This is a genomic window from Flavobacterium sp. (genome assembly GCF_044348915.1).
Classification (GTDB): Bacteria; Bacteroidota; Bacteroidia; order Flavobacteriales; family Flavobacteriaceae; genus Flavobacterium.
On sequence record NZ_JBIKRX010000001.1, the window covers coordinates 1 to 114,236 of the forward strand.

The window sequence follows — 114,236 nt, forward strand, 5'->3', positions numbered from 1 at the left end:
CTGCATCTTCCTTAAATCGCTTGTTAAATGTTATTGAATTCACACCTATAAATTTCTCCCTTGTACTCATTTGACAAAGGTAATACTATTTTCGTTTTTGGGCGGCCTAAACGCCTATACCTAAAAAAGAATTTCAAAAATGCTACTGTTGGTTTGTTTCCTGATGGTTTGTCGACTAAATTAGCACCAGACATATTATTGGACGTAAAAAAAACTTCCTTAAAAAGATATTTTGAAATCTTAAGACAATCAGACATAGGGATTGCTGACGATGGTTTAAAAGATACTCCTGGATGGAAAATAGGAGAATATTTACTACGAGGTAAAGCTGTGGTAACAACGCCCTTAAATATTGTAGTTGAAAATTTTCAAGAGCATACCAATTATGAATATTTATCCAGCCGTTCCTCTTATATAGAGCTGCCTGACAAAATAGAATATTTGCTGAATGATAAAAAATACCTTGAAGTAGGTCATAATAATTTGCAATGGAGTGCCGAATATTTACATCCAAAGAATTATATAAAACGGATTTTGGCTGTAACCAAGAAGTAGATCAGTTTAAAAAGGGAACTGGCATTGAATTAATAGGGTGAATTAAAAATGATAAAAAGAATAGTAGTTCGTTTTGAACAAGCCATTATGTATGGGTTTATAAATTTAATTCTATTTCTCAGGATTTCAAATAAAATTTATTTGCCAGGGTATTCAATTCCAATAAATGTTAGGCCTAAGTCAAGTGATTTATTAACATTTCATCAGGTATTTACATTCAAAGAATATGATATTAATTTTGGATTTATTCCGAAAATCATCATTGACGCTGGTGCAAATATTGGTTTAGCCGCTGTTTATTTTAATAGAAAATATCCAAATGCAAAAATAATAGCAATTGAGCCTGAAAAATCTAATTTTGAAATTCTCAAAATGAATTGCAAACATTATAAAAACATATATCTGCATAAAAGGGCATTGTCTAGTCAGTCCAATCTTACTTTAAATGTAATAGATAAAGGATACGGGAATTGGGGATTTGTTACTGAAATCGATAGTGATGAGAGTTTTGAAAATATTGTAGATACTGTTATAACTATAACAATAGATGAAATACTAAATGAAAATAGTTTGGAGTATATTGATTTATTAAAAATTGATATTGAAGGAGGAGAAAAACTCCTTTTTGAAAGCAATTATGAAAATTGGATTCCCAAAACTAAATGTATCGTAATTGAACTTCATGATGGAATTAAAATGGGAAGTTCAAATAGTTTTTTTAAAGCAATAAGCAGATTTAATTTTTCATATCACAACAGAGGAGAAAACTTAGTTTTTATGAACAGAGATATTTTATGAAATTAAATTTAAAAAAGGTTCTATTATCGCTTCTATTTTTTGTCATTGTATTACTTACCATGATCAATTATAGAACCCCCTTTTTGCGTCAAGATGGTGGAGGTTGGTCTGTGGGTTATGGCTCATCGACTCGTTTTCCAGAGAAAATGGTTATTGATGCCAAGGCTATTTATTCCATCGCAAATCTGAAAGCGCAAAACGACAGTACGGTTTTTCTTGCTGACCCATTTTTTGTGAAAGAGAAAGATACGTTTTACCTGTTTTTTGAACATAAAAAAACCAAAACCGAAGCCGATATTAGTTTGCTAACTTCCGTTGATGGTAAGAGTTACCAATATCGAGGAACAGTTTTGACCCAAAAATTTCATTTGTCCTACCCACAAGTTTTCAAGTACAAGAATGATTTTTATATGGTTCCGGAGACCAAACAGGCCAATGCGGTTTTATTGTACAAAGCCCACCGTTTCCCTTTTGATTGGAAGGTTTGCGACACCTTGATTGCTAATGTGCAACTCGTAGATCCTTCGCTCTATTTGTCGGACACACTCAATATTATGGTGGCCACTGATTATGCCAAAAATATGTATGTCTATGAAGCGGACTCTTTGTTTGGAAAATGGAAGTTGCACCGAGAACCCATTGCTTTAATCGGTACAGAATCCAGGGCAGGAGGACGGTTTTTTGCAGATGCAAAAGGATTGATTTTACCGGTTCAAGATTTTTCAAACGGCTATGGCTGTGGCCTCTCGCTTTATCGTTTTTCATTTAAGAACGGCAAATATACAGTGAAACGAGAAAAGAAGAATTATTTAACGGCTCAAGTCAACCTAAAAGAATTTAATGCAGGCATGCATCAATTGGACATACAGAAGTTAGATACCAATCACTATTATTATGTGTATGATGGTAATCGGTTGAATAGTAATTCAAAAAGTATTAACATTTGGGGTCCTTTGAAATGGAATTATTTGGATTTAAAAAGTTGGTTTTTGATAAAATAGTGCAGTCATTAGCAGTTAGCCTCTATTTTGCAAAGTAAATAAGGATACCTTTGGAAGGATCAATATGGAATCAACAAAATAATTAGCGTTAAAACAGTTATAAATGAAAAAAGAAGAGCAAGTCTATTTCAATTTAATCCTTTTCCACGCGGTCTTAGGATTTTTGGTGTATTTATTTCCTTTTGTCTCCAAAATATATGGCTATGCTATTTTTATTGTGGGATTTTTTTACGTCTTGAAAAAACAAAACAAGGGGAACGAAGCCTTGATTGTTGCCGCTTATGTGGTAGGTAGTGAAGTTTTTTTGAGAATGACGGGAGGTAACCCTACTTATGAAATTTCCAAATACGGGGTGATGGTTTTTATTTTTATGGGAATGTATTATAGTGGGTTCTCCAAAAGCGCTACCCCCTATTGGATTTTTTTATTACTGTTAGTGCCAGGTGTGGTTTTGACTACTTTTGTGCTCAATTTTGATACCAATATGAAGAATGCCATCGCCTTTAATATCTCTGGTCCTGTTTGTTTGGCGGTAGCCTCTATTTATACCTACAGAAGAAAGATTCCCTTAGAACAGATGAATGCCATTTTACTCAGTATGGGACTGCCTATTGTAGCTTGTATGGTGTATCTGACTTTTTATACCCCACGTTTACAAGACATTATTACTAGTACGCAATCTAATGCACAAGCTTCAGGGGGTTTTGGCCCGAATCAGGTGGCCACTGTTTTAGGGCTGGGCATGTTTATCTTTTTCTCCAGAACCATTCTGGAGTCCCGGACGAAATTTATGTTGGCGCTCAACCTTTTAATAGCTGTCAATATGAGTTATCGGGGGATGGTGACTTTTTCTAGGGGCGGAATGATTACGGGTCTGCTGATGATTATTTTGTTGTTGCTGTTCCTTTACTACAAATCCAACTATACCGGAAGGGTCAAGCTCAATTATATTTTAGTGTTTATTGGGGTGGCAATGGTCGTGACCTGGACTTATACTTCTTTTCAAACCGGGGGACTCATCGATAAGCGGTATGCCAACCAGGATGCCAGAGGAAGGGCAAAGGAATCTAACTTTACGGGTAGAGAGGATGTAGCCCTGGGGGAAATCAATGCTTTTCTGAACAACCCCATCTTTGGCGTGGGTGTGGGTAAAGGAGTGGAGGTACGAAAAGCGGAAACCGGAGATGGGACTTTGTCTCATGATGAAATCACTCGTATGCTTGCCGAGCACGGTTCCTTGGGGATTGTGGGTTTGCTAATCTTATTTTTTACGCCTTTAGTTTTATATGTCGAGAACAAATTCAATATGTTCCTGCTGTGTTTTTTAGCGTTCTGGTTCTTGACCATCAATCATGCCGCGATGCGCACCGCTGCACCAGCCTTTGTGTATTCGTTGTCGTTGCTGAATGTTTATTTTGAGAAGAAGGGATAGGAAGCGGTTATCTGGTTAATCGCTTAATTGGTTATTCGGTTAATTGATGTTTGTTATTTGTCTTTTGGGGATTGTCAGTTAGGGTTTTGTGTTAATCGGATCATTCATAAATCTGCTCCCGATAGCTATCGGGCAATGTCATTAAGTTAAGGATTCGCCCCTCGTCTGTTCGAGGTATAATTTTTATTCTAAAAAAAGCAATATAAAATGACGTAATGAAACGAAAATGTTTTTAGAATGCCCGCCCATAGACTGTGAGGGTCGAGCGTTAGAACAGTACAGTGAACTGTTTTAGCGAAGGAGCCAGCCGGCGCTTGGGAAAAGAAAATTAAAAACACATTGTTCTATCGATAAGTAGAATTTTAATTAAAAAACCGCTTTTTTTCTTACAATTGCATTTTGTTATTTAATTGATAATCATATAATTAACAAATAACGTCAATGGTAGTGATTTTTAAAGCCAGACAGATGTGGAATGAATACAAAAAGGTAATGCTTTAAAAATTATATAGAGAACCTTACATAGCAAAAAGACTTCTCGATACTCCCGAAGTTTCGGGATTGAATAGCAAAGCTATCGCATTACTATTCAAAATCACTTGAAGAGACGTCCAAATTGTCTTAACTTAATGACATTGTGCTATCGGGACTGCCACCTGTCTTCTGTTCAGTTATTGAACCACTAACCGATAACCGATAACCGATAACTGAAAACTGATAACTGATAACTGACAACCGATAACTGAAAACTGAAAACTGAAAACTGAAAACCGATAACTGATAACTGACAACCGATAACTGACAACCGATAACTGACAACCGCTAAATCACCCCACTTCCACCACATTCAAAACATTAAATGCGCCATTGCGCAAAGAATACTGTACGCCATTAACCTCCTGAAAAAATTCAATCAACAGCAAGTACAAAAGTGTTCCAGTCCCCGAGGGCACAGCTTCAGGTGTTAAAATAAGGGTGGATATTGTAGCATCGAGTTCCAAAATAGTCGTGGGACTATAACTACTCTCAAAAATACCCGTTTCAAAATCAAGATTCACAAAGGCAGAACCAAAACTAACATGCGTTGCCCCTTCTGGAATCCCTAACTGATCTAAGGGACAAAAATTCGCAATAGTGATGACTCCAGTAGCCAAATCTACCGTATAAAGAGCATGCAAAACAGAGGACAAGGGAGCATGAACATTAAAATCAAACCCTTTCAAAAGCAATCTGCCCTCCAGGCTATCTATTCCCAAACGAACTATGCGTTTCCCCCGTGCCGAACTGCCATCATAATTCTTAATAAGATTCATAACTTTAAGCATACGACTGGAGAGTTTAGAGTCTTTAGCCCGATGCAGCAATGGACTAATAAATTGCCGAAGCAGTTTACCTGATTTGGCATTCAAGCCAAACTCACTCAAATTTTCTCTCGTGCGCACAAAAGCAGGGTCATTCATAATTCTGCTTTTGCTTACCCCACTTTTAGTTTTCACCAAATAGCCGTCAGCTGTTTTGTAAAACGTAAGGCCATCAAACGTGCCTTTCAACCTAATAATACCTGTTAACTTTCCCATAATTTTGAGGTTTTAAATGAATAATACCCCAAAACTAAAGATCGGTTCTCAGTGCCACAAGAACTAGGTACCGTTCCAAAGCCAACGGAAGTATTTAGTGTATTCCTGCATTTAATACGGAATATATACCCAATTACCATTAAATGAGATTTCACTATTTATTACTAAAAACAAAAAGAAATACTGTTTTTACCGTTTATCTTCTTTCTATCATTGAAAATTCCCCTCCTTTGGAGGGGTGTCCGCAGGACGGGGTGGCAAAACTCGTTCAAAACGGGACAGCAGGACGGGACAAACCAATAACTCTTCCCTACCTTCCCGCAACCTTCCCGCAATCTTCCCCCTACCTTCCCGCAACCTTCCCGCAACAAGCCGCAATAAAATTCGGATAGCTATTCACTCCAAAACAGACTCCATAACTCATAACCAATAACCTGCACTAAAGAACTTATTAACAAATAGGTCACTTTGTAACACTTCATTTTACCTCGATTTGATATCCAAATTATTTTTTGCTTCATCAAAAACATAAAAAAGGGTTGATTTTAGTCGATTTTGTTGTTTAGGTTCGAATCCCTACTTTTTAACACTGTTAAAAACTTTCCTATGCGGTTACGAAATAGATTGCTAATTTTATATTGAATACCAAATCAATCAGCCTACAAATCAAGGAGAATGAACAGAATAGTAATTTACACCGCCGACATTATGGTACTTACCGATAAGAGTGAAAGTTATGCTCGTAAAGAAATCCAAAACCTGAAAAAGGTACTTAACAAGGAAAAACACCAAAAAGTAACCATAAAGGAATATTGCCAATACTATGGTTTTAATATTGATGAAGTTCTGTCAGTTTTGTCCAAAAAGAGCCTGAAAAAAGCAGACTAATTAATACAGTACTAAAGCGTTCGATTGCTTATTAAGACACTAAGGAGCGAATTTTTATTGGCTATGAATTGAGGAAAAATCCTTCCTATAAAATGCTTTATCTCTAATCATATAAATTGACTTTTGTGGTCAACCTATATCAGGGAAGTACACAGAACAGATAACAGATAACGGACAACTGATAACCGATAACTCTACCCCCTCTTCTTCGCCTTGGTCATCATTTCTAGTTGACCCCATAATTCCTCTGGGATGGCTTCCAGAATATTGAATTCACCAGCGCCTTTCAACCATTCGCCACCGTCAATCACTATGATTATTGTACATTTAAAGTTCTAAAATTTTTCTTAAAATTGCAGTATCAATTGTGTTGTATTCCCCTTTATTATAAATTGAACCAAAAACTAAATTTGCATCATTTATTGAAATTATGGTTTCGTGTGTGATGATTCTACCACCACCACTAGAACCTTTCCCTTTAGATTTTATGGCAATTTTTATTTTTTAAAACCATCTCCTAAATCTGTTGCTAGCTTTAATTCTTTGTCAATATTATCAAGTAAATTTTGTAAATCTGTTTTTAATGAAGGATATTTTTTTAAGAGTGGTTTCACTTCTTTTTTAAAATTATCGTGCAAAATCACATTATATTTCATCTAAAAAGGATTGTAGTGTTTGACCTTGTGTTTTTCCTGATGATAATTGTTTCATTTCTATGGCGGTCTTTTTAAGTTTATTCAAAAATTTTTTTTCTTTTAGACTTAAAGTTTTTTTGTTTTGTTGAATAGGAGTTTCTAAAAACTCTACATATGACAAGGTTTTTGCATACTCTACAAACATTTTTGCTTGTTTGCTGTTCTCTTTTATTTTTATAGTTACCATAATACTAGATTTTGAAACACAAATGTATTAATAATATTGATAAGTGTGAAGTAATCAGGTACTGTTAAACACCTCCTAATTAATAGGATTGCAAAATATAGTAACAAATACATCTATTTTTCAGTGCTCAAGCATCTGTAATCTGAATACTGTTAACTCCTTTTTTTTGACTTGATCATCATTTCCAATTGATCCCATAATTCCTCAGGAATCGCTTCAAGAATATTGAATTCACCAGCGCCTTTCAGCCATTCACCACCATCGATAACGATCACTTCGCCGTTGAGGTAAGCCGAAAAATCGGATACCAAATAAGCGGCGAGATTCGCTAATTCTTGATGATCGCCCACTCTTCCCAAAGGGACTTTTTTGGCCATATCAAACTTTTCGGCTAAGTCTCCAGGCAACAATCGGTCCCAAGCTCCTTGGGTAGGAAAAGGTCCTGGGGCAATAGCATTGGAACGAATGCCATATTTAGCCCATTCTACTGCAAGACTGCGGGTCATTGCCAGAACGCCCGCTTTGGCAGCAGCACTAGGTACCACATAAGCTGAGCCTGTAAATGCATAGGTAGTAACAATATTCAAAATGGTTGCCGAGGCTTGTTTGGTCTCTATCCAATGTTTTCCAAAAGCCAGAGTACAGTTTTTAGAGCCTTTCAGTACAATGTCAATCACGGTATCGAATGCATTGGCCGATAATCTTTCGGTTGGCGATATAAAATTCCCTGCAGCATTGTTAAGTAATACATCGACTTTGCCATACGCTTTTAGGACTTCTTGCAGCATGTTTTCAACTTGGTCGTAATGACGTACATCACATTGAACTGCTATGCAGGTTCCTCCCGTTTCGGCTTCAAGTGCAGCGGCTGTGGTTTGCAGTTTTTCTAAATCACGGGAACTGATTGCTACTTGTGCTCCGAGTTCCATAAAATAACGGGTCATTGCTTTGCCAAGACCACTACCGCCACCGGTTACTACAATTACTTTGCCTTTTAAGGCATCATCGCGAAGCATTTTTGCTGAGAAATCCATATCGTATTTTTTTTAGAGTTGTAAATATAGGGAAAAATAATTAGTAGGCGTGCATAGTAAAAGTATTTATGCAACCCGCATTTGAACTCAAACCATAAAGCTTTTTTTAAACCATTAAGAAATTAAGAGGCATTAAGTTTTACTGTTTCTTATTTACTTAAAAATTTATTTTTGACTTTACTTTTTTAGAAACAAGTTTATTAAACCTTACACAATCTTTTCGCGGCTTCTGCGAGTGTAGCATTGTCTTTGGCGAAGCAAAATCGAATTAGTTTTTGGTCTTTTCCATCGGCATAAAAAGTTGAAATGGGAATCGCTGCCACGCCATGTTCTACAATTAGTCGTTTGCAAAAATCTACATCATTTTCATTGGAAATAGCCACATAAGAAGCCACCTGGAAGTAGGTTCCTTCGCAAGGTATTAATTGGAAACGGCTGTTTTGGATTAGTTTTCTAAAATAGTCTCGCTTTTCCTGATAAAAATTTCCCAGTTGTGATACATCGACCAAATCTAAATATTCACTGATAGCGACTTGGGCAATGCTGTTCACGCTAAAAACCATAAATTGGTGTACTTTTTTGATTTCTATCATCAAATTTTCGGGTGCAACGAGATATCCTACTTTCCAACCGGTGATGTGAAAGGATTTGCCAAAAGAAGAAATCACTACCGCACGATTTCGGAGTTTCTCCCGAGAATGTACCGAAATATGGTGCTGTTCGAAAGTGATGTACTCATAAACTTCATCAGAAAGTACAATGACTTTGGGGTATTTCTGCAGTATTGATTCTAATGCTTCAAAATCAGTTTCATTCCAGATTTTCCCTGTTGGATTATGTGGATTGTTTATGATTATCATTTTGGTTTTTGAGGAAAACGCTTTTTCGATTCGGTCCCAATTGGGCGTATAATCATCATTTAATGGTACACGAACCGGCTTGGCATTGCAAAGAAAAATAGCCGATTCATAACTATCGTAACAAGGGTCCAGAAGAATTACTTCATCATTGGACTGAATAAGTGCCGTAACAGCGGTGAAAATGCCTTGAGTTGCGCCAGCCGTAACTAGAATTTCGGTTTCTGGTTCAAGGTTTCTTTGATAGGATTTGGAAACAAGCTGTGCTATTTTGCTCAATAATGGGGGATACCCTGCCATCGGGAGATACTGATGCACATTTTCTTTTGCCAAACTAGCGACAATATCGGATAGTCTGGGGTCAATTTCAAAGTTGGGAAATCCTTGAGAAAGGTTTATGGCATTGTATTCGGTTGCCATTTTTGACATTATTGTGAAGATACTGGTTCCTATTAGAGGTAGCTTGAACATATGTTGTTTGAATTAAACCTGACAGGTTTTTAAAACCTGTCAGGTTTAGGTTAGGCTAGTAATATCTCCAATATGCTTGTGGCAGCTTCGCTAATTTTGGTTCCTGGACCAAAAACAGCTACTGCTCCCGCATCGAACAAGAATTGGTAATCTTGGGTAGGAATTACGCCCCCAACGATCACCATAATGTCTTCGCGACCGTGTTTTTTGAGTTCTTCGATGACTTGAGGAACAAGCGTTTTGTGTCCTGCTGCGAGTGAAGAAACTCCAAGGATATGCACATCGTTTTCTACAGCTTGCTTTGCGGCTTCGATTGGGGTTTGAAAAAGAGGTCCTATATCGACATCAAAACCCAAATCGGCGTAACCTGTGGCGACCACTTTGGCACCACGATCGTGTCCGTCTTGTCCCATTTTGGCAATCATAATTCTTGGTCGACGGCCTTCTTTTAGGGCAAATTCGTCGGCCAGTTGTTTGGCTTTCTCGAAGCTTTTGTCGTCTTTTATTTCTTTGCTGTACACGCCGCTAAAGGATTTAATTTGTGCTTTGTATCTTCCGAAAACAGTTTCTAAGGCATCGCTAATTTCGCCTAAAGTGGCTCGGTGTCGCGCTGCTTCGACTGCAATATTGAGTAGATTGCCTTCGCCAGTTTGGGCACATAGGGTTAGTTTTTTTAATGAAAGTTGTACCTGTTGAGTGTCTCTAGATGCTTTAATTCGTTCTAATTGTTCGATTTGCTGTTTGCGTACCATTTGGTTATCGACATCAAGAATTTGCAAAGGATCTTCTTTTTCTAATCGGTATTTATTGACTCCTACAATGATATCTTGGCTGCTGTCGATTCGCGCTTGTTTTCTGGCTGCGGCTTCTTCGATTCTAAGTTTTGGTATTCCCGATTCGATGGCTTTGGTCATTCCGCCCAATTCTTCGACTTCTTCGATGAGTTTCCAAGCATTTTGGGCTATTTCATTGGTGAGGCTTTCGACATAAAAACTGCCTGCCCAAGGATCTACTGTTTTGCATATTTTAGTTTCTTCCTGCAAATAGATTTGGGTGTTTCTGGCAATTCTGGCCGAGAAATCCGTTGGCAAAGCGATGGCTTCGTCCAAGGCGTTAGTATGAAGTGATTGGGTTCCTCCGAAAGCGGCAGCGGCAGCCTCGATAGTAGTTCGAGCTACATTGTTGAACGGATCTTGCATCGTCAAACTCCAACCAGAAGTTTGGCAATGTGTACGCAAGGCTAACGATTTATCGTCTTTTGGGTTGAATTGTTTCACCAGTTTTGCCCAAATCATTCGTCCAGCTCGCATTTTGGCAATTTCCATAAAATGATTCATACCAATTGCCCAGAAAAAGGAGAGTCGAGGAGCAAAGTCATCGATTTTCATTCCTGTAGCCAGTCCAGTTCGGATGTATTCTAAACCGTCGGCAAGGGTGTACGCCAATTCGATATCTGCAGTAGCTCCGGCTTCTTGCATATGATAACCAGAGATAGAAATCGAGTTGAATTTTGGCATATTTTTGCTGGTAAATTCAAAAATATCGGCAATAATTTTCATCGAAGGTGTTGGTGGATAAATGTAGGTATTACGTACCATAAACTCCTTTAAAATGTCATTCTGAATGGTTCCAGAAAGTTGTACGGGTTGCACTCCTTGTTCTTCGGCTGCGACAATGTAGAAAGCCATAATGGGCAAAACCGCTCCGTTCATTGTCATAGAAACCGACATTTCACCTAAAGGGATTTGGTCAAACAATACTTTCATATCTTCAACCGAATCGATGGCGACGCCTGCTTTTCCGACATCGCCTACTACGCGTTCGTGGTCGGAGTCGTATCCGCGGTGGGTTGGTAAATCGAAGGCTATGGATAGCCCTTTTTGTCCTGCTGCCAAGTTTCTGCGGTAAAAAGCATTGCTTTCTTCAGCAGTTGAAAAACCTGCGTATTGCCGAATCGTCCAAGGTCGGCGAACGTACATTGTGGCGTAGGGCCCACGTAAGTTCGGTGCAAATCCTGCTCCAAAATCGAGATGTTCGAGGTTCTCAATGTCTTCTTCGGAGTAGGTTGATTTTAGTTTAATATCTTCGGCGGTGAGGAAGGTTGCTTCATCTGATTGGTCACTTCCGGCTTCCAGCTTCCAGCTTCCAGCTTCCGACTTTTCTAATTTTATATGTTGGATATTTTTTCTCATTTCTACTTGATTTAGATAGTTTGTAGAATAATGGTTTAATAATTTTTTCTATTTTGCCAAATTTTGGAATTCCTTGAGGTATGAACTATAGCTTTTACTACTATTTCTTTTTTATCGATTTCAAAATGTATTAAGTACGGGAATGTTTGTGTCAAAGCAACTCTTGTTTCGTCATATCTAATTTGATATAAATGCGGCTTGACTCTTATAATTTTCATTTCATCATTTATAGATTTTAAGAAACGTTTTCCTAGATTTTTTTGAATAGTTTCATACCAAGAAGCAATTTATTCAAGATCATTTTTAGCTAAAGGAAGTATAGTAAGTTTATAGTTCATTCTCAATTTCCTTCATCACTTCATCAAAATCTAAGGCAATTTTTGGGTTTTTAAAATAAGCTATTGTCCGTTCCCGTACTTCATCAATTTGCCATTGCGGAATTTTATACTCTGAGGAAGAAGGCAAAATAATTACATCAACTTCATCGGCATTGAAATCATCAGGTAGCGTAATGTTTATTTTGTGATTTTTTACTTTAACAGTTTGTCTTATTGCTTCCATAAGTTTTATTTTATATGTAAATTTAGCTATTTTTTTGAAATTCAGCCATCTAACTTATGATTTCCCACTTCTCATTTTTGCTTTGTCGGTTCGCCTTTCAGGCTCGGGTCAATAATTTTAAATTTCCACTTTCTACTTGTGTAATTCGAATTGAGCCCTTCGATAATTCCTGCACTTATTGTGGTCCCTGCTCCGATTGCAAAGAGGCTAAATGCGGACTCATTTCCTTGTGCTGCTCCAACTATCGATGCTCCAACAATGGCTAAGCCTGAAAACAGGAAGACCGTTTTTACTGTTCCAAGGGATTTTGGTTGGGTTTTAATGCTTTGTAAACTATCCATTTTGATGGACTGATTGTTGACCGTAAAGTTGAGACTGTCTATTATTTTTAGATTTCCAATCCATTTTTTATGGTTTAATGTTCTTATTTTGATGCGTTGGTTTTCTTCAAAAACTTTTACTTTGCCTGTCTTGATGTTGGTTAACTCCAAGGTTTTATGCTGAGAGAAAGCTGTAAAAGAAATTAATAATAGGATAAGGTAGATGCGTTTTTTCATTAGGTAGGTTAAGATTTGTTTTCTTCTTTGAGTCTTTCTTGTTCCAGTGTTTCAGCCAATCTTTTTTCGATGATTGGTGAAATCAGCGTTTTTCTAGGTTTAATTTTTATGAAAGGATACAATTCGAGATTGTCTTTCATACTGTCTTTTTTGTTGGGATATTTGTTGGTTCCCAGTAAAATCTCTTTGCCAGCATCGAATAGTTCTTGCTCTTTATCGGCGCTTTCTTGAATTTTTCTTTTGATGATTCCTTCATTGAGTTGTTTTAAGAAACCGCCATTGGCTTCGATATCTTTAAACAGCGTTAATGCTTTTTCGGCTAGTTGGCTGGTGAGACTCTCGATATAATAACTTCCATCAGCAGGATTATCAACTTTATCGAAATGGCTTTCGTGTTTGAGCACCAATAATTGATTTCTCGCTATTCGGTCCCCAAATTCGTTGTCTTTGTGGTAAAGAGAATCATAAGGTAAATTGGCAATTACATCGGCGCCTCCTAGTATGGCACTCATACATTCAGTAGTCGTACGCAACATATTAACATTATAATCGTAAAGAGTTTTGTTGCGTTTGGTTGGTGACACCACAATATGGCAATCGTGATTGTGGTTGTATTCTTTGGCAATTCTATTGAATAAAAGTCTCAAAGAACGTAGTTTGGCAATTTCAAAAAAGTAATTGGTTCCTACTGAGACTTCAAAAACAATGGGTCGATTGAGGTTTGGGATGATGTTGAAATATTCGTTGGCTTGTGCCAATGCATAGGCGATTTGTTGTACCATATTGGCACCAGCATTTTGGTAAAGATTAGCATTTATAGAAATGACAGAAAGGTTTGGAGCCGCTGTTGCAATTGAATTTAGCGTATCGAAATTTGTTTTTTCTTTGGTAGTAAACCAATTGCCCTCTTTAGCTAATTGGCCTATAGGATCGAGGGTACAGTATATTGTTGCTTTGTTTTCTTTAGCAAAAGCTTCTATTTTTTTGATGTAGTCTAACGAAAGAAAAGAAAGATTGAAATAGATTGTAATGCGGTCTAAAGGGAGATTTTGCAGTAGTTTTGCAATATCTATTTTTTCGTCTTCGATAGTAAAGCGAATACATTCAGCTCCACGGTTGATGCTATCTATGGCTCTAGCATTCGATTTTTCGAGATCTTGAACGAAGATGTTTTGGCAAATTCTAAAATCTGATGCTTTTGTTTGTAAAGTGGGACCGCTAACGAATTCATCTTTGTGGTAAAAGGGTTTTACTTGAATGTCTTCGGGTGAATTCCACACTAGGGTTTCGTTGTAATCGGCTCCTTTGAGTTCGAACTGGATTTGTTGTTTCCATTGTTTGGAGGAAACGGGGTTGAAATCATTGAATAAATTTTTCATTTGCTGGGCTCGGTATTAAATTCGTTTCCTTAGAAAATTTACTATTGACAACTGCTAGGTACAATTCCGGATACATTGGAATCACTCGAAAAGACGTTTAATGCAACTTAGTTTTAATCTATTTTTTAACGTCTTTTTCGATCGTGTCGCCTTCAAATTCTATGATATAGACATCTTCGCTGTCTTTTTTCATATAGTATTTTTCGCGGGCATACTTTTCGGTTTGATCAGGGTTTTTTAGTTTTTTTATGTTTTCCTTGTCTTTGTTTATTTCGTTTTGGTAGTATTCTTTATTGTCCTCGAGTTCTTGTATTTGCTTGTTGAGAACACGATGACCGTAATAGGAATAGTTGTCTAGAAATACCATCCAAATCACAAACGACAACAATACCCAAATGTATTTGTTGCTTAAGAATTTGAACCAAGGTTTGTCTTTGTATGGGTTTGTCATTAGTTAGTTGGTTGTTTTAGCCCCGATAGAGCCGATATCCTTTGTGAGGCACGAACAAAGATAAAGGCGAAAGCGGGAAATAGCTCCCCCCTTCGATAAGCTTTGGGTGACACTATTTGAACATTAAATTATGCAATAAAGTTACAAAAAATTTATAGAATTCGTTGATTAATTACTGCTCGAACTACATCTATGGCGACGGTGTTGTACTTGTCGTTTGGGATGATGATGTCGGCAAAGGCTTTGGTGTTTTCTATAAATTGTTGATGCATTGGTTTTAGGGTGGTTTGGTAGCGATTGAGTACTTCCTCCATATCGCGGCCGCGTTCGGCGATGTCGCGCTTCAATCTTCGGATTAAGCGCTCGTCAGAATCGGCGTGGACGAAGATTTTGATGTCAAACAAATCGCGAAGTTCTGGATTCGAAAGAATTAGTATGCCTTCGACAATCATTACTTTCCTAGGATGTGTGACAATGGTGTCGTCGGTACGGTTGTGTATGGCAAAGGAATAAACGGGCTGATTGATGGTTTTTCCTGCTTTTAGATCCTTGAGATGTGCTACCAATAGATCGAAATCAATGGCTCTAGGGTGATCAAAGTTGGTTTTAGACCGCTCTTCGTAGCTTTCTACTGTGGAAGCTTTGTAATAGGAATCTTGGGCAATTATTCCTACTTCGGTATGGGGTAATTCATTCATTATTTGATGAACTACGGTTGTTTTTCCGGAGCCTGTACCTCCTGCAATTCCTATGATGAGCATATGTTATGGTATTATTATTTGAACAAAAATAAGGAATTATTGATTTAGATTGATGAATTATTCTTCAGATCCTTGACTAAACTACTGGTGAAATACAAAATGGCAAGCCCACCCAAACTGATGCACAACCACATAAACCAGGATTGCTGCCAGAACGATTGATTTTTTGTTTGATTTTCTATGGAAGAAATGTGCTTTATATCATAAATTTTAGCTTCGGGGAGGGTGCTGTCGAGGCTTTTTTTGAAATTTTCTAGATCGTAAGCTGGGCTTTGTAATTTTGGGTTTTGGGTCGTGATGGTATATTTTTCATTGGCTTTCAAATCGGCAATTACCGCAATTTGATTTTGAAAAAATTGTATTTTGTTAAAAGTCAAAGGCGGATTGTCTTGATTTTCTATTTCGATGAACCGTTCTTTTTCAAAAAATTGTGGAATGGCAATGCTGTTTTTTTGGCTGGAATTCAATTCGAAAGCGAATAGCATTTCTCGGTACGTTGTAGGTTTTCGTTTTATTTGCTCTTTTTTATTGATGTAAATGGTTGCATTGCGTTTGTATAAATTCGGACTTTCGATCTTGAAGTTTATTTGATTAACAATTTGTGGGCGATTGAAGGTTATACTAATTCTGGTTTTTTTTTCGGCTGGAATTTGCTCCAATTTGATTTTGTCAGGGGTAATTTCGTCCTTTGTTGCAGCATTGGTTTTAAAGGAGATATAGCCAATTTTCAAGACATTAATGGGTAGAGTTTTCTTGTCATTAAAATCAATTTTTAGGTAACGATAGGAGCTAAGCGGAAAGCGAATTGGTTTTAATACACTTGTAGCATTGTTGTTTTCGAGTCCATTTAAAAGTGAATTATTGATTAAACCAAACCATTCTTTTTGGTCGTTGCTGCCGCTGATGCTGTAGGTTTTCGTAACATCGGCATTAGTGACGGAAAGCACTATTTCATCTATAGTCGCTTTTGGGTTTTCGAAAATCAGGGTTGTTTTGTTCTTGGGAATAACTGTTTTCGAAATTATTTTGCATTCTACAAAGCTGTTTGAAACAGCTTGGGTATTGCCCTGCGAGATATAATAGGGTACTTCGATACCTATGGCATCCAATATCCTGAAATCACCTAATTCTTCTTTGGAAAAAGATCGAATTTCTGTCGGTAGTACTATTTTGTGTAAGCCATTTTCCTTTACGGTTTCGATTTTTGCCGTGGTTTTGTGTTGTGCCAATAAAAGGTTTGACACAAACAGAAAGAATATAAATTTAATCAGTTTCATCGGATTCTGCAGGTTTGTGGTCGTCTTGTATCAAGACTTTCAATTTTTGGTACACAAATGAAATAATCAGGATTAGAATTCCCAGCAGGATAAAGGCTATGATTTTACCCGTTTCAGAAGCGTTGCTGATGTCGAATAAAAATAATTTCAGAATAGTAATTCCTAATAAAGATAAGGCTACAATCCGCAGGGTTTTGGTACGTTTTCGGATTCCGATAATCAGAAAGACGAATGCAAGAATCCCCCAAAGAATGGGGTATCCTGTTTTTATAACTTGGTTTCGTGTTTGTTGTATTAAATAATAAGCTACTGCTGTGCTATTTGTTGTTTCGTTCGGAGCGTGGTATAAATTACTTGATTGAACATCTTGAGCAGTAACCGGAGAATTAGAAAAGAACTGGCTGTGCAGCATCAATTCTGTACTAGCGATATAAATGATGAAAAAGGCAGCGATCCAAACCACAATTTTCTTTTGGAATAGTTCGATAACTGGATTTTCTTTGTTGATTTGGTACAATTGATAACCAAAGTATAGTACAATTAGTAGCGAAATATAATGCAAATAGAAGCCTATTTGTTGTTGAATTCCCGTCGCGATGTACTGACTGTGCTCATAAAAAGGATAATTCGAGAACCAAAATGCAAATACTACTATATTGATTATGGCAATAATTGAAGCTAGCTGGTAATTGATTTTGGTTTTGCACAAGCCATAAAAGACTGCAGCACTAAAAACAAGATGATACAAATTGGGCAAAGTAGCAGCGGAATTAATTCCAATAATTCGATTAGTTGCTTGAAAACTTACTTCAAATAGACCTACAAAATAGCTGATGATTATTCCCGTAAACCAAAGTGAATTTCGGTATTTTTTTGGGTTGAATATAAAACCAAATTGCTCCAGCTCTTCCTCTTCGTTTTTTAATATATAGTGTACCGCAAATAGCGAAACCACTGCAAAAATCCCAGTGATGCAAATTTTGTTGAACAGGATATTTAGTGAAGGTTCTGACTTGTAAATTGCGCTCCAATCCATCAATAAACTTCCAATCATCAAGACGTGGACGATTATAGAGGCAAAGCGATAGTAGGTAATTTTCGATTTTTGTCCCAGCCACATTAGCATAACGGCTTCTGCTGCCCAGAATAAGGTGATGTAATTCCCTTCAAATTGGATTGGAATGGCTAAGGTGATAAACGTAAGGGTCAAGCCTACTAATAGATAAATCGCAGTTTTGTCCAGTCCAAATTTTTTGTACAAAAACCAAGCGTAACCAAAGTTGAGTGCTCCTAAAGAAGCGGTAAATAGTCCTTTGAGCTCAGGATGAAATGGTGTTAAAACAGCCATTCCTACACCATAAAAAAGGAAGGTATTGCTAGCTAGAATGCTTAATTCTATAGGGGAGAAAAGCCCTTTTGTTCGTACATTATTGATGATATTGATGCCTACAAACACCAAGTAAAATGAAAATCCAAAAAATAATGCACCAAGATAATGTGGTGTTTTTTCGTCAAGGTCTTTGAACAACCAAACGCCATATAAAATGACAGTGAAAACATAGGAAAGAATGTTGATAATCCCCCATTTTTTGTAATAGGCCAAGGCTAGAATTCCGATGTTTAGGATGAGGATATACGTGAATAAGGTCAAGTAATTTCCTGTGCCGGTGCTTACCATAAAAGGAACTGCAAAGCCACCAATTAGGGATAAAACGGCTAGTTCTTTTCGGTCGTAAGACAAAGAGATAAAACAACTGAATATGGTAATCAAAACCATAATTACAAAGGCTGTTGTCTGTCCGAATAACTGGTAGCTGTGAAAAGCTATCGCAATAGTAAAATAGAAAACAGAGATTGCTCCCGCTACAAAAACGGAACTGAAAGCCGCGTATTTTTTTCGCAATTTATGGGCTATTCCCATAATCAAAGCTCCGGATAACATTCCAATTCCCACACGTGCCGGTTCATTGATCCAGTCTTTGTCTATTGCATATTTCACGAAATAACTAATGCCCAAAACGAGAATCAGAATTCCGATTTTGTTGATGAGATTTTCGCCAATAAACTTTTCTAAATCGGGATTGTTTTCCCGGAAGTTTTCCCAAAAAGTCTTGGTTGGCTCTTGGGGAATATAAACTTTAGGTTCTGGTACTTGTTCTTGGAGTTTTGGAGCTGATGCATTGTCCATCGAGTAGGCCATTTTTTCAGACTCGATTTCTTTATTGATTGGGTCGAAAACCAACGATTCTGTATTTTCAAAAACCACAGCTGGTTTTACTTCTTCTGGAATGACTTGTGGTTTGGCGGGTTCTGGAGAAGGGGCAAGTTTTTCAGGCGGCTTTTCAGTAGCCTGTAATTGGTCTATTTTGTTGAATACCTCTTTGAATTTCCGGTCGATTTTATCTTCAATGTTGCTCTCAATTTCGTTTAGTTTTGAGTCTAAAGTACTTTTGATATAGAACAAGAAAGCAATAACTAATACTACTCCAAAAACTTCCATAACAGTGTTTCTTTTAAAATTACCAATTGTAAAGATACGATTATATAAAAAACAGACGTGCTATTTTTCTTAATTTTCGTGACTTTCGCTCAATAGATATATTGATCTTTATTCTTCTTCTCTGTTCTCTTTTAAAGCAATCGCAGTTGTTTTGATGTAAACGTCTTGCTGCGGAAAAGGAATCTCAATAGCATTGAGTTTAAAAATTTCATCAATGTTAATGATTAAATCGCTTTTTACATCGTTGCCATAATTGAAATGAGGCACCCAAAATTTAATTACAAAATCGATGGAACTGTCACCAAATTGCGTTACCCAAATTAAAGGTTCCGGGTTTTGTAAAATCAAAGAATGTTGGTTTATAACTTCTCGTATTAATGATTTGGCTAATTTTAAATTGGTCCCATAGGCGACGCCCACTTTAATTTCATAGCGTCTTTTTGAACTTCCCATAGTCCAGTTTGTCATATGTTGACTCAAAATATCCCCGTTTGGGACGATGATATCGGCTCCGTCCCAAGTGGTAACAACGCTGCTTCGGATGCCAATGGATTTCATTGTGCCTGTTTGTCCACTTATTTCTATGATATCATCGATATTTACCGGTTTTTCGAAGGCAATAATCAATCCGCTGACCAAATTATTGACTAACCCTTGTAAACCAAAACCAATACCAACACCTAAAGCACCGATAATCACCGTAAGTCGATCGGTGGGAATTCCTGTAATGGCAAATGCAAATGTGATTCCAATGGTGATAATGGCAATTCTAACTAATAAAATCCAACTGCCAAGGGGTTTACTTTTGTCTTTTTCTTGGTTGTTATTTGTCGTGGTAGCTGCCAAAAAGGATACTATTTTCGCAATATAAAAAGAGGCAATAATTACAAAAAAGAAAATCAAAATACTTTCATAAGAATAGGTAAAGGTTCCAAATGTTTTTTCTTCAGAAAAAGTGTCTAAAAGGGGTTGTATTTGGCTTTGAAAAGAGTAGGAGTTTCGGTTGATAATGTATATCCAACTGATAAAAAATAGTAAGTAGGCCCATTTGGTAACTTTATGATTTTCCTGTACCGTTTGATTTATTGGAGTTTTGTTTTCCGATTCTAGGATGTAGTCCGAAAAATTGATGATGTCTGATGTCAGTTGGAAAGTGTAAATAGTTAAAAGCCCAATAAAAATAGTAAAGAGTCCTACAGATATTAGTATTTTGCTGAGATTATAATTACCGTAAATCAAAGATAATATACCTAATATTTCGAATGTAATCATCGCAACGATGACCCATTTATGCGGAGTCTCTTCGGAGTTTTTACTTTTATTTATTCTTGCAAAACCGAATATAATCGCTGCAATTCCTATAAGCAATAGTCCAATAGTCTCTAAAATTGTTTGTCTTAAAATTAAATCATCAAAAATGGTTAAGAATGTCAAAGTCAAGTAAAAAAACCAAGATTTCATTGAAATGAAATCTTTATGTCGATTTAGTAAAAACCACATAGCAATGGCGGCAATTAGCCAAAGTATAGCGGCAAAGATGAAAGGAGGAGGCGGAATCAGTAGTTGTCCAAAAGTTATTGTTATGAGTGTTGCCGTTGCGAAAGGAGCTGTGAAAATTTTTATTTGGTATTTAAATTCATTATAAATATCGGCTTTTTTGTATTTTCTTCTTAAGATAACAATATAGAAGTACAATCCTAATAGGCACAAAACTAGTATTTGAATGATGGAAATATTATTTACGGTATAAAAAGTTAAAACTAGAAATGCTTTTCCAAAAGAGCGTTTTAGTTCTTTGAAAAATGATTTGTGCAAAAGTTCTTTATCGTGAAAAAAGGATACTCTTCTTGAAAAAAGACTGTCCGATTCTGTTTTTCGCGCTATGTTTAATTGTACAATATCTGAATCCAAACGATTTTTGAAAACATTGGCCTTTATTTCTAAAGTTTGAATGCTATCAATTGCATTTTTTACCTTACTATTGGCCTCGTCGATTTCTTTTGTTAGTAGAAGCAAGCGCTGAATGTAATTGTTTTTAGCGATTGAATCGTGCGGCAAGATATAGATTGTTTTTTCTGCTGAGAGCGAATCTAGTTTTTTTTGAATATCACTAAGAGCGAGGTTGTTTTTTTTAATTTTATTGATTTGGTTGTCTGTCCTGTTTATCAATTCATTCAGTAAGATAGAACTAGTAGTAAGATCGCGTATGGATTGTTTGCTGTTTTTGTTTTTTGTAATTCCATCCACTGCAAAGTCTTTCCATTTGAAAAGCAAGTTTATTTCCTTGGTAAATCCTTTGTAATCGAAACCTTGGTCTAAGATATTATTTGCTTTTTGAATTTCTTTGTTGATTAAATTGAAAGTCTTGTTCTGGTCACGAAGGGTGTTGTTATTCTCTAAATTGAGTTGGCTTTTCTTCATTCGGTCCACGACTAGATTTTCAATCACCACTTTCATTGGGATTGGTTTGATTACGGTATCTTTTTGAGTGGTTGTTGGGTTTTGTTCAGCCGGGATTAGATTTTGACACCAAACGGAATTGCTCAAAAAAAATAGTAATAAAAAGACAAGTGAACTAAAATAGTGTTTAGTTTTTGATGGTTTTAAGGAAGTCTTATCGTAGGAGTTCATCTGGAATGGATATAAAATCAACTTTATTTTTGAAAAGATAAAGATAGTAAAATTGCCTTATTAATACTTTATAAAGAAAAGTAAAGATTACAGGGTAACCCTTTTAGAAATAATTAATCAGACATAGACTCCTTACAAGTAAACTTGACAGGCTAAAACCAAAAAATCCCTCCCACAAGTGGAAAGGATTTTGGTGGTCGGGGTGGCAGGATTATTTCTTGATCCAGATATTGAGGAGATGGTGCTCGCCAAAATCCTTTGAGCTACGCTCTGAGTTATTTTTCATTTCAGCCCTTACAAGTATACTTGACAGGCTAAAACCAAAAAATCCCTCCCACAAGTGGAAAGGATTTTGGTGGTCGGGGTGGCAGGATTCGAACCTGCGGCCTCCTGCTCCCAAAGCAGGCGCGATAACCGAGCTACGCTACACCCCGAAAGCGAGTGCAAATGTAAAATTTATTTCGGTCTTTTGCAAGGGATAGAAACAAAATTATATTTATTATATTCATATATTAAAAAATGATTGTTCAACAACGGTAATCAAGCAATTTTCCCTTATTTTTGTAGTTTAAAAAATATTAATTTCACTTATTATGTCTGATACAATCGAAAAAATAAAATGTCTTATTATTGGTTCTGGGCCAGCGGGATATACTGCGGCTATTTATGCTGCTAGAGCTAGTATGAATCCGGTTTTGTACCAAGGAATGCAACCAGGCGGACAACTTACTACAACAAATGAAGTAGAGAATTTCCCCGGATATGTTGATGGAGTTACAGGACCAGAAATGATGATTCAACTGCAAGCGCAGGCTCAACGTTTTGGTGCCGATATTCGCGATGGTTGGGCAACAAAAGTTGATTTTAGTGGTGGAGTCCATAAAGTTTGGATTAATGACACTATCGAATTACACTGCGAAACGGTTATTATTTCAACTGGAGCTTCGGCTAAATATTTAGGTTTGGAATCCGAGCAACATTATCTTAAAATGGGTGGTGGAGTTTCGGCTTGTGCTGTTTGTGATGGGTTTTTCTATAGGAATCAAGAAGTAGTGATTGTTGGAGCGGGAGATTCTGCTTGCGAGGAAGCACACTATTTATCTAAAATGTGTTCCAAAGTAACGATGTTGGTGCGTAGTGATAAGTTCCGTGCTTCGAAAATTATGGAAGCTCGTGTTCGCAAAACCGAAAACATCAACATATTGATGAATCACGATACCGTAGAAATTTTAGGGGATGGTCAAGTAGTGACTGGTGTAAAAGCCAAAAATAAAACCACTGGCGACATATTTGATATTCCTGCTACTGGTTTCTTTGCCGCTATTGGTCACAAACCCAACACCGATATTTTTAAAGATTATCTAACACTGGATGAAACAGGTTATATTGTGAATATTCCGGGAACATCAAAAACAGCTGTGGCCGGTGTTTTTGTAGCTGGAGATGCTGCTGACCACGTGTATCGTCAAGCGATTACTGCAGCAGGAACGGGTTGTATGGCAGCTTTGGATGCCGAAAGGTATTTGGCAGCTTTAGAATAATAGCATTCCATGTAGTACTATAAATTAAAAGCCTCACAAGAGGCTTTTTTTATGGGTTTACTTTGTTGGTTTCTTGCTTAAAATGGCATTGTCTGCAAATCGTTTTATTTCTATTTTCTGATCTCCATAAAGTTGAATTTCGGCATTCGCCGCGGCATCAATGCTGATGGTTTTGTTGGTATTGATGCTGCATTTCGAATAGCTTTCGGCTACTACTACGGCATTTTCTATAACAAGATTGTTCCCTGTAAAAACGGCATTATTGTCTAGTCGAAGATTGGCATTGGTTACATCACCTTCCACAATAGCGATAGATTTTTGATATTGATCGCATTTCATATCTGTTGCTGTGATTAAAGCTTTAAGTTTTGCATTGCCGCTTAATGCTATGGTCGCTTTTTCTGATTTTAGGTTGAGTTCAGCTTGTGAGTCGTTTTCAGACTCCAAAATAAAAATCTTTGAATTCACGTTCAAAAAAAGTTGGGATTCATCAAAGGATTTGATCGTAATTTCGTTGAGTTGAATTTCCTGAATGGCATTGATTATGGCTTCATTTTTTGCAGTTATAGCTTTCAATGCGCTGGTATAAGTGATTCTAACAATCAATTTTTTGAAGTTAGTAGCTGTTTTGGAAGTGTGCACTCGAAGTGCCTTGCTGCTTAAATCAAAATTAAAAATAGCGTGCAGATTTTCATCGGCTTCAATTTTGAGCTCGCTTTTTTCTCCTTTGTCGAGAAATACTTCAATGTTATCGCTAACTTCTAATGATTCAAAGTTGCCTATTTCTTTTTGTTCGACTGTGACAATTTTAGAGCCTTTAATTTTTTCTTTTTTTTGAGCCAATGCCAATGTAGAGACTAAAAATACTAGAAGTATGGCGGTATATTTTTTCATTTTAATGGGGTTGGACGTTTTTACAAATATAAAAAAATCATCCACTTTTGGTGAATGATTTTTGAGTTTTTTCTACAAAGATGTTTCTTAATTTTCGCTAACACTTCCGCCAGAAGATTCATCTTTTATAAGTGTTTTTGGAACCTTATAATAGTTTATAGAGCTTCCGCTAGAGGCTTTTGCGTCGAGTTTAAGAATTGGATATACTGAAGTACTACTGCCGCTCGAGCTTTGAGAAACTACTTCGTTTGCCATTAAATCTTTGGCTTTGATTTCGCTACCGCTTGTAGAGGAAGTTTCTACCTTCAATGCTTTTCCGCTGGTTTCTATACTACTTCCGCTAGTGCTTTCTAGAGTTACTGCATCGGCTTCGACGTCGATGTCTATTTGGCTTCCGCTGCTTGATGTCACGTCTAAGTTCTCTGTTTTTAAAACATTGGAACTTGTGATTTGGGAGCCACTACTAGCGCTTAATCCATTAATGAAAGGCAGTTTTACATTTACAACTGGTGTTTTTGTTGAATTGTAGTTTTCATCAGACTCAATGATTAATACATTATTTTCAACTTTGGTAATAATGTGTTTGAGTAAATTGTCATCGGCCTCAACGGTGATCAAATTATTTGTAGCTTGTTCAACGATAACTTTAATTCCATTGCTAACCTTAATTTTTTTGAAATCTTGGTTTACTGTCCTAGTTTCGTTTGAAATGTTTCCGCTTCCTTTGATTCCTGTTCCGATATTAAAGGAATTTCCACAAGAAAATAGCGATAATGCCATTAGTGCAGCAACAATAAATTTGGTTATTATGGTGATGATCTTGATCATGGCTAATTTGTTTTAATGATTACTCCGTTTTTATCGACTGACAACCCTTTTTTGGTTGTTGTTTCTTTTACTTTTACCACTTCGCCATTTACGGTTACAGTTGTAGTAACCACACTGTCTTTTACTTGTTCAGTATCAATGGTAATATTTTCAATATCTTCATTTGGACAATTCAGGCATCTGATTTTTTCACTTTCTACTATATACAAAGCATCTTTGTTGTCTGGTTTCCATAAAAAGTAGTCGCCATCTGTTTGGTCATAATTGGCCATCGATTCGTCCATTTTCAATAAAGTGCCTAAAGGTAAGAATAAAGTTATTTCAATTTCTTGATCGCGGAATTTTTCTTTTAGATCAGACAATAAATAATTGTCAAATATCAATTGATTTCCAACTACTTTATAACTGTATTTTATTTTTTCAGCTCTTTGTTTTGCTTCGAAAAGGTTTTTTCCCTTTGCTTCTTTTTCTATTTGAATATAAGCCGATTTTGTATCGTTTTGTACAATTTTAAAGCTAACATTGTTAGAATAGATTACATCATTTCCAGTTGAGTCTAAGGTAATTTTGAAATTTTCGTTATCATATAGATTCTTCGCAAAATTTGTATTATGTGTGAATTTTAACAAAAGAGTATCTGTAGGTTTTAGGATAATGTTTTCTTTCACTACGACTCTTCCGTCAACAGCAAAGGCTGATGCTTGTTTTAATCCTATTGCGATTGCCAAGGAAACAGAAATCAACCAAATGGCCAGTAGAGTGTATTTTGCAACGTTTCCTATTGATTTCAAGTTTGGAGACAGTAATTTGAATCCCAATAATGCCAAGAAAAAGAAAGGAATTCCAACGGTAAAAAACATAATTAATCCAAAAGTCCACACCGGATAATCGGTGAAATTGCCTGCTTCAATAAAACTTTGCCAAGGCAAATCGACTACTGATGAAGAACCTAGAGTGAAAACTCCAATGAATAATGCTGCAAGGGTGAAAAGTCCGATCATAATCAGTATAACTCCTAAGAATTTCGAAAAGACTCTAAGCACTGCAATAATGAAATCGCCTAGTGAACTCCCAGCTTTCTCGGCTCCAGTTTTTACACGGTTGCCCATTTCGTCATAATTGGCGTTTTTAATTTTTTCAGATACGTTTTCAAATTCTTCTCTTACCTTTTTTTCAATGTTAGAAATGGTTACCGGTTCGCCGGTCATTTCTAATTTTTCAGCAGTTGTTTTTGCTTCTGGCATTACAATCCAAAGGATGATATAAGCCAAAACTCCTGTTCCCCAAGCAAACAATAGGATTAAGAAAAAGATACGTAACCATACTTTATCGATCCCAAAGTAATGTCCAAGACCTGCAAGAACACCACCAAGCATTCCGTTGTCTTTATCGCGATACAATTTTCGGTTTTGAGAATAAGCGTTAGAAGTAAAATTAGGAGTTGTTTTTCCTGTTTCTTCATCGTCAATTCTATAATCTTCTGGTTGACCCATGACAGCGATCACCTCGTCAACATCTTTGAGACCCACTACGTGTTTCTCTGTTTTTTGTTTTTCGGTCAATAATTCCGAAACACGCATTTCGATGTCTTTGATGATTTCGTCTTGACCTGAAGAGTAAGACAAAGAACGTTTTATAGCGTCAAAATATCGCGTTAGTTTTTGGTATGCATCTTCATCAATATGGAAGAACATTCCGCCTAAATTTATGTTTACAGTTTTGTTCATGGCTATTGTTTTTGTGTTGTGATTAGGTTTACTGCATCAGACAATTCTGTCCAAGTGCCATTCAATTCGTTTAAAAATGTTTGTCCAATTTCGGTCAAACCATAATACTTTCTTGGTGGACCGGATAGTGATTCTTCCCAACGATAGCTGAGTAATCCGTCGTTTTTCAATCGGGTAAGCAGCGGATAAACCGTTCCCTCCACAACCAATAATTTTGCGTTTTTCAAAGTGTCTAATATTTCTGAGGTATATGCTTCTTTGTCTTTTAGGACTGATAAGATGCAAAACTCTAGAACACCTTTGCGCATTTGGGCTTTTGTGTTTTCAATGTTCATAGCTCTGTTTTTTGTTTTGTGATTTGATTGTACTGTTCATTTTTTGATTGATTTGCCAGCCAGTCAGAAGACCGCTGTGATTGTTGATGATTATTTAAGAAAGGGTATCGTTAGTGGATACTCGTATTTTTCTCCGTTTGATGTTTTTACCGAAGCATAAATGATTAGGAAAAACTCGGCTACTTTCATGCCAATTAGCAGCAGAATGGCGATGATGGCTACAATGACAATTCCAGTGATGTTTTCAACGCTTAAATGATTTCTCATAAAATCATGATCATTGACTAAAGTTTCCAATGGAATATTGCTAAAGATTGTGATAAGAATAATAGGAATAGCAATGATTGCTAAAACTAATGAATAAAGGAAAATGCTCAACTGAAAATTCAGCACTTGTTTTCCGTTATGATCCACAAATTCTGATTTGTCTTTATTGGTACTCCAGATTAATAGAGGAAAAATGTAATTCCCGAAAGGGATGCAATACTGACTTAATGCACTCAAATGAGTAAAGGTTGCAAGGTTTTTATTATTTGTAGTTTCCATAGTTTAAAAGTATATAGTAATTTCTTATGCAAATATATGGCTAAAAGACAGTATCTTGTATCGCATAGTACCATATATTAACAAAATATTAACATTTGCGTTTTTAGTTTTAGGGATATACAATTATACAAAGTCAATAAAATCAGACTCTACAGCAGGTTTTGGTAAATTAAGCTTAGAACACCAGCCATTTGATTGAATTTTGTTATTTTTACAAGAATAAAAGTAAAGTAAATGCAAATCACGGTATCTAAACTCAATTCATTTTTGTTTTTCAAATTGCCATCAGCTTTTATTTCTGGCGTTCGTGTCCAGTTAATAGAAGATTCTAAATGCATAGTGACTGTAAAACATCGTTGGATCAATCAAAATCCTTTCAATTCGATGTATTTTGCAGTGCAAGCTATGGCCGCTGAACTATCTACCGGAGCACTTGTTATGAATCATATTGAAAATAGCGGTACAAAGATTTCGATGTTGGTGGCGAATAACAAATCTAATTTTTCTAAAAAAGCTACAGGAAGAATCACTTTTGTATGTAATGACGGTGATTTGGCTGAAAAATCTATTCAAGAAGCCCTTGCTACGGGAGAAGGTAGAACCTTTTGGATGAAATCCATCGGAACCAACGAAAAAGGGGAGCAGGTTTCAGAAATGGAATTTGAATGGAGCGTTAAAGCAAAATCAATCCAATAGATATGTAAACAATAAGCATAAAAAAAATGGTTTAGAATTTCTAAACCATTTTTTTTTTTTTTGAAATAATTTATTTCGTAGCGAGACCGTGATTTGAACTCGGGACCTAAGGGTTATGAAAGCACTCTTTTAGTTTTTACCAAAATTAGTCGACTTTTTTCTGAGGATTTATAACTTCTGCTTTTTGGTATTTTTTATAATAATAAAACAGTAGAATAATACCTATTATAAACATAGGAACAATCCAATCGTCAATTGGAGCAGGTGCTCCCGGATCATCCTCTCCCGGAAATCCTGGGTCTCCACCGACATCTGCCTTAGCAACAAAACTGAATAAATTAAAAACTACTAAATAAATCTTTGACTTCATTGGGCTTATGGTTTTCATTAGTATTATTACTGTTACTTAATAATTAATTTTCTTGTAAACGTTTTTCCTTCTTGCTTAACTTGTATTATATAAATCCCTATTTGTAATGAAGTAACATTTACACTATTACTTAATTGCATCAATTTACCTTCTTGTACTTGTTGACCCAATAAATTGGTAAGTGTGTAACTAGCCGATGTTGTATTCTCTTTTAACAACACTGTAAACACTCCCGCATCCACGGGATTAGGATACACTCCAACAGACAAAATATCTTTGTCATTTGTACTCAATGCAGATTGGTAAATGATTCTAAAGCGACTATCTGGATTCGTACTATTTGCTACTACTCCTGTAAACGGAAGCACTACTTCTGAACCATCGGTCGGGATAGGCGTTACCGTTCCCGTTTGTGTGTCTTGGATAAAGGGTTGTAAATTAGTATTGGTATAACTTTCAGCTTTTACTTTTAAAAGATAAGGCTGAACCGTTGTTCCTGTCAAACGCATCGATTGTGCTGTGCTCGCAGTGGGTAGTCCTCTGTATTCAATGGCTAAATTAGAGGTGCCATTGCTAAACATTAGATTTTCATCAAAGTTTGACATTTTACCTGTATCCGTATGATCAACCTCATTGTTTCCAGATGAACTATTTACAGCTAAAATTCCATCGGCCAATTGCCACTCTGAATTGTTTTGTTTGTACAATAAAACCCGTATTTTATCTGCTGGGCTATTCGCAATTCTTGAAAACCAACTGTTACTACTGCCTGAAATTTTATGTGATTCCGCAATAGAAAAAGTGCTGTTGCTGGCTGTGCGCACAAAAAATGCCTGACCACTTTGTATGTTTTTATCGGTAGCCGAGGGGGTTGTGGGTGCCCAATTCGTTCCGTCATACGTAAAGTATCCGCCAACTTTTCCTAAAGATGGATCTACCATCCATACTTTAGAGCCTGAATTGGCTAGTACCATAGCTTCAGTATTTAAAGCACTGGCATAGGGATTGGCTACTAAATTGTATTGATTTCCTATGATGCTGTTTGATACCGCTCCAGTAATTAATTGCCCTTGCGGTTTTAAAGTAGTTGCTGCTTCACCCAAGGCAACGTTAGTGCTGTTGAAATGCCCTGTGGCAAAAACTAAGAAACCATTAGTGCCAGTTGAGGTAAATAAATTTTCATTTGTTAGATTGGGAATGGCTTGCCATCCGTTATTGTATTTCCAAATGTTAGGCATTCCACCGCCCAAAGTATAACCCGTCATGGTTTGACTTTGATAGGTAGCTGGGCTAAACAATAACAATCCTTCTCCATTAACGCCTTGCCAATTTGCAGGAACAGTAGTGTTTGTAGCGCCTTTCAATGGAGCATTCAATAATCGCCATGCCCGTTTGGCAGGAATGTAACGTTCTATAGTAGCCAATCCGCTTACACGGTTAAATGTACCGCCTAAAGAACCAAAAGCTGCAGTTCCTGTGGCATCCGATTTAAAAATTAGATTTCCGTCATGGGTAAAGTTACCACCAGAGGTAATGGTCTTGCCAGCGGCTATGGTGGTGTTTCCTTTGAGATGCATTATAGTGCTCGATCCAGTGGTGGTTAAATTCGAATTGATTGCCACATTATTTCCATATAATTCAATTCCTGCGCCACCAATTACATCAGCATTTACCGTGATATTTTTATCGTTAGTTACATTACCAATGGTAAGTCCGGTACAAGTAGCCGTTAAATTCGCAATTGGATAGATAACATCCGCTGAAAAAGTGGTTCCTCTTGGAATGTATTTAAAAGCACCTGAAGCCGTTAATGTTCTTGCTGAGCTTAAACCTCCAAGTGGATTGTCAGTGTATAAAGAAATGTCTCCGTTATTAGTCGTCGTCAAATTGGCATTTAATGTAATTGTGCCTCCATAAATATTAATAGGACCGGCAATGGACTGGGCTGAAGAAACCGTAATGTTCGCTGTATTGCTTGCCTTACCCAAGGTCAATCCGTTTATCGTGTTGGCAATGCTTAAATTGGTAATGGGGTAAGTAAGAGCACTGGCAAAACTGTTACTTGATGGCTCAATCGTGACGGTTCCGCTGGTATTGACCGCTATGCCACCTGCTGCAAGCGCAATATTGTCTGCAGTAAGGACCACATTGCTACTGGAACTTAAAATACTTCCACCTTGCCCAATGTTTATTTTGGAAGGGCCTGAAGTTTGGCCACCTAAATTTATTGCTGTTGCCACCTGCACCGCTTTCGTATTTCCATTTAAAGTGATATTCCCTGAATTAGCAAATACATTGATGATGCCGTGATAAAAATTTCCGGCTACGATGCTTCTGCCTGTGCCCAAGGCATTACCGTTCATGACAATATTCCCGCCTCCGGAAGCTGTGATATTCAAAGTACCACTAAGGCCAATCGCGTCTTCAGTTCCTCTTCCTACACCAGTAATCGTAATCGCATCACCTGAAGTTGAAGAGGATGAGATATTCACTGTTGAGGCAATTGCATTATCATGCAAACCAAATAAAATTCCTCCACGATTTCCTGCGGCAGTACTAGTTACCTGACCGTCCATTTCAATTTTGCCACTTCCGGAATTAATATTAATGGTATTTCCATAAGAAACAATACCTCTAGCTGAAGCAGCACCATCCCCTGCAATTTTTATATTCCCGCCAAAAGAGGTTATTGAATTTCGTTCTAAATAGATACCTGCGGCTATGTCAGTACCGGTGTTAGAAGGGGTAAATAACGTTCCCGGAACAGCATAGCCGTTACCGACACTTAACCCATTCCATGTTGTTCCGTTGCTACCACCTCCAATCCAAACGTGTCCACCTGCTACAGTATTGCTGCCGGTAACAATAGATGAACCGTTTCTTAGGGCAATACTTCCATTCGCAGTTCCATTATCACTATTTGCCCAAAGGATAGCAGAACCTCCGCTCGTTGTGATGCTTTTACTAGCAGCTAAAACAATATCGCCTGTACCTTTGAGTAAAACATTTCCAGAGGAAGCGCCTGCTGATGTATTTAAATTTTCATTAATGTTGATATTACCTCCATATATGGTGATCGGCCCCGCAGGAGATAAGACATTCGCAAAGGTCAGATCGGTGGTATTGGTACTCTTACCTAACGTGAAACTAGAAAGTGTAGTTCCAAAATTCCAGTCGTTGTCATAAGTAAGTGTACCACCTGCGTCATCGGCGCGCATGTATGTAAATGCGTTGCCTGTTGGCTGAATGGTTAGGGTGCCTGTAGTTTGAACAGCTATAGAACCTGTGCTTGAATGTAAATATCGTTGATAAATGGAATTCCCTTCAATTAGAATATTACCCGTGTACGAATTTGTCCCATCGAAACCAACTCTAATTGAATTTGATTCATTTCTCGGATCAAAACGAATAGAATTGCAATATTGTCCTGAGGATTCAAGTGAATTGGTTCCCCTAATTGTTATATTTCCAGAACGTGATATAATTTCCGTAGCTCCTCCAATTGCTAACCCTTCTTTATCATTAACAGTTGCCGCAAAATATGCATTTCCTTCTATTTGTATATTTCCCGAAGTCGTAGAAATTATTGTTTTTGCAGTCGATGACGAACCAGTAATAACTGCTCCAAATCGAAAACCATTATCGTTTGGGGAATTATCAGACCCTGTTCCCCTAATACTTATAGATCCCGTTGTAGTGGTAATCGATGTTGCTGTTGTTGTTGTTGATTCTATACGGGTGCCATTACCAATTGAATATCTACCATCTAATTCTCCATTAATTTCAATATTGCCACTTACACTTGAAATATCTGAGTTTACCATACGAACGCCATAATTCTCTCCGCTGTTTGCAGAAGAATTAAAAGAAAGGCCGGCTAAATAAACATTCCCGCCATTTGTGTTTAATGTGGAGTTTTCAATCCATAATCCGGGTGTATTGTCTGTCCAGGTTCTTGCTACATCATTACCTACAGTCAAACCATTCCAGGTAACATTTCCAGAGCCGCCCCCGATCCATAGATGACCGCCGTTAGTATTGATTGTGTTATTCTGTCTTATGGAGATACGACCATTATTTGGTATGCCACCCGAACTAGCAGCTCTTAAAACCACATTCAAGGCACCGCTACCGGTGGCTGTTATTGACTGATTGAGTGATGTTAAAAAAATGTCATTGGCAATTAAAAAAGTTAATGTTCTTGTTGCCGACCCTGTGTAAGTTATAGTTCCATCGATAGAGCATTGTCTTATTTGATTACTTTGCCCAGGTAGAACCACTGTAAGGTTACCCACATTGTTTAAGTGATTTGAGATTACGTTTGGATGCACATCGGCTGTTCCTGAGGATGCTACATTTAAAGTGTTCCCCGTGATACTCCAGTTTGTACCAGAGGTTCCTGTTTGCCCTGTACTTATAATATTAAGATTTTGAGATTGTAGGGAATAAATCCCTAAGAAAAATAATAAAATAGGGTAGCTGGTAAGAAGTTTTTTCATGTTTGTGTAATTTTTGCGCAAAAAAACTAATTGAAAAAAAAAAAACACCTAATAGTACCTCACGAAATATACTATGCCATAAAAAATGTACCTCACAAAAAACTCCTTAAGCAATATTATCTAATTGATTATCAATTATAAATTCAGGATAAACTGCTGCAAATTAGCTTCGGTATTTAATTGTAACTTCTTGCGAATGATACTTCTGCTGTTTTCAATAGTTCGAACCGTTCTGTTGGTTAAATAAGCAATTTCTTTAGAGGTATAATTCAATCGCAACATGGCACAAATAATCAATTCATTTGGAGTCAAATCTGTAGAAATAAGTTTGAGTTTTTCGTAAAACGATTCATAAACCCCCATAAAACGATTCTCAAAATCCACTAAAAACGCATCGGGTCCAGAGGATTTTAATTTGCTTTTTAAACCATTAAATTTAGTTTTATATTCTAAAGGCAAATCTTTTATAATAGTTTCTAAATCTGATTTAATTAATGATTTAGATTGCTGGATAGATATATTTTTTAGTGATATTGTTACTAATTCTTTTGATTTCATCTCTAGTTCAGAGGCCGTTTTTTGATTCTTTAATTTCAACCTTTCTTGTTTTTTTAAGCTTTTATTTTGAAGGATAAAATAAACAACAAATAAAGCCATAACTAGTATAATAATACTAAAAACATAAATGTAATTATATGTGGTTTGTTTTCGTACTAGTAATTGTCGCTGTGCATTAAGTTGTATGCTTCGCTCACGTTCTCGCGATAATTCCCATTCTGTTATTACACTTCTGGGTAAGTCGCCAGTAAAAGTTTCTTTATTTTTTATGTAGCTTCTATAATAAGCATTAGCAAGATTTGTATTCCCCAAAGCATCATAAATACGATAGGATGGTTCGTAATATCCTTTATTAAGCACTACCATATCAAAACGCTTTACCTCGTTTTCAATCAACTTAAGCGTACTCGCTGCTTCATTGTATTTTTTCTGATCATAATATACTTCGGCTCTGTTGATTTTATTAGCCAGAATACCGAAATTAATTCCCATTTCATTACATAGAGAATCTGATAATCGAATAAAATGAAGCGCTTCGGAGTAATTTCCCTCTCTTCGTTTTAAATTGCCATAATTAGCATAACTCTGCGCAAGCAAAGCTGGTATTTTTTTTTCCTTTGCAATGCGTATAATGGTTTGATAGGTTTTTTCAGCCTCTTTGTAAGATTTCGTTTTGGTTTGAATAACTCCTAACGAATTATACAAATAGGTAGGATATTTATCGAAACTTAAAATCACTAACGAAGAATCAATATAGGTTTTAGCTTTATCCAAACAATCCATATCCAAGTACATAGTGGCTAAATTATGATACAACGTAACTAATTTTAATTTTTCTGATGATTCTGTCAAATCAATTGCTTTATGATAGTGTACCGCTGCTTGGAAAAAATTCCCTTGAAGATTTTCTAAATTCCCTTTATTCACGTGATAAACCAATCGTAAGGTCTTAGTGCTGTCTATTTTAACGTAATTATGTAGCAAATCAACATATTTTTTTAAACTATCACTTTCTTTTCGATCACTAAAATATTTAGCCAAATTAACAATAGCATAAACTCGGGGCTTTTTATATACTTTTCCTTCAGGGGTATTCAAAGTAAAACGTGCAAGTTTTTCAGCTACTTTCGCATAATCTTTATGAAAAGCAGCTACGTTTAATTCTTGTAAAAGTGTTTCTGTTAAGCCAACTTTGTCGTGTTTTTTAGCTTGAATCTTTGCTAACAACCAGGCCTCAACATCTATTGTATTTTTGTAGGGTCTCTCGATAACATGCAACAAAAAGTTCCATTGCTCGCTAGGTTTTATTTGAAGGTATTCAAGTTGAACCTCTTTTGTGACAAAATCCTGCTCTTTTACTTCGGTATGAACTTCAGACTTCTGCTTATTGCAACTAAAGAATAGGAATGATGAAATAGAAGAGAAGATTAAAAAACAATAAAGAATGTGCTTTGGTTTCAAGTTTTTCATAGAATTAAAACTATTTGATTTGTAATATTGATTTCGTATTAAAGTTAATTGCGAGGGACTTTAATTCTAAAATATTGGTAAATGTTAAATAAAGTTAACTTTTTAAAAAAAAATTCCAAAGTTAATAAAGAATACAATACGTGAATATTATGATATCAAATATGTAGTTAAAATAATTCATCTGGTTTAAATCCTTGTAATAATACGACTTTGTAATCGTTTTGGTTAGTTTTCCTTACACCATTCATCAAAAATAAGAGTGACTTTTAATAAAAAAAAAGCCCTTAAACAATTGATGTTTAAGGGTTTTGTTGTTGTTGTAGCGAGACCGAGATTTGAACTCGGGACCTCAGGGTTATGAATCGATAATTGATTCTTTTTTCGTCTGTAAACCCAATAAATACGTTGGTTTTTTCTACAAAATCAGATGTTTTTCAGAGTCGTCCTCACGCAGTTTCCTCACGCAACAAAAGGTATAACTAATTGATATATAATGATTTAACTATTATATTTAAAATTAATCATTATGGATTTGTGTTTTTTATTTGTTTAGTTAACACCTTATTCAATTTTAACAAAAAATTAAATTAAAGTAAACTCTTAGTTTTGGCATTTTTCTTTTTCATAGTTTAGAATCAATTGACTATTATTATTGTTTTGTGTTTCTGAATCCATAATAATTTTTATTTAGTAAGCCATTACATTATGCTAATTGTCAATTTCAATATGTGTCGAGAAATATCATGATATAAAAAAACTTATATTTATGCCTCAAAATAATTGAATACGACGATTTTTTAAATTGTTATAAAAATAATAGATAGTTATTTTATTTTGAACCTAAAAACGAATGCCATGAAAATTAAATTACTTTTATTAGCCATCGGATTTACATTAACGGCTCATATAAATTTTGCTCAAATACCTTCAAATATTCCTTCAAAAGGTTTGGTTGGCTATTGGCCATTTAATGGCAATGCTAATGACGAGAGTGGGAATGGAAATAATGGTTCAGTTCACGGAGCAACGTTAACAACCGATAGGTTTGGCAATGATAATAAAGCATATAATTTTAGTGGGAGTGATTGGATAGAATTAAATTCATTGTCTGCAATAAATGCTTCCAATAAATTAGCTGTAAGTATATGGGTAAAATCAACAGGCCTGAATTCAAATACGAATTGTAATTTGGGATGTTTACAATATTATTTTTCTAGAGGTTTTGATAGCGGATATGGATTTGGGTTGTCAACTTTTCAAGGAAATAACCCTCATTTTTCTGCTAATATAAACGGTATACTCAAATGGGGTCAACAAGTCCAAAGTCCAAACATAACCGATTTACCTCATACTCAATGGCATCATTTATTGATGAATTATGATGGGACATCAATAAATTTCTATGTTGATGGACTACAAACTGCAACAACCCCATACAATATGGGAGTTGGGATTGATAAGAAATATAATGCAGTATTTGGGAGGCAATTTGTCGAAGGTTCTAGTTATTATACAGTTGGAATGATTGACGACGCTGCAATATGGAATAGAGCTCTGACTGAAGAAGAAATTAGCAACTTATTTTCAGATAATTCCAATAAAATTTCTAATATTATTAATTCCTCAACAACCAAAATTTTAAATCCTGGAGAACTTGGGAATAATATTGAGTCAACTTCGAAAGATTTAGGTGATAAAAACCCTCAACAAAATGTTATATCAACGAATCTTTTGATTAACAAAAAAAATGAAAATTCCATAGATTTTAAATCATTGAATTTAAAAGAAATAATATCCGATAATGGGTGTATTGTACTCACTAATTATCCTGACGTCATCTCAGTTTCTTGGTCTGGTAATTGTAAGGACAGTTTGGCAAATGGTAAGGGTATTCTGAAATATTATAACAGTAATGGGGCAGTAACGATTTATGAAGGGGAAACATTTAATGGGTATCGCAATGGAAAAGGAACATATAATTGGACAACTGGTGAAAAATATGATGGAGAATGGAAAGATGATAAACCTAATGGATTAGGAATATACACTTATCCAAATGGTTCAAAATATGAGGGACAACTTAGTGATGGTAAAAAGAACGGTAATGGAATTTTAACAGATATTAATGGCGATAAATATGAAGGAGAATGGAAGGGAGACCTACACAATGGTCAAGGAACTTACACTTGGTCAAGGGGTTCAAGATACGTAGGACAGTTTAGAGATGATAAACCAAATGGACAAGGAACATTTACTTGGCCAAGTGGTTCAATATATGTTGGACAACATAAAGATGGCAAAAGACATGGTAATGGAATCTTAATTGATGTTGATGGTTCAAAATATGATGGTGAATGGCAAAATGATAAAAAACATGGACAAGGAACATACTCTATAAAAGACGGAACGAAATATGTTGGACAATTTATAGATGGTTACATGAGTGGACAAGGGGTACAAACTGATTCAAAGGGAGAAAAATATGAGGGAGAATGGAAATATAATTCAAAAGAAGGATATGGAATAAACACATGGCCTGACGGCTCTAAATATGAAGGAGAATGGGTAAATGGTAAAGCAAATGGACAGGGTGCGTATATTTATCCAAGTGGTTCAGTACATTTCGGAGAATGGAAGGATAATTCTCTAATAAAAGAAGCGCCAAGACATAAAATCGTTGAAACTAATTCTAAAAAAGAATCATCAGAATCCAAAAACTTGGAAGCATTCGCTGCTTTTATGAGAAGTGGAAATTCTAGCAATAAAAACATCTCTGCTAAGTCTAACAATTCTACAAAAAGCAACCAAATTCAAAATCAAAAATGTTTTGATTGTCGAGGTACTGGTCAATGTTCTGATTGTTCTAAACCTCAGGTTGTAAGATATAAAAAAGGAGAAATACCAAGAAATCACAACGAAATTAGACTTGGGATGGTTATTTGTCCTCAATGTGGTGGTAATTTGATGAATTGGGGTACTAATGAAAAAGAAAGTTGTTATTTATGTAAAAAATGGTCTGGTTGGGTTTTATGTCGTAAGTGTAACTCTAATGGTGATGGACGCTCCCTTGGAAAATGTCAAAAGTGTGAGGGAACTGGTTACAGAAATTAAAACTTTTAATTTAATTACTAAATTGGAGTAAACTCCTCATTCAAACCTTTGTATTTTTCATAGTCTTGCACCAATCTTCCAACAATTTTAACCAAAGTTGAAACATCACCAACAAGTCCAATAGAATTAGGTTTGGTATCGTAGTCGTTACAAAGTTTATTAAAGAAGTTATTCACGTATTGTTTCACATCTTCATTTATGTCCATTGTGTTCTCACCTATCTCAGGTTCGAAATGGAACATCAAATCGTCTTTCTTTACGTTGGATTGATTTGTTTCTTGAATCATGGTCGCAGCGGTTTAACTAATTCAGTTATTAATTTTTCGACCTGACTTTCAGATAAGATTATAACCGTTCGTGTTTTTTGAGGTTTTTTGTCTGTTTTCATATTGTTGTTTTACAATAAATATCCTAAGACTATCTAATATTAATGCTAAACAAAATGTTTTTGAGTACACACAAATAATTTATATTTTTGGAAGAATTATGTTATCTATAATTTCAATATAATGCTGAAGTAATGAGTGAAAATATTCAATCAAGAATGACTGAATTTATAGAAAAATCAATAAATACCCACGGGGACAAATACGATTATTCTAAAGTTGAATATGTCAATTCTAAAACTAAGGTTTGTATTGTTTGTAATAAAACTGATGATGTTACAGGGGAAAAGCACAATGAATTTTGGCAAGTCCCATACAGTCATCTAAGTGGAGCAAATTGTCCTAAATGCTCAAAACATTTCATGAATCAGGAAATTTTTATAAAAAGAGCTAATGTTATTCATAACAAAAAGTATGATTATTCAATAGTTGAATATAAAGCAGCAAAAGTAAAGGTAGATATTCTGTGTCCTGAGCATGGTGTATTTTCTCAAGCACCTGATGGTCATTTAAATGGAGTAGGCTGTCCCAAATGTAGTGGTGTACATAGATATAATACCAATGAATGGATAGTAAAGACAAAAGAAATTCATGGTGATAGATATGATTACTCTAAGGTGATTTACGTTAAAAATAGTTCTAAAGTTTGTATTATTTGTAAAGAACATGGTGAGTTTTGGCAGACACCAGCTAACCATATAAAAGGTAAAAATTGTCCTAAATGTTCAGGACATTTTATGGATAAGAGTTTTTTTATTGACAAATCAAAAGAAGTCTATAAAGATGATTTTGGGAATCCAATATATGATTATTCATTAGTTGACTATAAAGATTCATCTACTAATGTTACTATAATTTGTCACAAGATTGATGGTGTAACAGGGAAAGAACACGGCCCATTTTCTAAAACTCCAAATAAACATCTAAGCGGACAAGGTTGTCCTTTGTGCGGCAACGAATCAGGAGGGTTAAAAAATCGTCTTAGCAATGAGGAATTTCTAAATAAAGCATTTCATAACGAATATGAATATTTAACAGAATATGTAACTGCTAAAACCAAAATTCATATTAAATGTAAAAAATGTGAACATAAATTTTGGCAAGAAGCCTTTAGTCATTTAAGTGGTTGTGGATGCCCAATTTGTAATGAAAGTAAGCTAGAAAAAGAAGTGAGTAGATATTTGAATGAATTACACATACGGCATGAAAAACAAAAAAGGTTTGGATGGTTGGGTAAGCAGAGTTTAGATTTTTATCTCACTGATTATAATATGTCGATTGAATGTCAAGGTATACAGCATTTTGAATCAAGAGATTTCTTCGGTGGAGCAAATGAATTAGAAAAAATAATACAACGAGATAATAGAAAGCTTGTTAAATGTTTAACAAATAATATTGAGATGATTTATGTAGTAGACAATGACAAATACCATGATAAAAAGTACCATTTTGATATTGTAGAACCCTTCACAGACAATCTAAATTATAAAATTATACATGTAAAACATTTTGAGGATTACATAAAACATATGGTTGAAAAATCTAATTTTATAGGGTCGAAATGATAAAAATTTGTGTTATCTTATATTTTTTGAAGGAAGTCATTAGTTGATTAAGTTGTCAATTGACAACTTTCTCATTTATAGTCAAAAAATCAAAAATTTTTCAAACAGAGTATTACAAAAAAAGTCAATCTGCAGAAAAAATTCTGGAAAATATTTCACCTTTAGAATCGTCCCCTCTTTTTAAACAAGGAATTTTGGCTATATAGGCCGGGGATACCTGAGGGAGGAGAGACTTCAGTGGAGAAGGGCGGAGGGGGTAATTTGCGGATTAAGTTTTCATCATAGGTCCATGCGCAATTGCGCTAAACCATCAGTTAATTTAACTTAAAAGTGCAGCAGAAATATTACCCCATTAAATTCTTAAACTATCATATACAGACATTACTTCACGTTCACGGATTCCCAAATAGTTTTTGGTAATTGAAATCGAACTGTGACCAAACAACTCCATCAGAAGCATCACCGATTCGTTGGAGAAGTTATTTAACTTCAACACACGATTCCCCAATGTTTTCCTGAACAGGTGTGAACTTATATTCCCCTCACACTCGACACCGTATTGTTTAAATATCATTTTCAAGTTGACGTTGACCCATGATTTGTCAATTGGTTTAGTTCCGTATCGGTTAACAAAGATGTATTGGTTATTATCTGTTACACCCATTTGGATTTTGATTCTTGAGATTATACTTCTCAAGTCGGGGTTGATTTTGATTTTTCGGGTCTTCTTTGTTTTCTGTTCTACTATTATTAGGTATTCGTTTTCTTCAAATTGAGAAAATCGAAGCTGCAACAAATCTGAGATTCTTAGACCCGTGAAAACTCCTGTTGAAATCAAAAGACAGTACTTGTAATTTTTGTCTCTCTCCAATTTTGAAATTAATGATTTGAATATGTCCCAATCTAAAGATGTGGTTGTTGTTTTTTGTCCTTTTAATGACATGATGATTAAATTTAAAGTTACTACGCTAAAAATACCGCAGCAACTTATACTTTGCCGCATTTTTATAGCTAAGAAAAAGCTAAATTTTCACCACACTATTCCAATATCGTTGCAACCCTTATTGGCACTATGATTGACTGATTTTGGTTGCTTATACTTCATACTTAAAGTGTAAGCAACTCATCTCATGGAATAATTAAAACTCCTTCCACTTCACGTGGTGGTCAATATCCCAACAGTGAATTAGTATTCTAAATTTGTGAAATAATTTGAGGTTGCGGTATCGGTATCGACAATTTCACATGAAACAGAGATTCAAATTATATATGTGTCTCTTACGATAAAGAAATACTAAAACCTACCTAAGAAATACGACTAAAAATAAATGCTGGTTTAGACTTTATAAATTTCATTTCAATGTTTATATTTTAAAAAAAAAGTAAACCTTTGAAACAAATTAGAATCCCATCAAACATTAATTATAAGCAATTATTCTCAAAAATCGAGGGTAAAGACACTTACATTAAAGAACTGATTGATGCCACGTATGTGGTACTTTCATTTCTTTATCCTTCCAAAAAATATCTCAAGGCAACAATTGGTTTTGAAGGTTTTAAATCCATTAATAATGTCGAGATAAACAAAATTACACGAAACAGATTTGGAAAGGTTAAACGTCTTCTAATGGGTCAAGATTCCCATTCTTCAGAAGTCATTCTAATTGAAAATACGAAATACCAACCCGGTATAAAATCTATGTCCTACAAGTTAAATGATGAACTATTTTTAAACCCCGGCGAAAGATGGGTTGTATTAGGTTCAAATGCTGAGAAAAGGTTATTAAGATATGAAAAGGAAGGAATTGAAAAATATGAGGACTTCAAATCGACCTACCAATTTCTCTTTGATAAATACGAATCTGATATTACGATTGATTCTAAAGTGTTGAATTACGTTACTACTCTTAAATCATTACTACTTGACAGAGTGGATAAATTTGATGGTGATAAATTTGAAATGACTAATAGGGTTAATGATACTATTAAAGATATGAACTCTAAGATTCGTTCAATTCAAAAGAAGAGTTTTAGAACTTCGGTATCTAAAAGTAATCATAGGTTGAATTCTGTTGTCACAACGCTTTATAGAGAACTTAGGTACTATCTTAGAATAAATGGTAATAGATTAGTTGAAGTGGATTTGAAAAGTTCTCAACCGTACGTGCTGGGTTCTATTCTTACTGATAGTTTCTTTACCGGTGGTATTAGTAATGATTTTAGTCTTACTAGTATCTATCCTCAATTATACAATCAACTTAATTACATAGTTTCTAAATCTACTACTGATATTACTTCTCTGATTGGTAATTCCCTATATAATAATAAAGAAGGTTACCCGAAGTACTTTATGTCTGGCACTTTAGATAATTGTAATGAAATACAATCCTATCGTAATCTACCTTTCAATGAAGGATTCTATTCACATCTTAATAATACTTGTTTGAACGGTGATTATGAACTTCGAAAGGTAAAAAACGACGTAATGTTAATACTCAACTTAAAGAATCTAATGAAAAGAGATAAAATTGTCTTGATTCAACAATTCAAAAAACACTTTCCCAACATCAATTTGTTCATTGAGAGTTTAAATAATTTAAAAAGTTTTAAAGCTGCGGTTGCAATTCTACTTCAAAGGTCAGAATCCTATTTATTTTTAAGAGTGGGTTGTAAAGCTGTAAATGAACGATTACCTGATGTTCCTTTTATGACTATCCATGATTCGATTCTGATTGAAGAACAATATTCTGAAGTAGTTACTCCAATTTTAAAGCAAAGTTTAAATTTAGTTACAGGGATAGAACCTGGAGTTATTGTTAAAGTAATTCAAGACCCAATGGATACAATAGAGATAGATATAGAGGAGATTTGGGGCTATTTAAAAATAAAAAATTAAAAAATATCAAAATATTTGTAACAATGATATTTTAATTTATATCTTTGTACCCACAAAAGAATTCAATTATGAAAAATAATATTGCAAAGGGCGTTTTTACCGATTTAGTAGAAGGGTTTGGAAAGAAAAGTTCGTTCGAGATGTTTATGGATATAGATGAAATCTTGAAGTTTAACATAGATGAAATTAAATTAACAAAATCAAAGGGAAGTTCTGTTGCAGCAAATCATATAAATTCCTCAATCAAAGAGACGGTTCAAGAAAAATTAATCAATAATAAACAAGAGTACTCAAGAATTATCAGGAGTTTAGAATTCAGACAGATAATAGATAAATTGGTAGACATAGAAACTGAAATGATTCAAGCGAGATGTTTTCTAAACATGGATGTTAAACTGGGTATTACTAAAAGGGTAATTAAAAGCGGTGAGAAAGTTGAGTACGTTATTGCAAGAGCACCATTTTACAGACCTGGTTATGTGCGTTCTGAATTGACTGTTTATATGGGAGGAACTCAAGACTTAGGTGATGATTTAGAGAAATTAAAAAGTAATACTAAATTTATGTCTAACGCTTATGAAGAATTGAGAGACGTAATGATTAAAGAAATGAGGTTGTAATATTATCTGATAATTTTAGGGGTTGCAGAATCCCCTTTTTTTGAATCAAAAAATATATCAAAAAATCTGTAACAATGAAACAACAATTTTAAAACTAAAGAGACATGAGAAAAATTGCCAAAAAAAGGAGGGTAAAAAGAATGAATACCTCAAGGAATTACAGGAATGAAAAAAAGATGGAAAAGGTCTTTAACAAGCAGTTGATTGAATATCTAATTGAATCAGAGAAAACAGGGACAAAATTTGGTTCTAAAGAACAATTAGAACGACTTACAAAATTAAAATTAAAGCAACGTAATCAATTAAATTTTTAAATATGGCATTAGCAGTGTACCCGGACAAAAGCGTCCAAGAATTAAGAGAGCAGTTTTCAAATTCAATGTTTTTTGAAACAAAATTTGACAATGCAGTAATGGGAATTGAAACAGATTCCAATAGAGTAATCTATCATGAATATGAAATGATTCATATTCTAATGAAGGAAGTAAACTACGAAATCTATGAGGACGATACATTTACTTATGAATGGGAAGACCTTTATGATTTTTGCAGCAATAGGTTGGAATCTTATGAAGTTGAGATGAGTTCATATTCTAATGAATTCTCTAAAGCATCAGTTTGCAGAGATGAAAGGATGCTTGCTAACCACCGCTTTGAAAGAATGTAGCTGGGTTTAATTTACTCCCCTTACCTCGATAAAATTTATTTTCTTGATTTTCTAAATTTTAGGTTTGGGGGGTATTTTAAGATTTTATTACCTGAAAGAGTGTCCAGGACCATGTCACTCAATTAAAATCCTAAAACCTCGAGAGTGATATAGGGAACTCTTAATATAAGTATGGAAATGATAACTATTACATTTGAAATTGCTACTGCAGCAATAGTACAACAATCGTTCAAAATTCCTAAAAATTATTTAATTGAGGATGCTTCAATTGAAGAATTGTATGAAAAAATCCAATCAAAATTTAGCAGCGATTATGGTGGTGATGTCTTGAACGGAGATATTGATATTACTGAATTTTCTGTTGATAATTTAGAGTATAATGGTTTTTGTAGTTGCAGTACACATAAAAATGGGGAACTAATTAATGTTGTTTTTTAATTTGTTGTTGACCTTGAGGGTGGTATAGGAAAACCCTCTTTTTTATGATTTATAAAAAGAGTTAATTCAAAAATTCAAATTTTGGTTGTAACTGCTTGACCGGTAATTCAAACTAGCATACATTAGCTCTAATAACTAAATTTTAACCATTGAAACTATACAAAATAAGATGAATTCAATGAATTAAATCGATGGTCTAGATATGACCTTATAAGAATAATTCTCGCTCCCTGTGATAAAAAAAAGAGAAAAGGGGAGTTGATACAAAATGGAAGAAGTAGAATCTACAATTTCAAAAAGTCAACCAAGATTGACATTAAGACAAGTTGCAGCAGAATTAAATTACAAGGATGAATTAGCCACACGTAGATGGTTAAAAAAGAATGGAATTCAAAAACATCGCCTTGCTAAGGAAAATTTTGTTTATCAAATCGAATTTGATTTAGTATTCGATAGACCGTATGTAAACAGTCTTAGAATGAAGCATCCACAAAAGTGGAAGGAAATATATCGCCGTGCTTGCAAAGACGATACCTTATATGAATTAATGGTGATGGAGATAGAGGAATCAACACCTCGTATTCCAATGACTAAAGTGAGTTTGAGAAGTAAATCAGATGATAAGCGTTATAAATCCTTATTAGTATGAGTGTTTTAAAACTTCCAAAGAATCCATATAAAGGATTAAAACTATTCTGTAAAAAGTGCAGAGTTGATAACCCAAAATGTAATCATCATGATAGGATAATATATAGGGTCAGAGTTCACGTTCCAGGTACAGATAAAGATATTAAATCCAAAATGTTATCCGCTACCAACTATGAGGATGCGGTTGCAGAAACCATCGAGTTTGAAAAAGAACTCAAGTCAAACGGTTATGAAACGATAAAACCGAAAGTAGACGAAGGAAATGATTATTCTGTTACAGGTGCAATTATGAAATTTGACTATTATTTAAGGGGAGAATCTGAGTACGCTCACCTTAGAAAGAATGTTACCAAGGGTCATATTGATGAAATGTTTCGTTTCTGCAGATTCTTTGCCAATTCATTAAAGCAGAAATATGACATTCAGAGGATGAGAATCGTTGATGTTTCCCAACAGGATGTGGCTGATTTTTATGTTTGGGCTGAAGAACATTACGCACCTAAGACATTCAATAAATGTTTGGCTGGCTTGAAAACGTTTTTTGATTTCTTAATTGAGGTTGAAGAAGTAGAGATGAAGAACCCATTTAGAAAGTACGTTAGGAAGTATGTTCCGCAGTCTGATATTCAAACAATAAATCAAGACCAGTTTGAAGCAATTTTAAATTCAATTGATACTTACACCCCATATTCTGTTTTGGGAGGTAGAGGAGAGAGGAAAAACTTATATCGACCTTATTTGAAGGATGGGTTCAAATTATTTTTATTGTCAGGTGGCAGAAGAGAGGAAGTTCTTAATATGCGATGGAATAATATATTTAAAACCCCGGACAATCATTTATTTTTCAGAATAGTAAATTTGAAGGTATCAAGGATTATGAAAAAGGAGTTGGTTTATAAGTTCATTCCAATTAATGCGGACTTACTAGAATTTCTATATGAGTTAGGTTTTGAAGAAAAACGTAACACAGGCGAGTACATTTTGTATCCTCAGCGTTATGAAAAATCTGAAACCATGATGGACATCATAAGTAAAGCATTTACTCATTATAGAATTGGTGCTGGCGTGGAAGTGGATTTAAGTCTTAAAGACCTTCGTAAAACATTTATTAGCTGGGTTAAAGTAGAAATGGGAGATGAAACCGGACTAATTACGTCTCATTCTACAAATGGGGTACTAGAGAAGTATTATTTAGACCCCAAACTATTGTCTTCAATTGAAAAAGCAGCACTTAATGTTCGGGTATTTGGAAAGAATAAACCATAAGTACGAGTTGTACAAAATTTAAATTTGAATGAACCTCAGATGGAAATCTGAGGTTTTTTTATGGTAGTTCAGAAAAATCCTTTTAATCCCTCTGTTTTGTAGATCGGCAAGAGTTTTTGTTTTAAGGTAATACTACCTTGTTTAGCGTTGATAATAATAAAAAAGGTTATTCTACTTTGAATAACATGTCTAGCTCTAAATTAATTTCTTTAGTTTATATTTGTAGGAATCCTAAATTTATAATTATGAAAAAAATATTTTTTTTATTAATACTGCTTGTAAATGCATTTTTTGCAACCGCACAAACTAATTCAATAGGTAAACCCCCGAAAAATACCTGGAAGATTTTAATTAAAAATTCTAATACTAAAGAAGTTAATTATAAACTAGTTGGGCAAACAATCATAGATAATGACCTTTCAATTGAAAAAAGAGATGAAGAATATCTGATTATGACAACAAGTCCAAAACTTACTGAAAATGAATCGAGTATTTTTTATCTAAAGATTATTGCAAAAGATAATTTAATTACAATAACAGGTATGGCAAAATCACGTATAAATACTAATTTAGTTGGTATAGACGAAGAATATTCGAAAATTATCAATAAAGGCATGAGTGGTTCAATTTTGAAAGACCAATTTAACTCCATGTTAAATTTCGCAAAACTATTTACCAATTCAGAATTTGAATTTATATCAGAATAAACTTTTTCACCACTAATTATATTACCAACATATACTCAAAATATAATTGAGTAAATTGTATGTTATATTTGATTTAGTCCCAATTAATAACTTATGAAAAAAATATTATTTTTATTATTACTTTCCAATGCATTTGCAAATGCTCAAAACCCTAATTTTAAAGTTGACAACGGTACATTAATTTGGCAATGGATTTATGAAGATTCATTAGATGTAAACAATCTTAAGCAGAATCTTAAATTAGATTTTATAACTGATACAACTGGAAAATTAAAAAGAACAAATTTCAACGATAAAAATTTACGTGAACAAATAGCCGAATTTAAAATTGAACAAAAACAAGGAAGATATAGAGTGACAATGTTCAATATTAAGATAATTCCAATGCAAATATCCTTGGACTTAGGAGGTGTCTCTTCTTTACCCGATGATTTATTATCCCTAGAAGCCGTACTAATAAAAAAGGACGGTTCTATAAGAGCCGCACTCTGGGGATATAATATGACTGAGGTTCTACATAAACACTATCTTAATTTATTTTCCAAGAAAGAAAAAGCAAAAGACGATTGGTAGAGACATTATTTTTTTTGTATTAACTCCAATCGCAATGATAATTTGAATTAACCTCAGGTAAAAATCTGAGGTTTTTTTGTTTTTGTTCAAAAAAATTCTTCCTCACGCAGTTTCCTCACGCAGAAGAATGGAGGTAGTGTTTTATTAGTCATTAAAATCCATTAAAAAACCCCTAACACTTTGGTGTTAGGGGTTTTACTTTAGTAGCGAGACCGAGATTTGAACTCGGGACCTCAGGGTTATGAATCCTGCGCTCTAACCGACTGAGCTATCTCGCCAAAATTTTAAGATGTAAACCATCTTTCATTGCGGGTGCAAATATAAAAATTAAATTAGAGGTTACAAGCATATATTAAATAAAAAAAAATATTTTTAAAAAGACTTTTTTTTTGGGTTTATATTCTATACTTTTCCAAAAAATTAATTCTGACTAATGGATTCAAAAATACGATACGAAATAGAATTTCCTATAAACTCGTCGCCCCAATTGTTGTACCAATATATTTCGACGTCTTCGGGCTTGTCAGAGTGGTTTGCAGATAATGTCAATTCTCGTGGAGAGTTTTTTACCTTCATTTGGAATGATTCAGAAGAAAAAGCCAGACTTGCATCCAAAAAGTCAGGAGAGAAAGTTCGATTCAAATGGGTGGACGAAAATAATAAAGACACAGAGTACTATTTTGAACTCGGGATTTTAGTAGACGAAATTACAAAAGACGTTTCTTTGATGGTTATTGATTTTGCGGATAAAAGTGAAATGGACGAAGCGAAGCTTCTTTGGGAAAACCAAATTTCAGATCTTAAACACGTAATAGGTTCGGTTTAGTGAAATTGTATTTTATAGCTTATATTTGTCCCGATTTAATCGGGACTTTTTTTTGATTTTTATGATAAATTTTAATGGAGCTGTTGTGTCTACTGACGCAAGTTTGTTGACTCAAAATCGTGCATTTTTGTACGGAGATGCTGTTTTTGAAACAGTTAAAATAGTAAATTCTAAAATTCTCTTTTTGGAAGACCATTATTTTAGATTGATGTCTTCTATGCGAATTGTTCGAATGGAGATTCCGATGAATTTTACGATGGAATTTATTGAAGAACAAATCATTACATTGGCCAAGGTTAACAATCTCGAAGATTCTTCGCGCGCGCGAATTACAGTTTATCGCAACGATGGTGGTTATTATCTGCCGCAGAACAATTCGGTTTCCTATTTAATTCAGGTTGAGAAGTTGGATAATACAACCTATTCTATTGTTGAAAAAGAGTACGTTGTTGATTTGTATACCGATTTTTATGTGGCGAAACAGCTGCTTTCGGCAATAAAAACAACGAATAAAATACTCAATATCACAGCAAGTATCTATGCCAGCGAAAATGGTTTAGATAATTGTTTGTTGTTGAATGATAGTAAGAATGTAATCGAAGCTTTGCAGGCTAATTTATTTATGCTCAAAGGGAAAATGTTGGTTACACCGCCAGTTTCTGAAGGTTGTTTGAATGGGGTGATGCGAAAACAAATCTTGAATTTGGCTCGAACGATCGAAAATTTGGAAGTAATTGAAGCTGCAATCTCGCCTTTCGAACTGCAAAAAGCGGATGAATTGTTTATTACTAATGTGATAAAGGGTATTCAACCAATTACGAAATACCGTAAAAAGGAATTTACAACAGATTTTTCTAAAAAAATGCTGCAGAAATTAAACGAAATGGTCAGTTTGAATTAGTTGTAAGAAGGGTTTTCGGGTGCATTCACCCAAAGTAAGTATTCGCCACCTAGCTCCATAATTTGTTTTTTCCAAAAGTGGCTAGACGATTTTCCAAGTATTTTGTTTTCATAGTTGTTTTTGGCAACAATCCAGGAACTTTCGGCCATTTCAGATTCTAGCTGATCTTCGTCCCAACCCGTGTATCCTAGAAAAAAACGAATATTATTCTTGTTTATCTTACCCTCATTGATAAGGCCTTTGGTGATTTCATATTCTCCGCCCCAATATATACCATTAGATATTTCAATGCTATTCGGGATTAAATCGGGTACGTTATGAATAAAATAGAGATTGTCTTGTTCGACTGGACCACCATTGTATATTTTTAAATTGGCTTTGATGTCAGGAATCAAATCATTAATGGTGTATTTTAATGGTTTATTGATAATAAAACCTACAGACCCTTTTTTATCGTGATCCGCTAGTAAAATTACGGACCTATTGAACGACAAATCTCCAATTATAGAAGGCTCTGCAATCAGTAATTTCCCTTTTTTTAATTTTTCTGAAATCATAGGTCTTATTTTTAACTAAATTTAGTAAATATTGCCTGAGGAAACCAAATATTTTCGATAAAATGCAAAAAAAAACCTTCCAGAGGAAGGTTTAATGTTATTTTACGAAAGCTTTAATTAGTTTACAGCTCCTTCTAATTCAGCTCCAGCTTTAAATTTCACTACATTTTTAGCAGCAATTTTTATTGTTTTTCCTGTTTGAGGATTTCTACCATCTCTTGCAGCTCTTGAAGAAACTGACCAAGATCCGAAACCTACTAAAGATACTCTTCCACCTTTTTTCAAAGTACTACCTACGTTTCCTAAAAAAGATTCTAAAGCTAGTTTAGCAGCAGCTTTTGTAATTCCTGCATCAGCAGCGATAGCGTCGATTAATTCTGATTTGTTCATAATTTTAAGTTATTAAATGTTGGTTAAAAAAAATTTGTTAATAGTAACAAAATTAGTAGGAATAACTTCCCTTACAAGTGTTTTGATTATTTTTAGCTTATTTTGTTAATAACTTGTTTTTTTTGTTCATAAACCAATGTAAATTCTTCTAAAACAGCCCGAAAACACCCGCTTTTGTTGGTCTAAACCACTTTTGCAGCCTCAGAAAAAGTCATTCCGTTTAGTAATTCTCCTATATTCATCTTCTTTTTTCCTGGAAATTGAAGGCTAATGACCTGAATATACCCGCCATGGACTGTAATTAGCATTTCTTTTTTACCGCAAATCAGACTTCCCGGACTATGATTGTGGCTTTCTAAAATCAATTTTGCTTCGTGAATTTTTACATTCCACTCTTCGTTTTTATCCTGGAAAAAACACCAAGCAGACGGATAGGGGCTTAAACCTCGTATTAAATTATAAATTTCCGTTCCCGATTTGGACCAATCGATTTTGCAATTTTCTTTATTTAATTTGTATGCGGTTTTTATTTCTGGATTTTCTTTTTGTATTATAGTGCTAACATTTCCTTTTTCGATCAAGGTCAAAGTGTCTATTACAGTTTGGCTTCCCAACAGCATTAAACGGTCATGCAATTGTCCAGCATTTTCTTCAGCACCAATTTCTGTTTCAGCGCTAAGAATCATAGCGCCAGTATCAATTTTGTCATCTATAAAGAAAGTAGTTACTCCCGTTTTTGTATCACCATTAATTATAGCCCAATTGATGGGTGCTGCTCCGCGGTAATTGGGTAGGAGGGAAGCGTGAAGGTTGAATGTTCCTAATGTAGGCATTCTCCAAACCAGTTCAGGCAACATCCTGAAAGCAACAACGATTTGTAAATTGGCATTTAACCCTTCTAGTTCGGATAGAAAGCCTGGGTCTTTCAAATTAGTGGGCTGTAATAAAGTTAGATTATTGGCTAACGCATATTCTTTTACAGCGGAATATTTTATTTTCTGACCTCGACCTGCTGGTTTGTCGGCTGCGGTAATGACACCTACTACAGTATAGTTGTTTTTGATTATGGTGTCTAGAATGCCCACGGCAAATTCTGGCGTTCCCATAAATACGATTCTTAATTTTTCCATTTTCATTGTGAGGAGTTGCGAGGCACGAAGCAAAGCAATCTCCTCTTATTTAAGTGAATATTTATTGTTAGATTTTATAGCAATTTTATTATTTTCTAATAAATTTTGCAGTGCAAAGATAATATCGTCTTCGCTTATTTTGGTCAGTTTTTGAATTTCTCTCGAATTCAAGTCTTGAATTTTTAGCAAGGCAAGGATTTTCTCTGCAATAGGCGAATTGTCGCTTGGTTTTCGTTTTTTGGTAATACAATAGGAACATATTCCACAATCGTTTTCGGTTTTTTCGCCGAAGTATTCCAATATCAATTTGCTTTTGCAATTTTTCTTGTCGTTGGTATAATGTAAAACCGATTCGAATTGGGCTATTTTTTGTTTGTTTTGGTTTTCAAGGTATTTCGAAACACGGTTTATAGTTCTTTCGTCTTCTCGGACTTCGTTGAAAATAATCGTGGCATCATTTGTTTTTTTATGATAGTCAATGATTTCCATACGTTGCAGTTTTTCGAAAGTAGCGAGGATTAGGGTTTCCTCACAATTCGATTTTTTTACCATTAAAGGTAAATTAATGGCAGTTTGTGATTCGTATATTCCTGGATACGTTCGAAGTAGCGACAAGATGATAGATTCTTCATGTGGGTTTAGACTCATATAGCGAATAACTTCCTTGGATTCGATTATAAATTGCATCGTAATCTTTTCGGAATATTCTTGAGACAAACTCAAAATGCCTTGACGGTCTAAAAACTGAATCGCATTGAAGGTTTTCAAGGTTGGAAATCCATATTTTTGACAAAAATGGTTCAGATTGAATGAAAATTGTTCGTTGATGCCTTCGCCATACGCAATGCGGAAATAGGTGCACAATTTAATATAGATTTGCGTAAGAATGGTTTTGTCAGGCAAAACGTTGATAAACTGACTTTGCGCTTGAATTTTATCGGATTTACTCGTGAGTAGCACGGCAAAAGCTTTCTCGTTATCTCTGCCGGCCCGTCCTGCTTCTTGATAATAGCTTTCCATGCTTTCTGGCAAGTGAATGTGAATCACTGTTTTTACGTTCGATTTGTCTATTCCCATGCCAAAGGCATTGGTCGAAACCATAATCTGGACTTCTTCATTCATCCAAAGGTTCATGTTTTTCTCCTTTTCCTTTATGGATAGTCCACCGTGATAAAAAGTAGCTTTGAAGCCTAAAGATTGTAGCTGCGAGGCGGTGTCGGAACAGGATTTTCTATTTCGGACATATATAATAGAAGGTTGTTGGTTTTTCTTCAGGATTTGCTCCAGACGATACAATTTATCTTCTACTTCAAAAACCATATACGCTATGTTTTTTCGAGCAAATGATTTCGTGAATACTGCAGGATTTTCTAATCCCAATTGCTGAATGATATCGTCAAGTACCGTCTTCGTCGCCGAAGCGGTCAAGGCTAGAAAGGGAACTTTTGGAAAATGAGTTTTTAGATTGGCAATTTTCAAATAAGCTGGTCGAAAATCGTGTCCCCATTGCGAAACACAATGCGCTTCATCAATGGCAATGAGATTGATTGGTAAATTTTTGATACGTTCCAAAATCCAATCGGATTGCAAACGTTCAGGAGATAAATACAAGAATTTATAATTGCCAAATTCGCAATTATCTAGAAGGACAATCATTTCGTCTGATTGAATTCCGCCAGTCAAGGCAATTGCTTTGATGCCCAAATCTTGCAATCGCTGCACTTGGTCTTTCATTAAGGCGACTAAGGGTGAAATCACCAAACATATTCCGTCTTTCATCAGAGCAGGAACCTGAAAACAGATTGATTTACCGCCGCCAGTTGGCATTAGGCCAAAAGTGTCTTTGCCGTCTAAAACCGAATTGATAATTTCGTCTTGCGGCGACCTAAATGTGTCGTGTTTCCAGTATTTTTGAAGAATTGCTAATGCTTCTTGCATCTTTCGGTTTAAAGTTTAAAGTTTAAAGTTCGGGCTCGAATTTAAGTTAAATAACCTTAAATCTTAAACTTTAAACAATTTACTAAATTTGGTCTAAGATAAATAAAATTCTGTTATCAAGGCTGTCTTTTGGAACTTCTATTAGTTCATAGCCGTAACTTTTGTAGGTTTCTACCAGGTGATTATGAATGAGTTTGGCCTGTTCGAAGTTCTCATAACGGGCTTCATCGCTTACATAGATTTCTTCCCAAGGCGGAAGAATGAAAATTTTTGTATACACATTTTCGCGACAAGCCAAGTCGAAATGAGCAGGATAACTATCGCCAATATAGTGCATATAGGCTAGAACATCTGGAATTCCGCGATCGATAAAAACAATCTCCTGTTTTTCATCTGAAGCGTCTGTGTATTGCTTCTTTCTGCCTTCAAGAAGTAATTCGCTGAAAAGCAATGGATTTTCAAGGAACAACTGTTCGATGCCTTGTTTTTTGGCTTCTAAGGTTACTTGTCTTGAAATTTCAGGATAACAACAAAAACCTTTTGCTACCAATCCATCGATGATAGTACTTTTGCCAGTGCCTGGTCCGCCGATGATGACTATAATTTCTTTGCTCACGTTATCCAAAATAAGCCGCAAATTTACCTAAAGTTATTCGGAATTGGAAAGATTTTGCCAACTTATGCGTTGGTTTGTTTTCTAAACTAGTAAAAGTCAAATGTAAATTTGTTTTTCTATAAGATTCAACCCAAAATCTGCTCCCGAAATTTCGGCAGGGCAAACGCACACTTTGTTAAAAATTTATAAAAAACAGCCACGAATTGCACGAATTGGCACAAATTTCAATTTTTAAATTACTCGAATTTCCAAAAAAAATGAGAATTAGTGTGATTAATTATTAAAACTTACCTGTTTTGATATTTAGATTTGTGTTAATTTGTGTAATTAGTGGCAAAAAAAAGTATGCGTTTGCCCTGGAAATTTCGGGACTAAAATCTTAAATGTAATTCCAAAACTGTATATTTGCTTTTATTTTAATTTAGAATGGCTACAGAAAAAGAAAATGAAGCTCGAGAGTTTTATGAAAGATTGAAAAAGGAGTTGGATTTGAGTACCTCTTGGCCCTCTTTGTATTTGTTTAAATTTATTGTGCCGACAAATACAGAAAATATTCTTCGAGTGCAGGACTCTTTTGATTGCTTGGGAGCAGTAATAAAAACCACTAAGTCAAAAACCGGCAAATTCACTAGCGTTTCGGTTGATGTCCAGATGAAAAATTCTCAAGAAGTGATTGATAAATACATTGAACTGTCTACTATTGAAGGTATTATTTCCCTATAAATATGAAATGAGCATAACGGAAATGTGATCCAAACATCGATGAAGATATTTACGACCCGAGCGCAGAGAACAGGCGAAGCAATTACATATTCCTATAAAAAAATATTATCTACATATGAATACAAAATATATAAAAGAAGTGGCAAACGATGTCGTTTTTAATTTGGAATATAATGCGGAGCGACCTCATTTAATTATTCCAGAATATGGACGTCATTTGCAAAAATTGATAGATCAGGCCACTCTTATCGAAGATAGAGACGAGCGCAATAAAGCAGCTAAGTACATTATACAAGTAATGGGAAGTTTGAATCCTCATTTACGAGATGTGCCAGATTTTCAACACAAATTATGGGATCAGATTTTTATTATGTCCGATTTCAAATTAGATGTAGAATCTCCTTATCCGGTGCCTACTCGTGAGGTTTTGCAGTTGAAACCTGACGTTTTACAGTATCCGCAAAATTTCCCAAAATACCGATTTTACGGAAACAATATCAAATACATGATTGATGTTGCTAATAAATGGGAAGAGGGGGAAATGAAAAGTGCATTGGTAAAAGTTATTGCCAACCACATGAAAAAATCCTATTTGAGTTGGAATAAAGATACGGTCAAAGACGATGTAATCTTTGAACACTTGTATGAATTATCAGGAGGAAAATTGGATATGCTTCAAAGCACTGAAGAGCTCCTAACAACAACAGATTTGTTGCGCACCAATAAAAGAGTGTCAAATAAAATTACCCCAGCTGGACAACCTAAAATTCAAAGCAACAAAAATAACAAGCCGGGTAAATCGAACCAAGTTCACAAAAACCAAAACAGAAAATCTTTGTAAAACAGTTATGAGCTATGAGTTATGAGTTTGTCAATGGACAGCTTCTAACTTCTAACTTCTAACTTCTAACCTCGAAAAAAATGGGAATATTCAAAATAGAAGGCGGTGTTTCTCTAAAAGGTGAAATCACTCCACAGGGAGCAAAAAACGAAGCTTTGCAAATATTGTGTGCTATATTATTGACCGATGAAAAGGTGACTATCAATAATATTCCAGACATTATCGATATCAATAAGTTGATTACGCTCCTAGGGAATTTAGGAGTGAAAATCCAAAAAAACGGGCCAGGTTCTTATACTTTTAAGGCCGATGAAGTCAATGTAAAATACCTTGAAACAGAAGCTTTCAAAAAAGAAGGCGGTTCGCTAAGAGGTTCGATTATGATTGTTGGTCCACTTTTGGCTCGATTTGGCAAAGGATATATTCCTAAACCAGGTGGTGATAAAATAGGACGTAGAAGATTAGATACCCATTTTGAAGGGTTTATCAATCTTGGTGCAAAATTCCGTTACAATCGTGAGGACCATTTTTACGGAGTTGAAGCTCCGGATGGATTGGTTGGAGCTGATATGTTGCTTGACGAAGCATCGGTTACGGGAACAGCGAATATAGTTATGGCTGCCGTTTTAGCCAAAGGAACGACTACTATTTACAATGCTGCTTGTGAACCTTATCTGCAACAATTGTGTAAGATGATGAATGCCATGGGCGCTAAAGTTTCAGGTATTGGCTCGAATTTACTGACTATCGAAGGGGTTGAAAAACTGGGTGGTTGTGTGCATGGAATTCTGCCCGATATGATTGAAATAGGGAGCTGGATTGGACTTGCCGCAATGACAAGAAGCGAAATTACAATCAAAGATGTCAGTTGGGAAAACCTTGGTTTGATTCCAAACGTATTTAGAAAACTTGGAATTACTATAGAAAAAGTAGGAGATGATATTTATATTCCTGCTCATAAAGATGGTTATCAAGTAAAAACCGATATCGATGGTTCTATTCTTACCGTGTCAGATGCACCTTGGCCGGGATTCACGCCCGATTTATTAAGTATCGTTTTGGTGGTGGCTACCCAATGTAAAGGGGATGTCCTGATTCATCAAAAAATGTTTGAAAGCCGTTTGTTTTTCGTTGATAAATTGATAGATATGGGAGCAAAAATCATTTTGTGTGACCCACATAGAGCTGTAGTCATTGGACACGATTTCAAATCGCAACTCAAAGCAACAACAATGTCATCGCCAGATATTCGTGCCGGAATTTCGTTGTTGATTGCCGCACTTTCAGCCAAAGGAACGAGTACCATCCAAAATATTGAACAAATAGATAGAGGTTACGAGCGAATCGATGAACGATTGAGAGCTATTGGAGCCAAAATTGTAAGAGCATAATTCATTCAATAAAAAAATGCTAAACCTCAGAGGTTTTTTTAAACCTTTGAGGTTTTTATATAAGACAGTATGTCAAACGAACAAACCGCCATAAAGGCCACGTATTTCAGTATTGTAAGCAATACTTTATTAGCCTTGATTAAGGGATTGGCTGGTTATTTTGGTAATTCGTATGCTTTGACAGCTGATGCTATCGAATCTACTACTGATATTTTTTCATCGCTATTAGTTTTATTCGGAATCAAATATTCAAACAAACCTGCTGACGAAAACCACCCTTATGGCCACGGTCGAGCCGAACCTTTAGTAACTTTCTTAGTGGTTGGTTTTTTGATTACTTCGGCAACAATTATTGCTTATGAAAGTATAATCAATATTGGAACTCCTCACGAATTGCCGGCTTCTTGGACACTAATTATTCTCGGAACTATCATTTTATGGAAGGAATATTCTTTTCGCGTTGTGATGAAAAGGAGCAAAGAAGCGAATAGCACCTCCTTGAAAGCGGATGCTTGGCATCATCGAAGCGATGCCATTACCTCGGTTGCGGCATTTATTGGGATTTCTATCGCATTGTTCTTTGGAAAAGGCTATGAATCAGCCGATGATTTAGCCGCTCTTTTTGCCTCTGGATTTATTTTTTACAACAGTTACAAAATTTTCAGACCTGCCTTAGGAGAGATTATGGATGAACATTTGTATGATGATTTGGTGATCGAAATACGAAAGGTTTCAATGCAAGTGAAAGGTGTGGAAAGTACGGAAAAATGTTTTATTCGAAAAGCAGGCATGAAATACCATGTGGATTTACATGCCAGTGTCAATGCCAATATCACAGTGCGTGAAGGTCACGATATTTCCCATTTGTTAAAAGATACTTTACGAACAGAAATCCCTGAATTAGGCCACGTTTTAATTCATATTGAACCTTCTTATTCTTAAGAATTTTTTTACTTAAGATTACTTTATTAGAGCTTAAAATCTAATTAAAAGTTTGCAAATTGAAAACTTTTAATTAAATTTGTGGCATGAAAATCCTTGTAAAGAAAACGATTCTATTTTATACTGAAAAATATCCAATTGCAAAAACTCAATTGTTAATTTGGTATAATGAATTTTCAAAACTGGATTTTAGCAATTTCAACGAGCTTAAACGTGTTTATGGAAATGCAAGTATTGTGAACAATGAACGAGTTGTTGTCAATATAAAAGGGAATGATTTTCGTTTAGTGGTTTCAATAAACTTTTTACAAACTGCTTGCTATGTGATTTGGTTTGGAACTCATAAAGAATATGACAAGATTAATGTGGAAACTATTGCTTTTGACACAGCAATCCTAAATTATAAAAAGCTATAACTATGAACTGGAAAGTATTAAAAACAGAAGAAGATTACAATAAAGCTTCAATGAGATTGATGGAAATTTTCCATGCCAAACCTAACACACTAGAAAGTGACGAGTTAGATTTGCTTATGGTTTTGGTTAAAGATTATGATGATAAACATTATGAATTGCCTGAACTTGATGTTTTGGAAGTTATCAAATATAAAATGCAGGAAATGGGCTTGAAGTCAAAAGATCTTGAACCAATAATTGGTAGTAAAGGCCACGTCTCATCTATTCTTTCGGGCAAACGTGAAATTACTTTGAAAATGGCGCAAAAACTTAAAAATTATTTCAGTATTCCTGCCGAAGTATTTTTGCATAACGCATAACAAAACTTCAATTCACCCCGATTTTCAGGGATTTCCGTTATCGTTATGGTAATACAACGAAGGTCACGACATCTCGCATTTATTGAAAGATACTTTACGAACAGAAATCCCTGAATTAGGCCACGTTTTGATTCATGTTGAGCCTTCTTATTCTTGAAACCTTCTTTAGACTACTCCAAAACATTCAAAATTTTCAAACCAAAAACGACTCCGTTTTCCTGAACTCCGTTTTGATTAGAATGCACATAGTCCAGTCTAAATACTTTGAGTTTGCCAAAACCAAGATTGTCCAGGCCTACTGTGAATTCTGAATAGGGTTTTATGTCAGGAGTGGCAAGAGCGTGAAATCCTAAAACCAAAGTAGAATTCAATTTGTTCAACAACGGAATTTTATTCATAATATAACCTTTGTCGTTGTGTTCCAAATGCGCCTCGAAATACGAATCATTCGTGCTGTTAGAATAATAAGGCATTAGGTTGAAAACGTTCAAATAGCGATCGCTGGTTCCAATGTGCGTTCTGTTTCCGTTGAAATGTTTGTAGTCCACAAATGAAATATTATCGCCGTGAATGAAAGTTCCCGCTTTCAGATTTATTCCCAAAGCTCCTTTGTTTCCTGCATTAAAATCATATCTAACTTGACCCGTAAACAATTGGTATTGATATTTGTTTTCGTTGGCTGCAAAGGCGTTTTCATATCCAAAATAGAGTGTCGGATAGTCGTTATTGCGAATGTTTAATTTCCCGTCAGGTCTCGAAATGTATTTGTTGCCGAAATTGATTCTTGCGGACACGGATGCTTTAGTAAGATGATGTTGATCGAAAGCTGGAGTTACATAATCGTCAGGCAATAGCGGATTATTTGAACTGTACACATCATCACTTTTAATGAATGTTTGTGTCGTAGTATTGAACAAAGGTTTCCGTTGTTGGTATTCGACAGTGCCTCTTAGGTAGAAATTATTGCCAACATCCTGACCGTAAGCAGCACCTGCAAATTCTTTGTTGTACAATTTCATGTAATTATCCACAAAAAACAAGGAGCTTACGGTGTTTATGAATTTAGAGATAGGCTCGTCAGGATTGAATTGATTTACTTTGGTTCCACCAAAAACAGTTAGTGTTGCATAATTTTGATTGTTGAAGCGATGGTAATAATTGGCAGTTACACGTAATCTGTCATCAGAAAAGCCGTAGTTAAACTTCGTACTTATCGAGGTTGATTTTCCTTTTTCTTCTTCCTCGGCCCATTTCCGGAACGAAAAGCCGGAGTCTAGATTCCAGCCCTGAACCGTATTGAAATTTAAGGAGGACAAATTCAATACGCCATCATAGCCAAAAGAAATTTTCTTACTGCTGTTTTTCCAATTATAACCCGTGATTGGACTGTAAAATTTGAATTTATTATCTTTCTTGTCGATCGAGTCTAAATATTTTTTAGAAGTTCGAACAGTACGTACGCTATCTTTTTTGATGTAATCGGTGTTCTCCTCAATTGTAAGTGGAATGGGTCTGATTTGATTCCAAAACAGCGTGTCTTTTTTATTGGAATCGGTTTCAAAACTTACAATTTCATTGGTAAAGGTCTTTTTTGCAAAAGCTTTTTCGAATTCGTAATTGCTGTAAACATAAGAGAATTTACCATTGAATTTTATGCCAAAGATTCCCGCTGAAAACTCAAGGCTTTGGGTGTTTTTAGCCCAAATTTTAGTGTTTTTATTATAATTGAAATTTTGTTTCAACTTCATCACATCAACAAATTCTTGATGCATTCTGTAGCCTTTGATGTCTAAATCTACCGCGTAAATCGCCCAAGAATCTTCTACAATATAAATGTATCCTTCAAAAACGGGCTCAGCATCTCGCTTGGCGATGACTTTTATTTTGTTGATCATCATGTTGTTTTCGTCCTGAAAAGTACCTTCTATTTTGTACTTATAATAGTTGAAAGCATTGTCAGCGATAGGGGAAATCATTTTGCTGTTGAAATCCAAAGTATTATCGTAAAAATCATAAATTGTAGAGCGCGCTGTATTGTAACTGAAACCTTTATTGTCTCCGCTTACTTTTGAAGCTATGATTCTCTCCTTTAAATTGTCGGGTTTTTCAAAAATAATTTTCGAAACGGTCTCCGATAAGTAGATAATTCCAGTTCCAGTTGAATCGACCGCACCATTTAGGTCACCAACTTTTTGGCCTAATATTTTTTTAGGCAAATCTTTGACTTTAAAGATGCCCCGGGAATAGAAATCGGCTTTGAAACGAGCTGTTTTTTCGGAATTGCCTTTTTTATTCTTAATCGCATTTCTAATAACAGCATTTGCCGGATTGTCTTTTGGGTTTACAACTACTTCCGAAAGTGAAAGATTTTCTTCAAGCAGTTTTATGTTTTGAACGAAGGGAAATTTGTCTATGTTTAGGGTGATTTTTTGAGTTTTATATCCCAAGTATTGATAAATAATAGTGTGCTTTCCTGTTTTTTTGACGTTCAATTCGTAATTGCCTTTATCATTCGAAGAGGTGCCGTTATAGGTATTCGCTTCTAAAACGGTAACAAGAGAAAGTGGAATTCCATTGCTGTCTGTAATGGTTCCTCTGATTTGAGAATAGGAAAATAACGAACACAGAAAAGTGAGAAGCAAGTAAAAATTTTTCATCAAGGAATTTTTTCTTACAAATATACAAGTAGGAATAAATTTGAATCCTAAAATTTTGTTATATTATTCCCAGTCAAAAAAAACTTTTTATTTGAGGAGAATCTATAGGAAAGACAAGATCGCAAGTTCATAGCTTTTCATGCCAAAACCCAGAATAACGCCTTTGGCATTTCCTGAAATGTAGGATTGATGACGAAAACTTTCGCGTGAAAAAGTATTCGAAATATGGACTTCAACCACTGGGGTTGTTATACTTTTTATGGCATCACCAATGCCAATTGAAGTGTGGGTATAAGCTCCGGCATTAAGAATAATTCCGTCATACGAAAAACCAAATTCCTGAATTTTGCCAATTAATTCGCCTTCAATATTACTTTGAAAATAGGTTAATTCAACTTGTGGAAACTTAGTTTTTAAGGTGGAGAGGTAGTCTTCAAAGGTTTGTGAACCATAAATTTCTGGTTCGCGTTTTCCTAGTAAGTTGAGGTTTGGTCCGTTGATGATGGCAATTTTCATTTTCAATGTTTTTGTAAAAATAAAAAAACCGTTTCAATAAAAACGGTTTTGATTCACTAATGATTTAATTTTTCTTAAAATAGTATCCCCGCCGATAGTTGAAGCACGGAGTTTTTTGATTCGGCATTCGGCGAAACCTCTGTCAAGCCTAGAACGTATCTTCCTTGTATGAAAAGGCTTTTTGTAATTTTAAAGCACAGTCCTGCATCAAGTGCAAAATCAAATGTATTGGAATTAGACACGTCAAACTGATTTTTTTCGCTCACTAAGAAAGAAGCCTGTGGCCCTAGCTCTAAACTAAAGGATTTGCTTAAATAAATTTTTGCCAGAACAGGAATCGCTATATAGCCCAATTCATTTTCGACATCTCCTAAAATTGTATTGTAGGTAGCTCCTTGTGTGGTGTAGAGCAACTCGGGTTGAATAGCAAATTTTTCAAGCAATTTGATTTCAGAGACTAATCCAACATGATAGCTAGTAATGGCGTCTGTCTGAATGCTTGTTCCAGAAAAGTTTGCGTAATTTAATCCTGCTTTAAGACCAATTTTTAATAATTGAGCTTGGCTGTTGATAGTTAAAAGGAGTAATAATGCCGAAAGAAAAAATTTTTTTTTCATAAACAGTGTTTTAAAGATTTAGTGGACTATTCTAAAACTCTTTTAGATACCTTTTATTGTATTGTACGGTTTAAATTATTTTGTGATTTGCAAAAAATAAGATTGGGACCAAATGCAGAATATGATAATATTATAGGTGTGTTTTTGGCGAATTGTTAAAAACGATGTTAATAACTATGTTGATAACGATATAAAAATGTTTATAACTCAAAAATTTTATAGGTTAAATTTGCATAATTAACTTTAAATAAAACAAAAATGAAAAAAATTATTTTATCAGTAGTTGCAGTTTTTGCATTTGGATTTGCAAACGCACAAGACGTACCTGCGGGTATGGGTTTCTCTAAAGGGGATAAATTTGTAGAAGGAGCTTTTAGTTTCCGTTCAGGAGACGTAGAAGATAGCTGGGCATTTACCCCGAAAATGGGTTATATGCTTGACGATAAATGGGCAGTTGGAGGGTTTTTAGCTCTTGCTGGTCAAGATAATGGGAATACAGAAACCGGTACTTTTAGTATTGGTGGTTTCGCTCGTTATTATTTCTTGTCTTTAGGTGAGAAAAAAAGCTTTCAAGCATACGGTGAAATTGGTTTAGGATATGCTTCTATATCAAGTGAGACAAATAACGCTAATAAGAATACTAGCAGTTCTATTAGTGCAAATATTGATTTAGGAATGAACTATTTCTTTACACCTCATTGGGCAGCTACATTTGAATTGGCAAACATTTTGAGTTACAACAATGTGAATCCAGAAGGTAGTGCAGGTAATTCAAGTGATTTAAATGTAAATGTAAACTTGTTCAATAACATTTTTGCTACTCCACAATTCGGTTTATTGTATAAATGGTAGTAAATCACGATTGAAATTTTTATAAAACCATCCGCCGCGGCGGATGGTTTTTTTTTGGTTTAGTATACTTGTAAGTAAATATTCCGTATCAAAAAAATGATTTTAATAATTTATTTCGTATCTTTAATATAGAATTTTAGTATTAATTTAATGTATATATTATGAAAAAAATTATTTTATTGGTGTTATTGGCTTTGGTTATAACCAATGGTTATTCTCAAAAAAAAGGTGCTTTTAGAGTTGGTTTAGACGCAGGTTACGTGCCGACCGGAGGTGGAGGTGGAGGTCTTTTGTCTTTAGAAGGTAAGTATAATTTAACCGACAATATGAATGTCGGTTTGAGATTTTGCAGCGCAGGAATAGCCCGTAATATAGAAACAGGTAATGGCCAAGTTACAAATGCTGATATTTCTGGTATTGGTTCTATCGTTGGAACTTATGATTATTACATTCATATTGGATCTATGTCATTAGTTCCTTATTTTGGTGCTGGTATAGGTTATTACTCAATTGCTAATGTCGAAGCTGAGGGTTCGTCTTATACTTCAAATATTGAATCTACCAGTGAAATTGGAGGTTTGATTAGAGGAGGAATTGAATGGGGAAAACTTAGAGTTGGATTAGAATACAATATAGTTCCGGATTCTAATCTACAAGATATTTACGGAAATATGACCAACGTAAAAGTGGAAAACGCCTATTTTGGAATTACAATTGGATTTTATTTAGGAGGTGGAAAATGGGGCGCAAAAAAATCTTGATTTAATTTAAAGTTGTTAAACCACGCTATCGGCGTGGTTTTTTTATGTCTAAAAATAGCTTTTCTTTGTACTATGAATTGGAACTCTCAAATCAAAAATTATCAATCGTATCTCCGCATTGAAAGAGGTTTGTCAATAAACACTATCGATAATTATTCTTTCGATATCGAACGATTGTGCCTTTTTTTAGAAGAGAATGCCATTGAAGTTTCTCCAATCAAAATCAATGAAGAAATCATTCAGCAGTTTATTTATAGTGTTTCGAAAGAAGTGAATCCTCGTTCGCAAGCTCGAATTATTTCGGGATTAAAAAGTTTTTTTAGTTATTTGATTTTCGAAGATTATCGTTCTGACAACCCGATGGAACTCATTGAAACGCCTAAAACAGGCAGAAAACTTCCCGATACCTTATCTGTCGAGGAGATTGATAAGTTAATCTCTGCAATCGATTTGAGTTCGAATGAAGGGGAGCGCAATCGAGCCATGTTGGAAACCCTCTATGGTTGCGGGCTTCGGGTTTCGGAATTGGTTTCTTTGAAAATATCGGATTTGTTTTTTGACGAAGGATTTCTGAAAATCACTGGAAAAGGAAACAAGCAGCGTTTTGTACCAGTTGGCGATTTGACACAAAAATACATACAGATTTATCGAGATTACAAAAGAGCAGATTTGAATATAAAGAAAGGGCAAGAGGATACTTTGTTCTTGAACAGACGAGGAAGTCAGCTTACCAGAGCGATGGTTTTTACGATTATCAAAGATTTGGCTGTCAAAATTGAATTAAATAAAAGCATCAGCCCGCATACCTTGCGCCATTCCTTTGCTACCCACCTTTTGGAGAATGGTGCCGATTTGCGTTCGATTCAATTAATGTTAGGTCACGAATCGATTACCACTACGGAAATTTATGTGCATTTAGATCGACGATTCTTAACAGAAGTAATGAACAATTTTCATCCGAGAAAATAGTGTCCAGTCGCAGTTTTCAGCTTGCAGATTTACGGATAACAAAAAAATCGCAGTATGAATCGATAAAATTGATTCATACTGCGACTGTAAACTGTAAACTGAATACTGCTTCCTGCTGACTGTTATTTAGCGATATTCACCGCTCTGGTTTCTCTAATCACGGTTACTTTTACCTGACCAGGATAGGTCATTTCAGTTTGAATTTTTTGTGAAATTTCAAAAGATAAAGTAGCTGCATTTTCATCGGATACTTTTTCGCTTTCTACAATAACACGAAGTTCTCTACCGGCTTGAATAGCGTAAGCATTTTTCACACCGCCAAATCCGTAAGCTACTTCTTCTAAGTCTTTCAAACGTTGAATGTAAGAGTCTAAAACTTGTCTTCTTGCTCCTGGTCTTGCTCCTGAAATGGCGTCACAAACCTGAATGATTGGAGACAACAATGACTTCATTTCGATTTCGTCGTGGTGCGCTCCAATGGCGTTGCAAACTTCTTCTTTTTCACCGTATTTCTCGGCCCATTGCATTCCTAATAAGGCGTGAGGTAAATCGCTTTCTGCATCTGGAACTTTACCAATATCGTGCAATAAACCAGCTCTTTTGGCCAGTTTAACATTCAATCCTAATTCGGCTGCCATTATTCCACAAAGTTTTGAAACTTCGCGAGAATGTTGCAGTAGATTTTGTCCGTAAGAAGAACGGTATTTCATTCGACCGACAACTTTGATCAATTCAGGATGCAAACCGTGAATGCCTAAATCGATAACCGTACGTTTTCCAACTTCGATAATTTCGTCGTCAATTTGCTTGGTAGTTTTAGCTACTACTTCTTCGATACGTGCCGGGTGAATACGTCCGTCAGTTACTAATTTGTGCAATGACAAACGAGCAATTTCTCTACGAACTGGGTCGAAACAAGAAAGAATAATCGCTTCTGGAGTATCGTCGACAATGATTTCAACCCCTGTTGCGGCTTCAATTGCTCTAATATTTCTACCTTCACGACCAATAATTCTACCTTTTACATCATCAGATTCGATGTTGAAAACAGAAACGCAGTTCTCTACCGCTTCTTCCGTTCCCACCCTTTGAATGGTGTTGATGATGATTTTCTTGGCTTCTTGTTGCGCTGTTAATTTAGCCTCTTCTATAGTGTCTTGAATATGAGACATTGCTTCGGTTTTGGCTTCAGCTTTTAGTCCTTCTATCAATTGACTTTTAGCTTCTTCGGTAGATAGTCCAGAAATTACTTCAAGGTGCTGTAGATGGCTTTTGTGTAGTCTGTCAACTTCAGCTTGTTTCTTTTCTAAAGCGTCGATCTTGGAATCGTACTCTGATGTTTTCGCTTCAAAATCGTCATTTATTTTTTTTGCTTTTGACAATTCGTTGGAAACTTGAGATTCTTTATCTCTGATTCTTTTTTCAACTTCGGCCATTTTTTGGTCGCGAGAAAGAATAACTTGTTCGTGTTCAGATCTTAATTCGATAAATTTTTCTTTTGCTTGAAGAATTTTATCTTTTTTGATGTTTTCGGCTTCAAGATTAGCGTCTTTCAAAATGGAAGCAGCCTCTTTTTTTGCGTTTTTAATCAAATTAGAAATATTGCTTTTTTCAATGAGTTTGGCCAAACCAAAACCTCCAGCAATACCCGCAACTCCTAAAATAATTATTGTAATAATGTCCATAGTTGTTAAAATTTATATATAAAAAAACCTACATTAGGTTGCTTGTATAAACTCGGAAATACAAGTTTTGAGCTAACTCGCTGTTCAAGCTTCCAAACTGAATTGGCTTGCTATAGTAACGATGATTTGCTCATTCTAAATTGTTAGTGTTGAGTTTACCAAATGTGAACTAATGTAGGCAGTGCTTTAGTTTCTGTAAAGAACGTGTTTTAATCTAGGAGATATTGATCTAATAGCGCATTGATTTTTTTAATCCTTTCGATAGTCGCTACACCATCTATGGCATTATCAATTTGTTTTTGTTCAGTTTGTGCGGCAAATTGTAAAGCGCACATCGCTAATACGTCTTGCTTGTCACGAACGGCATAATTTTCTTCAAATTGCTTTATCATCGTATCAATTTTTTTAGAAGCACTTCGAAGTCCTTCTTCTTGAGAGAGTTCCACAGTTAGTGGATAGACTCTGTCCGCAATCGATATCTTAATTTTAAGCTTTTCGTCCATGTTTTTTACTAGTCTGATAGCTGCGCTATACAGTAATCAATTTCACGAATTAATGAATTTATTTTAAGCTTTGTATCTCTTTTATTCTCTTCACTGCCAAGTAATCCGTTGGCCAATTTTAGTGTTTCATACTGCTTTTTTAAGGCTTCAATCTCTTGGGCCTGAGTTTGTATGGTCTCTGCAGAATTGGTTAATTCAATTTTCAAATCTTGTGCTTTTTTCTCCAAACTATTTATTTTTGTAAATAGTTTTTCGATCTTATTTTCAAGAGTATCAATTATTTCTGCAATTACACTCATAATGCGTCCTAAGTATTACTTAATCTTACAAAGTTAGTATTCCTTTTTATTTTTACAATACTTTATTTGCTTTTTTATGCTAAAAATAATCAATTGTCAGTATAACAGCGGATTAAGCTAGGGGGCGTTTTTATATTATTTTGTAAACTTGTTTTTTTTATCTTAGCAAAAATGTATTTTATGAGATTGAGTTTGTTTTTCAGCCTAATTTTTATTCCGTTATTCGCCCAAGTTAATTATCCAAAGGATTATTTTAGTCCTCCGATGAAAATTCCAATGCAACTGTCTGGGAACTTTGGAGAATTAAGACCCAATCATTTTCACGCTGGATTTGATTTTAAAACCTTGCAAAAGGAAGGTATCGAAGTTTATGCCGTTGCTGATGGCTACGTGTCTAGGATTAAGATATCCACTTTCGGAAATGGAAAAACCATTTATATCACTCATGATAATGGCTATACTTCGGTTTATGGGCATTTGCAGAGGGCAGCTGGTGAAATTGCAGATTTGGTTAAAAAGACGCATTATGAGGAGCAATCTTTTGAAATTGAAAGGTATTTGAAGCCAGGTGAGTTGGTTGTCAAAAAAGGGCAAGTTATTGGTTTGTCAGGTAATACGGGTGCTTCTGAAGGGCCTCATCTGCATTTCGAATTTCGCGATAATATTACGGAACATATTATCAATCCAATGTTGTTTGGGTTTGATAAGTTTTTGAAAGATTCCAAAAACCCCGTGATTTTTAATATTTATGCCTATCCTTTAGACAATGCATCCATAGTGAACCAATCCAAAAGACCTTTGTTGCTTAATCTTTCGCTGCAAAAAGACGGGACCTATTTGGCGGATAAAGTGGTGGCAAGCGGTAAAATAGGTTTCGGAATAAACACTTTTGATTATGATGATGTTTCTTTCAATAAAAATGGAGTATACAAAGTGCAATCTTTTTACAACGGTAATCCCAATTTTGGTTATCAATTCGACACCTATTCGTTTGATGAGATGCGTTATGTGAATGCTTTGATAGACTATTCGATGTATAAAAAAACGCAGCAACGGGTGCAAAAGTTATTTATGAAAGCTCCATACGGTTTGAGTATAATAAAAACAAATGCTAGCAATGGAGTTGTAAATGTTGTGCCCAATTTGACTGCTCAATATCGTATTGAAGTTGCTGATTTTTTTGGTAATACGACAATTGTTACGATTCCCATTGTCAATGGTATTTTACCTGCGATTATTGAGAAAGAGCCTACTTCGAAGTATTTTGTGAAAGCTAAAAATGAATCTAATTTTTCAAAAGATAATATATCCGTTTTCTTTCCTGCTAATACTTTTTATGAGGACTTTAATTTGAATTTCGACGTCCGAAATGATACTTTGTATCTTCATGATGATTCTGTGCCTGCACATGCTAATTTCACTCTTGAAATTGAAGATCGTAAATTTTCAGAAGCACAAAGAGAAAAATTGTTTATCGCATCCATTGGTTCAAAAAAGTTGGGATACAATACTACTTTTCGAAAAGGGAATGTTTTTACTACTAATGTGAAAACTTTAGGAAAGTATGCTTTAGTGGTAGACGCAGTTCCTCCCAAAATCAGCATTTCAAAACCTATCGAAGGCCTTTGGCTGACGGATAAAAAATCGATTCAATTCACCATCAGCGATGAATTGTCTGGAATTAAATCTTATAACGGATACCTGAATGGTAAATGGATTTTATTTGAGTATGACAATAAAACCAAGAAAATAACACATAATTTTAGTGACGGAATTGTTGCCGAAGGCGCAAATGAATTAAAAATTATAGTTGCAGATAATTTAGGAAATTCTACTATCTTTGAAACTCGGTTTTTTCGAAGTCAAAAACAATAAAATCAATATTCTTGGGTCTACATAAAATAATACTCGTTTCCTTATTTTTCTGTTTAGGATTGGTTGCCTCAGGTCAATCTGCTCGTATTAAAGGAGTTATTCTGGATAACAAAAATAATCCCGTTTCCAATGTAAATGTGACTTGCCAAGGGAAAGGTGCGCAATCCAACGCCAATGGATTTTACGTTTTAACGGTTCCAGCAAATCAAAAGATTACCGTCGTTTTTTCACATATTTCTTTGAAAAAATCTACAGTTTCCTTTACGCTAAAAACAGATGAAGACTATGAGTTCAATCTGGTAATGAACGACAAAGACGAGCAAATGGGGGAGGTTGTTATTACAGTAAATAACAAAAAAAGGGTTCAAGGTGTTACTGTAATTGAACCAGCGTTAATTCGTAAAATACCAGGAGCCAATGCTGGAGTCGAAAATATATTGAAATCTTTGCCGGGTGTAAATTCTAACAATGAATTGAGTACGCAATATGCGGTTCGTGGCGGAAATTATGATGAAAATCTAGTGTATGTCAATGAAATAGAAGTGTATCGTCCTTTTCTAATTCGTTCGGGGCAGCAAGAAGGGTTGAGTTTTACCAACACCGATTTGGTTCAAAATGTCGATTTTTCAGCGGGAGGTTTTCAGTCTAAATATGGCGATAAATTATCCTCGGTTTTAGATATTACGTATCGAAATCCAACTCAGTTTGGAGCTGTTGCCGAAGCAAGCTTTCTTGGTGCAAGTGTTGCAGTTGACGCTGTTTCTAGGAACGGCAAATGGTCTACTGTGAATGGAATTCGCTATCGAAACAATTCACTTTTAGTAGACAGTCAGGAAACACAAACCAATTTTACTCCGATTTTTGCCGATTTTCAAACCAATGTCAATTTTAAACCTTCGGACAAATGGGAATTTAGTTTTTTGGGAAATCTTTCTTCCAATGATTACAAATATCAGCCTCTGACTCGACAAACTAATTTTGGAACTATCGATGACCCGATGGCCCTGTTGATTTATTATGAAGGACAAGAAAAAGATAAATATACTACCGTTTTTGGTGCGGTCAAATCGACTTATGCCGCTTCAAAAAATTCTACTTATAAATTGATAGCTTCGGCTTATCATACGCAAGAACAAGAATATTTTGATATTTTGGCGCAATACCGCTTGGGGGAAGTAGATTCTAATTTTGGTTCGGAAAATTTTGGTGACGTAGCCTTCACCCGTGGGATTGGTTCGCAACTAAATCACGCACGAAATGATTTAGACGCCTTAATTATCAATACTGAATTAAAAGGAATTCACAATTGGAAAAAAAATGGTATCGAGTGGGGCGCCAAATTTACCCGCGAATCCATTCGTGACCGGGTGATCGAATGGGAAGTGATTGATTCGGCTGGTTTTTCAATCAATCCACCAGACAAAATTTTACCCAAAAACGACCAACCTTATTCGCCTTACACAGGACCATTGGTTCCGTATCAGAATGTGAGAGCGACAAATTTTGTCGACATCAATCGGTTTTCGGGTTATGTGCAATGGAGTCGGAAAGGCTATATTGGCAATAACGAAATTTGGATGAATGCTGGAGTTCGTGCACATAATTGGACAGTTTCAGGCGATAATATAACGAGTACTACTCAAATTACCTTTAGTCCACGAGCGCAATTCTCATTAAAACCCAATTGGGATATGGATATGTTTTTCCGTCTTTCGGGAGGATTGTATCATCAACCACCGTCGTATCGCGAGTTGCGAGATTACGATGGAGTAGTGCAGCCCGATGTCAAAGCACAACAATCCATTCACATTGTTTTGAGTAATGATTACAGTTTCAAAATTTGGAATCGTCCTTTTAAAATGGTATCAGAAGTGTATTACAAAACGTTGTCAGATGTCAATACTTATACTTTAGATAACGTTCGAATTCGTTATGCGGCCAACAATAATGCTGTCGCATATGCTCAAGGATTTGATTTTAGATTAAATGGGGAATTTGTTCCGGGAACCGAATCTTGGTTCAGTTTTGGCTATCTAAAAACCGAAGAAAATAGTGATAACAGGGGATATATTTCAAGACCAACGGACCAACGGCTAAAATTTGCGCTTTTGTTCCAAGATTATATGCCTCGAATTCCGAGTATAAAATTATATTTAAATTTAGTTTATAATACGGGATTGCCTGGCGGTTCACCTTCCTATTCCGATCCTTATTTATACCAAAGCAGATTGAATGATTACCGTCGTGCTGATGTGGGCTTCTTTAAAGTTTTGATTGATGACCAGAATCCATCAGATAGGAAATGGCTTCAACCTTTCAAAGAATTGGCTGTAGGATTGGAGATTTTCAACCTTTTCGACAATCAAAACGCTATTACCAATACTTGGGTTCGTGACGTGTATTCCAAAAATCAATACGCGATTCCGAATTATATGACCACACGAGTTTTTAATGTGAAGGTGAATATGAGGTTTTGATTTTAAATCAAAATATCACTTTCTAAATCTGATTTTTCTATCGTGAAATCAAAACCTAATTTGGATACTAATTCGATAACAAGGTTTTTATACCAGTTTTCTGATTTGGGGTGAATGTAGATTTTTTCGATTAACTGATTGATGTCCACATTTATTTTTAGACCATCGTTCAATTTGATGTTGCTTTGAGTTACATCCGTAATGATGCGAACTTCTCTTTCGTACTGAAAACTTTTGCGCTTGAATAAAAACGGAAAGAACATATCGTCAAACGGGATGTATTCTTTTTTGTAATCAATGTAGTTTACTTCGCCAATGTATTGGTCGTATTTTTTTTCGGGAATAACGGCATTTTGCAATCTTCCAATAGTGGATTGAATCGCTAAACCTTCGCTGTTTTGGGTGAAAATTTGCCACATTGCAAACGATTCATATTCATTGATGTGCCAACTGCTGACCGCTACTTTTTCGCGATGTGATTTGTAATAATCTAAAAACTCTGGATTGTTTGCAGAAAGTTTTTTGATTTCCTCGTAGGTTGGTTCGCTGAATGTGCCTTCATATTGGTCTTCAAATTTATCCGAACGAGACATAAAAAGTTTCTCTGACATCAACAAATCAAGAAACTTAGACAAGTCCAAGTATTTCCAAACAACAGTGTCGGGATTTTCTGGAAGTTTGATATTTTTGTTGTTCAGGTACATTTTATACGTTAAATATCCTTGAAAAGTCTACAATTTTAATCATTATTCAAATGATTGCATTGTTACCAATTTGTTATATGTTCCGTTCAACGCAATGAGTTCGTCGTGTGTTCCTTGCTCCACAATTTCTCCTTTTTGCATCACTACAATTTTGTCTGCTTTTTGAATGGTCGAAAGGCGGTGAGCAATCACAATCGAAGTTCTGTTTTGCATCATATTTTCCAGAGCCACTTGCACAAATTTTTCACTTTCAGTATCCAATGCCGATGTGGCTTCGTCCAAAATCATAATTGGGGGATTTTTCAAAACAGCTCGAGCAATCGACAATCGTTGTTTTTGACCGCCCGAAAGTTTGTTACCGCTATCGCCAATGTTGGTGTAGATTCCCATTGGTAAGTTTTGGACAAATTCATATGCATTCGCAATTTTCAAAGCTTCGATAATTTCATCATCGGTTGCATCTAGTTTTCCAAGCGAAATATTTGCTTTTATAGTATCATTAAACAAAATGCTATCTTGTGTTACCAATCCCATCAAACTGCGAAGCGAATGCAAATTCATGTCTTTTATATTGACATCATCAATGGCTATCGAGCCTTCATTTACATCATAAAATCGGGTCAATAAATTAGCAATTGTACTTTTTCCACTACCAGATTGGCCAACTAAGGCAACCGTTTGACCTTTTTTAACTTCAAGTGAAAAATTCTTCAAAACAGCTTCTTCTTCGTACCTGAAATTGATGTTTTTTAAAGTGATTTCAGAGTCGAAACTGTGTTTTTCGACTGCATTTACTTTTGAGGTTATTTCGTTTTCTACTTCTAAAACTTCAAATACCCTTTGGGCAGCAGCTAAACCATTTTTAACTGAATATGAAGCTTTCGAAATTGCTTTTGCAGGTGTAAGAATATTATAAGCTAAAGTGAGATAGACTATAAACGCAGAGCCGTCCAAAGTTTTATCGACCAACACTAAATTCCCTCCATACCAAAGTAAAACGGCAATAGTGGTAATTCCCATAAATTCGCTCAAAGGCGAAGCTAAATTATTTTTGTTTCCAATGCTGTTTGATAATTTCAATAATCTATTGATGGAATCATTAAATCTGTTTTTGAAAGTATTTTCGGCATTGTAACTTTTTACTACTTTTAATCCGCCTAAACTTTCTTCTACAATTGAAATCAGGTAACCGCTCTCGCCTTGAGCTCTTAAAGATTTTGCTTTAAGGTTTTTGCCAATTTTCGATATAATAAACCCTGAAATTGGAATAAAAATCAAAACAAACAAAGTTAGTTTGGCACTTATGACAAACATAGTAATTAGTGCAAAAACAATGGTCAAAGGTTCTTTTATGACGAGTTCTAAAATGGAGAAAAATGAATTTTGTACTTCGCCAACATCGCCAAGCATTCTTGCCATAACATCGCCTTTTCTTTTTTCGGAATAGTACGAGATAGGCAATTCGATTATTTTGTCGTACATCGTTTTTCTTAAATCACGTAATACACCATTTTTGAGGTGCATAATGTGGTATGAGGCTAAATAATTGAATAAATTTTTTAGCAAAAAAGTGGTAATTACCAATGTTACTACCAATAATAAAGCAAATTGAGGTCCGCTTCCTTTTGATAATTCTGATATTTGATAATATAAATACTCTTTTCCGAAGCCCATTATCTTTCCAATCCCTTCATAGACTGGAGCTTTTTCGATGACTTTTGTTTTGCCAAAAAGGACTTCAAGCATAGGCAATAAAGTCAGCATCGAAATGGTGCTAAATAAGGCATACAAAACATTATAAGTCACATTCCAAATGATATGAGACTTATAGGGTTTTGTGTACGGAAAGAGTTTAATTAAGTTTTTATCCATTAGTTCAACTGCATTGCAGTGATGATATTTTTGATTTTGTCATTCAATACAGCTTCAACTTTCGTGAAATTTTCTACGCTGTCTAATTGGGTATTTACACTCATGTAAAACTTAATTTTTGGCTCCGTTCCGCTTGGTCTTGCACAAATTTTAGAACCGTCTTCAGTATAGTAAATCAACACATCAGATTTTGGGATATACATAGTTTCCTCTTCGCCAGTCAATAAATTTTTAGCAATCGAAGATTTATAATCTTCTAGCATCACCACTCGTTGTCCATTGATTTCTTTTACGGGATTATTACGCATGTCGACCATCATTTGGTTGATTTCGGCTAAGCCGTCCATTCCTTTTTTGGTCAACGAAATTAAATGTTCTTTGTAAAATCCGTGGTCTACATATAATTGTTGTAATTCTTTGTAAACACTGCTTCCGTTGGCTTTCATTTGAGCAGCCAATTCGCAAATCAATAAAGTAGCAGCAACGGCATCTTTATCACGCACAGCATCGCCTACCATAAATCCAAAGCTTTCTTCACCGCCACCAATGAATTCTAATTCAGGGAAATCCTTAATCATTTTGGCAATCCATTTGAAACCAGTTAAGCCAATTTTACATTCAACGCCATAAGCTGTGGCTAATTCCATAATCATTGGAGTAGAAACTATAGTAGACCCTACGAATTGTTTTCCGTTGATCTTTCCAGCTTTTTTCCATTCTTTCAATAAAAAGGCAGTCATCAAAATCATTGTTTGATTTCCGTTCAACAAGATCATTTGACCTTCGTTATTACGAACCGCAACTCCTAAACGATCGCAGTCAGGGTCTGTTCCGATAACAATATCTGCGTTGGTTTTGTCTGCCAATGCCAATGCCAATGTCAATGCTTCTGGCTCTTCGGGATTTGGAGATTTAACAGTTGGGAAATCACCGTTTGGAACACGTTGTTCTTCAACGATATTTACATTTTTGTAGCCTGCTTGCGCAAATGTATCTGGAATGGCAGTAATGGAGGTTCCGTGTAAAGATGTAAATACAATATTCAAATTGTCTTTTGCTTCTTGCGATGTTCCAAAGCTAGCATTTTCGATAGTCGATTTGATGAAAGCTTGGTCGATTTCGGCATCTATATAGTGTATCAAATCTTCGTTGGCGTCAAATTTGATTTGGCTGTAATCCAGCTTTTCAATAGTGTCAATAATTGCTCCATCTTGAGGAGGAACAATTTGTCCGCCATCTTCCCAATATACTTTGTATCCGTTGTATTCTGGAGGATTATGTGAAGCTGTTAATACAATACCGCATTGGCAACCTAAATATTTCAGTGCAAAAGACAATTCTGGTGTTGGTCGTAAATCCGAAAATAAATACACTTGAATGCCATTGGCAGAGAAAACATCAGCAACAGTTTTTGCTAAAGTCTTACTATTATGACGGCAGTCAAAAGCAATTACCGCTTTCAAAGGTTGGTTTGGGAAAGCAATTTTCAAATAATTAGAAAGTCCTTGTGTGCTCTTTCCTAAAGTGTATTTGTTGATGCGGTTGTTTCCAACTCCCATAACACCGCGCATTCCGCCTGTTCCAAATTCAAGATTTTTATAAAAACTTTCTTCTAAATCTTTTGGAGAAGAAGTCATCATTTCGATAACTGCTTCTTGTGTTGCTTTGTCAAATGTTGGGGTAAGCCACTCGTTAACTGAGTCTAAAATGTTTTGTTTGATTTCCATTTTAATTTAATTTAAGTAGTTGTATGTTTTTAATAATGTTTTGGTTGAAAATTTATACTGTTCTTAATTTATTTCCTTCCAAACCTTATAGCGTTCTTCATTGTTCTTTGTTCTCAAAATGATTTCACCAAGAAAACCTGCCAAAAACAGTTGTGTTCCCAAAACCATCGTGGTCAATGAAATATAAAACCAAGGATTATTGGTAACCAAATCATAAGGCAAGTCGTGGTATAATTTGTATAACTTCATAAAACCAATGAATCCAGCCGCAAGAAATCCAATAATAAACATAATTGAACCCATTGCGCCAAACAAGTGCATGGGTCTTTTTCCAAAACGAGAAAGAAACCAAATCGTTATTAAATCCAGAAACCCATTGACAAAACGATCCATTCCGAATTTGGTTTCGCCATATTTTCTGGCTTGGTGTTGCACTACTTTTTCGCCAATTTTGCTAAAACCTGCATTCTTTGCTAAAACAGGAATGTAACGGTGCATTTCACCCGAAACTTCCACATTTTTTACTACAACATTTTTGTACGCCTTTAAACCACAATTGAAATCATTGAGTTGTACTCCAGATGTTTTTCGAGCCGCCCAATTGAATAATTTAGATGGAAGGTTTTTAGCCACTACGGAATCATAGCGTTTCTTTTTCCAGCCTGAAACTAGGTCGTAATTTTGTGAGGTAATCATTTCATACAAACCTGGAATTTCTTCGGGGCTGTCTTGCAAATCGGCATCCATTGTAATGATGACATCGCCTTGTGCTTTGGCAAAACCAGCATGTAAGGCTTGTGATTTCCCAAAGTTTTTCATAAAGCGAATGCCTTTTACATTCGGATTTTCAGATGCTAAATCTTCGATGATAGACCAAGAATTATCAGAACTTCCGTCATCTATAAAAATGATTTCGTACGAATAACTGTTGGATTTCATTACCGAAATAATCCAAGTATATAATTCTTTGAGTGATTCGTCTTCATTGAGAAGAGGAATAAGTATGGATAAATTCATTTATTTTTTTTATTCTTGAGATGGTTTGCTTTTAAAGATTAAAGCTAGTAATAAACCAAAAAGAGCACTTCCTCCTATGCTGAAAACAGAGCTTTTTAGTAGTTCTATAGCTGAATAAGGATTGTTTTCTTGCATTTTTTTTATGGCTTCATTCACCGCCATTGAGGGAGCCCCAAATTTCTGCATAGTTTCAGCAGTGTATTTAATAACAATTTCGTTTATTGTATCCTTTGCTCCAGGGTCGATCACATTAAAAAGCAGAATATTAAACCCTACAGAGATCAATATTCCAATAACAGCAGAGATAAAATAAGTGGTAAAAGCTTCTTTGAAACTGAAAATTCCCCTTAATTCTTTTTTTGTTTTTGATAATAGAACGATACCTATTATTATATAAACCAACATAATTATGATGCCCAACCACCATTTTACAAACAGATTTAAATCTATTGCATAAATAGCGGCAGTAATTAAAGCACTAAAAACACCACTCATAATACCAAATGCTATCCCGTTTTTCTTGATAATTTCGTTCATAATTGAAAGTTTAAGTTTAATAATTTACAAAGATAACAATTCCCAATTTATTCGAGGGCAAAAATCGCTTTTTAAGAATAGATAAAAAAAGTAATTTAAAGATTTGATTATTGAAAAATTAGTGTAAATTTGCAAACTCAAAATGAGATAAGGATTTAAACAAAAAGAGTAGTTGCATTTACACCTTTTTCGAAAGTCGAGAAAGCTTCAAAATTAAAACGCTCAAAAAAATAAAAAAAAATAAAGATGAAAAAAGGAATTCACCCAGAAAATTACAGATTAGTTGCTTTTAAAGATATGTCTAACGAAGACGTTTTTATCACTAAATCAACTGCAGACACAAAAGAAACTATCACTGTTGACGGTGTTGAATATCCAGTTGTAAAAATGGAGATCTCTAGAACTTCTCACCCTTTTTACACTGGTAAATCTAAACTTATCGATACTGCAGGACGTATTGATAAATTCAAAACTAAATACGCTAAACACGTTAAATAATATTTATCGGTTTATAGAAATATCACAAACTCCCCATTTTGGGGAGTTTTTTTATTTTTATGACTCTCCAAAACTTTGTAACTTTGAAATCTTAAAGTACGGAAAAGTTCTTTCTTTTCCATAACAACTAAGCGATTATGAATTATATCCTTTTCGATGGTCCAGTTCGGACTTCTCTTTTACCTTTTACTTTCACTCGTCCTGTTGCGGACATTTTGATTGGAATTTTGACTATTCGTCAAAAATGGGAAATGCGTTTGGGTTCGACTACAACAACTTTGACTGAAGAATATTTATCCGAAAAATTTCCAATGGTAGAAATGGAGGAAAATGTTATGATCAACGCTTCTTTTCTTCCTAATGCCGTTTTGGCCGAAATGGTGCGGAATCTAAAAGCAAATCAAGTCATTTTCAAAGGTGATGATGTTATTGCCTTTTACACCAACGAAAATCAGGAAGAAGTAGATTTTGATACTTACGAAATCATAGAATTCGAAGAGAAAGTATTTAGAGTAGAGCATACTTGGGATATTTTTTCGAAAAACAATGCCGCTATTAGCGAAGATTTTGAGCTTTTGACTGAAGGTAGGACATCGCAACCTATTCCTAAAAGTGTGAATGTAATTGATAAAAATAACATTTTTATCGAAGAAGGTGCCAAATTGGAATTTGTAACCCTAAACGCCTCTTCAGGACCAATTTATATTGGAAAAAATACAGAAATAATGGAAGCTACCGTTATTCGAGGCCCATTTGCATTATGTGAAAATGCTTCTGTAAAAATGGGATCTAAAATTTACGGAGCAACAACAGTGGGTTCCTATTCCAGAATTGGAGGGGAAGTCAAAAATGCTGTGATATTTTCTTATTCTAATAAAGGACATGAGGGTTTTTTAGGAGATTCTGTGCTTGGTGAATGGTGTAATATCGGAGCCGATACCAACACTTCAAACTTGAAAAACAATTATGATGAAGTAAAACTCTGGAGTTATGAAACCGAAGGTTTTGCAAAAACTGGACTACAATTTTGTGGTTTAATGATGGGAGACCACAGCAAATGCGGTATTAATACAATGTTCAACACCGGAACTGTTGTAGGTGTTAGTGCTAACATTTTTGGTAGTGGTTTTCCACGCAACTTTGTACCTAGTTTTTCTTGGGGTGGGGCTGCAGGTTTTACAACTTATATAACCAAAAAAGCTTTCGAAACCGCTCGGTTGGTGATGAGTCGAAGAAATATTGATTTCGATGAGAAAGAAGCAGCGATTTTAGAACACGTTTTTGAGGAATCAAAAAAATGGAGAAAGGAATAGATAATTTATCTTTTTTATAAACCGCAGGTTCGCAGATTAATAATAGTCTCTGAATCTGCGGTTTGCTTTTAGACTTTTTTGTTTGTAAATTTGCATCCTCAATTTTTTGACAACGATTTCATTAATTGAGAATGCTTATGAAACAAAAAAAGAAAGTTGCCTTTTATACTCTTGGTTGTAAGTTAAATTTCTCTGAAACTTCTACCATTGCCCGAAGTTTTCAAGACGAAGGTTTTGACCGCGTCGATTTTGAAGAAGTGGCTGATATGTATGTGATCAACACTTGTTCTGTTACTGAAAATGCTGACAAACAATTCAAGCAAGTTGTGCGAAAAGCGATGAAGCTCAATAACAAAGCTTTCGTAGCCGCCATTGGTTGTTATGCGCAATTAAAACCCGAAGAGTTAGCCAATGTTGATGGAGTAGATTTGGTTTTGGGTGCTACTGAAAAGTTTAAAATCACCGACTACATTAACGATTTATCTAAAAACGATTTTGGCGAAGTGCATTCTTGTGAGATTGAAGAAGCTGATTTTTACGTGGGCAGTTATTCTATCGGCGACAGAACTCGTGCTTTTTTGAAAGTGCAAGACGGCTGCGATTACAAATGTACTTATTGTACCATTCCGTTGGCGCGAGGAATTTCTCGAAGCGATGAATTGGCTAATGTCCTGAAAAATGCCAAAGAAATTTCAGAGCAAGGAATAAAAGAAATTGTCTTAACAGGAGTTAATATTGGAGATTATGGTAAGGGTGAATTCGGAAATAAAAAACACGAACACACTTTTTTAGAATTAGTTCAAGAATTGGACAAAGTGGAAGGAATCGAAAGATTAAGAATTTCCTCGATAGAGCCGAATTTATTGAAAAACGAAACCATCGAATTCGTTTCTCAAAGTAGAACTTTTGTTCCTCATTTTCACATTCCGTTGCAATCCGGAAGCAATGAAATCTTGAAGTTGATGAAACGTCGTTATCTAAGAGAAGTGTATACAGAACGAGTGAACAAGATTCGCGAAGTGATGCCAGATGCTTGCATTGGTGTAGATGTGATTGTGGGTTTTCCTGGTGAAACCGATGAGCATTTCTTAGAAACTTATCATTTTCTAAATGATTTAGATATTTCTTATTTGCACGTTTTCACTTATTCAGAACGTGACAATACCGAAGCTGCCGAAATGGAAGGGATTGTTCCTGCCAATGTTCGATCGAAACGCAGCAAAATGTTACGCGGTTTGTCTGTAAAAAAACGCCGTGCTTTTTACGAAAGTCAGATTGGAAATAATAGAACGGTACTTTTCGAAGCAGAAAACAAAGAAGGATACATTCACGGATTTACCGAAAATTATGTGAGAGTAAAAACGCCTTGGAATCCAGAATTAGCCAATACTTTGCACGAAATCAATTTATCGAAAATTGATGAAGATGGAAGTGTAAGAATCGCGTTTTTGAATGTTGAAGTTGAATAATTTTTATTTTGTTAAAGTGAGTTTATAAATATTGGTTTCCAAAAGATCTAAATCATTATCTTCGCAAATCAGCAATTGAATTTGGGTTTCGGATTTATGATAAAGTGTTAAACCTTCGAATTTATGATTGTCGGAGATTTTATAAGTAAATTCAATTTCGAAAGTTTCGCTATTCATTCTTCCTATTATACTCCCTAATATTTCTCCGTCATCATAAGTGGATGTGGTGTCTTCGGCTGTGGCCAAAAAATAAATTTTACCGTCCACAAGAATAGCATCTGTAAAGGAGGTTTCGATGTGTTTGATTTTAGGTAATGACACTTTTATAAACTCGGCATTGGGTTCTTTTTCTAAGGATTTAATTTTGAAAATTCCATTGCAGGAATTGGCACCGTTTCCTCTTTGAAATAATAGCCAATTTTCCTCGCTAAACAAAGCACCTTCAATATTGAGTTCATCGTCCGAAATAGAAACAGATTGTTTCATATTTTGGTACAATTTTGATAAACTTATTTCTTGCACTTCTTTGGTTTCAAGATTGTAAGTTATTCTTCTTTCTCTTTTAGAAGTAGAACCCGAACCCAAAAGATGGAATTCGTCTCCTTTTAAAGCTATGGATTCAAAATCGAATTTGTCTTTTTTAGGAATGTTTTCTTGGGTGTTTTCTAGTAGCTTTATTTTCGAAAGTTGGTTTTCAGAAATGTGATATTCGTATAAAAAAGAACTGTTGTCAGAAATGACAAACAAGGAATTGTCTATGTAAATAAGCCCTGATGCTGAGCCAATACCGATAATTTTAAAGAATTTTTCAAGTTTGATATTTTGCATAAATTAGGATTCAAAGGGTCTGTTTATAATGCTAAAAGGTTATTGCTAAACTTTTCGAAATTAGTAAAATCAATCGGATTTGTGTTAGCTTTTTACTATATCTTTGCCAACCTAAATTATTTGAAGTGAATTTATCTCAATATACAAAAGAGTTTTCTTATAACCTGCAATTGGCCTATCCTGTTATTTTGGGTATGCTTGGTCATACTTTGATTGGTATTGTCGATAATTTTATGGTAGGAAATCTCGGTTCAACAGAATTAGCTGCGGTTTCCCTAGGGAACAGTTTTATCTTTATTGGAATGTCATTGGGAATTGGTTTTTCTACGGCTATTACTCCTTTTATTGCTGAAGCCGACGCTGAAAAAAACGATAAAAAGATCCGCACTACTTTTCATCACGGACTTTTATTATGCACTATATTGGGTGTTGCTATTTTTGTTTTAATTGTTTTAGCAAAACCCATTATGCGATTGATGAACCAGCCTGTGGCGGTTGTTGAATTGGCATCGCCTTACATTGATTGGGTTGCTTTCTCGCTGATTCCCGTGATAATTTTTCAAGGATATAAGCAATTTGCAGATGGTTTATCGCAAACCAAATATTCGATGTACGCCATTTATTTGGCTAATGTTGTGCACGTTTTCTTTAATTATGTACTGATTTATGGTGTTTGGGGTTTTCCTAAATTGGGAATACTTGGGGCTGCATTAGGAACCGTTATTTCTAGGATAATGATGGTTGTTTTTATGCATTATATAATGAAACACAATAGTGCTTTCAAACGATATTTTAAAAATTTTACTTTCAAAGAAATTAAGAAGTCGATTTTAATGAAAATTATCAATCTTGGTTTTCCTTCGGCGATGCAAATGTTGTTTGAAGTGGCTTTATTTACTGCTGCTATTTGGCTTTCAGGTTCGCTAGGCAAGAATAGTCAAGCCGCCAATCAGATTGCATTGACTTTGGCTTCCTCTACTTTTATGGTTGCGATTGGTTTTAGCGTAACAGCGATGATAAGAGTTAGTAATTATAGGGGATTAAAAGACTATAACGAATTGATTGTGATCGCAAGGTCTATCTTTTTATTGACGATTATGGTCGAGGTCTTTTTTGGGGCACTTTTTGTGATTTCACATCGATTTTTACCGCATTTGTTTCTGAATATGACCGATATTGCGCAACAGTTGGATAACGCTGAAATAATAATTATCGCTTCCAAATTACTCTTGGTAGCAGCGGTTTTTCAAATTTCAGATGGGATGCAAGTGGTTGTTTTGGGTGCTTTGCGTGGTTTGCAAGATGTAAAAATCCCTATGTACATTACCTTCGTGGCGTATTGGGTTGTTGGATTCCCCATTTCCTATTACCTTGGAAAATACACTAATTTAGGCGCCACTGGTATCTGGATTGGACTTTTGGCTGGGCTAACGTCGGCTGCATTTTTTCTGTACATTCGTTTTTCACGATTGACCAAAAGATTGGTTTTGGAAAATGCGGAAATTTAAAGTTTTTTCTGAACTAATTTGTAACTTCCAATAGGATTCAGCGTATAATAACCGAACAATTTAATTTTCAAACGAAATGATATTATTACTAATTATTGGGGTTATTCTACTGATTGTGAGTTTTGCTGTAAAAAGCAATGCAGGCAATCCGTTATTCAAGTTTTCGAATACGCTTAGAACCATTGGATTTATTGTAATTGCCTTGGGGGTTTTTGCCTCAATGCTCAAACAAATTGATGCAGGTAAAGTAGGCGTAAAATCGCTTTACGGAAGTGTACAACCCGATATTCTTGAAAGTGGTTTGCATTTGATAAATCCACTTTTAGATGTGACTGATTTTGATATTCAAACTCAAAATTATACTATGTCAGCAGTCCATAACGAAGGCTCACAAGAAGGCGATGACGCCATTCGAGTATTGTCAAATGATGGCTTGGAAGTGGTTATAGATTTGACGGTTTTGTACCGCATTATTCCAGCTGATGCGCCAAAAGTTTTCAAGCAAATTGGTGTGAATTACAACGATAAAATTGTACGACCTGTCACCAGAACCCGTATTCGTGATAATGCTGTTTATTATGATGCGGTGGCATTGTATTCGACCAAAAGAAATGAATTTCAACAGCGAATTTTTGCTAATATTGAAGCTGATTTTAAAGCAAGAGGATTGGTCTTGGAGCAATTATTAATAAGAAATATTAATCTGCCAGCATCGGTAAAAGCAACTATCGAAAGCAAGATTAATGCGGAGCAAGAAGCTCAAAAAATGACTTTCGTTTTACAGAAAGAAAAGCAAGAAGCCGAAAGAAAAAGGGTCGAGGCACAGGGTATTGCCGATTACCAAAGAATTATTTCGTTGGGATTGACTGATAAACAATTACAATACGAACAAATAAAAGCACAAAAAGAAATTGCTGTTTCGCCAAATACCAAAATTATTTTTATGGGAAAAGGAAGTGCGCCAGTAATTTTGTCTGATAAATAGTAACTGTTTGTAGTTTATGGTTTGTAGTTTTGTAAAGGACAACAAACCATAAATCATAAACCCTAAACCACAAACATAAAATGGAATTACCAAAATTTTTACTAGGAGACAATACTGATTTTCCGGAAGATATCTTTATTATTCATCTCGATTATCCGCGATTTATCATCAATTTGAAAGACGATGAAGTCGAATTTATGGAAGAAGCCGAAGATCTAGATGAAGGCGAACTAAATGCCGAAATGGAAGGGCTTATTGTTCTTGCTAATGAATTTTATGATCGAGAAATGGAGCGTTACGAAAAAGAGTAATTATACCGATTAGCAATATATAAGAGTCCAATAAATTGTACACAATATATTGTCTATCGGCATAAACCATTGTAAAATTTTTAAATGGATTAGACCATTTTAAAATTACAATTGGTATTACTTCTTAAAATACATTTCCAATAATTCTTGAGCGGCTGCAAAAGGCGATATTTCATCGTTTTGCACCGCTTTTTTTGTGGATTCTAAGAGCTTTTGAATGTCTGAATGATTGTAAAAATTGGTTTTGAGTTGCTCGTTGATAGTCTCTAGCATCCAATATTGATTTTGTTCCTTCCTTTTTTCGAAGAAGTAGTTGTTTTCTTTTGTTAATTTTAGAAATTCAACAATTGTATTCCAAACCTCAGGAATTCCTTTGTGCGTAAGCGCGCTACAAGTGGAAGTTTTTGGTGTCCATCCTGATTTTTTTGCTGGAAATAGATGCAATGCTCGATTGAATTCGGCTTTTGCCATTTCGGCTTTTTTGATATTATCCCCATCGGCTTTATTAATGACAATCGCATCGGCCATTTCCATAATGCCGCGTTTTATTCCTTGTAATTCATCGCCTGCGCCTGATATTTTGAGTAATAAAAAGAAATCTACCATACTATGAACAGCTGTTTCGCTTTGTCCAACACCTACTGTTTCAATGAGAATGGTATCAAAACCTGCTGCTTCGCAAAGGGTTATGGTTTCTCTGGTTTTCCGAGCCACACCGCCCAAAGTTTCGCCTGAAGCCGAAGGTCTTATATAGGCATTGGGGTCTTTGACTAATTCTTCCATTCGGGTTTTGTCGCCAAGAATACTTCCGTGGGAAATTGTACTCGAAGGGTCTACTGCAAGAACGGCAACTTTTTTTCCTAATCCAGTAAGATGTTTACCAAAAGCTTCGATAAACGAACTTTTTCCAACTCCGGGAACTCCTGTGATTCCTATTCTTACGGATTTATTGGCGTGCGGCAAGCAAGCGTTGATTACTTCATTAGCTTTCGCCAAATGGCTCGCATTAGTACTTTCAACCAAAGTAATGGCTCGACTCAAGGCTGAGATGTTTCCATTTAAAATGCCTTCAATCAGCTCTTCTGAAGTAGGTTGTTTTTTTCTAAAAATTTGGATGGCAGCCACAGCATTCGAACTGATAATTTCTGTAGCAGAAATTACATCTTTTTCGTGAAGTGCCGAGTGTTTTTTGTTTTCGTTTTTCAAACCTTAAAATCGTTTGAGTAAAATTAGTAAATTTTGACGAAAATTTCAGTCTAATGTTATTAAACCAGGTTGTTTATTTTGGCGTATTGTAATAAAATAATGGTTTTTGCATCTTTTATTTCGCCTGTAGCAATCATTGCATAAGCTTCCACAAAAGGCATTTCGATTACTTCTATTTCTTCTTGCTCGTGTTCTAATCCTCCGCCATCGTGGACTTTCATCGAAGCATCATATTCGCCAACAAATAAGTGTAAAATTTCAGTAACTGCTCCAGGCGAAACAAAGGTTTCCATAATTTTTTGCACGGATTTTATACGATAACCTGTTTCTTCTTCGGTTTCTCGAATAATACATTGCTCCGGATGGTCTTGGTCAAGAAGTCCAGCGCAAACTTCGATCATCATACCAGTTTCATTCCCGTTGAGGTAGGCAGGAAGTCTGAATTGTCGAGTAAGGATTATGGTTTTTTTAGTCGAATTGAAAAGTAAGATTCCTGCACCGTTGCCTCTGTCGTATACTTCTCTTTTTTGGGTAATCCAAACACCGTCTTTTCTCAGAAAATCGAAAGTGACTTTGTTCAATAAGTACCAATTGTCTGAAAGCAATTCTGTTTGCTGTATTTTTATGTTTGGATTCTTCATTTGGTAGGTTGATTAAAAAAAACGTCCCGAGTTATCGAGACGTTTAGCATTTTTATTTTAAAATCGTTTGCTTTCTGTCTGGTCCAACAGAAATAATTTTTATAGGCACTTCGATATAGTTTTCTATGAATTCAATGTATTCTTTCAACTCTTTTGGCAATTGATCGTAAGAGGTCATTCCTGTTAAATCCTGAGCCCAACCTTTTAATTCAGTGTAAATTGGCGTTACATTTTCGTCTTCGATATTATATGGGAAGTGAGATATCGCTTTGCCTTTATAGTTGTATTGTGTACACACTTTCAATGTAGGGAAACCAGAAAGAATATCGCCTTTCATCATCATCAGTTGGGTTACTCCATTGATTTGTACTGCGTATTTCAAGGCAACTAAATCCAACCAACCACAACGACGTTTTCTGCCTGTAACTGAGCCATATTCATTACCAACTCTTGCCATAGTTTCCCCGTCTTCGTCATGAAGTTCCGTTGGAAACGGCCCGCTTCCCACACGAGTTACATAAGCTTTGAAAATTCCGTACACTTCTTTTATTTTATTTGGAGCAATACCTAGTCCAGTACAAGCGCCCGCAGCTGTTGTGTTTGACGAAGTCACATAAGGATACGTTCCGAAATCTACATCAAGTAAGGAACCTTGAGCTCCCTCGCATAAAATAGATTTTCCGTCTTTTTGCGCTTGATTGATGTATTCTTCGCTGTCGATAAAATCAATTTTTCTCAACTCTTCGATGGATTCGAAGAATTCTTTTTCCATTTCCACTAGATTGTATTGGATGTTTACATCGTAGAATTTGATCATTTCCTCGTGCTTGTTTGCCAAAGATCTGTATCTTTCCTGGAAGTCTTCCAATTCGATATCCCCAACGCGAATTCCATTTCTGCCGGTTTTGTCCATGTATGTTGGTCCAATTCCTTTCAATGTAGAACCAATTTTTGCTTTCCCTTTTGAAGCTTCAGAGGCAGCATCGAGCAAACGATGCGTTGGTAGAATTAAATGTGCTTTTCTAGAGATTATCAATTTGCTTTTGATGTCTAATTCGAATTTTGCTAAGCCTTCAATTTCTCTTTGAAAAACAACAGGGTCAATTACTACTCCATTTCCAATAATATTGATGGCTGTTTTATGAAAAATCCCAGAAGGAATGGTTCTCAAAACGTGTTTTATTCCATCAAATTCTAAAGTGTGACCAGCATTTGGGCCACCTTGAAAGCGAGCTATAATGTCATATTTAGACGTAAGTACGTCAACAATTTTTCCTTTTCCTTCATCTCCCCATTGTAATCCTAGTAATAAATCTGCGGCCATTCTGTTTTATTGTTTGTAGTTAGTTTGTTATTTATTTCGTTTTGTTCCGTATAGATATAAGGAATGATTTGTAATGTCAATATCAAAAATGTCTTCTATGGTTTTTTTGATAGTTTGAATTCGAGGATCACAAAATTCTATTACTTCACCCGTATCTGTCATTATGATGTGGTCATGTTGCTTGTCGAAATATGATTTTTCATAATGTGCTTGGTTTTGACCAAATTGATGTTTGCGCACCAAGCCAGATTCTAATAAAAGCTCGATTGTATTGTAAAGAGTAGCTCTACTAACACGGTAGTTTTTGTTTTTCATTTTGATATAAAGATTTTCTATATCAAAATGCTCTTCGCTGTCATATATTTCTTGAAGAATAGCATAGCGCTCGGGCGTTTTTCGATGTCCTTTGTTCTCAAGATACAATGTAAAAACATTTTTTACAATTTCTTGATTAGTACTATTATCAGCCGATATCTGTGTCATATGCTGCAAAGATAAATTATTATTTTTTAGTTTAGAAGTTAAAAAGTTTAAAAGTTTAACAACAACTCCTGCGCTTTTAAATGGAGAATCATTTCCTAATTATTGTATTCTCGGGTTACCTTGTCAACACCGTCAATTTGTTTAATATTGTCTATTAATTTCTTCAAAATATTATTATTTTGAACAATTACAGCAATTTTTCCGTTGAAGATACCTGCTTCCCCACTAAGCGAAATACTTTGAATGTTTACGTTCATATTGTCTGAAATTACTTTCGTGAGTTTATTGGTGAGTCCAATAGTGTCCATACCGGTAATATGTAAAATAGCCTTGAATTCTTGTTGGGAAGAATCAATCCATTTTGCTTGCATTATCCTGTACGCATAATTCGATTGCAAGCTAATGGAGTTGGGGCAATCCCTCTTGTGTACTTTAATTCCTTCATTAATAGTAACAAATCCAAAAACTTCGTCCCCAGGAATTGGGTTGCAGCAAGTAGATAGTTTATAATCTAATTTGTCTTGGTCTGCACCAAAAACCAGCATGTCGTAATTGCTATTGAGTACTTGTTTGTGAATATCTTCATTAGCAGTACTAGCGGATCGTTTGATTTTATTTTTGAAGAAATTAATAAAGGTGTTGCTTTTTTGAGCAGCATAATCTTTTAACTGTTGGTTCTCGATTGCTCCAACACCAACGCGGTAAAATAAATCTAAACTTGTTTTTAATTTGAAAAAGTTGACTAGTTCATTCACCACTGATTCACTTAAGGTTATTTTTAAGTGTTTCAATTTTCGGGTAAGGATTTCTTTTCCTTCTTCTGCAATTTTTTTGGTATTCTCATTGAGAACGTTCTTAATTTTATTTTTTGCGCGAGAAGTAGTTACATAATCCAACCAGTTAATGGTTGGTTTTTGATATTGAGAAGTAATGATTTCTATTTGATCACCACTTTTCAATTCGTGATTTAATGGCACTAATTTTCCGTTGACACGGGTTCCTCTTGTTCGGATTCCAACTTCCGAGTGAATGCTAAACGCAAAATCAAGCGAAGTTGCGCCTTTAGGCAATGATTTTATTTCTCCTTTTGGAGTAAAAACGAAGATTTCCTTTGAATACAAATTCATTTTGAAATCCTCTACAAAATCTACTGCATTGGTTTCAGGGTTTTCCAAAGCTTCTTTGAGTAGATTCAGCCAAATGTCTAAACCGCTTTCCTCACTGCCCCCTTGTTTGTATTTGTAATGGGCAGCATATCCTTTTTCCGCAATTTCGTCCATGCGTTCACTACGAACTTGCACTTCGACCCAGCGTCCTTTTGGTCCCATTACTGTAATGTGTAAAGCCTCATATCCCGTAGTTTTTGGCGATGAAATCCAATCACGCAATCGGCTTGGGCTTGGGCGGTAATGATCGGTAACAATTGAGTAAATTTTCCAAGCTAAAAATTTTTCTTCTTGTGGCTCTGATTTATAAACAATACGAATGGCAAATTTGTCGTAAACTTCATCGAAACCTACTCCTTGGGCTTTCATTTTTCTGTAGATAGAAAAGATAGATTTTGGTCTCCCTTTGATGATGTATTCAAGATTTTCTTTGTCTAATGATTTTTTTAAGACATCGGAAACGTCTTTGATATACGCATCTTGTTCTTCTTTTGTTTCTTTTATTTTGCTTACAATATCATTGTAAATTTCTGGCTCAGTGTATTTTAATCCTAAATCTTCGAGTTTGTTTTTTATTTTATACAGACCCAAACGATGGGCTAGTGGTGCATAAATATATAGGGTTTCAGAGGCAATTTTGATTTGTTTGTGATCCTCCATATTGTCTAAAGTTTGCATATTATGCAATCTGTCGGCAATTTTAATTAGAATAACACGTACATCGTCATTGAGCGTGAAAAGCATTTTTCTAAAGTTTTCAGCTTGCATCGAAACGTTCATTTCTTTTTGAACTTTCGAAATTTTTGTCAATCCTTCGACTAGTTGTGCGACTTTTGGACCAAACATTTTGTCAATGTCTTCAGTCGTAATGGGAGTGTCTTCTACAACATCATGTAATAATGCTGCCGCGATCGCAGTAGCTCCCAAACCAATTTCAGATGCTACAATTTTGGCCACTGCAATAGGATGAAAAAAATAGGCCTCGCCAGATTTTCTGCGCTGATCTTTATGCGCATCCATAGCGACGTCAAATGCTTTACGAATGAGTTTTTTGTCTTCGGTAGTTAAGGTTTGGTAACTAATGCGAAGTAACTCTTTGTATTCTTGAGCAATGGCCTTGTTTTCTTTTTCTAAATCTATTTCTAGCATAACCGATTTGTTGATTTTTTAAAAATAGGTATAACTAATGAGATATGCAAACGGGGATTGAAAAATGTGGTTTTAAAACGTTTACTATTTTACTCTAACAAAATCCAAATCTTGGAAATCATAACTAAAGTCGGTCAAGTCTGAAATGGGTTTCATTTTTAGTCCTTTTGAATTTCCGTTTTCATCCCGTTCGAAAAACAAAAAAGCATCTGCGTTGAAACTACGATTGTTCCATTTTACTGTAAAAGTATTGTCTTTATAAAAGAAAACCTCGCCTGCAAGTTGGGGAGATCGAGTGGATTTGAAAAATAACTTCCCTTTTTTTTCTGAAAGTTCAATTTGTCCAAACCAATTATCAACATAAGATCCAGTATAATTCTTGAAATCAATTTTCTTTTTTTCTTTTAGATTATTGGTTACCGTTGCCCATACTTTATTAGTGGTTTTATCAGCTGCCGAAACATTATCTTTTTCTCGTTTGCTATATAATTCTACATAATTGGTATATGGAATACTTAGGTAGCTGTCTTTGATCGTGTTTGTAATAGCGGTAAAAGCAGCTCCCGATTGCTGATTGGTCAATACCACAATTCCTAAATTGAGTTCAGGGAACAAGGTTGTTTGAGTTACAATCCCTTCCAATCCACCGGTGTGAGTTACTTGTTTGTAGCCTTTGACATCGCTCAAAAACCAACCCAATCCATATCCACTAAAATGGGTGTTATAGGGTGGTCTTGTATTGGTAGGAATTATAGTTTGAAGGCTCCACATCTCGTTGTGTTCCTTTTTAGAAAACAATTGGAACTGATTTTCTGGGCCATATTTTCCATTATTCAATTGCAAGATCATCCATTTGCTCAAATCGTTTACGCTCGAATAAATTCCTGCAGCAGCATCAAAAAGTTGATTTTTATATCTTGAAATTACTTTAAGTTTTCCATCGGTAGGAACGTGAGGTACAATAATGTTAGTGGTGTCTTTCAATCTCAAAAAGGAAGCGGCACTATTGTTCATTGCCAATGGTTTCATAATTCGTTCTTCGATAAAATCGCACCAAGTTCTACCGCTTGCTTTTGCAATAACTTCGCCTGCTACGATATACAACAAATTGTCGTAATCGTATTTGGTTCGAAAAGCCGAAACAGGTTTTAAATACTCTAAATTACGGATAATGTCAGTCGCAGTGAAATCACTTCCGTCAGGCCAAATCATTAAGTCGCCAGCACCAAGACCCAATCCGCTTCGGTGAGTGACCAAATCGCGAATGGTAAATTCGTTGGTAACGTAATCATTGTACATTTTGAAATCAGGGAGATATGTAATCACTTTATCGTCCCAGGTGAGTTTTTTTTCATCAACCAACATCGCTATTGCAGCAGTCGTAAAAGCTTTGCTGTTGGATGCAATTCCAAACAAGGTGTTGGCATCGACTTTTTCTTTGGTCAGGATCGATTTTAGTCCGTAACCTTTAGAAAGAATCACTTTTCCGTCTTTAACAATAGCTACGGCAATTCCCGGAACGTCAAAACTTTTCAGTGTGTTTTCAACTAAATCATCAACTTGTTTTTCGCTTATTTGTGCGAAAGAGTTTAAATTGCTAATAAGCAGTAGTACGACGATGGTTAATTTAATAGTATTCATAATTCAATATTCTGTTTTCTATGTTCTATTTTCTCTACACTATTTTCTAAAATCTGCTCCCGATAGCTATCGGGACTAAAATCCCCTTTGTCTTTTAGCTTCAAATATCAAAATGGCCGCAGCAACAGAAACGTTCATACTGTCGATTTCGCCTTGCATCGGGATGATGATATTTTGTGTGGCTGCATCTCGCCATTCTTGGGTTAATCCCGTTGCTTCCGTGCCAACAACCAAAGCAGTTGGAGTAGTGTAATCTTGGGTGTGATAGGAAGTTGAATTTTGTAAAGTGGCGCAATAAATATTGATTTTTCGTTCTTTCAAAAAAGCAATAATTTCGGTTGTGGTCCCAGTGGCGATTTGGTTGGTAAACAAACAACCTACGCTAGAACGTACAATATTGGGATTATACAAATCACTTTTTGGATTGGCAATGATTACGGCATCGAGATGGGCTGCATCGGCAGTGCGTAATAGCGCACCAATATTTCCTGGTTTCTCTGGGGCTTCAGCCACAAGAATAAATGGATTTTTAGTTAATTTTATATCTGCTAATTGCAAGGATTTGGATTTGGCTACAGCCAAAACACCTTCGGTGGTATCGCGATAGGCTAGTTTTTGATAGACTTCTTTTGAAATTTCTATTAGTTCTGCAGTTTTCGAAAGGCTATGAATCTCATTTGGTGCCAATAAGTCTGGCAAAAACAAAATCGTTTCGATTTCATATCCGCCTTTTGTTGCAATTTCAATTTCTCTTTTTCCTTCAATCAAAAAAGTTCTGGATTGTTTGCGGGCTTTTGCTTTTTCTTGCAAGAGCACTAACGATTTAATGAATGGATTTTGAGCAGAAGTGATTTGTTTCATTTTGAAATTTAAAGGGTAAAGTGTCAAAGTTACAAAGGTTTTGTCTTTTTTTTTGCATATTTTTGGTGCATATATACTTTTATGGTTTCATTTTGAAAAATTATTCGGTTAGATTATATCAAAAAAGCGATTATGATACTTGGAATGTGTTTATTGGTCAAGCCAAAAATGCAACTTTCCTTTTTCATCGTGATTTTATGGACTATCATTCCGATCGATTTCAGGATTATTCCTTGATTGTTTTGAATGGTGAAAAATGGGTGGCTGTACTTCCTGCAAATGTGGTAGGTAATCAAGTTTTCTCGCATCAAGGATTGACTTATGGGGGATTGGTGTATAATGAAAAAGTTGGTGCAGTATTGGTCGATATTATTTTTAATAAGATTTTAGATTTTCTAAAGGATAACAAAATAGAAAATTTTGTATTAAAATTGATTCCCGAATTTTATCAATTGAGGTCTTGCAGTGAAATAAATTATTTTTTGTTTCGAAAGAATGCTGTATTACTAAAGCGAAGTATGAATTTAGCGATAGATTTTACTAAGCCATTGAATATATCAAAAAGTAAGTTGAAACATTTTAGAAGAATTACTAAACTTGGAATTTCTATTGAAGAAGTAGAAGATTGTACCTCTTTTTGGAACGAAGTTTTAATTCCCCGGTTACAAGAAAAACACCAAGCAAAGCCAGTTCATTCATTAAAAGAGATTAATCAATTGAAATCTGATTTTCCTGAGAGTATAAAACAAATTAATGCGTATTTTGACGGTGAACTTGTTGCCGGGATTACACTTTTCTTCTCTCAGCAAGTTGTTAAATCACAGTATGGAGCCACTACTCATAGGGGAGAAGCTGTTAGAGCATTAGATTATTTGTTTATCAATTTGATAATGAAATACTCAGGTGATTTTTCTTTTTTTGATATGGGTATCGTTGATGATAAAAATTCATATAATGCAGGTTTACTGCAGCAGAAAGAAGAATTAGGATGTGCTGTTTATATTCAGGACGTATATAAAATCGACATCGGGAACGATTTGAAAAATAAGGACATTAGACAATGATACAATTTCTCGATTTAAAAAAAATTAATGCGCCTTATGAAACTGAATTTCAAGAAAAATTGAAAACGGTTTTAGATAAGGGTTGGTATATTTTGGGCGATGAAGTTGCTTCATTTGAAACTAATTTTGCCAATTATTGTGGAGCACAACATTGCATCGGTGTTGGCAATGGTTTGGATGCTTTGGTTTTGATTTTCAAAGGCTACATTCAATTAGGAAAATTGCAAAAAGGGGACGAAGTAATTGTTCCTGCCAATACTTATATTGCCAGCATTTTGGCGATTTTAGAGGCAGATTTGATTCCAGTTCTGCTCGAACCCAAGTTGGAAACCTACAACCTAAATCCTGCTTTGATTTTAGAAAAAATTACTTCAAAAACGAAGGCAATTCTTGCTGTTCATCTTTACGGACAATTAGCCGAAATGGATGAAATCAATAAAATTGCAATTCAAAATAATTTGATTGTTGTAGAAGATGCTGCACAAGCGCACGGCGCTAGAAAAAGTAGCCAGCGTTCAGTAGGAAGTGTTCAGTTAGATTCTGGGACACACAACACACAACGCACAACACCCATTAATAAAGCGTACAGTTTTTATCCAGGCAAAAATTTGGGTGCTTTAGGCGATGGTGGCGCGGTTGTTACTAATGATGCGGAATTGGCAAAAGTGATACAGTCACTTAGAAATTATGGTTCCGAAGCGAAATATCAGAATGAATTTATTGGTGTCAATTCACGATTAGACGAAATTCAAGCGGCTTTTCTAAATGTGAAATTGCCTAATTTGGATGCTGAAAATACTGTTCGAAAAGCAATTGCCAAACGCTATTTGTCTGAAATCAAAAATTATAAAATTACTTTACCATTTTGGGATTTGTCTGATAATCATGTTTTTCATTTGTTTGTCATTCGAACCAAAAACAGAAATGAATTGCAACAGTTTTTATTAGAAAAAGGTATTCAAACGATGATTCATTATCCAATTCCGCCACACAAGCAAAAAGCTTTTAGTCCCGAGACTTCGGGATGGAATAATTTGTCTTTTCCAATTACTGAAAAAATTCATAATGAAGTTTTGAGTTTACCAATAAGTCCAGTGATGACAATAGATGAGGTGGATTTTGTTGTTTCAATTTTAAATCAGTATTGATGGGGATCATTAGTAAAATAAAATACATTTGCTTTGTTTATTTGCGAATCAAGAAATATGAAATACTTTCTGATTGCAAGAATGTAATAGGAAATCCAATAAAGTGTCATCCTTTATTGCTAAAGGGAAAAGGAAAAATTTTCTTTGGTAAAAATGTACAAATAGGAGTACTTTCTTCGCCTTTTTTTTATTCACATTATAGTTATTTTGAAGCTAGAGAAACCTTCAGTGAAATTAGTATTGGAGACGATGTAGCCATTAATAATGCTTTTTCGATAGAATGCAATGCTAAAGTTATAATTGAAAATGATGTTTTAATTGGATCTTTTTGTTCTATTATGGATAATGATGGACACGATTTGGCAATAGAAAAGAGAAAGGATGGGAATCATCCTAAAATGGCATCGATTCATATTCAACAAAATGTATTTTTAGGCTCGAATGTTACCATTTTAAAGGGAGTCACCATCGGAAAAAATTCGATTATTGGCAATGGTTCCGTTGTGACAAAAAGTATTCCTGACAATGTGATTGCTGCTGGAAATCCTGCAAAAGTTATTAGAAATTTATAACATTGAAAAATCTTAAACAAAATAAGCTAATAAAAATTTTATCACTGAACTCTATTTCGGTTGTGATTAGTTTTTTTTTGGGAATTGCTTCTACCAAAATTGTTTCCCTATTTATGGGTGCTTCTGGAATGGCTTTGCTGGGGAGTTTTAAAAATTTCACTTCAATGTTTAAGTCAATGTCAACTCTAGGAATCAATAATCTGGTTGTTAAGTTAGTTGTCGAAAACAAAGAAGATAAGAAAGAACTTTCGATCATTTATTCTACTTTTTTTTGGGTTTTTTTGCTTATTTCAATTGTTTTAGGAGGAGGTATTTTGATATTTTCAGGATTCATTGCTGAATTTTTATTTTTCAGTAAAAGCTATCTTATTCCTGTTCAATTTTTCGCTTTGCTTTTGCCTTTAGTGGTTCTCAATGTTTTTTGGATGGCAATTTATAATGGTCTCGAAGCCTTCAAAAAAATAGTTGTGATACAAATCATTTCTAATGTTTTGGTTTTTGGACTTACAGCATTTTTGATTTGGAAGCAAAATATTTTTGGAGGTCTTTTGTCAGTCGCTTTGAGCGAATTACTTTTGATATTGGTCACTTTTTTGTTTGTGAGAAGGGATAAGAGCTATTTTCAATTTGATTTACAAAGAATTGTCAGCCAAAAATATTTTGAAGCCATACTGAAATTTTCATCGATGGCATTGTTAAGCGCAATCATTGTTCCTTTGACTTTAATTTTGATTAGGACGCAAATTATTAATCGTTATTCTATTGAAGAGGCAGGGATTTGGGATGCTGTAAATAGATTGTCGAGTTTTTATATGTTGATATTTAGTTCGGGTTTGTCCTTGTATTATATGCCTAAATTAGCATCTTTAGAGACAGAAGTTGAGTTCAAGGAAGAACTTAAATCGTATTTCAAGATTTTGGTTCCACTTTTTTTGATTATATTAATTGTGGTTTTTTTTGCAAAGGAAATTATTGTTGACTTGGCTTTTACCCCTGCATTTTCAAAGATAAAGGGATTATTGATTTGGCAACTTTCCGCTGATTTTGTAAGGATTATGGCACTGGCTTTTGGATATCAAATTTTAGTAAAAGCAATGATAAAAAAATACTTTATTATCGAGATTGCCTTTCACTTGGTCTATTTATTTTTATCTTATTATTTGGTGCAATTTTATTCTTTAGAGGGAGCTTTGCAAGCTTATTTCTTTGCCAATTTATTTTCATTCACTTTAATTTTATGGATGTTTAGAAAATTGTTAAAAACTAGTAGTTAGCAGTTTCGCAAATGATTTAGTTATATTTGTTGAACCCATTGATTTAGTATTCACAGAATAAAAATATGAATCACGCTTTCTGTTTTTATAGCGGTTTGTTTAATTTTTTTGCCAAAAACAATTTATAAATGAAAATTTTTAACGATATTCAATACATAAATTTTCCTACGATAGAAGATACTCGTGGTAATTTAGCTTTTATCCAAAACGATATTTTACCATTTGAATTCAAACGAATTTATTATCTTTTTGATGTACCAAGTACTGCTTTTAGAGGGGGACATTCGCACATCGATCAGCAGGAAATTCTAATTGCATTGAGCGGGAGTTTTGAAGTTGTTCTCGATGATGGTCATGAGAAAAGGACAGTGCTTTTAAATAAACCAAATGTGGGTTTGCACATAACTACTGGGATCTGGCGCGAATTACAAAACTTTTCATCAGGCGCAGTTTGCCTTGTTGTAGCTTCGGATGTCTTTGATGAAGCCGATTATATTCGGGATTATGCTGATTTTTTAAAGTTAAAATAAGTCACTAATATATTGTTTTCAATCCAATTTGTAATCGGAGAAACATAGTTTTAAGCATTAGCAAATAGTTTTCGGTTCGATAAGAATTAAGTATTTCAAAATTAACTCTTGTCGATAGCGCCTTGTGTTCTTCCTTGTTTTTGTTGAGTTGGTATGCTTTTTTTAAAATTTTATACGAGGAGGAACTATTTCTGTTGTGTTTGGTATATAAAGTGGATTGTAAAGAATCTGCGAGTATTCGTTTTTGCACTAAAATTGCATCAATAAATTCAATATTGTAATTTCTTGAAGCACGAATCCAATAGTCTAAATCTTCATAGGATAATGAGGTGTCGTAACCATTTAGGCTATCAAAAATGGTTTTATTATACATTCCTGAAACAGAGCAAATGGTGGTGTTTATATCAATAATGTTTCTATAAATGTCGCCAGAAGGTATTTTGTTTTTTGTTTTTAGGTCTAAATTTACCTCAAAATAATAAGCACTATGGTTGCCATCTTCTGTAATCAATTCAGCATTTCCATAGACAATCGCAAGTTTTTTATAACTGCTATTTTTGAAAGAATTTAGCTGTAATTCAATGCAATTTGGTGCTAAACGATCGTCGGCGGCCAAATCGATAAAAAATTCTCCTTTGGCATAATTTAAAGCATTGGTAACAGATTTTGTTAAACCAAGATTAGTGGTGTTTTTTATAAAGGTAATTTCAGGAAGATTTTTTAAATATTGCTCAATTACATCATTTGAATGGTCTGTACTGTAATCATCAACTACTATTAGTTGTATGTTTTTATAGGTTTGGTCTAGCACTGATTGAATGCTTTCGCAAACAAATTTTTGGTGATTATAACAAGAACAAATTACAGTTACCAAAGGTGAATCTTGCATTCGTATTTAATTTAATATATTTGGGTCTAAATTAAACAAAAAAATAGTGATAAACCCAAACCGACATATTAAAATAGCTCTAGTTGGGGATAGTTTGTCTAAAGGAGGTGCAGAGAAAGTACACGCCCTGCTTTCTAATTATTTCTTTCAAAATAGTTTTGAAGTACACAATTGTATTTTAATTGATGCTGTTACTTATGAATATTCAGGAAGTTTATTAAATCTTGGAAAAATTAAAGCAAATTCTAGTTCAGTTGTTCGAAAATTTTACCGATTTAGGGCTTTGCAAAAGTGGATTTCTACCAATAATTTCGACTGTTTAATCGATTTCAGGATGCGACCAAGTTTTGTATTGGAATCTGTGTTATCTCGGATTATCTATCCAATAAATGCAATTTACACCGTTCATAGTGGTTTCTTGAGATTTTATTTTCCTAAAAGTAGTATTCTTGCCCAATTCATTTATAAAAACAGGAAGGTTATTACAGTCTCTCAGGGTATCAAAAATAAGGTCCAAGAAACCTATCATTTGAAGTCAGTAAAAACTATTTTTAACCCTCTAGATTTAGACTCAATAGCAGTTTTAAAAGAAGAAAAAATTTCCGTGGGTAAATATATTTTGATTGTTGGTAGTATGGATTCGCCTATAAAACAAATAGATCAACTTATTTTAGCGTATTCTAAATCAGAATTGCCAAAAAATAAAGTGCAATTAATAATTTTAGGTGAAGGCAAATTGAAAATATCCTATCAAGAATTTGTTGAAAGTTTAGATTTGGCAGATTTAATTTTGTTTAAAGGAATGGTAATCAATCCATTCCCGTTCTACAGAAATGCTCTTTTTTATGTCCTTTCTAGTAAAAATGAGGGTTTACCCAATGTGATTTTAGAATCCTTAGCGTGTAAAACTCCTGTTGTAGCTTTTGATTGTTTTTCTGGTCCAAGAGAAATAATTACCAACCATTATAATGGAATTTTAGTTGAAGATCAGAATTTTGAAAAGCTTACCGAAGCAATGAACCTGATGATTTCGGATACAGAATTTTATTTTAATTGCAAAAAAAATGCTTTAGAAAGCGTTCAAAGATTTTCAATAGAAGCGATTGGCCGTCATTGGTTGGAAGTAATAAAAGTCTAAATTTATTTTGAAAAACTTGAAAATTGAATTCCTCTTTTTTGAAAAAATAGTTTCAGTTTTGAAATAATTACTAGCACAAAAAAAGGTAATTCTAGCAAAATCCTTTGTTTGAGATTCAATCCTGATATTTTGGGATCTAGGCTAATCCCTTTTTTTACAATGCTGAAATGGACTAAATCATTTTCTTTTTTGTAATTATTGGCAAACATGTATCTATTAATGTCTAGGTACTTTTTTAAATTTTTATTGCCAATTGCAAGTGGTTCATAGGAATCTAAATCAGGAATTTTTTTCCCTTTCAATCCTTTATTGGTAATTCTGTTTGGGTCTAATTTTATACCTTGGACTAAAATTTCGCTTGAATAGGCAAGTTTAAAATTTAAATTTGCTCGAATATTAAAGTCGACATCCTCACTGTAGGTTATTGTTTCGTCATAAAATCCAATAGTTTCAAAAACTCTTTTGTGAACACACAAGCTAGAAGGACAATAAATAGGTTGTTGTAAATTGACCTCGAAAAAATCGCCAATAATACCATCTTTTTGCTTCCTTTTTATATTTGAAGTTGTAGTTATCGTTTTGTCTTTTTCATAAATTTCTTCATAATTTGTGGCAAAAAGTGACGCTTCAGTATAATTAGTAATTAAGGAATGTAATTTTTTGAGGTAGTCAGGTTTCCATAAATCATCGGCATCGAGAAAAGCTAAATATTCTGAAGCAGCATTTTTTATTCCGGTATTCCTAGATGCTGATAATCCTCGGTTTTCCTTATGATAAATTAGTGTAACTGTGTCAGACAGATATGGGGTAACTTTTTTTACGCTTTTATCTGTTGAGCCATCTTCAATAATTAGGATTTCAAAATTTTGAAAACCTTGATTAAGCACACTTTTTAATGTGTTTTCAATGTGATTTTCTTTGTTGAAAAGCGGGATAATGACTGAGAAAAATGGCATTGCTTAATTTTTTAAGATAAAATCAAAAACTGAGTTCCAATCCTGCAATTGATTTTTTGCTTCAAATATAGCTTTGTTTCCTTGATATTGAATAGTGTTGTTCACAAAACTTGTTATCAATTTCGCTAATTCGTTTGGGTTTTCAACATCAAAAAAAGAAACTTTTTTGTACTCTCCAATGGATTCTTTTGCATAAGGAAGATTGGCCAACAAAATAGGCTTGTCAAACCCTTTCGCTTCGGTTATTGGTAATCCCCAAGTTTCAATTTTGGAGGGAAATAGTAAACAATCCATTTTGTTATAATAGCCAAAAACTTCAGCACGGCTAATTTTTCCAGTGAAATTAAAAACGTTTAAATTGTATTTTCTAACTAAGTATTTCGAATAATTATTGTCGTTTTCAGAAAATGTTAAGTGTATTTCGATTTTATTTTTTATCGAATCGGGCAATAGTTTTACCGCTTCAGCAATTACCTCAAAGTTTTTAAAACTTCTTGGAAAGCTAGGGTAGAAAAAATGAATTTTATTGCTGTCAAGTTGTATTTCTACACTTTTTTTTTCGACAACATTTTCAGGAATTGTAACGACAACATTCTTCAATTTAAACAGGTTTTCAAATTCTTTTTTTATCCAATGTTGTTGCACAAAAACGGCCTCATTTTTTCGAATATTTATTCTGTACAAATATTTATAAAGTCTTGAAAACAAGCCGATTTTAAAATTAAATTTCCAATCTTTAATCGTCGGTTTAAAAAATATTGTTGGGTGGTGGCAATATACAAAACGCTTTTTTGCTACAACATTTGGGCTGATATCGTGTAAGGACAACCAAGCATCTGGTTTGATTTTTTTTGAAAGTGTATTGAAATATAAATATTCATAGTACAAACGTAAAAACCAAGATTTTTTTGATCTTGGAAACTCAATATATTCTATGTTTGGATAATTGAATTTTGATTTATCGTTGACTAATGCAATTATTTTGATTTTTTCTTTTTCAGAAAAAACAGAAATTTTTTGCAAGCAGTTGTCCAAGATAGTAAAAATACCTCCTTCGACCATATTAATGCCTGAAATGACAATTGTTTTCTGTTTCAATGACAAAGTATTGAATTACACCGTTTTTTGAACCACTTCAAAAAGGCTAGCATCCTCACATTTCAAAGTTTTCGAAGGGAATTTCATCAATAAGGCATAATCGTGAGTCGCCATAATGATTGTTTTACCAGCTGCGTTTATTTTTTTCAAAACTTCAAGTACTTCAACGCTAGTTTGTGGATCCAAATTTCCTGTTGGTTCATCGGCAAGAATTATTTCCGGATTATTAAGCAAAGCACGAGCAATCGCAACACGTTGTTGTTCACCTCCAGAGAGTTGATGTGGCATTTTATCTACATATTCCTTTACACCAACTTTTTCTAGGACCTCGTCAATTTTGTTTTGTATCTCGGTCTCGTCAGTCCAACCAGTTGCTTTCAAAACGAAATGCAAATTAGCTTTCACGTTACGATCGGGTAACAATTGGAAATCTTGAAACACAAAACCTATTTTTCTTCTTAAAAACGGAATATCATCTTCTTTTAAAGTAACCAAATCAAAATCCATAATGTTGCCTTCGCCTTCAGCAAGAGCTAAATCAGCATAAAGTGTCTTCATAAAACTACTTTTTCCAGTTCCCGTTTTTCCGATGATATAGATAAATTCTCCTTGTTTTACTTCAAGATTTACGTTAGATAAAATGGTTCTTCCTCCTTGAACTATGGTTACATTTTTTAAAGACAATACAGATTGTGACATAAGGCAATTTATTTTATTTGGTAAAAGTAACAAGATAACGTTTGTATTCAAAATAAATTCTTTCCTAATCCAAAAGATTTCAGATATTCAATTTTTCGTATTGCAAATTGTTAAAAAAGATGTTTATAATAAATCCCGAAAGCAAACCGTTATACACAGCAGAATACAATACATTTGAAGACTTAACAAATATCCAATGCAAAATAAATTAAGGTTCTTATTGCTCTATTTTTTTATAGGTATTTCTATCCTTTCAGCGCAAAAATCAGCGATTTACACTTACGAATCGAAAGATTTTGACAAAGCTCTTTCCTTGTATAATCAGCAGCAGTATGCATCGGCTCAGCTTATTTTCGAAAAGCTAAAGTCGGCTACAGCCAATGAAGAACTCAAGTCAGACTGTTCGTACTATATTGCAAATTGCGCCATTCGAACCGATCAACCCAATGCTGATTTGCTGATGGAACGGTTTGTGTCGGATTATCCTACGAGTAGAAAACAAAATCAAGCCTATATTGAAGTTGCTCAATATTATTTTAAGCAAGGCAGTTATCCTCAAGCATTGGAATGGTTTGAAAAAGTCGATGAAACTAGTTTGAGTTACAAAGAACAAGACCAATACAATTTTCAAAAAGGCTACAGTTTTTTTAGTTCAAAAAACAAAAAAGAAGCTACGAAATATTTGAATAAAGTTGCTAATTCTCAGGAATACGGTTCACAAGCCAAGTATTATTTGGGCTTTATGGCTTATGAAGGGGACGATTACAAGCAGGCAACTAAGTATTTTGATGAAGTTTCAGGAGAAGAAAAGTACAAGGAAAAATTGTCATATTATCAAGCCGATATGAATTTCAAATTGGGGAATTTCCAAAAAGCAATTGATTTGGGGTTGAAAGCAATGGACAAATCAAATGCACTGGAAAAATCAGAATTGAATAAAATTATTGGCGAAAGTTATTTCAATTTGAAGCAATACGACAAAGCCATTCCTTATTTGGCATTGTACAAAGGCAAAAAAGGGAAGTGGAACAACACCGATTTTTACCAATTGGGTTATGCTTATTATAAACAAAAGGATTATGAAAATGCTATTTCGCAATTCAATAAGATCATCGAAGGAAGAGATTTTGTCGCTCAAAACGCGTACTACCATTTAGGTGAAAGTTATTTGAATTTAGACAAAAAACCGCAGGCTTTGAACGCTTTCAAAAACGCTTCTGAAATGGAATTTGACATTGCTATTCAGGAAGATGCAAATTTGAATTATGCTAAATTAAGCTACGAAATCGGAAATCCGTATCAAAGTACTCCCGTCGTTTTGATGGATTTTACCAAAAAATATCCAAACAATGCTAATAATACCGAGATTGAGAAACTGTTAATCGATTCCTATATTTCATCTCGAAATTACAAAGAAGCCTTAGTTTTATTGGAGAAAAATAGATCGCCAGAAAATAAATTGGCGTATCAAAAAGTGACTTTTTACAGGGGATTAGAACTCTTTACCGATGGAAATTATCAAGAAGCATCCACTCAACTCGAAAAATCTTTGCAGCAGCAAAAGGATGCTAAGTTCACCGCTCGTGCCACTTTCTGGAAAGGAGAAACCGAGTACGTTTTGAATGATTTCAAAAATGCTGTTTTGACTTATAAACAATTTCAAGGTTTCACTCAAGCGAAGGAATCCCCAGAATACAAAAACAGCAATTATAATGTTGCGTATTCTTATTTCAAATTGAAAGAGTACGATCAGGCAGGTAATTTTTTTCAAAACCAGATAGATAATGTCAAAGACGATAAAGTGCGTTTGAATGATTCCTATTTGCGTTTGGCCGATTGCCGTTTTGTAACTTCGAAATATACTGCTGCATTGGAAGCGTATAATAAGGTAATCGAGTTGAAAAGCGCTGATGCTGATTATGCCTATTTCCAAAAAGCTCTTTGCTACGGATTTATTACCAAAAACGACAAGAAAATCGAAGAACTCAACTCTTTTTTGCAATTGTATCCAAAATCGGAATACCGAGACGATGCCTTTTTCGAACTCGGAAATACTTATGTTGCCCAAAATAAACAAGACCTTGCGATAAAAACATACGATAAATTGAATGCCGAATTCAAAAACGGTTCTTTTACTGCCAAAGCGATTTTGCGCCAAGGATTAGTATATTATAATGCTGACAAAGATGAGCAAGCTTTGGTGAAGTTTAAGAAAGTCGCTGCTGATTTCCCAAAAACTCCTGAAGCACTTGAGGCAGTTTCCACAGCAAGATTGATTTATGTCGATAACGGAAAAGTAGATGAATATGCCACTTGGGTTCGTACTTTGGATTTCGTTGCTGTAACCGATGCCGAATTGGACAATGATACTTACGAAGCTGCCGAAAAACAATTTCTGCAAAACAATACCAAGCAAGCCATTTCAGGATTTGTTAGTTATGTAACTAAATTTCCAAATGGAGTTCACGCTTTGAAAGCTAATTTTTACCTAGCGCAATCCTACTTTTCGGATGGACAAGAGACTAAATCGATTCCGAATTATGAATACGTTATTGCGCAAGCAAGAACCGAATTTACAGAACAATCTTTGGCGCGATTGGCGCAAATTTATTTGAAAAATGATGATAAAACGAAAGCGATTGCTGTTTTGACTCGATTAGAAAGCGAAGCCGATTTTCCGCAAAACAAAACTTTTGCCCAAGCCAATCTGATGAAATCCTATTATGAAATCAAGGATTATCCCAATTCAGTTCTATATGCCGACAAAGTTTTGGCCAACCCAAAAACGGATGCGAATGTAAAAAGTGATGCCCAAATTGTTATTGCTCGTGCTGCGGTTCAGACTGGAGATGAAGCCAAAGCTCGTGCGGCTTACGCCAAATTGCAAACTACTGCCCAAGGAGAATTGGCCGCCGAAGCCTTGTATTACGAAGCTTATTTCAAAAACAAAGATGGGAAATTCGAAGCGTCGAATGTTGTGGTTCAAAAATTAGCTAAAAATTATTCCAGTTATAAATTTTATGGAGCTAAAGGTTTGATAGTGATGGCGAAAAATTTCTATGGATTGAAAGACAGTTTTCAAGCAACCTATATTTTGGATAGTGTAATTAAGAACTTTACCGATTTTCCAGAGGTTGTTTCTGAAGCGGAAACTGAATTAAATACAATCAAAACCGAAGAGGCCAAAACAAATTCATCCGTAACTAATTAAATGTAAAAATCCGTTGAAATCCGTGTCTTTGCTTTAGCAAATCTGCGTTTATCTGCGTTCCAAATAACAAATTATGAAAATCAATTTCAAAAATATAATTGCCTTTATCTTAGTATTAATTGTTCAGGTTTTATTTGCCCAAAAAAAAGATCCTAAAAAGGACGAAAACATTGGGACAGAAGTCGTGAATGTCGTAAAACCATACACGCCAACCATTTCGGATGCTTTCAAGGTAAATGAAACTCCAATACTTGATGATGCGGAAAACACCAAAAAAGAAATTATTAAATACAATATTTTCTCTTTTCCGGTAGCTTCGACTTTTACACCTTCTAAAGGAAAAGCTGAAGGAGTCGAAAAGGAAAAGCAAGCCCGTATTTACAACAATTATGCCACTTTTGGAGCCGGGAATTATGGCAAAATAAATGCTGAGTTATTTGTAAATCAAGAACTGAATAACACCAATTATTTGGGCGGAATGTTTCGTCATCTTTCCTCTCAAGGCGGAATAAAAGAGGTTGAATTGGATGATTATTTTTATGACACTTCTATTGATTTGACGTACGGTGTTCGCGAAAAAGACTTGTCTTGGAATGTCGATTTGGGATATCAAAACCAAATTTACAATTGGTACGGTTTGCCAGCGGAATTTGGGAGCACTTTAATTCCAAATGACAGAGTGAACTTAATCAACGGAATCAATCCAAATCACAGTTACAATAATCTTTATTTAGGAGGTAAGATAGCGCTTGAGGATAGTGTTTTAAAGGAGGCGATTGCCAAATTTAACCATTTTTCAGATAATTATGGTTCAGCCGAAAACAGATTTTATGCAAAGCCTTCTTTTGAATTCGATATTATTGACCAAAGGATTAAAACCAACTTAATTGTAGATTATCTCGGTGGAACTTTCGAAAATAATTATGGAAAAACCAATTTAGAACCTATAAAATATGGCTTTACCAATTTTGGAATTGCACCTAGTTTTGTGATGAATGAAGATGATTGGACGATTAATATTGGTTTAGGTCTGTTCTATAGTTTGGGTGTGGAAAACAGTAGTAATAAATTTTATGTTTATCCGCAAATCAATGCTTCCTACAAAGTAGTGGGTGATTTGATGATTTTCTACGCTGGTGCAGAAGGGAATTTAAACCAAAATACCTATTCAGATTTTGTAAATGCAAATCCTTATTTGTCGCCAACATTAGACATCAAGCCAACGGATAAACAATATGATGCTTTTGCAGGTTTGAAAGGGAAGTTGACTAATACCATAAGTTATAATCTTCGCGCTTCTTATGTAGCCGAAAAAGATAAAGCCTTGTTCAAAAGCAATGATTATACGGTGAATAATACCAATGAAGATTATGCTTTTGGGAATTCTTTAAAAGTGGTTTACGATGATGTGAAAACCATTAGTTTTTATGGAGAATTGAAAGCAGATATTTCAGAAGATGTGGCTTTTGGTATAGACGGAACTTTTAGTAGTTACACCACCGATTTTCAAAAAGAAGCCTGGAATTTACCTGCCTTAAAATTAAATGCCAAAATTGATTGCAATATCACTGAGAAATGGTATGCCGGTGCCAATCTGTTTTTTGTTGGTGAGCGTAAAGACCAACAGTTTTATTTAACATCTTTGTTTTTGCCAAATCCTGATTTCACCAATACTTTAGATTCTTATTTTGATATCAATGCGTATTTAGGATACCAATACAATAACCAATTATCGGCTTTTGTAAGAGCCAATAATATCGCCAATCAAGCCTATCAAAAATGGTTGAATTACCCAGTTCAGGGATTTCAAGTGGTTTTGGGAGCGAATTATAAATTTGATTTCTAAAAGAGATTAACCGCAAAGGCACAAAGGCGCAAGGTTTTTTGTAGTTTTAATTAACAGCAAAAATATTTTTTTTCTTCGTGACTTTGCGTCTTTGCGGTAAAAAAAAACAATGCAAATTCAAAATTATCCATCAATTTTATATTTTCTTTGCGTCTTAGCGACTTAGTGGTAAAAAAAATGACTTTCAAACAAAAAACACATCAGTATTACCAGCAATTGGTTCAAGATCGAGAAGATGCTTTTCGCGATATGATCTCGGCTTTGACAGAAGACTCTAAGAACGATGCCAAAGGTTCAGCCGGTGACAAACACGAAACCGCTTTGTCGATGATGCACATAGAGCAAGAGAAACTCAATCGTAAATTGAAAGAAGTCTTGGCTCAAAAAGCTATTTTAGACAAAATTGACCCGACCACAATTGCCAAAACGATTATTGTGGGGAGTTTGGTCAAAGCCAATGGAATTTTTCTTTATTTGAGCGCTGCACTTCCTAAAATTGCTATTGAAGGAATCAATGTTATTGCCCTTTCTCCACAATCACCCTTGGGGAATAAACTGATGGGAAATGAAGTGGGATTTTCGTTTGAGATTAATGGAACGAAGTATTTGATTGAGAGTATAGAGTAAAAATCCGCCTTAATCCACGATGCTTGCATCCGTCCCGATAGCTATCGGGACCCGCGTTCCTTTCTGCTAAATTTCCGTATTATTTTCGCATTCAGCTTAAATGTTAAATCGACATCTTCTTTCACAAAAAACTATTGAAATCATTAAAATAAAACATCATTCCCTAATAAAACTTTCGTATTTTTGCCGACTTAAAAGTTAGACTTTAAAACGAAATGAAATTATGAGCAAAACAATGACAGTCGACATCTTGTCGAGTATTAAAGGAGCACAGCCTTCGGAGTCCGTGAACCAATTATTTGAAGTAATAAAAAATGCTGTTCCATCAAATAATAATGCTGCCAATACTGTCAATTCGAATTGTGTGTCTGTAAATGATTTAAGAGAAGATGTTGTTGTGGAAAGCTCGGCTATAGAGCGAGAACTCATCATTGAAAACTTCCCGAACAAGAAAAATGGTTTTTTAGTAGTTGCTAAAGTGATAGAAGGATAAAAATGGAATCTCAAATAAAAAAGATACACCAACAATTGGTGTCTAAACAAATATCTTGTACAGCCTTAGTGCAAGAAAAATTAGAATTACTAAAACAAAATACCTACAACTCTGTCAATGCTGTTTTGGATACTTTAGCGCTAGATTTAGCGGCCAAAGTAGATACTAAAATTGCAAACGGTGAAACAATAGGTTTGCTGGAAGGAATTCCTTTTGGGATTAAAGATGTATATATGTTGCAAGGAACTTACACTACAGCAAGTTCTGATTTGTTGAAGAATTACAAATCGCCTTACACGGCAACTGCCATTCAAAAATTATTGGATGCGGGTGCTATTCCCTTGGTAAAAGAAAACTGCGATAGTTTTGGTCACGGTTCTTCGAGTGAAAACACGATTTTTGGTGCGGTAAAAAATGCTATTAATCCTGAATTGGTTGCTGGAGGTTCAAGCGGAGGTTCGGCTGTTAACGTTGCAAAAGATTGCACAGTATTTTCTATTGGTGGAGATACAGGAGGTTCGATTCGTCAGCCAGCGGGATACAATCATATTTACGGTTTCAAACCCACTTACGGAAGAATTTCTCGATATGGATTGATGGCTTATGCATCTTCTACGGATTGTGTTGGTCCATTGGCAAAATCAACTGAAGATATTCGAATTGTGTTGAATGTAATGAGTGGGAAAGATCCAAAAGATCAAACTTCCATCCTTTCATCAGAAATCAGTGAAGAGGCAATTGCAAGTTCTAATGTAAAAACCATTGGTTATTTTAAAAACTTTATCGAAAGTGATGCGATTGATGCTCAAGTCAAAGCTGATTTCTTGGCCAGTATCGAAAAGATAAAAGCCAAAGGCATAGCTGTGAAAGAATTAGACTTTTTCAAATCGGATATTTTAGTTTCGACCTATTATACCTTGGCAATGGCAGAAACCGCTTCGAATTTATCTCGTTTGGACGGGACGAATTACGGAAACCGAATCGAAGCGGAAAATTTAATAGAAACCTATGCGGTGACTCGTTCTGAAAATTTTTCAGAAGAAACGAAACGCAGAATTGTTGGTGGAAACCAAGTATTGTCTCAAGGTTTCTCCGATGAAATATATTTAAAAGGATTGGCTGTAAGAGATCAGATTTCGGAGAATTTTAGTAAAGATTTTCAAGAAGTGGATATCGTTTTATCGCCAGTGACACCTAGTACGCCGCCTAAAATTGGAGACAGTTTGAAAGATCCTTTGGCGATGTATTTGTCGGATGCTTATACCGTTGGTTTTAGTTTGGGACAATTACCTACTTTGACCGTGCCACAAGGGACTAGCACAGGATTGCAGATTACTGCAGCAAAAAATAATGATGAATTAGTATTGCAATTTGCAAACTTTTTAAAAGATACACTATAATGGAATTGGAACAATTAACTGCGGCATTAAAAGCCCACGATTTAGAATTGGTTATCGGACTAGAAACTCACGTTCGATTGAATACCAAAACCAAGTTGTTTTGTTGTTGTCCCAACCAAGAAACGGAAACTCCCAACGTACATATATGTTCTGTTTGCACAGGACAAATGGGCGTTTTGCCTGCATTGAATAAAGAGGCAATTAACAAAGCGATTCTTTTTGGGAAAGCGGTAGATTCGTCATTTAGCAATGAAGTGATTTCTTGGGATAGAAAGCATTACGAGTATCCAGACAACCCAAAGAACATCCAAATCACTCAATTTCACAATCCGATTATTCCTGACGGACACGTTTCTTGTTACCGAAATGACGGTACACAATTTACGGTGAATTTGACTCAGGTGCATATCGAAGAAGATGCCGCCAAATTGATGCACGAAAAGAAAATTTCCTTAGTCGATTTTAACAAAGCGGGTGTGCCACTGATTGAAATTGTTACGGAACCTTGTATTCGAAATATTGAAGATGCTTCAACTTATGCGCAATACATTCAGCGTATTGTTCAAAACCTTGGAATCTCTGAAGCGAATTTAGAAAAAGGAGAATTCAAATCGGATGTTTCGGTGTCTTTGCGTAAAAAACATAGCTACGAATTGAATCCAAGAACTGAAATCAAAAACTTGAACTCGTTTAAGTTTATGGTCGAGGCTTTAAAGGAAGAAGTAGAGAAGCAATTCAATTATTATATTGAGCATAAAGAATTCAGACCAGATCAAACAACCGTGTTATGGGATGCTGATTTAAAGCAAACCAAAACAATGCGTAAAAAGGAATTTGAGGCAGATTACCGTTTTATTTCGGAACCGGATTTGCCTTTTGTAAATATTAAAGCGGAGATTGAAGCAATCAAAGTCGATACAAGCGCTTTGCCTTATGCAGTGGAATCTGTTTTGATTAACGGAGGCGTTTTGCCACAAGATGCTAAGTTTTTTACGGCAGATAAATTGCGTTCGCAAACCTTTGTAGAAATCAATAACGAAATCAAAGATCCTTCTTTTGTTGCTAAAACTTTGGCAAATAATATAAAGGCAGAGGATTACGCGAAAATAAATAGCATTGCTCATCTAACGGATATTTTTAAACTTTTTAAAGCGGAGAAAATCACGGCGGTTTTAGTTCAAAATGGAATCACAGGTTATTTGAAAGATAGAGAGTTTGATTACAACAAGTATTTTGAAGACAATACAATCTCTGAAAATACCATTCAGGAAGTAATTGCTACTGTGCTATCAGAAAATGAGGCCGTTGCTAATGATATCAAAGCAGGAGATCAAGGAAAAGCTGGTATTTTAGTGGGTAAAGTTTTAGCGATTATCGGAAAAGGAGCCAATGGAAAAGTAATCCGTCAAACGATTATTGATACCTTAGGAGCTGCGGCTATTTCGGATAAAAAGAAATCTTTTGAAAAAACCGAAACTGAATCTGTAGCCGAAAACAAAGAAACGCAAGAAGAGACACTTCCTGAAATTCCTATTATAATTAAGGACACCTATCGAACGCATAAAATTTCACAATTATCAGAAGAAAACATCCAAGAAGAAGTGATGTTGTCGGGTTGGATCGCGAGCGTTCGTGACCACGGTGAATTAATGTTTATTGATTTAAGGGATTCAAGTTACGAGATTTTTCAAGTTCGAATCAGCAGAGAATCATTTCCTAACATTGATGAGTTAGTGAAGCTGAAACCAGAATCTGTAATTTCGGTTAAAGGTATTGTGGTTGGTCGTAATGAAGATGATTTTAATACAGGACTTAGAACGGGTACTATAGAATTGGAAACTTCGGTTTTAGAAATTTTAAATTTATCCAAAACCCTGCCTTTTGAAATCAAAAGAGCGGCAAAAACGAACGAAGCAATGCGTTTTCAATACAAGTTCTTAGATCATAGAAATGAAGAAGTACGACGCGCGATTGTCAATCGTCATAAAGTAATTAAATTATTGCGAGACATTCTTGATGAAGAAGAATTTTTAGAAATTGAAACTCCAATTCTTAGTGCAGGAACCGATGAAGGAGCACGTGAATTTATTGTTCCAACACGCAAGCAAGCTGGGTTCTTTTATACCTTGCCACAAGCGCCGCAACAGTTCAAACAGATGTTGATGGTAAGCGGTTACGAAAAATATTTCCAAGTAGCACGTTGTTTTAGAGATGAAGATTCTCGTGGAGATCGTCAGCCCGAATTTACACAGTTGGATATGGAAATGGCTTACGCCAGTATGCAGCAAATTATCGATTTGAACACCAAATTGTTTAATGAAGTGGTAAAAAAAGTATATGGCAACAAGTGGATTTTACGTCCGTTTGAAGTGATTACATACAAAGACGCTATGGATTTCTACGGTTGCGACAGACCTGATTTGCGTTACGGTTTGAAAATGCAAGACATTACCGACATTGTAAAAGATACCACTTTCCAAGTATTTAGTAAACCGATCGAAGAAGGCGGAATTGTAAAATGCATCAAGGTTTCGGCTAAAGAGCAAGGCAATAAACGGATGTCTAAAGGTCAGATCGAAAACCTTACGGCTATTGCCCAACAGCACGGTTTAGGTGGATTGGCTTATATTATTGTAAATGAAGATGAGCTGCAATCACCAATTATTAAGTTTTTAGGTGAAGATATTGCTGCGGGAATTATAAAAGCAACAGAGGCACAGGTTGGGGATATTGTATTCTTTTCGGCTGCAGATTACGCCACTGCCAATAAAGCTTTGGATGCTGTTCGTCAAGAAATGGGTAGAATATTGCACTTAATTAATCCGAAGGAGTTATGTCCAGCCTGGGTTGTCGATTTTCCGATGTTCGAAAGAACCGATGAAGGAAGATGGACGTTTACCCACAATCCATTCTCGATGCCTGCGATTTATGATTTAAAAAAGCATATGAAGGGCGATGATAACGAAATCGGAAGTATCATAGCACAACAATACGATATTATCTTAAACGGCTATGAAATTGGTGGAGGATCGGTTCGTGCGCACAAATCAGAGATTCTGGAAGCGACGTATAGAAATATGGGTTACAACAAAGAAGAAATGATCAAAAGCGTCGGAACGATGTACAAAGCTTTTCAATACGGCGCACCGCCACACGGAGGAATTGCCTGGGGAATAGATCGTCTGATGATGATCTTGGAGAAAAAAGCCTCTATTCGTGAAGTAATGGCTTTCCCGAAAACCGGAACTAGCGAAGATTTATTATTCGGAGCGCCATCGCTTTTATCAGATAAAAAGGTAGAAGAAATGAATGTGAGGATTATGAAAAAATAATCTTTCAATTGCAATTACAATATCAATTTCAATGAGCAATTAGAGAATAATTGAAATTGTTTCAGTTTTCAAATTTCCAAAGTAGGCATTTCGGTGTTTATTTTGGAAATTTTTGTTTTCAGGACGTTTTATTTATTGATTTTTTTTGACTTGTTACTATAGATTTTTGCAATTGCAATTGTCATTGAAATTGAATTTCGACATTGCTATTTAGTCATTCCTTAAAAACAAATTAACAATCTGATTGTTAATAACTTATGATAAAATAATATTAAAAAAGGCTCTGTTAAATTGCCAAAAAGTGTATATTTCGGTATAAAAAAGTGGCAATAT

At 35.0% G+C, this 114,236-nt stretch carries 102 protein-coding genes, 2 tRNA genes, 1 other RNA gene and 2 pseudogenes; 50 read left to right on the plus strand and 57 right to left on the minus strand.

Annotated elements, in window-relative coordinates; all coding sequences use genetic code 11:
* Positions 1–60 precede the first annotated feature (60 nt).
* The 4 genes from ACIQ1E_RS00005 (at position 61) to ACIQ1E_RS00020 (ending at position 3,786) form a co-directional block, all read left to right on the plus strand.
* Positions 61–555 (plus strand): glycosyltransferase, encoded by a 495-nt coding sequence (locus ACIQ1E_RS00005; RefSeq protein WP_396167555.1) that lies wholly within the window; start codon positions 61–63, stop codon positions 553–555.
* A 48-nt stretch (positions 556–603) separates the two neighbouring features.
* Positions 604–1,353, plus strand: a complete 750-nt coding sequence (locus ACIQ1E_RS00010; protein WP_396167557.1) for an FkbM family methyltransferase — start codon at positions 604–606, stop codon at positions 1,351–1,353.
* Complete coding sequence (locus tag ACIQ1E_RS00015; protein WP_396167559.1) at positions 1,350–2,354, plus strand: hypothetical protein; 1,005 nt, start codon at positions 1,350–1,352, stop codon at positions 2,352–2,354. The genes ACIQ1E_RS00010 and ACIQ1E_RS00015 overlap by 4 nt, the downstream gene beginning before the upstream one ends.
* A gap of 103 nt (positions 2,355–2,457) precedes the next feature.
* On the plus strand, positions 2,458–3,786 hold the full coding sequence (locus ACIQ1E_RS00020; RefSeq protein ID WP_396167562.1) for an O-antigen ligase family protein: 1,329 nt from the start codon (positions 2,458–2,460) through the stop codon (positions 3,784–3,786).
* An 827-nt stretch (positions 3,787–4,613) separates the two neighbouring features.
* Here ACIQ1E_RS00020 and ACIQ1E_RS00025 read toward each other — a convergent pair.
* A complete protein-coding gene (locus ACIQ1E_RS00025) occupies positions 4,614–5,363 on the minus strand; it encodes a hypothetical protein (RefSeq protein ID WP_396167564.1) in 750 nt (249 codons plus the stop codon).
* A gap of 675 nt (positions 5,364–6,038) precedes the next feature.
* Here ACIQ1E_RS00025 and ACIQ1E_RS00030 point away from each other — a divergent pair.
* Entirely contained in the window at positions 6,039–6,251 is a 213-nt protein-coding gene (locus tag ACIQ1E_RS00030) for a hypothetical protein (RefSeq protein WP_396167566.1), read from the plus strand.
* A 194-nt stretch (positions 6,252–6,445) separates the two neighbouring features.
* Here ACIQ1E_RS00030 and ACIQ1E_RS00035 read toward each other — a convergent pair.
* From ACIQ1E_RS00035 to ACIQ1E_RS00110, 16 genes and pseudogenes are all read right to left on the minus strand, one after another.
* Positions 6,446–6,568: pseudogene (locus ACIQ1E_RS00035) on the minus strand (short-chain dehydrogenase); the annotation flags it as partial.
* A 180-nt stretch (positions 6,569–6,748) separates the two neighbouring features.
* Positions 6,749–6,907, minus strand: a complete 159-nt coding sequence (locus tag ACIQ1E_RS00040) for a hypothetical protein (RefSeq protein ID WP_396167568.1) — start codon at positions 6,905–6,907, stop codon at positions 6,749–6,751.
* Positions 6,897–7,133 carry a hypothetical protein gene (locus ACIQ1E_RS00045; protein ID WP_396167570.1) on the minus strand — a complete coding sequence of 79 codons (237 nt, stop codon included), beginning with the start codon at positions 7,131–7,133 and terminating at the stop codon, positions 6,897–6,899. Before ACIQ1E_RS00045 ends, ACIQ1E_RS00040 begins: the two co-directional genes overlap by 11 nt.
* Positions 7,134–7,285: 152 nt before the next feature.
* Positions 7,286–8,167, minus strand: coding sequence for an SDR family oxidoreductase (locus ACIQ1E_RS00050; RefSeq protein ID WP_396167571.1), 882 nt, complete (start codon positions 8,165–8,167; stop codon positions 7,286–7,288).
* 200 nt (positions 8,168–8,367) lie between these two features.
* The gene (locus ACIQ1E_RS00055; protein ID WP_396167573.1) at positions 8,368–9,495 is read right to left on the minus strand and encodes a methionine aminotransferase; all 1,128 of its coding nucleotides are present in this window, start codon (positions 9,493–9,495) and stop codon (positions 8,368–8,370) included.
* A 50-nt stretch (positions 9,496–9,545) separates the two neighbouring features.
* Complete coding sequence (gene scpA, locus ACIQ1E_RS00060; protein ID WP_396167575.1) at positions 9,546–11,687, minus strand: methylmalonyl-CoA mutase; 2,142 nt, start codon at positions 11,685–11,687, stop codon at positions 9,546–9,548.
* A gap of 35 nt (positions 11,688–11,722) precedes the next feature.
* The gene (locus ACIQ1E_RS00065; RefSeq protein ID WP_396167735.1) at positions 11,723–11,974 is read right to left on the minus strand and encodes a type II toxin-antitoxin system RelE/ParE family toxin; all 252 of its coding nucleotides are present in this window, start codon (positions 11,972–11,974) and stop codon (positions 11,723–11,725) included.
* Positions 11,975–12,014: 40 nt separating this feature from the next.
* Positions 12,015–12,248, minus strand: coding sequence for a hypothetical protein (locus ACIQ1E_RS00070; protein WP_396167577.1), 234 nt, complete (start codon positions 12,246–12,248; stop codon positions 12,015–12,017).
* Positions 12,249–12,319: 71 nt separating this feature from the next.
* Positions 12,320–12,805, minus strand: a complete 486-nt coding sequence (locus ACIQ1E_RS00075) for a hypothetical protein (protein WP_396167579.1) — start codon at positions 12,803–12,805, stop codon at positions 12,320–12,322.
* Between the two features lie 8 nt (positions 12,806–12,813).
* Positions 12,814–14,184, minus strand: coding sequence for a methylmalonyl-CoA mutase subunit beta (locus ACIQ1E_RS00080; protein WP_396167580.1), 1,371 nt, complete (start codon positions 14,182–14,184; stop codon positions 12,814–12,816).
* 118 nt (positions 14,185–14,302) lie between these two features.
* Positions 14,303–14,635: a septum formation initiator family protein gene (locus ACIQ1E_RS00085; RefSeq protein WP_396167581.1), complete on the minus strand. Its 333-nt coding sequence runs from the start codon at positions 14,633–14,635 to the stop codon at positions 14,303–14,305.
* A 152-nt stretch (positions 14,636–14,787) separates the two neighbouring features.
* Entirely contained in the window at positions 14,788–15,396 is a 609-nt protein-coding gene (gene udk / locus ACIQ1E_RS00090; protein WP_396167583.1) for a uridine kinase, read from the minus strand.
* Between the two features lie 44 nt (positions 15,397–15,440).
* The gene (locus tag ACIQ1E_RS00095) at positions 15,441–16,673 is read right to left on the minus strand and encodes a hypothetical protein (RefSeq protein ID WP_396167585.1); all 1,233 of its coding nucleotides are present in this window, start codon (positions 16,671–16,673) and stop codon (positions 15,441–15,443) included.
* Positions 16,660–19,173 (minus strand): DUF2339 domain-containing protein, encoded by a 2,514-nt coding sequence (locus ACIQ1E_RS00100; RefSeq protein ID WP_396167587.1) that lies wholly within the window; start codon positions 19,171–19,173, stop codon positions 16,660–16,662. The genes ACIQ1E_RS00095 and ACIQ1E_RS00100 overlap by 14 nt, the downstream gene beginning before the upstream one ends.
* A 108-nt stretch (positions 19,174–19,281) precedes the next feature.
* On the minus strand, positions 19,282–21,720 hold the full coding sequence (locus ACIQ1E_RS00105) for a mechanosensitive ion channel domain-containing protein (protein ID WP_396167590.1): 2,439 nt from the start codon (positions 21,718–21,720) through the stop codon (positions 19,282–19,284).
* Positions 21,721–22,160: 440 nt separating this feature from the next.
* Positions 22,161–22,238, minus strand: a tRNA-Pro gene (locus ACIQ1E_RS00110).
* Between the two features lie 159 nt (positions 22,239–22,397).
* Between ACIQ1E_RS00110 and trxB the strand changes: the two genes are divergently transcribed.
* Entirely contained in the window at positions 22,398–23,345 is a 948-nt protein-coding gene (gene trxB, locus ACIQ1E_RS00115) for a thioredoxin-disulfide reductase (RefSeq protein ID WP_396167592.1), read from the plus strand.
* A 57-nt stretch (positions 23,346–23,402) separates the two neighbouring features.
* On the opposite strand, the gene ACIQ1E_RS00120 is transcribed toward trxB, so the two are convergent.
* From ACIQ1E_RS00120 to ACIQ1E_RS00140, 5 genes are all read right to left on the minus strand, one after another.
* A complete protein-coding gene (locus ACIQ1E_RS00120; protein ID WP_396167594.1) occupies positions 23,403–24,239 on the minus strand; it encodes a GIN domain-containing protein in 837 nt (278 codons plus the stop codon).
* An 87-nt stretch (positions 24,240–24,326) separates the two neighbouring features.
* On the minus strand, positions 24,327–25,067 hold the full coding sequence (locus ACIQ1E_RS00125) for a head GIN domain-containing protein (RefSeq protein WP_396167596.1): 741 nt from the start codon (positions 25,065–25,067) through the stop codon (positions 24,327–24,329).
* Between the two features lie 2 nt (positions 25,068–25,069).
* On the minus strand, positions 25,070–26,794 hold the full coding sequence (locus ACIQ1E_RS00130; protein WP_396167597.1) for a PspC domain-containing protein: 1,725 nt from the start codon (positions 26,792–26,794) through the stop codon (positions 25,070–25,072).
* A 2-nt stretch (positions 26,795–26,796) separates the two neighbouring features.
* A complete protein-coding gene (locus ACIQ1E_RS00135) occupies positions 26,797–27,129 on the minus strand; it encodes a PadR family transcriptional regulator (RefSeq protein ID WP_396167599.1) in 333 nt (110 codons plus the stop codon).
* Positions 27,130–27,219: 90 nt separating this feature from the next.
* A complete protein-coding gene (locus ACIQ1E_RS00140) occupies positions 27,220–27,675 on the minus strand; it encodes a DUF4870 domain-containing protein (protein ID WP_396167600.1) in 456 nt (151 codons plus the stop codon).
* Positions 27,676–27,909: 234 nt separating this feature from the next.
* Between ACIQ1E_RS00140 and ACIQ1E_RS00145 the strand changes: the two genes are divergently transcribed.
* A complete protein-coding gene (locus tag ACIQ1E_RS00145; protein ID WP_396167602.1) occupies positions 27,910–28,371 on the plus strand; it encodes a DUF4442 domain-containing protein in 462 nt (153 codons plus the stop codon).
* A 145-nt stretch (positions 28,372–28,516) separates the two neighbouring features.
* Here the strand turns inward: ACIQ1E_RS00145 and ACIQ1E_RS00150 are convergent, their stop codons facing one another.
* From ACIQ1E_RS00150 to ACIQ1E_RS00160, 3 genes are all read right to left on the minus strand, one after another.
* On the minus strand, positions 28,517–28,741 hold the full coding sequence (locus tag ACIQ1E_RS00150; protein WP_396167604.1) for a hypothetical protein: 225 nt from the start codon (positions 28,739–28,741) through the stop codon (positions 28,517–28,519).
* A gap of 32 nt (positions 28,742–28,773) precedes the next feature.
* The gene (locus ACIQ1E_RS00155; protein WP_396167606.1) at positions 28,774–33,240 is read right to left on the minus strand and encodes a beta strand repeat-containing protein; all 4,467 of its coding nucleotides are present in this window, start codon (positions 33,238–33,240) and stop codon (positions 28,774–28,776) included.
* Between the two features lie 135 nt (positions 33,241–33,375).
* Positions 33,376–35,268: a hypothetical protein gene (locus tag ACIQ1E_RS00160; RefSeq protein WP_396167608.1), complete on the minus strand. Its 1,893-nt coding sequence runs from the start codon at positions 35,266–35,268 to the stop codon at positions 33,376–33,378.
* 855 nt (positions 35,269–36,123) lie between these two features.
* Between ACIQ1E_RS00160 and ACIQ1E_RS00165 the strand changes: the two genes are divergently transcribed.
* Positions 36,124–38,379: a LamG-like jellyroll fold domain-containing protein gene (locus tag ACIQ1E_RS00165; protein WP_396167610.1), complete on the plus strand. Its 2,256-nt coding sequence runs from the start codon at positions 36,124–36,126 to the stop codon at positions 38,377–38,379.
* Between the two features lie 17 nt (positions 38,380–38,396).
* Here the strand turns inward: ACIQ1E_RS00165 and ACIQ1E_RS00170 are convergent, their stop codons facing one another.
* A complete protein-coding gene (locus tag ACIQ1E_RS00170; protein ID WP_396167612.1) occupies positions 38,397–38,666 on the minus strand; it encodes a hypothetical protein in 270 nt (89 codons plus the stop codon).
* A gap of 233 nt (positions 38,667–38,899) precedes the next feature.
* Here ACIQ1E_RS00170 and ACIQ1E_RS00175 point away from each other — a divergent pair, with 233 nt between their 5' ends.
* Entirely contained in the window at positions 38,900–40,330 is a 1,431-nt protein-coding gene (locus tag ACIQ1E_RS00175) for a hypothetical protein (RefSeq protein ID WP_396167614.1), read from the plus strand.
* Between the two features lie 352 nt (positions 40,331–40,682).
* Here ACIQ1E_RS00175 and ACIQ1E_RS00180 read toward each other — a convergent pair whose 3' ends face one another.
* Positions 40,683–41,273: a tyrosine-type recombinase/integrase gene (locus ACIQ1E_RS00180; RefSeq protein ID WP_396167617.1), complete on the minus strand. Its 591-nt coding sequence runs from the start codon at positions 41,271–41,273 to the stop codon at positions 40,683–40,685.
* Between the two features lie 447 nt (positions 41,274–41,720).
* Between ACIQ1E_RS00180 and ACIQ1E_RS00185 the strand changes: the two genes are divergently transcribed.
* From ACIQ1E_RS00185 to ACIQ1E_RS00225, 9 genes are all read left to right on the plus strand, one after another.
* The gene (locus tag ACIQ1E_RS00185; RefSeq protein ID WP_396167618.1) at positions 41,721–43,226 is read left to right on the plus strand and encodes a hypothetical protein; all 1,506 of its coding nucleotides are present in this window, start codon (positions 41,721–41,723) and stop codon (positions 43,224–43,226) included.
* A gap of 68 nt (positions 43,227–43,294) precedes the next feature.
* Positions 43,295–43,846, plus strand: coding sequence for a hypothetical protein (locus ACIQ1E_RS00190; protein ID WP_396167620.1), 552 nt, complete (start codon positions 43,295–43,297; stop codon positions 43,844–43,846).
* Between the two features lie 104 nt (positions 43,847–43,950).
* Positions 43,951–44,160: a hypothetical protein gene (locus tag ACIQ1E_RS00195; RefSeq protein ID WP_396167623.1), complete on the plus strand. Its 210-nt coding sequence runs from the start codon at positions 43,951–43,953 to the stop codon at positions 44,158–44,160.
* Between the two features lie 2 nt (positions 44,161–44,162).
* A complete protein-coding gene (locus tag ACIQ1E_RS00200) occupies positions 44,163–44,513 on the plus strand; it encodes a hypothetical protein (protein ID WP_396167625.1) in 351 nt (116 codons plus the stop codon).
* Between the two features lie 177 nt (positions 44,514–44,690).
* Entirely contained in the window at positions 44,691–44,951 is a 261-nt protein-coding gene (locus tag ACIQ1E_RS00205) for a hypothetical protein (RefSeq protein WP_396167627.1), read from the plus strand.
* A 268-nt stretch (positions 44,952–45,219) separates the two neighbouring features.
* The gene (locus ACIQ1E_RS00210) at positions 45,220–45,600 is read left to right on the plus strand and encodes a hypothetical protein (protein ID WP_396167628.1); all 381 of its coding nucleotides are present in this window, start codon (positions 45,220–45,222) and stop codon (positions 45,598–45,600) included.
* The gene (locus tag ACIQ1E_RS00215) at positions 45,597–46,865 is read left to right on the plus strand and encodes a tyrosine-type recombinase/integrase (RefSeq protein ID WP_396167630.1); all 1,269 of its coding nucleotides are present in this window, start codon (positions 45,597–45,599) and stop codon (positions 46,863–46,865) included. Before ACIQ1E_RS00210 ends, ACIQ1E_RS00215 begins: the two co-directional genes overlap by 4 nt.
* Positions 46,866–47,110: 245 nt before the next feature.
* Positions 47,111–47,572 carry a hypothetical protein gene (locus ACIQ1E_RS00220; RefSeq protein ID WP_396167631.1) on the plus strand — a complete coding sequence of 154 codons (462 nt, stop codon included), beginning with the start codon at positions 47,111–47,113 and terminating at the stop codon, positions 47,570–47,572.
* Between the two features lie 93 nt (positions 47,573–47,665).
* On the plus strand, positions 47,666–48,145 hold the full coding sequence (locus ACIQ1E_RS00225; protein ID WP_396167633.1) for a hypothetical protein: 480 nt from the start codon (positions 47,666–47,668) through the stop codon (positions 48,143–48,145).
* Positions 48,146–48,349: 204 nt separating this feature from the next.
* On the opposite strand, the gene ACIQ1E_RS00230 is transcribed toward ACIQ1E_RS00225, so the two are convergent.
* Positions 48,350–48,423, minus strand: a tRNA-Met gene (locus ACIQ1E_RS00230).
* 155 nt (positions 48,424–48,578) lie between these two features.
* On the opposite strand from ACIQ1E_RS00230, the gene ACIQ1E_RS00235 reads away from it, so the two are divergent.
* Both ACIQ1E_RS00235 and ACIQ1E_RS00240 read left to right on the plus strand, forming a co-directional pair.
* The gene (locus ACIQ1E_RS00235; RefSeq protein ID WP_396167634.1) at positions 48,579–48,971 is read left to right on the plus strand and encodes an START-like domain-containing protein; all 393 of its coding nucleotides are present in this window, start codon (positions 48,579–48,581) and stop codon (positions 48,969–48,971) included.
* A gap of 61 nt (positions 48,972–49,032) precedes the next feature.
* Positions 49,033–49,872 (plus strand): aminotransferase class IV, encoded by an 840-nt coding sequence (locus tag ACIQ1E_RS00240; protein ID WP_396167636.1) that lies wholly within the window; start codon positions 49,033–49,035, stop codon positions 49,870–49,872.
* Here ACIQ1E_RS00240 and ACIQ1E_RS00245 read toward each other — a convergent pair.
* The 5 genes from ACIQ1E_RS00245 to ACIQ1E_RS00265 form a co-directional block, all read right to left on the minus strand.
* Positions 49,869–50,429, minus strand: coding sequence for a YqgE/AlgH family protein (locus ACIQ1E_RS00245; RefSeq protein WP_396167637.1), 561 nt, complete (start codon positions 50,427–50,429; stop codon positions 49,869–49,871). The genes ACIQ1E_RS00240 and ACIQ1E_RS00245 overlap by 4 nt on opposite strands.
* A gap of 117 nt (positions 50,430–50,546) precedes the next feature.
* Positions 50,547–50,819, minus strand: a complete 273-nt coding sequence (locus ACIQ1E_RS00250; protein ID WP_103804167.1) for an HU family DNA-binding protein — start codon at positions 50,817–50,819, stop codon at positions 50,547–50,549.
* Between the two features lie 182 nt (positions 50,820–51,001).
* A complete protein-coding gene (fmt, locus tag ACIQ1E_RS00255) occupies positions 51,002–51,949 on the minus strand; it encodes a methionyl-tRNA formyltransferase (RefSeq protein WP_396167639.1) in 948 nt (315 codons plus the stop codon).
* 45 nt (positions 51,950–51,994) lie between these two features.
* Positions 51,995–53,887 carry an ATP-dependent DNA helicase RecQ gene (locus ACIQ1E_RS00260; RefSeq protein WP_396167641.1) on the minus strand — a complete coding sequence of 631 codons (1,893 nt, stop codon included), beginning with the start codon at positions 53,885–53,887 and terminating at the stop codon, positions 51,995–51,997.
* An 82-nt stretch (positions 53,888–53,969) separates the two neighbouring features.
* Positions 53,970–54,503, minus strand: a complete 534-nt coding sequence (locus ACIQ1E_RS00265) for an AAA family ATPase (protein WP_396167642.1) — start codon at positions 54,501–54,503, stop codon at positions 53,970–53,972.
* 426 nt (positions 54,504–54,929) lie between these two features.
* Between ACIQ1E_RS00265 and ACIQ1E_RS00270 the strand changes: the two genes are divergently transcribed.
* From ACIQ1E_RS00270 to ACIQ1E_RS00300, 7 genes and pseudogenes are all read left to right on the plus strand, one after another.
* Complete coding sequence (locus ACIQ1E_RS00270; protein WP_396167644.1) at positions 54,930–55,226, plus strand: DUF493 family protein; 297 nt, start codon at positions 54,930–54,932, stop codon at positions 55,224–55,226.
* 115 nt (positions 55,227–55,341) lie between these two features.
* Complete coding sequence (locus tag ACIQ1E_RS00275; protein WP_396167646.1) at positions 55,342–56,067, plus strand: DUF4290 domain-containing protein; 726 nt, start codon at positions 55,342–55,344, stop codon at positions 56,065–56,067.
* 80 nt (positions 56,068–56,147) lie between these two features.
* On the plus strand, positions 56,148–57,458 hold the full coding sequence (murA, locus tag ACIQ1E_RS00280) for a UDP-N-acetylglucosamine 1-carboxyvinyltransferase (RefSeq protein ID WP_396167648.1): 1,311 nt from the start codon (positions 56,148–56,150) through the stop codon (positions 57,456–57,458).
* Positions 57,459–57,527: 69 nt separating this feature from the next.
* Positions 57,528–58,400: a cation diffusion facilitator family transporter gene (locus tag ACIQ1E_RS00285; protein WP_396167650.1), complete on the plus strand. Its 873-nt coding sequence runs from the start codon at positions 57,528–57,530 to the stop codon at positions 58,398–58,400.
* Between the two features lie 86 nt (positions 58,401–58,486).
* Positions 58,487–58,816, plus strand: a complete 330-nt coding sequence (locus tag ACIQ1E_RS00290) for a type II toxin-antitoxin system HigB family toxin (RefSeq protein ID WP_396167651.1) — start codon at positions 58,487–58,489, stop codon at positions 58,814–58,816.
* A gap of 2 nt (positions 58,817–58,818) precedes the next feature.
* On the plus strand, positions 58,819–59,175 hold the full coding sequence (locus ACIQ1E_RS00295; protein ID WP_396167653.1) for a type II toxin-antitoxin system HigA family antitoxin: 357 nt from the start codon (positions 58,819–58,821) through the stop codon (positions 59,173–59,175).
* Between the two features lie 67 nt (positions 59,176–59,242).
* Positions 59,243–59,332: pseudogene (locus ACIQ1E_RS00300) on the plus strand (hypothetical protein); the annotation flags it as partial.
* Positions 59,333–59,345: 13 nt separating this feature from the next.
* Here the strand turns inward: ACIQ1E_RS00300 and ACIQ1E_RS00305 are convergent.
* From ACIQ1E_RS00305 to ACIQ1E_RS00315, 3 genes are all read right to left on the minus strand, one after another.
* Complete coding sequence (locus ACIQ1E_RS00305) at positions 59,346–61,832, minus strand: DUF5686 and carboxypeptidase regulatory-like domain-containing protein (protein ID WP_396167655.1); 2,487 nt, start codon at positions 61,830–61,832, stop codon at positions 59,346–59,348.
* A 102-nt stretch (positions 61,833–61,934) separates the two neighbouring features.
* Positions 61,935–62,348 (minus strand): type II 3-dehydroquinate dehydratase, encoded by a 414-nt coding sequence (aroQ, locus tag ACIQ1E_RS00310; RefSeq protein ID WP_396167657.1) that lies wholly within the window; start codon positions 62,346–62,348, stop codon positions 61,935–61,937.
* A gap of 74 nt (positions 62,349–62,422) precedes the next feature.
* Positions 62,423–62,965 carry a porin family protein gene (locus ACIQ1E_RS00315; protein WP_396167658.1) on the minus strand — a complete coding sequence of 181 codons (543 nt, stop codon included), beginning with the start codon at positions 62,963–62,965 and terminating at the stop codon, positions 62,423–62,425.
* 258 nt (positions 62,966–63,223) lie between these two features.
* Here ACIQ1E_RS00315 and ACIQ1E_RS00320 point away from each other — a divergent pair, with 258 nt between their 5' ends.
* The 3 genes from ACIQ1E_RS00320 to xerD all read left to right on the plus strand — a co-directional run bounded on the left by ACIQ1E_RS00320 (position 63,224) and on the right by xerD (position 65,547).
* Positions 63,224–63,817 carry an outer membrane beta-barrel protein gene (locus ACIQ1E_RS00320; RefSeq protein ID WP_396167660.1) on the plus strand — a complete coding sequence of 198 codons (594 nt, stop codon included), beginning with the start codon at positions 63,224–63,226 and terminating at the stop codon, positions 63,815–63,817.
* A gap of 161 nt (positions 63,818–63,978) precedes the next feature.
* A complete protein-coding gene (locus tag ACIQ1E_RS00325) occupies positions 63,979–64,578 on the plus strand; it encodes a hypothetical protein (protein ID WP_396167661.1) in 600 nt (199 codons plus the stop codon).
* Between the two features lie 72 nt (positions 64,579–64,650).
* Positions 64,651–65,547 carry a site-specific tyrosine recombinase XerD gene (gene xerD, locus ACIQ1E_RS00330; RefSeq protein ID WP_396167662.1) on the plus strand — a complete coding sequence of 299 codons (897 nt, stop codon included), beginning with the start codon at positions 64,651–64,653 and terminating at the stop codon, positions 65,545–65,547.
* Between the two features lie 122 nt (positions 65,548–65,669).
* On the opposite strand, the gene rny is transcribed toward xerD, so the two are convergent.
* The 4 genes from rny to ACIQ1E_RS00350 all read right to left on the minus strand — a co-directional run bounded on the left by rny (position 65,670) and on the right by ACIQ1E_RS00350 (position 68,034).
* Entirely contained in the window at positions 65,670–67,232 is a 1,563-nt protein-coding gene (gene rny, locus ACIQ1E_RS00335) for a ribonuclease Y (protein WP_396167664.1), read from the minus strand.
* Positions 67,233–67,280: 48 nt separating this feature from the next.
* Positions 67,281–67,387, minus strand: a non-coding RNA gene (gene ssrS, locus ACIQ1E_RS00340) — 6S RNA.
* A gap of 54 nt (positions 67,388–67,441) precedes the next feature.
* On the minus strand, positions 67,442–67,735 hold the full coding sequence (locus ACIQ1E_RS00345) for a cell division protein ZapA (RefSeq protein WP_133277540.1): 294 nt from the start codon (positions 67,733–67,735) through the stop codon (positions 67,442–67,444).
* Positions 67,736–67,743: 8 nt separating this feature from the next.
* Entirely contained in the window at positions 67,744–68,034 is a 291-nt protein-coding gene (locus tag ACIQ1E_RS00350) for a hypothetical protein (RefSeq protein WP_396167666.1), read from the minus strand.
* A 180-nt stretch (positions 68,035–68,214) separates the two neighbouring features.
* On the opposite strand from ACIQ1E_RS00350, the gene ACIQ1E_RS00355 reads away from it, so the two are divergent.
* Together ACIQ1E_RS00355 and ACIQ1E_RS00360 are read left to right on the plus strand one after the other, a co-directional pair.
* Entirely contained in the window at positions 68,215–69,909 is a 1,695-nt protein-coding gene (locus ACIQ1E_RS00355) for a M23 family metallopeptidase (protein ID WP_396167668.1), read from the plus strand.
* Positions 69,910–69,920: 11 nt separating this feature from the next.
* Positions 69,921–72,386, plus strand: a complete 2,466-nt coding sequence (locus ACIQ1E_RS00360) for a carboxypeptidase-like regulatory domain-containing protein (protein ID WP_396167670.1) — start codon at positions 69,921–69,923, stop codon at positions 72,384–72,386.
* Positions 72,387–72,388: 2 nt separating this feature from the next.
* Here ACIQ1E_RS00360 and ACIQ1E_RS00365 read toward each other — a convergent pair whose 3' ends face one another.
* The 5 genes from ACIQ1E_RS00365 to ACIQ1E_RS00385 form a co-directional block, all read right to left on the minus strand.
* Complete coding sequence (locus tag ACIQ1E_RS00365) at positions 72,389–73,090, minus strand: hypothetical protein (RefSeq protein WP_396167672.1); 702 nt, start codon at positions 73,088–73,090, stop codon at positions 72,389–72,391.
* A 42-nt stretch (positions 73,091–73,132) separates the two neighbouring features.
* A complete protein-coding gene (locus ACIQ1E_RS00370) occupies positions 73,133–74,962 on the minus strand; it encodes an ABC transporter ATP-binding protein (RefSeq protein ID WP_396167674.1) in 1,830 nt (609 codons plus the stop codon).
* The gene (locus ACIQ1E_RS00375) at positions 74,962–76,689 is read right to left on the minus strand and encodes a phospho-sugar mutase (protein ID WP_396167675.1); all 1,728 of its coding nucleotides are present in this window, start codon (positions 76,687–76,689) and stop codon (positions 74,962–74,964) included. The genes ACIQ1E_RS00370 and ACIQ1E_RS00375 overlap by 1 nt, the downstream gene beginning before the upstream one ends.
* A gap of 63 nt (positions 76,690–76,752) precedes the next feature.
* The gene (locus ACIQ1E_RS00380) at positions 76,753–77,706 is read right to left on the minus strand and encodes a glycosyltransferase family 2 protein (protein WP_315145801.1); all 954 of its coding nucleotides are present in this window, start codon (positions 77,704–77,706) and stop codon (positions 76,753–76,755) included.
* A 9-nt stretch (positions 77,707–77,715) separates the two neighbouring features.
* The gene (locus tag ACIQ1E_RS00385; protein ID WP_396167677.1) at positions 77,716–78,243 is read right to left on the minus strand and encodes a DUF4199 domain-containing protein; all 528 of its coding nucleotides are present in this window, start codon (positions 78,241–78,243) and stop codon (positions 77,716–77,718) included.
* A 246-nt stretch (positions 78,244–78,489) separates the two neighbouring features.
* Here ACIQ1E_RS00385 and ACIQ1E_RS00390 point away from each other — a divergent pair, with 246 nt between their 5' ends.
* The 3 genes from ACIQ1E_RS00390 to mtaB all read left to right on the plus strand — a co-directional run bounded on the left by ACIQ1E_RS00390 (position 78,490) and on the right by mtaB (position 81,523).
* The gene (locus ACIQ1E_RS00390) at positions 78,490–78,741 is read left to right on the plus strand and encodes a type B 50S ribosomal protein L31 (protein ID WP_396167678.1); all 252 of its coding nucleotides are present in this window, start codon (positions 78,490–78,492) and stop codon (positions 78,739–78,741) included.
* Between the two features lie 137 nt (positions 78,742–78,878).
* A complete protein-coding gene (locus tag ACIQ1E_RS00395; protein WP_396167680.1) occupies positions 78,879–80,054 on the plus strand; it encodes a GlmU family protein in 1,176 nt (391 codons plus the stop codon).
* A gap of 137 nt (positions 80,055–80,191) precedes the next feature.
* Positions 80,192–81,523, plus strand: coding sequence for a tRNA (N(6)-L-threonylcarbamoyladenosine(37)-C(2))-methylthiotransferase MtaB (gene mtaB, locus ACIQ1E_RS00400; protein ID WP_396167682.1), 1,332 nt, complete (start codon positions 80,192–80,194; stop codon positions 81,521–81,523).
* A 3-nt stretch (positions 81,524–81,526) separates the two neighbouring features.
* Here mtaB and ACIQ1E_RS00405 read toward each other — a convergent pair whose 3' ends face one another.
* Entirely contained in the window at positions 81,527–82,351 is an 825-nt protein-coding gene (locus ACIQ1E_RS00405; RefSeq protein ID WP_396167684.1) for a DUF6929 family protein, read from the minus strand.
* A gap of 125 nt (positions 82,352–82,476) precedes the next feature.
* Between ACIQ1E_RS00405 and ACIQ1E_RS00410 the strand changes: the two genes are divergently transcribed.
* The 3 genes from ACIQ1E_RS00410 (at position 82,477) to ACIQ1E_RS00420 (ending at position 85,155) form a co-directional block, all read left to right on the plus strand.
* Positions 82,477–83,859, plus strand: coding sequence for an MATE family efflux transporter (locus ACIQ1E_RS00410; protein WP_396167685.1), 1,383 nt, complete (start codon positions 82,477–82,479; stop codon positions 83,857–83,859).
* Positions 83,860–83,935: 76 nt separating this feature from the next.
* Positions 83,936–84,844, plus strand: a complete 909-nt coding sequence (locus ACIQ1E_RS00415) for a prohibitin family protein (protein WP_396167687.1) — start codon at positions 83,936–83,938, stop codon at positions 84,842–84,844.
* A gap of 80 nt (positions 84,845–84,924) precedes the next feature.
* A complete protein-coding gene (locus tag ACIQ1E_RS00420; RefSeq protein ID WP_039110009.1) occupies positions 84,925–85,155 on the plus strand; it encodes a hypothetical protein in 231 nt (76 codons plus the stop codon).
* 117 nt (positions 85,156–85,272) lie between these two features.
* Here ACIQ1E_RS00420 and meaB read toward each other — a convergent pair whose 3' ends face one another.
* The 7 genes from meaB to ACIQ1E_RS00455 form a co-directional block, all read right to left on the minus strand.
* Complete coding sequence (meaB, locus tag ACIQ1E_RS00425; protein WP_396167690.1) at positions 85,273–86,361, minus strand: methylmalonyl Co-A mutase-associated GTPase MeaB; 1,089 nt, start codon at positions 86,359–86,361, stop codon at positions 85,273–85,275.
* Positions 86,362–86,420: 59 nt separating this feature from the next.
* Entirely contained in the window at positions 86,421–87,002 is a 582-nt protein-coding gene (gene nudK / locus ACIQ1E_RS00430; RefSeq protein WP_396167692.1) for a GDP-mannose pyrophosphatase NudK, read from the minus strand.
* A 52-nt stretch (positions 87,003–87,054) separates the two neighbouring features.
* Positions 87,055–88,326, minus strand: a complete 1,272-nt coding sequence (locus ACIQ1E_RS00435) for an adenylosuccinate synthase (protein WP_396167694.1) — start codon at positions 88,324–88,326, stop codon at positions 87,055–87,057.
* A 27-nt stretch (positions 88,327–88,353) separates the two neighbouring features.
* Complete coding sequence (locus tag ACIQ1E_RS00440) at positions 88,354–88,809, minus strand: Fur family transcriptional regulator (RefSeq protein ID WP_396167696.1); 456 nt, start codon at positions 88,807–88,809, stop codon at positions 88,354–88,356.
* Positions 88,810–88,904: 95 nt separating this feature from the next.
* Positions 88,905–91,124 carry a RelA/SpoT family protein gene (locus tag ACIQ1E_RS00445; RefSeq protein WP_396167698.1) on the minus strand — a complete coding sequence of 740 codons (2,220 nt, stop codon included), beginning with the start codon at positions 91,122–91,124 and terminating at the stop codon, positions 88,905–88,907.
* 84 nt (positions 91,125–91,208) lie between these two features.
* Complete coding sequence (locus tag ACIQ1E_RS00450; protein ID WP_396167700.1) at positions 91,209–92,765, minus strand: serine hydrolase; 1,557 nt, start codon at positions 92,763–92,765, stop codon at positions 91,209–91,211.
* A 75-nt stretch (positions 92,766–92,840) separates the two neighbouring features.
* Positions 92,841–93,626, minus strand: coding sequence for a TrmH family RNA methyltransferase (locus ACIQ1E_RS00455; RefSeq protein WP_396167702.1), 786 nt, complete (start codon positions 93,624–93,626; stop codon positions 92,841–92,843).
* A 92-nt stretch (positions 93,627–93,718) separates the two neighbouring features.
* On the opposite strand from ACIQ1E_RS00455, the gene ACIQ1E_RS00460 reads away from it, so the two are divergent.
* The 5 genes from ACIQ1E_RS00460 to ACIQ1E_RS00480 all read left to right on the plus strand — a co-directional run bounded on the left by ACIQ1E_RS00460 (position 93,719) and on the right by ACIQ1E_RS00480 (position 98,214).
* The gene (locus tag ACIQ1E_RS00460; RefSeq protein WP_396167704.1) at positions 93,719–94,690 is read left to right on the plus strand and encodes a FemAB family protein; all 972 of its coding nucleotides are present in this window, start codon (positions 93,719–93,721) and stop codon (positions 94,688–94,690) included.
* Positions 94,687–95,838 (plus strand): DegT/DnrJ/EryC1/StrS family aminotransferase, encoded by a 1,152-nt coding sequence (locus tag ACIQ1E_RS00465; RefSeq protein WP_396167706.1) that lies wholly within the window; start codon positions 94,687–94,689, stop codon positions 95,836–95,838. The genes ACIQ1E_RS00460 and ACIQ1E_RS00465 overlap by 4 nt, the downstream gene beginning before the upstream one ends.
* Entirely contained in the window at positions 95,838–96,410 is a 573-nt protein-coding gene (locus ACIQ1E_RS00470; RefSeq protein ID WP_396167708.1) for an acyltransferase, read from the plus strand. Before ACIQ1E_RS00465 ends, ACIQ1E_RS00470 begins: the two co-directional genes overlap by 1 nt.
* A 2-nt stretch (positions 96,411–96,412) precedes the next feature.
* The gene (locus ACIQ1E_RS00475) at positions 96,413–97,684 is read left to right on the plus strand and encodes an O-antigen translocase (RefSeq protein WP_396167711.1); all 1,272 of its coding nucleotides are present in this window, start codon (positions 96,413–96,415) and stop codon (positions 97,682–97,684) included.
* 128 nt (positions 97,685–97,812) lie between these two features.
* Positions 97,813–98,214 (plus strand): sugar 3,4-ketoisomerase, encoded by a 402-nt coding sequence (locus ACIQ1E_RS00480; RefSeq protein WP_396167713.1) that lies wholly within the window; start codon positions 97,813–97,815, stop codon positions 98,212–98,214.
* A gap of 4 nt (positions 98,215–98,218) precedes the next feature.
* Here the strand turns inward: ACIQ1E_RS00480 and ACIQ1E_RS00485 are convergent, their stop codons facing one another.
* Positions 98,219–99,103: a glycosyltransferase family 2 protein gene (locus ACIQ1E_RS00485; RefSeq protein ID WP_396167715.1), complete on the minus strand. Its 885-nt coding sequence runs from the start codon at positions 99,101–99,103 to the stop codon at positions 98,219–98,221.
* Between the two features lie 46 nt (positions 99,104–99,149).
* Between ACIQ1E_RS00485 and ACIQ1E_RS00490 the strand changes: the two genes are divergently transcribed.
* Positions 99,150–100,241, plus strand: coding sequence for a glycosyltransferase (locus tag ACIQ1E_RS00490; RefSeq protein WP_396167717.1), 1,092 nt, complete (start codon positions 99,150–99,152; stop codon positions 100,239–100,241).
* A 2-nt stretch (positions 100,242–100,243) separates the two neighbouring features.
* Here the strand turns inward: ACIQ1E_RS00490 and ACIQ1E_RS00495 are convergent, their stop codons facing one another.
* The 3 genes from ACIQ1E_RS00495 to ACIQ1E_RS00505 are packed head-to-tail and all read right to left on the minus strand — an operon-like array spanning position 100,244 to position 102,994.
* Entirely contained in the window at positions 100,244–101,197 is a 954-nt protein-coding gene (locus ACIQ1E_RS00495) for a glycosyltransferase family 2 protein (protein WP_396167719.1), read from the minus strand.
* A gap of 3 nt (positions 101,198–101,200) precedes the next feature.
* A complete protein-coding gene (locus tag ACIQ1E_RS00500; RefSeq protein ID WP_396167722.1) occupies positions 101,201–102,295 on the minus strand; it encodes a glycosyltransferase in 1,095 nt (364 codons plus the stop codon).
* A 15-nt stretch (positions 102,296–102,310) separates the two neighbouring features.
* Positions 102,311–102,994: a cell division ATP-binding protein FtsE gene (locus ACIQ1E_RS00505; RefSeq protein ID WP_396167723.1), complete on the minus strand. Its 684-nt coding sequence runs from the start codon at positions 102,992–102,994 to the stop codon at positions 102,311–102,313.
* A 196-nt stretch (positions 102,995–103,190) separates the two neighbouring features.
* Here ACIQ1E_RS00505 and ACIQ1E_RS00510 point away from each other — a divergent pair, with 196 nt between their 5' ends.
* The 6 genes from ACIQ1E_RS00510 to gatB/aspS all read left to right on the plus strand — a co-directional run bounded on the left by ACIQ1E_RS00510 (position 103,191) and on the right by gatB/aspS (position 113,903).
* A complete protein-coding gene (locus ACIQ1E_RS00510; protein WP_396167725.1) occupies positions 103,191–106,205 on the plus strand; it encodes a tetratricopeptide repeat protein in 3,015 nt (1,004 codons plus the stop codon).
* Between the two features lie 73 nt (positions 106,206–106,278).
* The gene (locus ACIQ1E_RS00515; RefSeq protein WP_396167727.1) at positions 106,279–108,051 is read left to right on the plus strand and encodes a TonB-dependent receptor; all 1,773 of its coding nucleotides are present in this window, start codon (positions 106,279–106,281) and stop codon (positions 108,049–108,051) included.
* Positions 108,052–108,228: 177 nt separating this feature from the next.
* Positions 108,229–108,678 carry a hypothetical protein gene (locus ACIQ1E_RS00520; RefSeq protein WP_396167728.1) on the plus strand — a complete coding sequence of 150 codons (450 nt, stop codon included), beginning with the start codon at positions 108,229–108,231 and terminating at the stop codon, positions 108,676–108,678.
* 223 nt (positions 108,679–108,901) lie between these two features.
* A complete protein-coding gene (locus tag ACIQ1E_RS00525; protein WP_396167730.1) occupies positions 108,902–109,171 on the plus strand; it encodes an aspartyl/glutamyl-tRNA amidotransferase subunit C in 270 nt (89 codons plus the stop codon).
* A gap of 2 nt (positions 109,172–109,173) precedes the next feature.
* On the plus strand, positions 109,174–110,571 hold the full coding sequence (locus tag ACIQ1E_RS00530; RefSeq protein WP_396167732.1) for an amidase: 1,398 nt from the start codon (positions 109,174–109,176) through the stop codon (positions 110,569–110,571).
* Positions 110,571–113,903 carry a bifunctional amidotransferase subunit GatB/aspartate--tRNA ligase AspS gene (gatB/aspS, locus tag ACIQ1E_RS00535; RefSeq protein WP_396167733.1) on the plus strand — a complete coding sequence of 1,111 codons (3,333 nt, stop codon included), beginning with the start codon at positions 110,571–110,573 and terminating at the stop codon, positions 113,901–113,903. Before ACIQ1E_RS00530 ends, gatB/aspS begins: the two co-directional genes overlap by 1 nt.
* Positions 113,904–114,236 lie beyond the last annotated feature (333 nt).

Excerpts from the sequence above, each read along its gene's own strand:
- ACIQ1E_RS00010 (WP_396167557.1), top strand. The coding sequence starts at position 604 with ATGATAAAAAGAATAGTAGTTCGTTTTGAACAAGCCATTATGTATGGG.
- ACIQ1E_RS00015 (WP_396167559.1), top strand. The coding sequence starts at position 1,350 with ATGAAATTAAATTTAAAAAAGGTTCTATTATCGCTTCTATTTTTTGTC.
- ACIQ1E_RS00020 (WP_396167562.1), top strand. The coding sequence starts at position 2,458 with ATGAAAAAAGAAGAGCAAGTCTATTTCAATTTAATCCTTTTCCACGCG.
- ACIQ1E_RS00025 (WP_396167564.1), bottom strand. The coding sequence starts at position 5,363 with ATGGGAAAGTTAACAGGTATTATTAGGTTGAAAGGCACGTTTGATGGC.
- ACIQ1E_RS00030 (WP_396167566.1), top strand. The coding sequence starts at position 6,039 with ATGAACAGAATAGTAATTTACACCGCCGACATTATGGTACTTACCGAT.
- ACIQ1E_RS00040 (WP_396167568.1), bottom strand. The coding sequence starts at position 6,907 with ATGAAATATAATGTGATTTTGCACGATAATTTTAAAAAAGAAGTGAAA.
- ACIQ1E_RS00045 (WP_396167570.1), bottom strand. The coding sequence starts at position 7,133 with ATGGTAACTATAAAAATAAAAGAGAACAGCAAACAAGCAAAAATGTTT.
- ACIQ1E_RS00050 (WP_396167571.1), bottom strand. The coding sequence starts at position 8,167 with ATGGATTTCTCAGCAAAAATGCTTCGCGATGATGCCTTAAAAGGCAAA.
- ACIQ1E_RS00055 (WP_396167573.1), bottom strand. The coding sequence starts at position 9,495 with ATGTTCAAGCTACCTCTAATAGGAACCAGTATCTTCACAATAATGTCA.
- scpA (WP_396167575.1), bottom strand. The coding sequence starts at position 11,687 with ATGAGAAAAAATATCCAACATATAAAATTAGAAAAGTCGGAAGCTGGA.
- ACIQ1E_RS00070 (WP_396167577.1), bottom strand. The coding sequence starts at position 12,248 with ATGGAAGCAATAAGACAAACTGTTAAAGTAAAAAATCACAAAATAAAC.
- ACIQ1E_RS00075 (WP_396167579.1), bottom strand. The coding sequence starts at position 12,805 with ATGAAAAAACGCATCTACCTTATCCTATTATTAATTTCTTTTACAGCT.
- ACIQ1E_RS00080 (WP_396167580.1), bottom strand. The coding sequence starts at position 14,184 with ATGAAAAATTTATTCAATGATTTCAACCCCGTTTCCTCCAAACAATGG.
- ACIQ1E_RS00085 (WP_396167581.1), bottom strand. The coding sequence starts at position 14,635 with ATGACAAACCCATACAAAGACAAACCTTGGTTCAAATTCTTAAGCAAC.
- udk (WP_396167583.1), bottom strand. The coding sequence starts at position 15,396 with ATGCTCATCATAGGAATTGCAGGAGGTACAGGCTCCGGAAAAACAACC.
- ACIQ1E_RS00095 (WP_396167585.1), bottom strand. The coding sequence starts at position 16,673 with ATGAAACTGATTAAATTTATATTCTTTCTGTTTGTGTCAAACCTTTTA.
- ACIQ1E_RS00100 (WP_396167587.1), bottom strand. The coding sequence starts at position 19,173 with ATGGAAGTTTTTGGAGTAGTATTAGTTATTGCTTTCTTGTTCTATATC.
- trxB (WP_396167592.1), top strand. The coding sequence starts at position 22,398 with ATGTCTGATACAATCGAAAAAATAAAATGTCTTATTATTGGTTCTGGG.
- ACIQ1E_RS00120 (WP_396167594.1), bottom strand. The coding sequence starts at position 24,239 with ATGAAAAAATATACCGCCATACTTCTAGTATTTTTAGTCTCTACATTG.
- ACIQ1E_RS00125 (WP_396167596.1), bottom strand. The coding sequence starts at position 25,067 with ATGATCAAGATCATCACCATAATAACCAAATTTATTGTTGCTGCACTA.
- ACIQ1E_RS00130 (WP_396167597.1), bottom strand. The coding sequence starts at position 26,794 with ATGAACAAAACTGTAAACATAAATTTAGGCGGAATGTTCTTCCATATT.
- ACIQ1E_RS00135 (WP_396167599.1), bottom strand. The coding sequence starts at position 27,129 with ATGAACATTGAAAACACAAAAGCCCAAATGCGCAAAGGTGTTCTAGAG.
- ACIQ1E_RS00140 (WP_396167600.1), bottom strand. The coding sequence starts at position 27,675 with ATGGAAACTACAAATAATAAAAACCTTGCAACCTTTACTCATTTGAGT.
- ACIQ1E_RS00145 (WP_396167602.1), top strand. The coding sequence starts at position 27,910 with ATGCAAATCACGGTATCTAAACTCAATTCATTTTTGTTTTTCAAATTG.
- ACIQ1E_RS00150 (WP_396167604.1), bottom strand. The coding sequence starts at position 28,741 with ATGAAGTCAAAGATTTATTTAGTAGTTTTTAATTTATTCAGTTTTGTT.
- ACIQ1E_RS00155 (WP_396167606.1), bottom strand. The coding sequence starts at position 33,240 with ATGAAAAAACTTCTTACCAGCTACCCTATTTTATTATTTTTCTTAGGG.
- ACIQ1E_RS00160 (WP_396167608.1), bottom strand. The coding sequence starts at position 35,268 with ATGAAAAACTTGAAACCAAAGCACATTCTTTATTGTTTTTTAATCTTC.
- ACIQ1E_RS00165 (WP_396167610.1), top strand. The coding sequence starts at position 36,124 with ATGAAAATTAAATTACTTTTATTAGCCATCGGATTTACATTAACGGCT.
- ACIQ1E_RS00170 (WP_396167612.1), bottom strand. The coding sequence starts at position 38,666 with ATGATTCAAGAAACAAATCAATCCAACGTAAAGAAAGACGATTTGATG.
- ACIQ1E_RS00175 (WP_396167614.1), top strand. The coding sequence starts at position 38,900 with ATGAGTGAAAATATTCAATCAAGAATGACTGAATTTATAGAAAAATCA.
- ACIQ1E_RS00180 (WP_396167617.1), bottom strand. The coding sequence starts at position 41,273 with ATGTCATTAAAAGGACAAAAAACAACAACCACATCTTTAGATTGGGAC.
- ACIQ1E_RS00190 (WP_396167620.1), top strand. The coding sequence starts at position 43,295 with ATGAAAAATAATATTGCAAAGGGCGTTTTTACCGATTTAGTAGAAGGG.
- ACIQ1E_RS00195 (WP_396167623.1), top strand. The coding sequence starts at position 43,951 with ATGAGAAAAATTGCCAAAAAAAGGAGGGTAAAAAGAATGAATACCTCA.
- ACIQ1E_RS00200 (WP_396167625.1), top strand. The coding sequence starts at position 44,163 with ATGGCATTAGCAGTGTACCCGGACAAAAGCGTCCAAGAATTAAGAGAG.
- ACIQ1E_RS00205 (WP_396167627.1), top strand. The coding sequence starts at position 44,691 with ATGATAACTATTACATTTGAAATTGCTACTGCAGCAATAGTACAACAA.
- ACIQ1E_RS00210 (WP_396167628.1), top strand. The coding sequence starts at position 45,220 with ATGGAAGAAGTAGAATCTACAATTTCAAAAAGTCAACCAAGATTGACA.
- ACIQ1E_RS00215 (WP_396167630.1), top strand. The coding sequence starts at position 45,597 with ATGAGTGTTTTAAAACTTCCAAAGAATCCATATAAAGGATTAAAACTA.
- ACIQ1E_RS00220 (WP_396167631.1), top strand. The coding sequence starts at position 47,111 with ATGAAAAAAATATTTTTTTTATTAATACTGCTTGTAAATGCATTTTTT.
- ACIQ1E_RS00225 (WP_396167633.1), top strand. The coding sequence starts at position 47,666 with ATGAAAAAAATATTATTTTTATTATTACTTTCCAATGCATTTGCAAAT.
- ACIQ1E_RS00235 (WP_396167634.1), top strand. The coding sequence starts at position 48,579 with ATGGATTCAAAAATACGATACGAAATAGAATTTCCTATAAACTCGTCG.
- ACIQ1E_RS00240 (WP_396167636.1), top strand. The coding sequence starts at position 49,033 with ATGATAAATTTTAATGGAGCTGTTGTGTCTACTGACGCAAGTTTGTTG.
- ACIQ1E_RS00245 (WP_396167637.1), bottom strand. The coding sequence starts at position 50,429 with ATGATTTCAGAAAAATTAAAAAAAGGGAAATTACTGATTGCAGAGCCT.
- ACIQ1E_RS00250 (WP_103804167.1), bottom strand. The coding sequence starts at position 50,819 with ATGAACAAATCAGAATTAATCGACGCTATCGCTGCTGATGCAGGAATT.
- fmt (WP_396167639.1), bottom strand. The coding sequence starts at position 51,949 with ATGGAAAAATTAAGAATCGTATTTATGGGAACGCCAGAATTTGCCGTG.
- ACIQ1E_RS00260 (WP_396167641.1), bottom strand. The coding sequence starts at position 53,887 with ATGCAAGAAGCATTAGCAATTCTTCAAAAATACTGGAAACACGACACA.
- ACIQ1E_RS00270 (WP_396167644.1), top strand. The coding sequence starts at position 54,930 with ATGGCTACAGAAAAAGAAAATGAAGCTCGAGAGTTTTATGAAAGATTG.
- ACIQ1E_RS00275 (WP_396167646.1), top strand. The coding sequence starts at position 55,342 with ATGAATACAAAATATATAAAAGAAGTGGCAAACGATGTCGTTTTTAAT.
- murA (WP_396167648.1), top strand. The coding sequence starts at position 56,148 with ATGGGAATATTCAAAATAGAAGGCGGTGTTTCTCTAAAAGGTGAAATC.
- ACIQ1E_RS00285 (WP_396167650.1), top strand. The coding sequence starts at position 57,528 with ATGTCAAACGAACAAACCGCCATAAAGGCCACGTATTTCAGTATTGTA.
- ACIQ1E_RS00290 (WP_396167651.1), top strand. The coding sequence starts at position 58,487 with ATGAAAATCCTTGTAAAGAAAACGATTCTATTTTATACTGAAAAATAT.
- ACIQ1E_RS00295 (WP_396167653.1), top strand. The coding sequence starts at position 58,819 with ATGAACTGGAAAGTATTAAAAACAGAAGAAGATTACAATAAAGCTTCA.
- ACIQ1E_RS00305 (WP_396167655.1), bottom strand. The coding sequence starts at position 61,832 with ATGAAAAATTTTTACTTGCTTCTCACTTTTCTGTGTTCGTTATTTTCC.
- aroQ (WP_396167657.1), bottom strand. The coding sequence starts at position 62,348 with ATGAAAATTGCCATCATCAACGGACCAAACCTCAACTTACTAGGAAAA.
- ACIQ1E_RS00315 (WP_396167658.1), bottom strand. The coding sequence starts at position 62,965 with ATGAAAAAAAAATTTTTTCTTTCGGCATTATTACTCCTTTTAACTATC.
- ACIQ1E_RS00320 (WP_396167660.1), top strand. The coding sequence starts at position 63,224 with ATGAAAAAAATTATTTTATCAGTAGTTGCAGTTTTTGCATTTGGATTT.
- ACIQ1E_RS00325 (WP_396167661.1), top strand. The coding sequence starts at position 63,979 with ATGAAAAAAATTATTTTATTGGTGTTATTGGCTTTGGTTATAACCAAT.
- xerD (WP_396167662.1), top strand. The coding sequence starts at position 64,651 with ATGAATTGGAACTCTCAAATCAAAAATTATCAATCGTATCTCCGCATT.
- rny (WP_396167664.1), bottom strand. The coding sequence starts at position 67,232 with ATGGACATTATTACAATAATTATTTTAGGAGTTGCGGGTATTGCTGGA.
- ACIQ1E_RS00345 (WP_133277540.1), bottom strand. The coding sequence starts at position 67,735 with ATGGACGAAAAGCTTAAAATTAAGATATCGATTGCGGACAGAGTCTAT.
- ACIQ1E_RS00350 (WP_396167666.1), bottom strand. The coding sequence starts at position 68,034 with ATGAGTGTAATTGCAGAAATAATTGATACTCTTGAAAATAAGATCGAA.
- ACIQ1E_RS00355 (WP_396167668.1), top strand. The coding sequence starts at position 68,215 with ATGAGATTGAGTTTGTTTTTCAGCCTAATTTTTATTCCGTTATTCGCC.
- ACIQ1E_RS00365 (WP_396167672.1), bottom strand. The coding sequence starts at position 73,090 with ATGTACCTGAACAACAAAAATATCAAACTTCCAGAAAATCCCGACACT.
- ACIQ1E_RS00370 (WP_396167674.1), bottom strand. The coding sequence starts at position 74,962 with ATGGATAAAAACTTAATTAAACTCTTTCCGTACACAAAACCCTATAAG.
- ACIQ1E_RS00375 (WP_396167675.1), bottom strand. The coding sequence starts at position 76,689 with ATGGAAATCAAACAAAACATTTTAGACTCAGTTAACGAGTGGCTTACC.
- ACIQ1E_RS00380 (WP_315145801.1), bottom strand. The coding sequence starts at position 77,706 with ATGAATTTATCCATACTTATTCCTCTTCTCAATGAAGACGAATCACTC.
- ACIQ1E_RS00385 (WP_396167677.1), bottom strand. The coding sequence starts at position 78,243 with ATGAACGAAATTATCAAGAAAAACGGGATAGCATTTGGTATTATGAGT.
- ACIQ1E_RS00390 (WP_396167678.1), top strand. The coding sequence starts at position 78,490 with ATGAAAAAAGGAATTCACCCAGAAAATTACAGATTAGTTGCTTTTAAA.
- ACIQ1E_RS00395 (WP_396167680.1), top strand. The coding sequence starts at position 78,879 with ATGAATTATATCCTTTTCGATGGTCCAGTTCGGACTTCTCTTTTACCT.
- mtaB (WP_396167682.1), top strand. The coding sequence starts at position 80,192 with ATGAAACAAAAAAAGAAAGTTGCCTTTTATACTCTTGGTTGTAAGTTA.
- ACIQ1E_RS00405 (WP_396167684.1), bottom strand. The coding sequence starts at position 82,351 with ATGCAAAATATCAAACTTGAAAAATTCTTTAAAATTATCGGTATTGGC.
- ACIQ1E_RS00415 (WP_396167687.1), top strand. The coding sequence starts at position 83,936 with ATGATATTATTACTAATTATTGGGGTTATTCTACTGATTGTGAGTTTT.
- ACIQ1E_RS00420 (WP_039110009.1), top strand. The coding sequence starts at position 84,925 with ATGGAATTACCAAAATTTTTACTAGGAGACAATACTGATTTTCCGGAA.
- nudK (WP_396167692.1), bottom strand. The coding sequence starts at position 87,002 with ATGAAGAATCCAAACATAAAAATACAGCAAACAGAATTGCTTTCAGAC.
- ACIQ1E_RS00435 (WP_396167694.1), bottom strand. The coding sequence starts at position 88,326 with ATGGCCGCAGATTTATTACTAGGATTACAATGGGGAGATGAAGGAAAA.
- ACIQ1E_RS00440 (WP_396167696.1), bottom strand. The coding sequence starts at position 88,809 with ATGACACAGATATCGGCTGATAATAGTACTAATCAAGAAATTGTAAAA.
- ACIQ1E_RS00445 (WP_396167698.1), bottom strand. The coding sequence starts at position 91,124 with ATGCTAGAAATAGATTTAGAAAAAGAAAACAAGGCCATTGCTCAAGAA.
- ACIQ1E_RS00450 (WP_396167700.1), bottom strand. The coding sequence starts at position 92,765 with ATGAATACTATTAAATTAACCATCGTCGTACTACTGCTTATTAGCAAT.
- ACIQ1E_RS00455 (WP_396167702.1), bottom strand. The coding sequence starts at position 93,626 with ATGAAACAAATCACTTCTGCTCAAAATCCATTCATTAAATCGTTAGTG.
- ACIQ1E_RS00465 (WP_396167706.1), top strand. The coding sequence starts at position 94,687 with ATGATACAATTTCTCGATTTAAAAAAAATTAATGCGCCTTATGAAACT.
- ACIQ1E_RS00470 (WP_396167708.1), top strand. The coding sequence starts at position 95,838 with ATGGGGATCATTAGTAAAATAAAATACATTTGCTTTGTTTATTTGCGA.
- ACIQ1E_RS00480 (WP_396167713.1), top strand. The coding sequence starts at position 97,813 with ATGAAAATTTTTAACGATATTCAATACATAAATTTTCCTACGATAGAA.
- ACIQ1E_RS00485 (WP_396167715.1), bottom strand. The coding sequence starts at position 99,103 with ATGCAAGATTCACCTTTGGTAACTGTAATTTGTTCTTGTTATAATCAC.
- ACIQ1E_RS00495 (WP_396167719.1), bottom strand. The coding sequence starts at position 101,197 with ATGCCATTTTTCTCAGTCATTATCCCGCTTTTCAACAAAGAAAATCAC.
- ACIQ1E_RS00505 (WP_396167723.1), bottom strand. The coding sequence starts at position 102,994 with ATGTCACAATCTGTATTGTCTTTAAAAAATGTAACCATAGTTCAAGGA.
- ACIQ1E_RS00510 (WP_396167725.1), top strand. The coding sequence starts at position 103,191 with ATGCAAAATAAATTAAGGTTCTTATTGCTCTATTTTTTTATAGGTATT.
- ACIQ1E_RS00515 (WP_396167727.1), top strand. The coding sequence starts at position 106,279 with ATGAAAATCAATTTCAAAAATATAATTGCCTTTATCTTAGTATTAATT.
- ACIQ1E_RS00520 (WP_396167728.1), top strand. The coding sequence starts at position 108,229 with ATGACTTTCAAACAAAAAACACATCAGTATTACCAGCAATTGGTTCAA.
- ACIQ1E_RS00525 (WP_396167730.1), top strand. The coding sequence starts at position 108,902 with ATGAGCAAAACAATGACAGTCGACATCTTGTCGAGTATTAAAGGAGCA.
- ACIQ1E_RS00530 (WP_396167732.1), top strand. The coding sequence starts at position 109,174 with ATGGAATCTCAAATAAAAAAGATACACCAACAATTGGTGTCTAAACAA.
- gatB/aspS (WP_396167733.1), top strand. The coding sequence starts at position 110,571 with ATGGAATTGGAACAATTAACTGCGGCATTAAAAGCCCACGATTTAGAA.